The 115,343-nt window shown below is 67.6% G+C and carries 90 protein-coding genes and 1 tRNA gene (2 of these 91 running past the window's edge); 46 read left to right on the top strand and 45 right to left on the bottom strand.

Features of this window, described 5'->3' with window-relative positions; translation table 11 throughout:
• The 5 genes from ACW175_RS18290 to ACW175_RS18310 form a co-directional block, all read left to right on the top strand.
• On the top strand, positions 1 to 204 hold the 3' portion of the coding sequence (locus ACW175_RS18290; protein WP_492101414.1) for a DUF983 domain-containing protein. 192 nt of this gene lie to the left of the window's left edge; the window shows 204 of its 396 coding nt (coding positions 193-396); the start codon falls outside the window, past its left edge; it ends in the stop codon at positions 202 to 204.
• Positions 205 to 308: 104 nt separating this feature from the next.
• Positions 309 to 464 carry a DUF3309 family protein gene (locus ACW175_RS18295; RefSeq protein ID WP_099580360.1) on the top strand — a complete coding sequence of 52 codons (156 nt, stop codon included), beginning with the start codon at positions 309 to 311 and terminating at the stop codon, positions 462 to 464.
• An 87-nt stretch (positions 465 to 551) separates the two neighbouring features.
• On the top strand, positions 552 to 1,994 hold the full coding sequence (locus ACW175_RS18300) for an MFS transporter (protein WP_492101415.1): 1,443 nt from the start codon (positions 552 to 554) through the stop codon (positions 1,992 to 1,994).
• A gap of 41 nt (positions 1,995 to 2,035) precedes the next feature.
• On the top strand, positions 2,036 to 2,794 hold the full coding sequence (locus ACW175_RS18305) for a DUF599 domain-containing protein (RefSeq protein WP_492101416.1): 759 nt from the start codon (positions 2,036 to 2,038) through the stop codon (positions 2,792 to 2,794).
• 706 nt (positions 2,795 to 3,500) lie between these two features.
• A complete protein-coding gene (locus ACW175_RS18310) occupies positions 3,501 to 4,790 on the top strand; it encodes a glycosyltransferase family protein (protein ID WP_492101417.1) in 1,290 nt (429 codons plus the stop codon).
• Here the strand turns inward: ACW175_RS18310 and ACW175_RS18315 are convergent.
• The 9 genes from ACW175_RS18315 to ACW175_RS18355 all read right to left on the bottom strand — a co-directional run bounded on the left by ACW175_RS18315 (position 4,787) and on the right by ACW175_RS18355 (position 17,723).
• Positions 4,787 to 6,370, bottom strand: a complete 1,584-nt coding sequence (locus tag ACW175_RS18315) for a TolC family outer membrane protein (protein WP_492101418.1) — start codon at positions 6,368 to 6,370, stop codon at positions 4,787 to 4,789. The genes ACW175_RS18310 and ACW175_RS18315 overlap by 4 nt on opposite strands.
• Positions 6,371 to 6,432: 62 nt before the next feature.
• On the bottom strand, positions 6,433 to 7,470 hold the full coding sequence (locus tag ACW175_RS18320; RefSeq protein ID WP_492101419.1) for a glycosyltransferase family 4 protein: 1,038 nt from the start codon (positions 7,468 to 7,470) through the stop codon (positions 6,433 to 6,435).
• Between the two features lie 10 nt (positions 7,471 to 7,480).
• Positions 7,481 to 8,518 carry a glycosyltransferase family 4 protein gene (locus ACW175_RS18325; protein WP_492101420.1) on the bottom strand — a complete coding sequence of 346 codons (1,038 nt, stop codon included), beginning with the start codon at positions 8,516 to 8,518 and terminating at the stop codon, positions 7,481 to 7,483.
• Between the two features lie 3 nt (positions 8,519 to 8,521).
• Complete coding sequence (locus tag ACW175_RS18330) at positions 8,522 to 9,637, bottom strand: DegT/DnrJ/EryC1/StrS family aminotransferase (RefSeq protein WP_492101421.1); 1,116 nt, start codon at positions 9,635 to 9,637, stop codon at positions 8,522 to 8,524.
• Complete coding sequence (locus tag ACW175_RS18335) at positions 9,634 to 10,281, bottom strand: acetyltransferase (RefSeq protein WP_492101422.1); 648 nt, start codon at positions 10,279 to 10,281, stop codon at positions 9,634 to 9,636. The genes ACW175_RS18330 and ACW175_RS18335 overlap by 4 nt, the downstream gene beginning before the upstream one ends.
• Positions 10,281 to 11,258 carry a GDP-mannose 4,6-dehydratase gene (gmd, locus tag ACW175_RS18340; protein WP_492101423.1) on the bottom strand — a complete coding sequence of 326 codons (978 nt, stop codon included), beginning with the start codon at positions 11,256 to 11,258 and terminating at the stop codon, positions 10,281 to 10,283. The genes ACW175_RS18335 and gmd overlap by 1 nt, the downstream gene beginning before the upstream one ends.
• Before the next feature lie 112 nt (positions 11,259 to 11,370).
• Complete coding sequence (locus tag ACW175_RS18345; RefSeq protein ID WP_492101424.1) at positions 11,371 to 12,681, bottom strand: HlyD family type I secretion periplasmic adaptor subunit; 1,311 nt, start codon at positions 12,679 to 12,681, stop codon at positions 11,371 to 11,373.
• A 62-nt stretch (positions 12,682 to 12,743) separates the two neighbouring features.
• Entirely contained in the window at positions 12,744 to 14,474 is a 1,731-nt protein-coding gene (locus ACW175_RS18350) for a type I secretion system permease/ATPase (protein ID WP_492104995.1), read from the bottom strand.
• A gap of 243 nt (positions 14,475 to 14,717) precedes the next feature.
• Positions 14,718 to 17,723 carry a beta strand repeat-containing protein gene (locus tag ACW175_RS18355; RefSeq protein WP_492101425.1) on the bottom strand — a complete coding sequence of 1,002 codons (3,006 nt, stop codon included), beginning with the start codon at positions 17,721 to 17,723 and terminating at the stop codon, positions 14,718 to 14,720.
• 263 nt (positions 17,724 to 17,986) lie between these two features.
• Here ACW175_RS18355 and ACW175_RS18360 point away from each other — a divergent pair, with 263 nt between their 5' ends.
• The 4 genes from ACW175_RS18360 to ACW175_RS18375 all read left to right on the top strand — a co-directional run bounded on the left by ACW175_RS18360 (position 17,987) and on the right by ACW175_RS18375 (position 22,605).
• Positions 17,987 to 18,286 (top strand): helix-turn-helix domain-containing protein, encoded by a 300-nt coding sequence (locus ACW175_RS18360; RefSeq protein WP_492101426.1) that lies wholly within the window; start codon positions 17,987 to 17,989, stop codon positions 18,284 to 18,286.
• A 66-nt stretch (positions 18,287 to 18,352) separates the two neighbouring features.
• Positions 18,353 to 19,849, top strand: a complete 1,497-nt coding sequence (locus ACW175_RS18365) for a hypothetical protein (protein WP_492101427.1) — start codon at positions 18,353 to 18,355, stop codon at positions 19,847 to 19,849.
• A 79-nt stretch (positions 19,850 to 19,928) separates the two neighbouring features.
• Positions 19,929 to 21,188: an FkbM family methyltransferase gene (locus ACW175_RS18370; RefSeq protein WP_492101428.1), complete on the top strand. Its 1,260-nt coding sequence runs from the start codon at positions 19,929 to 19,931 to the stop codon at positions 21,186 to 21,188.
• Positions 21,189 to 21,300: 112 nt separating this feature from the next.
• Entirely contained in the window at positions 21,301 to 22,605 is a 1,305-nt protein-coding gene (locus ACW175_RS18375) for a glycosyltransferase family 4 protein (protein ID WP_492101429.1), read from the top strand.
• Here the strand turns inward: ACW175_RS18375 and ACW175_RS18380 are convergent.
• From ACW175_RS18380 to ACW175_RS18420, 9 genes are all read right to left on the bottom strand, one after another.
• Entirely contained in the window at positions 22,602 to 24,101 is a 1,500-nt protein-coding gene (locus ACW175_RS18380; RefSeq protein WP_492101430.1) for a tryptophan halogenase family protein, read from the bottom strand. The genes ACW175_RS18375 and ACW175_RS18380 overlap by 4 nt on opposite strands.
• 36 nt (positions 24,102 to 24,137) lie before the next feature.
• The gene (locus tag ACW175_RS18385) at positions 24,138 to 25,259 is read right to left on the bottom strand and encodes a cupin-like domain-containing protein (protein WP_492104996.1); all 1,122 of its coding nucleotides are present in this window, start codon (positions 25,257 to 25,259) and stop codon (positions 24,138 to 24,140) included.
• Positions 25,169 to 25,903 carry a SapC family protein gene (locus ACW175_RS18390; protein ID WP_492101431.1) on the bottom strand — a complete coding sequence of 245 codons (735 nt, stop codon included), beginning with the start codon at positions 25,901 to 25,903 and terminating at the stop codon, positions 25,169 to 25,171. Before ACW175_RS18390 ends, ACW175_RS18385 begins: the two co-directional genes overlap by 91 nt.
• A 93-nt stretch (positions 25,904 to 25,996) precedes the next feature.
• Positions 25,997 to 29,101 (bottom strand): TonB-dependent receptor, encoded by a 3,105-nt coding sequence (locus ACW175_RS18395; protein WP_492101432.1) that lies wholly within the window; start codon positions 29,099 to 29,101, stop codon positions 25,997 to 25,999.
• 330 nt (positions 29,102 to 29,431) lie between these two features.
• On the bottom strand, positions 29,432 to 32,401 hold the full coding sequence (locus tag ACW175_RS18400; protein ID WP_492101433.1) for a TonB-dependent receptor: 2,970 nt from the start codon (positions 32,399 to 32,401) through the stop codon (positions 29,432 to 29,434).
• Positions 32,402 to 32,514: 113 nt separating this feature from the next.
• Complete coding sequence (locus tag ACW175_RS18405; RefSeq protein WP_492101434.1) at positions 32,515 to 33,516, bottom strand: FecR family protein; 1,002 nt, start codon at positions 33,514 to 33,516, stop codon at positions 32,515 to 32,517.
• Between the two features lie 84 nt (positions 33,517 to 33,600).
• Positions 33,601 to 34,089 (bottom strand): RNA polymerase sigma factor, encoded by a 489-nt coding sequence (locus ACW175_RS18410; protein ID WP_492101435.1) that lies wholly within the window; start codon positions 34,087 to 34,089, stop codon positions 33,601 to 33,603.
• Positions 34,090 to 34,181: 92 nt separating this feature from the next.
• On the bottom strand, positions 34,182 to 36,965 hold the full coding sequence (locus ACW175_RS18415) for a TonB-dependent receptor (RefSeq protein ID WP_492101436.1): 2,784 nt from the start codon (positions 36,963 to 36,965) through the stop codon (positions 34,182 to 34,184).
• A 130-nt stretch (positions 36,966 to 37,095) separates the two neighbouring features.
• Positions 37,096 to 38,874, bottom strand: a complete 1,779-nt coding sequence (locus ACW175_RS18420; protein ID WP_492101437.1) for a Ca2+-dependent phosphoinositide-specific phospholipase C — start codon at positions 38,872 to 38,874, stop codon at positions 37,096 to 37,098.
• 318 nt (positions 38,875 to 39,192) lie between these two features.
• On the opposite strand from ACW175_RS18420, the gene ACW175_RS18425 reads away from it, so the two are divergent.
• The 6 genes from ACW175_RS18425 (at position 39,193) to ACW175_RS18450 (ending at position 44,590) form a co-directional block, all read left to right on the top strand.
• Positions 39,193 to 39,855, top strand: a complete 663-nt coding sequence (locus tag ACW175_RS18425; RefSeq protein WP_492101438.1) for a hydrolase — start codon at positions 39,193 to 39,195, stop codon at positions 39,853 to 39,855.
• Between the two features lie 62 nt (positions 39,856 to 39,917).
• Positions 39,918 to 40,193 carry a DUF1427 family protein gene (locus ACW175_RS18430; protein ID WP_492101439.1) on the top strand — a complete coding sequence of 92 codons (276 nt, stop codon included), beginning with the start codon at positions 39,918 to 39,920 and terminating at the stop codon, positions 40,191 to 40,193.
• Positions 40,194 to 40,267: 74 nt separating this feature from the next.
• Positions 40,268 to 42,118 carry an amidohydrolase gene (locus ACW175_RS18435; protein ID WP_492101440.1) on the top strand — a complete coding sequence of 617 codons (1,851 nt, stop codon included), beginning with the start codon at positions 40,268 to 40,270 and terminating at the stop codon, positions 42,116 to 42,118.
• Between the two features lie 2 nt (positions 42,119 to 42,120).
• Positions 42,121 to 42,537 (top strand): DoxX family protein, encoded by a 417-nt coding sequence (locus ACW175_RS18440; protein ID WP_492101441.1) that lies wholly within the window; start codon positions 42,121 to 42,123, stop codon positions 42,535 to 42,537.
• Positions 42,534 to 43,235 (top strand): YoaK family protein, encoded by a 702-nt coding sequence (locus tag ACW175_RS18445; RefSeq protein ID WP_492101442.1) that lies wholly within the window; start codon positions 42,534 to 42,536, stop codon positions 43,233 to 43,235. Before ACW175_RS18440 ends, ACW175_RS18445 begins: the two co-directional genes overlap by 4 nt.
• Entirely contained in the window at positions 43,232 to 44,590 is a 1,359-nt protein-coding gene (locus ACW175_RS18450; RefSeq protein WP_492101443.1) for an alginate export family protein, read from the top strand. Before ACW175_RS18445 ends, ACW175_RS18450 begins: the two co-directional genes overlap by 4 nt.
• Here the strand turns inward: ACW175_RS18450 and ACW175_RS18455 are convergent.
• Together ACW175_RS18455 and ACW175_RS18460 are read right to left on the bottom strand one after the other, a co-directional pair.
• Positions 44,587 to 45,711, bottom strand: a complete 1,125-nt coding sequence (locus ACW175_RS18455) for a PepSY-associated TM helix domain-containing protein (RefSeq protein ID WP_492101444.1) — start codon at positions 45,709 to 45,711, stop codon at positions 44,587 to 44,589. The genes ACW175_RS18450 and ACW175_RS18455 overlap by 4 nt on opposite strands.
• Entirely contained in the window at positions 45,711 to 47,870 is a 2,160-nt protein-coding gene (locus ACW175_RS18460) for a TonB-dependent receptor (RefSeq protein WP_492101445.1), read from the bottom strand. Before ACW175_RS18460 ends, ACW175_RS18455 begins: the two co-directional genes overlap by 1 nt.
• A gap of 435 nt (positions 47,871 to 48,305) precedes the next feature.
• Between ACW175_RS18460 and ACW175_RS18465 the strand changes: the two genes are divergently transcribed.
• The 4 genes from ACW175_RS18465 (at position 48,306) to ACW175_RS18480 (ending at position 51,904) form a co-directional block, all read left to right on the top strand.
• The gene (locus tag ACW175_RS18465; RefSeq protein ID WP_492101446.1) at positions 48,306 to 48,671 is read left to right on the top strand and encodes a response regulator transcription factor; all 366 of its coding nucleotides are present in this window, start codon (positions 48,306 to 48,308) and stop codon (positions 48,669 to 48,671) included.
• A gap of 31 nt (positions 48,672 to 48,702) precedes the next feature.
• The gene (locus tag ACW175_RS18470; RefSeq protein WP_492101447.1) at positions 48,703 to 49,356 is read left to right on the top strand and encodes a response regulator transcription factor; all 654 of its coding nucleotides are present in this window, start codon (positions 48,703 to 48,705) and stop codon (positions 49,354 to 49,356) included.
• Positions 49,357 to 49,385: 29 nt separating this feature from the next.
• Positions 49,386 to 51,275, top strand: a complete 1,890-nt coding sequence (locus ACW175_RS18475) for an ATP-binding protein (protein ID WP_492101448.1) — start codon at positions 49,386 to 49,388, stop codon at positions 51,273 to 51,275.
• Between the two features lie 119 nt (positions 51,276 to 51,394).
• Complete coding sequence (locus ACW175_RS18480; protein WP_492101449.1) at positions 51,395 to 51,904, top strand: helix-turn-helix transcriptional regulator; 510 nt, start codon at positions 51,395 to 51,397, stop codon at positions 51,902 to 51,904.
• Between the two features lie 14 nt (positions 51,905 to 51,918).
• On the opposite strand, the gene ACW175_RS18485 is transcribed toward ACW175_RS18480, so the two are convergent.
• The 6 genes from ACW175_RS18485 to ACW175_RS18510 form a co-directional block, all read right to left on the bottom strand.
• The gene (locus ACW175_RS18485) at positions 51,919 to 52,401 is read right to left on the bottom strand and encodes a response regulator (protein ID WP_492101450.1); all 483 of its coding nucleotides are present in this window, start codon (positions 52,399 to 52,401) and stop codon (positions 51,919 to 51,921) included.
• Between the two features lie 124 nt (positions 52,402 to 52,525).
• Positions 52,526 to 53,194 carry a response regulator transcription factor gene (locus ACW175_RS18490; protein ID WP_492101451.1) on the bottom strand — a complete coding sequence of 223 codons (669 nt, stop codon included), beginning with the start codon at positions 53,192 to 53,194 and terminating at the stop codon, positions 52,526 to 52,528.
• A gap of 15 nt (positions 53,195 to 53,209) precedes the next feature.
• Positions 53,210 to 54,715 (bottom strand): sensor histidine kinase, encoded by a 1,506-nt coding sequence (locus ACW175_RS18495; protein ID WP_492101452.1) that lies wholly within the window; start codon positions 54,713 to 54,715, stop codon positions 53,210 to 53,212.
• A gap of 132 nt (positions 54,716 to 54,847) precedes the next feature.
• Entirely contained in the window at positions 54,848 to 55,870 is a 1,023-nt protein-coding gene (locus ACW175_RS18500) for an esterase-like activity of phytase family protein (protein ID WP_492101453.1), read from the bottom strand.
• The gene (locus ACW175_RS18505) at positions 55,867 to 56,868 is read right to left on the bottom strand and encodes a LacI family DNA-binding transcriptional regulator (RefSeq protein WP_492101454.1); all 1,002 of its coding nucleotides are present in this window, start codon (positions 56,866 to 56,868) and stop codon (positions 55,867 to 55,869) included. The genes ACW175_RS18500 and ACW175_RS18505 overlap by 4 nt, the downstream gene beginning before the upstream one ends.
• 143 nt (positions 56,869 to 57,011) lie before the next feature.
• Positions 57,012 to 59,366, bottom strand: coding sequence for a TonB-dependent receptor (locus ACW175_RS18510; protein WP_492101455.1), 2,355 nt, complete (start codon positions 59,364 to 59,366; stop codon positions 57,012 to 57,014).
• 279 nt (positions 59,367 to 59,645) lie between these two features.
• Between ACW175_RS18510 and ACW175_RS18515 the strand changes: the two genes are divergently transcribed.
• The gene (locus ACW175_RS18515) at positions 59,646 to 60,899 is read left to right on the top strand and encodes a NupC/NupG family nucleoside CNT transporter (RefSeq protein ID WP_492101456.1); all 1,254 of its coding nucleotides are present in this window, start codon (positions 59,646 to 59,648) and stop codon (positions 60,897 to 60,899) included.
• Here the strand turns inward: ACW175_RS18515 and ACW175_RS18520 are convergent.
• On the bottom strand, positions 60,896 to 61,279 hold the full coding sequence (locus ACW175_RS18520; protein WP_492101457.1) for a nuclear transport factor 2 family protein: 384 nt from the start codon (positions 61,277 to 61,279) through the stop codon (positions 60,896 to 60,898). The two genes, ACW175_RS18515 and ACW175_RS18520, sit on opposite strands and share 4 nt — an antisense overlap.
• 79 nt (positions 61,280 to 61,358) lie before the next feature.
• On the opposite strand from ACW175_RS18520, the gene ACW175_RS18525 reads away from it, so the two are divergent.
• A complete protein-coding gene (locus tag ACW175_RS18525) occupies positions 61,359 to 61,805 on the top strand; it encodes a MarR family winged helix-turn-helix transcriptional regulator (protein ID WP_492101458.1) in 447 nt (148 codons plus the stop codon).
• Here the strand turns inward: ACW175_RS18525 and ACW175_RS18530 are convergent.
• Positions 61,758 to 62,588 (bottom strand): carbohydrate kinase family protein, encoded by an 831-nt coding sequence (locus tag ACW175_RS18530; protein ID WP_492101459.1) that lies wholly within the window; start codon positions 62,586 to 62,588, stop codon positions 61,758 to 61,760. The two genes, ACW175_RS18525 and ACW175_RS18530, sit on opposite strands and share 48 nt — an antisense overlap.
• 81 nt (positions 62,589 to 62,669) lie before the next feature.
• Between ACW175_RS18530 and ACW175_RS18535 the strand changes: the two genes are divergently transcribed.
• Both ACW175_RS18535 and ACW175_RS18540 read left to right on the top strand, forming a co-directional pair.
• Positions 62,670 to 63,323 (top strand): phosphoribosylanthranilate isomerase, encoded by a 654-nt coding sequence (locus tag ACW175_RS18535; RefSeq protein WP_492101460.1) that lies wholly within the window; start codon positions 62,670 to 62,672, stop codon positions 63,321 to 63,323.
• Complete coding sequence (locus tag ACW175_RS18540) at positions 63,320 to 64,240, top strand: nucleoside hydrolase (protein WP_492101461.1); 921 nt, start codon at positions 63,320 to 63,322, stop codon at positions 64,238 to 64,240. Before ACW175_RS18535 ends, ACW175_RS18540 begins: the two co-directional genes overlap by 4 nt.
• 109 nt (positions 64,241 to 64,349) lie before the next feature.
• Here the strand turns inward: ACW175_RS18540 and ACW175_RS18545 are convergent, their stop codons facing one another.
• Positions 64,350 to 67,421 (bottom strand): TonB-dependent receptor domain-containing protein, encoded by a 3,072-nt coding sequence (locus ACW175_RS18545; protein ID WP_492101462.1) that lies wholly within the window; start codon positions 67,419 to 67,421, stop codon positions 64,350 to 64,352.
• 157 nt (positions 67,422 to 67,578) lie between these two features.
• Here ACW175_RS18545 and ACW175_RS18550 point away from each other — a divergent pair, with 157 nt between their 5' ends.
• Entirely contained in the window at positions 67,579 to 68,985 is a 1,407-nt protein-coding gene (locus ACW175_RS18550) for a glycoside hydrolase family 28 protein (protein ID WP_492101463.1), read from the top strand.
• Here the strand turns inward: ACW175_RS18550 and ACW175_RS18555 are convergent.
• Both ACW175_RS18555 and ACW175_RS18560 read right to left on the bottom strand, forming a co-directional pair.
• On the bottom strand, positions 68,966 to 70,603 hold the full coding sequence (locus tag ACW175_RS18555; protein ID WP_492101464.1) for a glycoside hydrolase family 43 protein: 1,638 nt from the start codon (positions 70,601 to 70,603) through the stop codon (positions 68,966 to 68,968). The genes ACW175_RS18550 and ACW175_RS18555 overlap by 20 nt on opposite strands.
• Before the next feature lie 7 nt (positions 70,604 to 70,610).
• Positions 70,611 to 72,194, bottom strand: a complete 1,584-nt coding sequence (locus tag ACW175_RS18560; RefSeq protein ID WP_492101465.1) for a rhamnogalacturonidase — start codon at positions 72,192 to 72,194, stop codon at positions 70,611 to 70,613.
• A gap of 194 nt (positions 72,195 to 72,388) precedes the next feature.
• Here ACW175_RS18560 and ACW175_RS18565 point away from each other — a divergent pair, with 194 nt between their 5' ends.
• The 10 genes from ACW175_RS18565 to ACW175_RS18610 all read left to right on the top strand — a co-directional run bounded on the left by ACW175_RS18565 (position 72,389) and on the right by ACW175_RS18610 (position 84,351).
• Positions 72,389 to 73,429, top strand: coding sequence for a LacI family DNA-binding transcriptional regulator (locus tag ACW175_RS18565; RefSeq protein WP_492101466.1), 1,041 nt, complete (start codon positions 72,389 to 72,391; stop codon positions 73,427 to 73,429).
• Between the two features lie 193 nt (positions 73,430 to 73,622).
• A complete protein-coding gene (locus ACW175_RS18570) occupies positions 73,623 to 75,311 on the top strand; it encodes a class I adenylate-forming enzyme family protein (RefSeq protein WP_492101467.1) in 1,689 nt (562 codons plus the stop codon).
• Between the two features lie 76 nt (positions 75,312 to 75,387).
• Positions 75,388 to 76,347, top strand: a complete 960-nt coding sequence (locus ACW175_RS18575; protein WP_492101468.1) for a winged helix-turn-helix transcriptional regulator — start codon at positions 75,388 to 75,390, stop codon at positions 76,345 to 76,347.
• Positions 76,348 to 76,422: 75 nt separating this feature from the next.
• The gene (locus ACW175_RS18580) at positions 76,423 to 77,487 is read left to right on the top strand and encodes an NAD(P)H-dependent amine dehydrogenase family protein (protein WP_492101469.1); all 1,065 of its coding nucleotides are present in this window, start codon (positions 76,423 to 76,425) and stop codon (positions 77,485 to 77,487) included.
• A gap of 55 nt (positions 77,488 to 77,542) precedes the next feature.
• On the top strand, positions 77,543 to 78,427 hold the full coding sequence (locus ACW175_RS18585; protein ID WP_492101470.1) for an SDR family NAD(P)-dependent oxidoreductase: 885 nt from the start codon (positions 77,543 to 77,545) through the stop codon (positions 78,425 to 78,427).
• 49 nt (positions 78,428 to 78,476) lie between these two features.
• Entirely contained in the window at positions 78,477 to 79,697 is a 1,221-nt protein-coding gene (locus ACW175_RS18590; protein WP_492101471.1) for an acetyl-CoA acetyltransferase, read from the top strand.
• A gap of 2 nt (positions 79,698 to 79,699) precedes the next feature.
• Positions 79,700 to 81,484, top strand: a complete 1,785-nt coding sequence (locus ACW175_RS18595) for an AMP-binding protein (protein ID WP_492101472.1) — start codon at positions 79,700 to 79,702, stop codon at positions 81,482 to 81,484.
• A 94-nt stretch (positions 81,485 to 81,578) separates the two neighbouring features.
• The gene (locus tag ACW175_RS18600) at positions 81,579 to 82,388 is read left to right on the top strand and encodes a DUF1295 domain-containing protein (protein WP_492101473.1); all 810 of its coding nucleotides are present in this window, start codon (positions 81,579 to 81,581) and stop codon (positions 82,386 to 82,388) included.
• Between the two features lie 2 nt (positions 82,389 to 82,390).
• Positions 82,391 to 83,332 (top strand): NAD(P)H-dependent flavin oxidoreductase, encoded by a 942-nt coding sequence (locus ACW175_RS18605; protein ID WP_492101474.1) that lies wholly within the window; start codon positions 82,391 to 82,393, stop codon positions 83,330 to 83,332.
• 59 nt (positions 83,333 to 83,391) lie between these two features.
• The gene (locus ACW175_RS18610) at positions 83,392 to 84,351 is read left to right on the top strand and encodes a winged helix-turn-helix transcriptional regulator (RefSeq protein WP_492101475.1); all 960 of its coding nucleotides are present in this window, start codon (positions 83,392 to 83,394) and stop codon (positions 84,349 to 84,351) included.
• Here the strand turns inward: ACW175_RS18610 and ACW175_RS18615 are convergent.
• The 3 genes from ACW175_RS18615 to ACW175_RS18625 form a co-directional block, all read right to left on the bottom strand.
• Positions 84,348 to 84,779, bottom strand: a complete 432-nt coding sequence (locus tag ACW175_RS18615) for a nuclear transport factor 2 family protein (RefSeq protein WP_492101476.1) — start codon at positions 84,777 to 84,779, stop codon at positions 84,348 to 84,350. The genes ACW175_RS18610 and ACW175_RS18615 overlap by 4 nt on opposite strands.
• An 80-nt stretch (positions 84,780 to 84,859) precedes the next feature.
• Positions 84,860 to 85,291, bottom strand: a complete 432-nt coding sequence (locus tag ACW175_RS18620; RefSeq protein ID WP_492101477.1) for a nuclear transport factor 2 family protein — start codon at positions 85,289 to 85,291, stop codon at positions 84,860 to 84,862.
• A gap of 61 nt (positions 85,292 to 85,352) precedes the next feature.
• Positions 85,353 to 87,671: a TonB-dependent receptor gene (locus ACW175_RS18625; RefSeq protein WP_492101478.1), complete on the bottom strand. Its 2,319-nt coding sequence runs from the start codon at positions 87,669 to 87,671 to the stop codon at positions 85,353 to 85,355.
• A gap of 451 nt (positions 87,672 to 88,122) precedes the next feature.
• Here ACW175_RS18625 and ACW175_RS18630 point away from each other — a divergent pair, with 451 nt between their 5' ends.
• On the top strand, positions 88,123 to 88,533 hold the full coding sequence (locus ACW175_RS18630; RefSeq protein ID WP_492101479.1) for a nuclear transport factor 2 family protein: 411 nt from the start codon (positions 88,123 to 88,125) through the stop codon (positions 88,531 to 88,533).
• Between the two features lie 76 nt (positions 88,534 to 88,609).
• Here ACW175_RS18630 and ACW175_RS18635 read toward each other — a convergent pair whose 3' ends face one another.
• From ACW175_RS18635 to ACW175_RS18645, 3 genes are read right to left on the bottom strand one after another with little or no spacing between them, the layout of a single operon-like run.
• The gene (locus ACW175_RS18635; RefSeq protein ID WP_492101480.1) at positions 88,610 to 89,011 is read right to left on the bottom strand and encodes a nuclear transport factor 2 family protein; all 402 of its coding nucleotides are present in this window, start codon (positions 89,009 to 89,011) and stop codon (positions 88,610 to 88,612) included.
• Between the two features lie 9 nt (positions 89,012 to 89,020).
• Entirely contained in the window at positions 89,021 to 89,779 is a 759-nt protein-coding gene (locus ACW175_RS18640) for an SDR family oxidoreductase (protein WP_492101481.1), read from the bottom strand.
• A gap of 25 nt (positions 89,780 to 89,804) precedes the next feature.
• Positions 89,805 to 91,283 (bottom strand): carotenoid oxygenase family protein, encoded by a 1,479-nt coding sequence (locus ACW175_RS18645; RefSeq protein WP_492101482.1) that lies wholly within the window; start codon positions 91,281 to 91,283, stop codon positions 89,805 to 89,807.
• Between the two features lie 123 nt (positions 91,284 to 91,406).
• On the opposite strand from ACW175_RS18645, the gene ACW175_RS18650 reads away from it, so the two are divergent.
• Entirely contained in the window at positions 91,407 to 91,862 is a 456-nt protein-coding gene (locus tag ACW175_RS18650) for a nuclear transport factor 2 family protein (protein WP_492101483.1), read from the top strand.
• A 31-nt stretch (positions 91,863 to 91,893) separates the two neighbouring features.
• Here ACW175_RS18650 and ACW175_RS18655 read toward each other — a convergent pair whose 3' ends face one another.
• From ACW175_RS18655 to ACW175_RS18680, 6 genes are all read right to left on the bottom strand, one after another.
• Positions 91,894 to 93,102 carry an acetyl-CoA C-acyltransferase gene (locus ACW175_RS18655; protein WP_492101484.1) on the bottom strand — a complete coding sequence of 403 codons (1,209 nt, stop codon included), beginning with the start codon at positions 93,100 to 93,102 and terminating at the stop codon, positions 91,894 to 91,896.
• A 97-nt stretch (positions 93,103 to 93,199) separates the two neighbouring features.
• Complete coding sequence (locus tag ACW175_RS18660) at positions 93,200 to 94,084, bottom strand: alpha/beta hydrolase fold domain-containing protein (RefSeq protein WP_492101485.1); 885 nt, start codon at positions 94,082 to 94,084, stop codon at positions 93,200 to 93,202.
• 14 nt (positions 94,085 to 94,098) lie between these two features.
• The gene (locus tag ACW175_RS18665) at positions 94,099 to 94,851 is read right to left on the bottom strand and encodes an SDR family NAD(P)-dependent oxidoreductase (protein WP_492101486.1); all 753 of its coding nucleotides are present in this window, start codon (positions 94,849 to 94,851) and stop codon (positions 94,099 to 94,101) included.
• Positions 94,851 to 96,164 carry an MFS transporter gene (locus tag ACW175_RS18670; RefSeq protein ID WP_492101487.1) on the bottom strand — a complete coding sequence of 438 codons (1,314 nt, stop codon included), beginning with the start codon at positions 96,162 to 96,164 and terminating at the stop codon, positions 94,851 to 94,853. The genes ACW175_RS18665 and ACW175_RS18670 overlap by 1 nt, the downstream gene beginning before the upstream one ends.
• A complete protein-coding gene (locus ACW175_RS18675; protein ID WP_492101488.1) occupies positions 96,161 to 98,323 on the bottom strand; it encodes an alginate lyase family protein in 2,163 nt (720 codons plus the stop codon). Before ACW175_RS18675 ends, ACW175_RS18670 begins: the two co-directional genes overlap by 4 nt.
• Before the next feature lie 5 nt (positions 98,324 to 98,328).
• Entirely contained in the window at positions 98,329 to 99,849 is a 1,521-nt protein-coding gene (locus tag ACW175_RS18680; protein WP_492101489.1) for a polysaccharide lyase 6 family protein, read from the bottom strand.
• 382 nt (positions 99,850 to 100,231) lie between these two features.
• Between ACW175_RS18680 and ACW175_RS18685 the strand changes: the two genes are divergently transcribed.
• From ACW175_RS18685 to ACW175_RS18705, 5 genes are all read left to right on the top strand, one after another.
• Entirely contained in the window at positions 100,232 to 103,567 is a 3,336-nt protein-coding gene (locus ACW175_RS18685) for a TonB-dependent receptor domain-containing protein (RefSeq protein WP_492101490.1), read from the top strand.
• A gap of 127 nt (positions 103,568 to 103,694) precedes the next feature.
• A complete protein-coding gene (locus ACW175_RS18690; RefSeq protein ID WP_492101491.1) occupies positions 103,695 to 104,438 on the top strand; it encodes a FadR/GntR family transcriptional regulator in 744 nt (247 codons plus the stop codon).
• A 69-nt stretch (positions 104,439 to 104,507) separates the two neighbouring features.
• Positions 104,508 to 106,457: a sialate O-acetylesterase gene (locus ACW175_RS18695; RefSeq protein WP_492101492.1), complete on the top strand. Its 1,950-nt coding sequence runs from the start codon at positions 104,508 to 104,510 to the stop codon at positions 106,455 to 106,457.
• A gap of 173 nt (positions 106,458 to 106,630) precedes the next feature.
• Positions 106,631 to 106,993 (top strand): CZB domain-containing protein, encoded by a 363-nt coding sequence (locus ACW175_RS18700; RefSeq protein WP_492101493.1) that lies wholly within the window; start codon positions 106,631 to 106,633, stop codon positions 106,991 to 106,993.
• A gap of 102 nt (positions 106,994 to 107,095) precedes the next feature.
• Positions 107,096 to 107,647: a type 1 glutamine amidotransferase domain-containing protein gene (locus ACW175_RS18705; RefSeq protein WP_492101494.1), complete on the top strand. Its 552-nt coding sequence runs from the start codon at positions 107,096 to 107,098 to the stop codon at positions 107,645 to 107,647.
• 144 nt (positions 107,648 to 107,791) lie between these two features.
• On the opposite strand, the gene ACW175_RS18710 is transcribed toward ACW175_RS18705, so the two are convergent.
• Positions 107,792 to 107,881 (bottom strand) — tRNA-Ser (locus ACW175_RS18710).
• 153 nt (positions 107,882 to 108,034) lie between these two features.
• Between ACW175_RS18710 and msrA the strand changes: the two genes are divergently transcribed.
• Positions 108,035 to 108,712: a peptide-methionine (S)-S-oxide reductase MsrA gene (gene msrA / locus ACW175_RS18715; protein ID WP_492101495.1), complete on the top strand. Its 678-nt coding sequence runs from the start codon at positions 108,035 to 108,037 to the stop codon at positions 108,710 to 108,712.
• Positions 108,712 to 109,062, top strand: coding sequence for an MmcQ/YjbR family DNA-binding protein (locus ACW175_RS18720; protein ID WP_492101496.1), 351 nt, complete (start codon positions 108,712 to 108,714; stop codon positions 109,060 to 109,062). Before msrA ends, ACW175_RS18720 begins: the two co-directional genes overlap by 1 nt.
• Here ACW175_RS18720 and ACW175_RS18725 read toward each other — a convergent pair.
• The gene (locus ACW175_RS18725; RefSeq protein WP_492101497.1) at positions 109,028 to 109,702 is read right to left on the bottom strand and encodes a TetR/AcrR family transcriptional regulator; all 675 of its coding nucleotides are present in this window, start codon (positions 109,700 to 109,702) and stop codon (positions 109,028 to 109,030) included. The two genes, ACW175_RS18720 and ACW175_RS18725, sit on opposite strands and share 35 nt — an antisense overlap.
• Before the next feature lie 368 nt (positions 109,703 to 110,070).
• On the opposite strand from ACW175_RS18725, the gene ACW175_RS18730 reads away from it, so the two are divergent.
• The 3 genes from ACW175_RS18730 to ACW175_RS18740 form a co-directional block, all read left to right on the top strand.
• Complete coding sequence (locus ACW175_RS18730) at positions 110,071 to 112,572, top strand: TonB-dependent receptor (RefSeq protein WP_492101498.1); 2,502 nt, start codon at positions 110,071 to 110,073, stop codon at positions 112,570 to 112,572.
• A gap of 157 nt (positions 112,573 to 112,729) precedes the next feature.
• Positions 112,730 to 114,604 carry a glycoside hydrolase family 2 protein gene (locus tag ACW175_RS18735; protein WP_492101499.1) on the top strand — a complete coding sequence of 625 codons (1,875 nt, stop codon included), beginning with the start codon at positions 112,730 to 112,732 and terminating at the stop codon, positions 114,602 to 114,604.
• Positions 114,605 to 114,789: 185 nt separating this feature from the next.
• Positions 114,790 to 115,343, top strand: partial view of a helix-turn-helix transcriptional regulator gene (locus tag ACW175_RS18740; RefSeq protein WP_492101500.1) — the 5' portion only. It continues 28 nt past the right edge of the window; the window shows 554 of its 582 coding nt (coding positions 1-554); the start codon lies at positions 114,790 to 114,792; the stop codon falls past the right edge of the window.

Genomic DNA, 115,343 nt, shown 5'->3' on the forward strand with positions numbered 1-115,343 from the left:
ACGATCCTGCTGGTCGGCCACCTGATCGTGGCGCCGCTGCTGTTCTTCCGGTGGATCTGGGAGGCCTCGCCCTTGATCGTCGCGCCCCTGACCCTGATCCCCTTGGCGGCGCTGACCCTGCTGCTGCTGCCGCGCGTCAAGGGCGCGGTGATCGGGGCGCTGTGGGCCATCCGCCTGCGCAAGGCCGAGGACACCCCGGCCTAGATCGGAAGCAGACAAAGCGGAACCGACAAGCGGCACCGCGAATTCCGAAGTCCTGACCTAGCGTCGCCACGGTGGCTGACGCGGATTGGAGGGAACCTCGGACCATGCTCGGCACGATCCTCATCATCATCCTGATCCTGGCCCTCATCGGCGCGCTGCCGACCTGGGGCCACAGCCGCTCGTGGGGCTACTTCCCCTCCGGCGGCCTCGGCCTGATCCTGATCATCCTGATCATCCTCGTTCTGCTCGGCCGCATCTAGCGTCCCGTTCCGGAGGCGTGGACAGCAAGTCCTTGCTCCGGAACGATGTTCGCTTAAGCTCCCCTCCCGAACGGGAGGGGAGTTCACATGACGGCGACCGCCGACGCGGCTTCCGAATCGCGCCTGTCGCCGGTGGCCCGCGCCAAGGCCATATTGGGCGGCTCGGCCGGTAACCTGGTCGAATGGTACGACTGGTTCGCCTACGCCGCCTTCACGCTCTATTTCGCGCCCGCCTTCTTTCCCAAGGGCGATCAGACCGTACAGCTGCTGCAGGCGGCGGCGGTCTTTTTCCTGGGCTTTGTCGCGCGCCCGATCGGCGCCTGGCTGATGGGGATGTACGCCGACCACGCCGGCCGTCGCGCGGCCCTGTCGGCCTCGGTGGCGCTGATGTGCGGCGGCGCCCTGATCATCGCCATCACCCCTGACTTCAAGACCATCGGCCTGTGGGCCCCCGCCATCCTGCTGCTGGCCCGCGTGCTGCAAGGCCTGTCGGTCGGCGGCGAGTATGGGGCCAGCGCCACCTATATGAGCGAGATGGCCGGCAAGGCCCGTCGCGGCTTCTGGTCCAGTTTCCACTATGTGACCCTAATCGCCGGGCAGCTGATCGCGCTGGGCGTGCTGATCGTGCTGCAGCGGATCCTGGGCGAGGCCGAGCTGAAGGCCTGGGGATGGCGTGTCCCATTCATCATCGGCGCCCTGCTGGCCGTTATCGTCTTCTGGATCCGCCGAGGCCTGGAAGAGAGCATCGCTTTCAAGCGCCCCGCCCAGCGCGAGACCCTGTCACGCGGCCAGGTGGCCAGCGCCGCCGCCTTCCTGGTTTTGACGGTGATCGCCGGCGTCATGGGCGTCACCACCGGCCCGCTGGCCAAGCCCGGCCAGTATCTGGGCGCGCTGTTCCTGGTGCTGTTCTTCGTGTCGCTGATCGTACCGCTGGTTCGCCGCCATCCGCGCGAGAGCCTGCTGATCATGGGCCTGACGGCCGGCGGCTCGCTGACCTTCTATGTCTACACCACCTACATGCAGAAGTTCCTCGTTAACACGGCGGGCTTCAGCAAGGGCCAGGCCTCGGAGATTAGCGCGCTCAGCCTGATCGGCTTCATGCTGGCCCAGCCCCTGGCCGGCTGGCTGTCCGACAGGATCGGCCGCAAGCCGATGCTGATCCTGGCCTTTGGCGGCGGGGCCCTGACCATCTGGCCGATCATGACCGGCATCAGCCACGCCACCTCTGTGACGAGCGCGCTGCTGCTGATCCTGGCCGGCATGGCCTTCCAGTCCTGCTACACCTCGATCAGCGCCGTGGTGAAGGCCGAGATGTTCCCGGCCGAGATCCGCGCCCTGGGCGTCGCCCTGCCCTACGCTCTGGCCAACGTCCTGTTCGGCGGCACGGCCGAGATGGTCGCCCTGGCCTTCAAGCACGAAAAGCTCGAGAGCACCTTCTACCTCTACGTCGCCGCGGTGATGACCGTGGGCCTCGTCTGCTCGGTCCTTCTGAAGGACACGATGCGCAACAGTCTGATCCACGAGGACTGAACCTGGTTTTCCGACTCCCCGCGTCCGTCTAGGCTTAGATCATGTCGCCGTCTCAACTGTTCGACCTCTTCTCCGTCGCGGTCTTCGCGTTCTGCTGGCTGTTGTACGAGCCCATGCTCAAAACCCTGGGCGCGGGCGGCGGGGTGCTGAACACCGACATGACCGTCATCCGCCGGCGGTGGATGCAGGAGATGGCGGTGCGCGAGATCGCGCTGCTGGACGGCCAGTTGCTGGGCCACGCGATCAACTCGGCCAGTTTCTTCGCCTCCTCGAACCTGATCCTGATCGCCGCCGCGGCCGGGGTGCTGTTCGGCGGCGACAACGCCTGGAAGAGCGTCGAGGGCCTCGCCGTGCTGGCCAAGACCACGCCCGTGATGTTCCAGATCAAGCTGGGCCTGGTGCTGGTGGCCCTGGCGCGCGGCCTGCTCGACTTCATCTGGTCGATCCGCCAAATGAACTACTGCCTGGCCGCGATCGGGGCCGCGCCGATGTGGGCCCCAGCCACCGTGCTAGCCGAATACGCCGAGGCCGCCGGCGGCATTCTCAATCCGGCGCTGTCGGCGTTCAACGCCGGCGTCCGGGCCTACTACTTCGCCTTGGCGGCGGCGGTCTGGCTGCTTGGCCCCTTGCCGTTCCTGGTCGCCACTCTGGGGGCCATGCTGCTGCTGCTCTGGCGCCAGCGCCGCAGCAGCGCCTCGATGGCCGTCCGCAAGGTCCGCCAGATCCTGGAACGTCAGCCGGTCGTCCACGGCCCGCATCTGGCGCGACAGAACGGCACGCCGCCGGAAGACCGAATTTAGGACGATCGCGTTCGGCAAGCTGGGCTGGAGGAACGCCGACGCGCGCGCGGCGTTCTCCTGGCTGCGCCTCCAGAGACCTCAGCTAGGCTCCTCAATCGGCAGCCCAGATGCAATAAGCCCCGCCGGCGAATCGGTCACCGGCGGGGCTAATGGGAAGTCTTGTGGGTAGACAAGACATTCTTACCTTAACCTGGGCGGCTTCGCAACCGCCCTGCGGCGGGAATCTGACATTTCGTTGTGAATTCGGTACGCAACTTACGATATTGTAAGGCGAGACTGAGTTTCCTGCCGGACGGCTGGTAATATCGGGCAAAAAGCCCAGCCAACCGACGAAAGAAATCCGACTTTTCGTTTTATAGAGTTACCTGAAATAGCATAAATTCTTAAGGCGGCAGTCCAAACCGAAACTAATAAACTCTATTTCCCACCTCCCGCTAAAGAACATCCACGCACTACGCTTTTCTGAACATCGATTACACCCGAAACCGAGCGAAAATTTAACGATCATTCCCCGATCAGGCGAAGCCCGTTGCGGTTTCTCGCCGGAGCGGATGGCCGATCGCTGATCCGAGAACGCCCGACTCCCGCATAGCGCGTGAATTCCAGGAACGGCGTCGCCATGGCGCTCTTTGTGGTCTCGCATGCGAGCGACGCGGTATAGGTTTCGCGGCCTGATCTTTCGCGGACCGTCCTTTCGCCGTTGCCCATGAAATCCCACCTGCTCGCGCTTTGGCGAAACCTTCCGGCCCCGCTACGCCACGCGGCCCATACGACGGTGCAGGCGCCCGGCGCTCTGACACGGGCCGCGACCGAGGTGATCAACAAGGAAATGGAAGCCGCCGCCGAGCGCCGCGCCCAGGCGCGCGCGCGACGACGCGCGCGCAGACGCGACCTGCCCGCGACACTGCCCGTAACCATCGTCGGCTTCCATGGCGCCGTCCATGGACTGGGCGAAGGCGCCCGCATGCTGGCGCGGGGGTTCGCCGACGCCGGACTGCCGACCCGGACCGTGGACTTGTCGGCCCAGGTCGGTTTCCCGATTGAGCTGCCCGCCGCCTTCCCCCCGCCGACGGATGGCGAGACGGGCGTGGTCATCTCGCACATCAATCCGCCCGAGCTGCTGCGCTGGGCTCGCGACACCGAAGGCCGCCCGCTCGAAGGCCGCCGTCACATCGGCTACTGGGCTTGGGAGCTGGAAGACGCGCCGCGAGACTGGATCCCCGCCTTCGATCTGGTCGACGAGGTCTGGACGCCCTCGGCCTTCGCCGCGAACGCCATCCGCAAGATCGCCCCGCCGCGCATCAAGGTCACGCCCGTCCCCTACCCCCTCTATCTGAACCCGCGCCCACTGGCCGACCGCGTCCGCTTTGGCCTGCCGACCGACCGTGTCGTGGTGCTCATGGCCTTTGACCTGCGCTCGACCGCTCAGCGCAAGAACCCGCAAGGCGCATTGAGAGCCTTCCAGGCGGCCGTCCAGGCGGCGAAAAGGCCCGCCCTGCTGGTTTGCAAGGTGGTCGGCGCGGATCTCTACGCCGAGACCTTCGAAGCGTTGCGGCGAGAGGTCGCCGACGATCCTTCGATCCGGCTGATGACCGAAAACCTGTCGGCGCGAGACATGGCGATGCTGACGCGCAGCAGCGACATCGTGCTGTCCTTGCACAGGTCCGAGGGCTACGGCCTGCTGCTGGCCGAGGCCATCTGGCTGGGCAAGCCGACCCTGGCGACCGGCTGGTCGGCCAACGTCGAGTTCATGGACCCGGCCTCCAGCCGCCTGGTCGACTTCGAACTGATCCCGGTCGAGGGCGACGGCGCGATCTATCGCACGGGGCGCTGGGCCGACGCCGACGAGGCCGACGCGGCCGAAAAGCTGGCGCGCATGCTCCGTGACAACGCCTGGCGCTCAGAGCTCGCCGCCGCGACGGCGCGCAACCGCCATGTCTCGTTCGACCGCGACGCCTGGCTGGCGATGACCGCCCGGCTCTTGCCGCCCGCCTAGCCCTTGGGCGCGGTCGCGACCGGCGCGTCGTCGCTCAGGGACTTCAGGTCGTTGATCGACTCCGGCGACTTCACCTTGTCGGCCGAGATCGGCGTGGCCGGCAGATCGGAGGCCGGCGGCCGGATCGGCGTCGTATCGCCAGCCTTGGGCTTCTTCGCCGCCATCGGCAGAGAGACGTGATCGAGCGTCCGGATGATCAGCTCGGTCGGCAGCATGCCCTTGTACCGAACCTTCTTGAAGTTCCGCTTCGGATCGTACGACTGGACGCCCGGCGCCAGGTCGCCGACCTCGAGCGTGCCGAGCTGGGCCAACAACTGAACGCGGCCGGTATATTCGATCGCGCGGCTGCGCACGAAGTTCAGCTGAGCGTTCAGCAGTTCGGCCTGGGCGTTCAGCACCTCGATCGTGCTGCGCAGGGCGAAACGCTCTTCCTCGCGGACACCGTAGAAGGCGACCGTGTCGGCCTTCATCTCGGCCTCGATCGTCACCAGGGTCCTCCGCGCGGCGACCAGGTTGTCCCAATACTGCGAAACGCTGAGCACCATGTTGCGGCGCGCATCCTCGATCAGCAGCTTGTCGCGGTTGTTCTCCTCCAGCGACTGGCGAACGGCGGAATTCAGCTGGCCACTGCTGAACAGCGGCTGGGTCAGGGTGATGCCCGCGGTGAGGGTGTCGGTGCGAAGGGAAGGGCCAACGCTCAATGAGCCGCCCGGGCCATTCGTGTAATCGGCGCGCGCGCTGACCGAGAACAGCCGTTGCGCGCGGGCTTCGGCGACGCCCAATCGCGAAGCCTCCTCGGTGTAGAGCGCGGACATCAGCGACGGATTGTTCTTTTCGGCGGTATCGAACGCTTCGTCCAGGGTGGAGGGCAGGCCGTCGATGTCGGGCTCCGGCTCCAGCTGCTCGGGCACGCGTCCTACCAGCGACGCGTAGTTGGCGACGCTGACGTTCAACTGGGCCTGGGCGTTCGCGACCTGGGTGCTGGCGGCCGCGAGACGGGCCTTGGCCTGCTCGACGTCGGTCAGGGTGACCTGGCGCACCGAATACTTGTCCTGAGTGTCCTGCAACTGCTTGGCCAGCCAGGACTCGGCGCCGCTGCTGATGCGGAGGACCTCGCGGTCGCGATGGACCGACACGTAGGCGCTGGTCACCCGGACCAGCAGATCCATCTCCAGGCGACGCAGGCTCTCGCGCGAAGACTTGATCTGGGCTTCGATGCCGCCGAGACGCGCCGCATAGCGACCGTTCGTATAGAGGGCCTGGCTGACCGAGAGCTGGTTGGTCTGGGCCGCCGCGTCATTGGCGGTGTCGCTCGGCAACCGCGCGAACTTCTGCCGGGTATAGTTCTCCGACACCGAGGCGCTGGCCTGCAGGCCGTAGGCCGCGCGCGCCTGGGTGTAGTTCTCGTCCAAGGCGCGCATGGCGGCGCGCTGAGCCTGGATGTTCGGATTGCTCTGATAGGCGGCGGTGATCGCGTCGGCCAGGGTCTCGGCGTGGGCGAGCTCGGCGCGACCGCTCAAGGCCAGGGCGAGGGCCAGGGCAATGACGGACGAACGAACGGACAGGACTTTCGACAGCACTCGCGTTTCCTAGACTTGGGCGAAACTCACCGTAACCCGGCCTTCAACCCAAAATTTGTGGCTTAATCAAGAAGACGGCGGACCGTCTCCTCCCATGTGACATTCTTGGCGCGCCAGAGATCGCGCGCGGCGCTCCCCAGAGACTTAGCCCGAACCTTGTCCGACGTCATGCGATCAAGCGCCTGCGCCAGGGCCTGAGGCGTCGGTTCGGCGACCGCGCCCGTGGCTTCGCTGACGATCTCCAGCAGGCCGCCGGAGTCGGTGACGGTCAGGACGGCCTTGCCTGAAGCGAAGGCCTCCATCGTGACGTAGCCGACGCTGTCCTCGTCGAAGGGCAGGTAGGCGCAGGCCAGGGCGTCGTTGGCCCACCGTGCGATATCGGCGCGTGGGTGGAAGCCGAAGCGCAGATCGACGCGAGCCTTCAGGTCCAGGTCCTCGACCAGCTTGGTCAGGCGATCGGCATAGGCCTGGTTCTCCGGCGGACCGGCGATGACCAGGCGCGGACCGTTCGGCAGCAGGGCCAGGGCCTCGATCAGCAGATGCTGGCGCTTGCCCGCCGCCACCCGGCCGCCGGCGAAGATGTAGTCGCCGTAGTCGCCGCCGGTAAACAGCTCGCCGTCGTTCAGCGGCGGGTACAGAACCTCGCTCGACACGCCGTTGAACCTGGTCAGACGGTTCTGGGTGACCGGCGAATTGCAGAAAATCTTCCGGCATTGCGCGAAGCAGGCATTGTCGGCCTCGCGGATCGCCGCCTTCACCGCCCTGCCCGCGTCGTCGAAGTCGAGGTGGCTCTGGCCGGCTTCGGACAGGTCATAGGCCTGGCGGAACTGGTGCAGCAGCCACAGCACCTTGTCCTGGTGCGGGATCAGATAGGCCGGGAACTTCAGGCCGATCACGCGGTCGACATTGTAAAGCCGCATGCCCTTGGAGATCAGCATCTCCTCGATCAGGCGCTCGGCGGGTTCCCAGGTGAACGGCACGCGCACCAGCTCGGACTGCACGCCGGGCGTGGCGTTCAGGCGGCGGACCAGATGGTCGGCCAGTTCCTCGGCCCCGCCGCGCTGGAAGGGAGCGGCGTTGTTGACGACCAGCACTTTCATGGGAGAACCTTCATGCGGTCAGCCGATCCACGACGGTGCTCCAGTCGATCTTCATCTCGGCCAGGCGGTTCAGCGAGGCGGTCCCCATATTGGCGACGCCCTGCTTGTCGGCGTGCAGGCGGTCGAACTGCTCGGCCAGGGCCCGCGGGTCCGGCTCGCTGATCAGGCCGTTGCGGCCATGCTCGACCAGCTCCAGAACGCCGCCGGAATCGGTCGTCGTGATGATCGGCTTGCGCGCGTGGGCGCCTTCCAGCGACGGGTAGCCGTAGCTGTCCTCGTCCTTGGGCAGGTAGGCGATAGCCAGCGCCGCCTTCAGCATTTCGGCCTTCTCGTCCTCGCTGATCCAGCGGTCCTCGAGGATGACGCGATCCTGGACGCCCAGGTCCTTGGTCATCTGGACCAGCTTACGGCCATAGTCAGCGCTCGACGCCGTGCCGGCCAGACGCAGCTTCACGCCGGTCTTCACGTGCTGCATCGCCTCGATCATCAGGGCCTGGCGCTTGTGCGGCTCTAGACGCGAGATGGCGACGATCTCGTCACCATAGCCCGTATGGGTGAAGCGCTCGGGCTGGTAGATCGGCGGGTACAGCGGCGTGGCGTCCAGGCCGTTGAACGTCTTCAGGCGGTCGGCCACCACTTGGGAGTTGGTGAACACCGCCCGCGCCTCCGAGATCGCCCGCGTGTCGAGAGCCCGCAGGTTGTCGCGGATGGCGCGGTGATGAGCATCGTCGGGCATGCCGCGATAGGGCGTGTCCCACAGGTCGTAGAAGGTGCGGATGTGGTGGATGAACCACAGCACCTTGTTCGGATGATCCACCACATAGGCCGGAGGCCGGAAGCAGATCACCCGGTCGCACCATTGCGTCAGGTCCATCAGCCGCCAGGTGGCGATCTGGTGCAGAATCTCGTTCGGATCGTCGACGAACGGCAGATAGAACCGCTCGACCTCGTGGCCGGCCTCGAGGAGCTTCTCCTCCAGCCATTCGACGATGAAGCGCGCCCCCCCGTTGATGAACGGAACGATCGAGGACAGCAGGACGATGCGCATGGCCTAGACCAGCACCTGATCCAGGGCGGCCACGACACGGTCGATATCCGCTTCTGAGAGACCCGCGTGGGTCGGCAGGTTCAGGCCGTCGGCGCCGCAGGCCTCGGCCTGGGCCAGATCGCCGGTCGCCAGATGGGCGTAGGGCGGCATGGTGTGCATCGGGTGGAACACCGGACGGCTCTCGACGCCCAGGGCGTCCAGCTTCTGGATCACCTCGTCGCGCGTGGTCGTGAGGCCCTCGCCCAGCCGCACGGTGTACATCCAGAACACGTGACGGCCGGTGTCGGCGACATACGGCTTGATCACCCGGTTGCCCAGGCGCGCCAGCTTCCCCTCATACCAGGCCACGACGCGCTCCCGGGCGGCCAAATGGTGCTCTACCCGCTCCAACTGGGCCAGGCCGATGGCGGCCTGAATGTTGGTCATGCGGTAGTTGAAGCCGACCACCGGGAACCAGTAGCGGCGGTTCAGATCCATGCCCTGGCCGCGATAGAGGCGCATCACCCGGGCCAGTTCGTCGTCGTTCGTGGTGATCATCCCGCCTTCGCCGGTGGTGATGATCTTGTTGCCGAAGAAGCTGAAGGTCGCGCAATCGCCCAGCGAGCCGGACATCTTGCCCTTGTAGGTCGCGCCCACGGCCTCGGCCGCGTCCTCGATGACCATCAGGTTGTGCTTCCTGGCGATCTCCAGGATCGGGTCCATGTCGGCGACCTGGCCGTACAAGTGGACCGGCATGATCGCCTTGGTGCGCGGGGTGATCTTGGACTCGATCGCCGCGGGATCGACGTTGAAGGTGCGGGGGTCGTTGTCGACCAGCACAACCGTGCCGCCGCAATAGGTCACCGCATTGCACGAGGCGATGTAGGTCAGGCTGGGGATGATCACCTCATCGCCCGGACCGATGCCCATGGCGACAAGGGCCAGGTGCAGCGCCGTCGTGCCGTTGTTGCAGGTGATCGCGTGCTTGACGCCGCAAAAGTCGGCGAAGGCCTGCTCGAAGTCGGTGATGAAGCGGCCGGCCGACGAGATCCACGTCGAGTCCATGCACTCCATGACGTAGTCACGCTCGTTGCCGTCCAGGCTGGGCTGGGCGACGGAAATCCGCGGCTGGTCGCTCAAGAACGCTCTCCTTTGATCCGAGCCGGCACGCCGATCGCCACGACCGCGTCCGGAAGGTCACGCACCACGACGCCGCCGGCGCCCAGGATCGTGTCGGCCCCGATGCTCACGCCGGGGATCGCGCGCGCGCCGACGCCGAGGAAGGCCCGCTCGCCGACGATCACGCCGCCGGCCAGGGCCGAGGCGGGACCCACATGGCAGGCCGCGCCAAGGTCGCAGTCATGGTCGACGACCGCGCCCGTATTGATGATGGCCAGATCGCCGATCCGGCTGTCGGCGTTGATCGTCACGCCCGCCATCACCGCCACGCCCTCGCCGATCCGCGCGGACGGCGAGATGACGGCCGAAGGGTGGATGGCGTTGACCAGGGTGAAGCCCAGGGCGCGAGCCTTGTCGCCCAGCTTCTGGCGCAGGCGGTTGGAGCCCAGCGCTACGAAGAGTTCGGAGAACCCCTGCTCTCGCAGCTCCGCTAGCTTCAAGTCGTCGCCGACCACAGGAACGCCGAGCACCTCGCGCGGCGTCGGATCGGCGTCGACGATCACCGCCACGGTCTTCCCCGAAGCGCGCAGGCTTTCGATGACCACCTTGGCGTGGCCGCCGCCGCCGATGATGACGACGCCCCCGATGGCGAGGGTTAGGCTCATCAGTTCCTGGACCGACGGGCGATGTCGGCCTCGACCATCTCGGCGATCAGCTCCTGCATGGTGATCTTGGGCTCCCAGCCCAGCGTCGCCTTGGCCTTGGCCGGATCGCCCAGCAGCAGTTCGACCTCGGCGGGACGCAAGAACTTCGGATTGATCGTGACGTGGTCCTGGTAGTTCAGGCCGACGGTGGCGAAGGCCACCTCGCACATCTCGCGGACCGTCCAGGTCTTGCCCGTGGCGACCACATAGTCGTCCGGCGTCTCTTGCTGCAGCATCAGCCACATGGCTTCGACATAGTCCTGGGCATGGCCCCAGTCGCGCTTGGCGTCCAGGTTGCCCAGTTCGACCGTCTTCTGCTGGCCCAGCTTGATGGCCGCCACGGCGTCGGTGACCTTGCGGGTCACGAACTCGATGCCGCGCAGCGGGCTCTCATGGTTGAACAGGATGCCGGCCGAGGCGTGGAGGCCGAAGCTCTCGCGGTAGTTCACCGTCATCCAGTGGGCGTACATCTTGGCCACGGCATAGGGCGAACGCGGATAGAATGGCGTCTTTTCCGACTGCACCGGATGCTGCACCAAGCCGTACATCTCCGACGACGAGGCTTGGTAGAAGCGGGCCTGCGGGCATTCCAGCCGCACGGCTTCCAGCATGTTGGTGGTCCCGATGCCCGTGACCTGACCCGTCAGATTCGGCTGGTCCCAGGAGGCGCCGACGAAGCTCTGAGCGGCCAGATTATAGACCTCGTCAGGCTGCAGACGGCGCATCAGGCGCGACAGGCCGCCGGAATCCAGCAGGTCGCCGAGCTCCAGCCGGACATCGTCATAGACGCCGATCCAGCGGAGGCGGTCGCCGATCACATCCGCCGAGGCCGAGCGGCGCAGCATGCCGTGGACGGTATAGCCCTTCTCCAGAAGCAGCTTGGCGAGATACGCCCCGTCCTGTCCGGTAACACCGGTGATCAAAGCCGTCTTCGCCACTATCGACTCCAGTAAGAATGAAGGTGTCTGACTACACTATTGGAGGCGATTGGAAAGCGGCCTTGAGCCGCTTTCCAAAAGCGTGGGAAATCAGGCCGTTAAAACCCGCGCCCTACTCCTCGCGCATGGTCGTGCGCAGGGTCTCGCGCAGCGGCGAGAACAGGTATTGCAGCACCGTTCTTTCGCCGGTCGGCACGATGACCTGGGCCGGCATGCCCGCGGTGACCTTGTTACGGAACTTCGGGGGCAGTTGCTTCACATCGACCCGCACGATCCCCAGGAAGTAGGCCGTCTTGCCTTCCGGGTCGGTGAGACGGTCGCTCGAGATCGACTCGATCTTGCCGTTCAGGATCGGAATTTCGCGCGAGTGGAACGCCGGCAGGCGCACCTCGGTCGTCATGCCCGCATGCACATTGTCGACGTCGGTCGGCTGGAAGTGTGCCTGGATCACGAAGCCTTCGTCGTTCGGGGCGATGTCGACCATCGGTTCGGCCGGACGCACCACGGCGCCTTCGGTGAAGAAGCGAAGGTTCTGGGCCGTGCCGTTGACCGGCGAGACGACATTGATCCGGCGCTGCTGATCGGAGGCGACCACTTCCTTTTCCGTCACCTCGGCCAGCTTCACGCGGGTCTCGGCGATGTTCTGGCTGACCTCCTCATAGAAGGTCTGCTTGATCTGGCGGATCTTCAGCTGGGTCTCGGCCATGCCCTGGACCGACTTGGCGCGGTCGGCCACCAGGCGACCGATCGAGCCGGAGAGGTTGGCTTGCTCGCGCTCAAGCGCCAGAAGCCGCGGCCGCGGCACCAGGCCCTTGTCGTAGATCTTGCGCAGGTCGCCCAGTTCGTCCTCGATGAAACCCAGCTGATCCTTGAGACCCTGGGTCTGGCGATCGATACCCTCGATCTCGCTGCGGTATTGGTCCCGCTGCGAATTCATCAGGTCGACTTGGCCTTGCAGCGTCTGGCGGCGCTCCTGGAACTGCGACTGTTCGTCGGCCAGAACGCGCGCGACGACCGGGTCCGAACGCTGCCCCAGCAGATCGGCGGGGAACGTGATCGAGCCGCGCTGATCACGTTCGGCCAGAAGCCGGGCTTCCATGGCCTTGAGCGCGACGTACTGGCTGCGCGTGATGCCGGCGGCGGCGTTGGCCTGGGTCGGATCCAGCTCGAACAGCACCTGTCCGGCTTTAACCTTCTCGCCTTCACGGACCAGGATCTTGCGGAGGATGCCGCCTTCCAGGTGCTGAATGGTCTTGCGGTTGCCCTCGGAGGAGATCACGCCGTTGGCGATGACCGCGCTGTCCAACGGCGCGAAGGCGGCCCAGCCCAGCAGACCCACGAAGGTCACCAGGATGACGCCATAGCCTATCCTGGCCACGCCTTTGTAGTTGTCCGTCGGACGCTTGATCGTGGGAAGCTTCATCTTGTTCTTGGGCCTGCTGGGCGCGCCGGCTGGCGCGCCTCTGGGAAAAGGGCGAACGACGGTTAGTGGGCGCTCTGGATCGGGGTGGGCGCGGGCGACGGCGGCGGGGGCGGCGCGGCGCCGGTCAACTTGGCCAGCATCGCGTCACGCTCGCCGAAGTCGGCGATGACACCCTGGTTGATCACCATGATGTAATCGGCCTGGGACAGCAGGTTCACCTTGTGCGTCGCGAAGATCACCGTGCGCTTGACGGCCTTGAGGCGGTTCATCGCCTCCGCCAGCGCCATTTCGCCCAGTTGGTCGAGACTGGCGTTCGGCTCGTCGAGGACTACCAGCGCGGGCATGCGGAAGAGCGCGCGCGCCAGACCCAGACGCTGGCGCTGGCCGCCCGACAGGGACGCCCCGCCCTCGCCGATAGGCGTGTCGTAGCCGTTGGGCAGGCTCTGGACCAGTTCATGGACCCCGGCCAGGGTCGCCGCCTCGATGACTTCCTGCGGCTGGAACTCGGTGAAGCGGGCGATGTTCTGGGCGATCGTGCCCGAGAACAGCTCGATGTCCTGCGGCAGGTAGCCGATGTGGCGGCCCAGCTTTTCCGGGTCCCACTGCTTGATGTCGTAGCCGTCGAGGCGGATGACGCCCGCCGTGCACGGCCAGACGCCGACGACGCCGCGCAGCAGCGAGGACTTGCCCGCGCCGCTGGGGCCGACGATGCCGACCGAGGCGCCGGCGTCGATGCGGAAGCTGGCCTGGCGCAGGGTTGGGGTCTGGGCGCCGGGCGGCAGGATCGACGCCGCCTCGGCCGAGAGCACGCCGCGCGGATCGGGCAGCGGCATGTGATCGCTGGTGTCGCGTTCCTCGCGCAGCATCGCTTGCAGGCGATCCCATGAACTGCGCGCGCCCAGCAGGCCCTTCCATTGGCCCACGGCGCCTTCGATCGGGGCCAAGGCGCGGCCGACCAGGATCGAGCCGGCGATCATCGAACCAGCCGAGATCTTGCCCTGGATGGCCAGATAGGCGCCGCCGCCCAGGATCAGGGTCTGGATCACCTGGCGGAACACCTTGATGCCCGACATCACCGCGCCGCCGGCGTCGCTGGCCGAGGCCTGCCACGCCACCTGCTCGTCGCGGCGCACGCGCCAGCGCGCCTGCAGGCCGCCCCACATGCCCATGGCCCTCATGACCTCGGCGTTGCGCAGAGTCGAGCCGGCGTCGTTCTGGGCGGCGATCGAGGCCATGGTCGCCATCTGGATCGGGCTCTTGGTGGCCCGGTCGTTCATCACGGCCAGGCCGAAGATGATGATGCAGCTGATGATGGCCAGGATGCCGAAATAGGGGTGCAGCATCCACGACACGATGATGAACACCGGCGTCCAGGGCGCGTCGCAGAAAGCGATCAGGCCGCCGGTCATGAAATCGCGCACCTGGTCCATGTCGCGGAACGCCTGGGCGCCCTGCCCGCGGCGGTTCAGCGTCGAGTCCAGCACAGCCCGGAAGATCGGGTCGCGCACGGCGCCGTCGAACTTCAGGCCGCCGCGCACCAGAACCTGGGTGCGCAACGCTTCGAGCAGGCCATAGACCACGAACAGGAAAATGCAGATCAAGGTCAGCACGACCAGGGTGGCGACGTTACGGCTCGACAGCACGCGGTCATAGACCTGCAGCATGTACAGCGGGCTGACCAGCGCCAGAATGTTGATGAAGAAGCTGAACACCATGGCCGTGATCACCGCCGGTTTGGCGACGTCGACGGCTTTGTCGAGGATGGTCGGCTGAGCGCCGGCGCGGTTGAGGATCATGTCTCGCCTTCGAACCCCGCGTCTGATGGCGGGTCGTGTACAGTAACAACTTAGGCCGCGTCTCGACCACGAAATTGTGGCCAAAAGTGAGCGGTTCGTCCTTGGGCTAGACCACAAGGCGCTTCCGATCGCAAGTCTGCCGGATCGCACTCTTGACTGGGTGTCAGTTCGCCCCGGCCCAAAAGAAAAGGCCCGCCGGATTTCTCCGGCGGGCCCCCAAAGCTTTCGCTCAGGTTTTTCTTAGTTCGTGGTGACGAAGTCGCCGGCGGCGACCGAAGCCGTACCAACCAGCTTGATCACCAGGTCGGCGGTGGCGTCGAACACGCCGTTCTTGTTCACGTCGACGATGACGAAGGTGTCGCCAGCGGCGGTGTGAACTTGCGACAGACCGCGGGTGTTGATGCCGTCCGAGAACAGGTTGGCAGCCGACAGGGTGGCCAGGACAGCGGCGTCGTTGGCGACGGTGCCCTTGTCCACGACGCCGGCGGTCAGGGCGCCGTTGACGCCCAGAGCGCTGATGTCGAGCTTGTCGGTGCCCGTGGTGAAGTTGGTCACCACGTCCATCTTGCCCGCGTTCACGGTGCCGCCCGCGCCCGAAGCGCCGGCGGTGCCGGTCACGTCGAACAGCGAGTCGGTGGCGAGCTTGTAGTTCAGGGTCGTGACGCCCGTGCCGGCGTTGATCGAGTCACCACCAGCGCCCGTGTAGACGTTCGAGGTGTTCGCGCCGGTGTTGACGGTGTCGTTGGCAGCGCCGGTGATGATCGTCTGGGTGCCGGTGACGGCGCCCGTGGCGATGATGTTCAGCGGACCAGCAGCCGAGCCATCGATCGAGATCGAGTGGCCAGCCGTACCCGTGGTCAGTTGCAGGCCGGCCGAGCCGGTCAGCACGTACTTGTTGGCGTCGGCGTAGTTCGGGCCAGCGCCCGAAGCGCCGATCGTCACCTTGTTATAGGTGCCGGTGCCGGTGATACGGCCAGCCGAAACGATGTTCAGCGTCTCGACTTGACCAGCAACGGCAGTGCCGCCCAGGGTCAGCGAGTTGACCGTCACGCCCGAAACGTTGGCGCCGGTGGTGGTGCCGTTGTTCAGGTTCAGGGTCAAGGCGTCCGAAGTAGCCGAAGCGTCCTTCAGCTGCAGGATCAGACCGGCGGTGCCGGAGACGCTACCAACGACGGTCACCGGCGAAGCGGCCACCAGGTTGGTCAGGGCCACAGCGCCCGCCGAAGTGCCGACTTGATACGACGTGATGCCGTTGATCAGGGTCGGGTCGTAGGTTTGGGTGGTGCCGACGGCGCCAGCGTTCGACACGCGCAGGGTTTCGAAGCCCGTGACCAGCGAGGTCAGGTTGGCCGCAATGTCCGCGCCGGTCGAGAAGGCGATGATGTCGGTGCCAGCGCCGCCAGCGATCGCGCCGGTCAGGGCAGCGCCCGTACCGCCGGTGACCGTGACGACGTCAGTGCCCGCGCCGCCGGTGAAGACGGTGGCCGAGTTCGCACCGATCGTGACGTTCACGCCCGAAGCCGTCAGGCCCGAAGCATTGATCGTCTTCACGTTCGCGCCTAGGTCACCCAGCGTCACAGCGCCAGCCGTCGTCGACGTGGTCGAAGCCGCGCCCGAGACGTTGACGGTGGAGGCGGCGGTGAAGATGCCGGCCGAGACAGCACCGAGGTTCAGCGTGCCAGAACCCGTGGTGATGTTCAGGGTCGTGACGTTGCCGCCGCCGCCCGTGAGACCACCCAGAGCCACAGCGCCCGAACCGTTGACGGTCAGAGCAGCGGTGGCGCCGGCAGCAGCTCCGCCGAAGCCGGTCAGGCCAGCGGCGGTCAGAGCCGCGCCAGCGTTGATCGTCAGGGTCGACACGGTGTTAGCGCCGGCCAGCTGAACGGCGCCAACCGTGTTGGCTGCGCCGGTCGAGTTGATCGTCGACGAGGCCAGGGTGCCCGTGCTGGTGATCGTGATGGTCGGAGCCGTGGCCGGAGCCGAAACGCCGTTCGTCAGGTTGATCGTTTCCGAGGTCGCGCTGGTGTAGGCGGCGGTCACGTTGGCGGCGTCACCGACGGCGCCATTGATACCAACGCCTTGACCGTTGGTCAGGCCCGTGAAGGACACGATGTTGGTCGAACGGTCCGAGAAGAACGAGGTTGCGCCAACGAAGCTGCCAGCAGCAACAGTCGTGACGTTAGCGGCGTTCGTCGACAGAGCGCGCACGTTGATGACTTCAACGCCCGTGGTGCTGGCTGCCGGGATCGAGAGCGTGCCAGTTTCGCCAGCGCCGGCGCCGGTGCTGTTGTCGGTCACGACGACGTTCAGAGTGTCAATGCCGGTGCCGCCATTGATCGAGTCAACCGCCGAGAGGGTGGTCTTCAGGTCGGCGTTGGCGATCGTGCCGCCCGTGTTGGTGGTCACGACGGCATTGAACGTGTCGTCATTGGCCGTGCCCGTCAGGGTGTCGATGGTCGCGCTCAGCGCAACAGTCGAACCCGGGGTGCCACCGGTCGAACCACCGTTCGCGCCATAAGCGCCGAACAGGTTGATACCAGCCGAGTTGTTGGCGGTCAGGCTGCCGTCGTCAGCCAGGTCCTTGATCAGGTTGGTCGTGGCGGCAGCATACGAACCGACGCCAGCGCCGTTGTTGAACGTCGTGGCGAGGTACATGATTTCACCAACGATCGCGGCCTTGACGGCCAGATCGAGGTCGGCGGCGCTGGTGGTGGCCGGCAGGTTGGCCTTCACGTAGCTGGTGTAGTAGGCGACCGAGGTCGCGCTGGTCAGGAAGCCAACGGCGGCGTCGACATTGATGCCGGCGGCGGCGGCCGCGGCGTTGCCGATGATGATGTTGTAGGCGGCCTTGGTGGCTTCAGCGACCGACAGAGCGCCGTACGAGGTGTTGAACGCGGTCTTGGCGGCCGTGTTGCCCAGGGCCAGAGCGACCGATTGAGCGATGAAGCGGTTTTCGCCGTTCAGGCCCGCTTGAGCGCCGGCGCCAACGAAGGCGGCGTTCAGGAACGACAGGCCAGCTTGGCTGGGCGCGACGCCGGTGAAGAAGGCGTAGGTTTCAACGCTGACGGCGGTGGTGATGTCCGAAGCCAGGTCGATGGTCTGGGCCAGCGCTTGCGCGTCGGTCAGGGTGCCAGCGGCGTTCTGGTTGGCCAGAGCCGTCAGGGTCAGGGTTTGAGCGGCGCTCGGCTGGGTGCCGGCGTTGGCGTTCGTGAAGAACGTCTGCAGTTGGCTAGTCGTATAAGCCATGTGGCTTGTCTCCCAAAAAAATCCCACACCCCCCGCGACCTATTGGCACGCATGGGAGCAGCGACGGCTATAGAGCAAACGTCATACGTCGACAATAGCCGAATTCACGGGGTACAGCATTTTTCTAACCGGTACAGCAAATTCCTATGTCGCGTTCCTTGAACCCCCACGCCGAACCGGGTATATAGAATGCGGATTTCGGACGTCAGTGATCGAGCGCGCACACGCGCTCCGCACGACGGACGGGGCGTGAGGTCTTTATTATGTATGGTAATCCGCAACGCCGCAGCGCCTCGGAGGTGCAAGACCTCCGCCGCGAAGGGGGTCGCTGGCTGAAGGAGCAGCGCGAGGCCGTGGGCCTGTCGCAGCGCCAGCTCGCGGCTAAGGTCGGCGCCGACTATTATACCTTCATTTCTCAGCTCGAGACCGGTCGCGGCCGCATTCCGCCCGATCGCTATCGGGATTGGGCGCAAGCGTTCGAGGTTCCCGAAAAGACCTTCGTTCGCGAGCTGCTGCGGTTCTACGATCCGATCACCTACGAAATCCTGTTCAGCGAAGCGTAGTTCGGTTAGTGTCGCCCTGCCGGTGGGGGCCGGCCTTGTTCTTAGGCGTGGGGAAATCACCACCGCATGACCGCTCAGGTCCTTTCGTTCTTCCAGCGCTCGCCGCGCTACGCGCCCAAGCCGGCCGACTGGACTCAGCAGGAACTGGCTGAGTTCTATCGCGTCGAGAGCGCCCTGATCCGCGCGGGCATCCGCGTCGGCACCGACCGGGGCATGAGCGACGAGAACGAACCCTGGTTCGTCTTTTACCGGTCTGACGACGGCGAGGTGGTCATCCACTTCGCGCGTATCGACGGCGAGTACATCATCGCCGGCCCCGCCTACGAAGAGATCGCCCGCGGCTTCGACTTCACCGCGCTGGTGCGCAACATGGTGTCGCGCCACCCGCTGATCCGCCGTCAGGACAGCGGCGGCAACCTGTCGATTCACCCGGCCGCCCTGCTGGTCGCCGTGGTCGGCACCGCCTTCTTCAAGACGGGCGAGGCCCGCGCCGGCGAAACCGGCGCCAGCAACGCCCAGTCCGGCCACAGCCGCCCCGTCCTGCTGTCGTCCAGCTCGAACGCCGGCCTCGGCAACGGCGTCGCGTCGATGACCTCGCCGCAGGCGGCGACCTACGACACCGTCCAGCTTCCCGCCAACCAGGCGGTCCTGGTGCTGGCCGCCGCCCTGCTGGCGTCCGACTACAAGACCCAGACGGTGACCATCGATCCTTCGGCGAGCGCCGCGATCACGGCGGCGGCCGCCTCGCTGGACTTCAGCGGCGTCGCGCAGCCCGCCGTGGTCGCCACGGACAGCGGCCTGTCGCTGAACAGCGCGCCCCACGTCACCGCCGTGGACAGCACGCCCGCCCAGACCGTCTCGTCGGTGCTGTCGCTGGTGGCGATCCTTTCGACCCTGCCGCAGAGTTCGGGCGCGACCTCGGCCGCGGCCGAAGCCGTCGTTGGCGAGACTAGCAAGGGCGGTCACGACCACGTCTCGGGCCTGCCCGCGGCTGCGACGGACAGCGCCAGCTGGACGATCGATGTTCGCCTGGACCTGTCTTCCGGCAGCCTGCCCTCGGTCGAGGCGGTGCAGTTGGTCCGCGCCGTCCTGGGTGACCAGGGCGACCGCAAGATCACCGTCATCGAGGTCTCCAAGCTGCCTGACGTGCTGGCGGACATCGTCGGACGCGGCCAACATTATTCGACGACGCCCGCGCCCGCGGACCTTGGCGGGCCGACCGCTCCGGAATCTCCGACCACGCCGACCACGCCCGTCGACGTCGGCGGTTCGGATTCGCCTACGGGTGGTATGACGTCGCCTGTCGAGCCGCCGAAGCCGGAAACCCCGGCCTATGCGTCGCCGGACATGGTCAAGCAGTTCATCGACTACTTCATCGCCCACGCCCCGGTGGTCGAGATCGTGGTCAACGGCGCCGAGATCATTATCCTCGACAGCCGCGTCCTGCATAACAGCAACCTGATCAGCCACCTGGACAGCATGACGTTCGATTTCGCGGACGGCAGCTCGATCAGCCTGGTCGGCGATCATTCGTCGTTCCTGCACGACGGGAATCTGATCTAAACAGACGCGGTCGCGCTCTGGTGGCGGGCGCCGCGGTCATTCGGCCGGGGCTTGTCGAGACCTGTTTAGGAAAATTGACTTGAGGCCCGTACGCCTGGACATGGCGATCCGCTCCGCCATGCGTTCCCCGCAGTCCGCGACCTCGGTCGCCGACCCCGCACCGCAACCCGACGGCCCGCCGCCGCGCCGCCGCTTCGGCTTCGCCCGGCGGCTGCTGGGGCCGTTGCTCTCGCCGGTCGCCGACTATGCGCGCCGTTATCTGCAGGCCAGCGTCGAGCATGAGCTGCGCAAGACGCGCGGCCACCTGAACGCGCTTTCGGCCGAGTTGCATGCGGTGAACCTGCGACTGGACCAGACCCACGCCCTTCTGCACATGGCGCTCAAACAGAGCGATGAGGCCACCCGCGCGCTGTCGGCCCATCTTTCGCGGCTGGAGCCGCCGCTCGCGCGCCTTGAGGTACGCGGCGACCAGTTCGGTTCGGACCTGGCCCGCCTGCCTGGCCTGTTCGGCCCCCGCTTCGACGAGCTGGAGATCAAGGCGCGGCCGCTGATCCACTACGACGCCGAGTCGACCGCCATCCGCATGCGCGACGGCTACATTCTTGCGCCAACCGCCCTGCCCACCTTCGTGACCATGCTGGCCAACGCCACCAGTCGCGGCCTGGAGCCCGGCACGGGTGACGTGCTGCGTCGCCTGGTCCAGCCCGGCATGGTCGTCGCCGATGTCGGCGCCAATATCGGCCTGCTTACCTTGATAATGGCGTGGGCCGCTGGCCCAGGCGGCAAGGTCATCGCCTTCGAGCCTGAAGCCATCCCACGCGCCAACCTCGAGAAGATGCGCCACCTCAACGGCCTGTCCTGGGTCGAGGTCCGCGACCAAGCCGTGGGCGCCGAGGCCGGCCAGCTGACCTTCCACGTCAGCGACATCATCGGCCACAGCTCGCTCTACGCCCTGCCCGAGACCGAGGGCTCGCGGGAGATCCAGGTCGAGGTCGTGCGCCTGGACGCCGTCGCGCCGGCCCAACGCATGGACGTGGTCAAGATCGACGTCGAGGGCGCCGAGCTGGACGTGCTGGCCGGCATGTCGGGCCTGATCGCCAAGAACAAGGACCTGGCCATCGTCGCCGAGTTCGGTCCCGAGCACCTCAAGCGCGTCGGACAGACCCCGGCCCAATGGTTCAAGGCCTTCGGCGACGCGGGCTTCAAGGCCTACATCATCGACGAGACGACCGGCGCGGCCGAGCCGACCAACGCCAAGGCCGCCGCCAAGGTGGTCTCGGCCAACATCGCCTTCGTGCGCGCTGGCGGCGACGCCGAAAAGCGTCTGCTGCGGCGCTAGGGCATTTTCGATCCAATTGGATCGGTGAAATACTCTAGCCTCTTGTTTTAACGCATTTTCTGACGACGAACCGGTACCCACTTCGTCGGAAAATGCGCTAGGGATCTCTGCCATGAAGATCTGCTGGGTGACGCCCTTCGTCCTGCGCTCGTCGATCGGCCGGGTCAGCGCCGAGGTCGCCAAGCATCTCGCCCTGCGCGGCCACCAGGTCGAGATCCTGCGCTGCGAGGACAAGGACGACGCGGCCGAACCGCTGCACCCGACGGGCCTGCGCGTGCGCCACTGGCGGTCCTACGACCTCTCGCGCCTGCGCGACGACTACGATGTGGTCGTGGTCAATATCGGCGACAACTATCCCTTCCACGCCGGCGTGTTCGCGATCCTGGACGCCGCCCCGTGCCTGGGGATCTTCCACGACTTCTACATCTACAACCTGTTCTCGGGCTGGCTGCACTACAACGGCCTGGACTACCGTCGGCACGACGCCGAGATCGTCGCGACCTATGGCGAGGCGGCCCTGCCCCACGCCGTGGCCGTCCGCTCGGGCCAGATGCTGGACATGGGCGAGATCGCCCAGCACCTGCCGATGACCGAATGGCTGGCGGGCCGGTGCGAGGCCGCCTTGGCGCACGCCCAGTTCTACGCTCCCAAGCTGGAGGCCGTCGTCCAAGGCCCAGTCGCCGTGACGCCGCTGTGCTGCCCCGACCGCGCCACCCCGCCGGGGCCGCCGAAGGCCAAGCGCCAGCTGACGATCACCACGGTTGGCGTCATGAACCCCAACAAGCGCGTCGACGACGTGATCCGCGCCATTGGCGGCTCCGACACCCTGAAGGCCTGCGTCTATCGCCTGGTCGGGCCGATCTCGGACGAGGAACGCGCCAAGCTGGAAGCCACCGCCGCCAAGGTCGGGTTCGAGAACCTGGTCGTCGACGGCGCGGTCGACGACGACACACTCGACCGCCGACTCGACGAGGCCGACATCATGGTCGCCCTGCGCAAGCCGGTGCTGGAAGGCGCCTCGGGCTCGGCCTGCGAAGGCATGCTCAGCGGCCGCCCGACCGTCGTGGCCCGCGCCGGCTTCTATGGCGAGCTGCCCGACGACCTGGTCTTCAAGATCGATGGCGGGATCGTGGTCGAGGAGCTGCGCGAGGTGCTCGAACGCCTGGTCGCCGACGAGGCCCTGCGCCGCGAAACCGGCAAGGCCGCCCGCGCCTGGGCGCTGGCCAATCTCAACGCCGCCCGCTACGCCGAGGCCATAGAGGACCTGGCGCAGGCCCAGCTGACCGGCCGCCCTCTGCTGGCCGTCGGCCGCCGCATCGGCGGCGAACTGACCGCCATGGGCCTGGCCGACACCGACCCCGCCGCCGCGCGGATCGGCGCAACCTTGCAGAGGCTGTTCGCGCCGCTCCCGATCTAGGCGCTCTTGCTCACCGGGGGCGCGCAGTAGCGGTCTAGGAAGGCCTGATGCCGCGGCAGTCGGGCGACCATGCCGTCGATGTTGCGCTTGAGGTCTTCGAGCGCGGCCTTCAACTGCAGAGGCGGCATCAGCCGGCCCATGTGGTGGTAGGCCTGAGGCTGGATCCGCTGGCCCAGCAGAACCTGTAGCCACGAGTCGACCTGGAACAGCTCTCCCGGCGCCTGATAGACCTGAGCGCTCTGGCGGAAGAGCTCGATGCGCTGGGCCAGGCTGTCGGGGATGTCCATCGCGCGCACGCGATCCCAGAACGGGCTGTCGGTCCGCTCGGTCGCCTTGTAGTGCAGGATGATGAAGTCGCGGATCTTCTCCAGCTCGTCGTCCGCCTGGCGGTTGTAGCGATCGACCGCCGCCTGGCTGATCCCGGCGAAGGGAAACAGCTGCATCAGCCGCGTCACCCCGATCATGATCAGGTGGATGGAGGTCGATTCCAGCGGCTCGACGAAGCCGCTGGCCAGGCCGAGGGCCACGACGTTCTTGTCCCAGGTCTTGCGCCGACGCCCGGTGCGATAGCGGATCAGGCGAGGCTCGATCAGGGTCTCGCCCTCGATCTCGCCCATCAATTTGGCGCGGGCATCGTCATCGGACATGAAGTCGCTGCAGTAGACGAGACCGTTGCCGACCCTGTGCTGCAAAGGGATCTTCCAGCGCCAGCCCGCCTCGTGGGCGATCGCGCGGGTGTAAGGCACAGCGGGCTCGGTTGACCGGGTCTGCACGGCCAGGGCGCTGTTGGTCGGCAGCCAATGGTCCCAATCCTCGAAGCCGGCCTTCAAGGTCTGCTCGATCAACAGGCCGCGGAAGCCGGTGCAGTCGATGAAGAGGTCGCCCTCGACCGCCTCGCCGCTCTCCATGACCAGGGCCTCGACGAAGCCGCTCTCCGCGTTCTGACGGACGGAGGCGATCTTGCCCTCGACCCGGCGCACCCCGTCGGTCTCGGCCATGCCGCGCAGGAAGCGGCCGTAGAGACTGGCGTCCAGGTGGTAGGCGTAGTTCAGCGGGCTCTCGTCGCCGGTGTAGAACCGGTTCTGCTCGGCGGCCTTCAGCTCCAAGCAGTAGTCGCCCAGATCGCCGCCGAAGCCCTGCTCGCGGGCCTGCATCCAGAAGTGATGGAAGCCGCCCATCCAGGTGGATTTGCCGACCTGGCCGAACGAGTGGATATAGCGGTCCCCGATCTCGCCCCAATTCTCGAACGAGATGCCCAGCTTGAAGGTCGCCTGGGTGGCGCGCATGAACTCGGCCTCGTCGATGCCGAGCAAGGCGTTGAAGGTGCGAGCGGTGGGAATCGTCGACTCGCCCACCCCGACCGTGCCGATGTCCTCGGACTCGACCAGGCTGATGTCGAGCAGCGGACCGAGCTGCCGGGCGAGGGCCGCGGCGGCCATCCAGCCGGCCGTGCCGCCGCCCGCGATCACCACCTTGCGGATCGTCTGCTGGGTCATCGCGCCCTCCCCTTCGTTCTTCTTGTCGGTTCAGTCTTATCGGTTCAGGCGGTCGAGCAGGTATGCTCGCAGCCGCCTGGCCTTGATCTCGTCCATCGGTCCCAGCGGCCCCCGCGCGGCCTCGGGCAGATGCGCCCCGGCGCGCTCGGCGGGGCCGAACAGGTAGTAGTCGAACAGGGCCTTCCAGCCCTGCTTCTCGAAGTCGGGCCGATCACGCAGGCTGAGCAGACCGTGCAGCAGGGTGGTCATCGGCGTATCGACGAAACCCGGCGAGGCGTTCCACCAGTAGTTCACCAGCACGTTGAATGGCTCCAGCGCCTCGACCTGGTGCCACCACAGGGCTGGATAGACGAGAACGTCGCCGGGCTCGATCTCGGCCACCTGGGCGCTGGCGATCGCCTGGAGGAAACCCGGATGCCGCTCGAAGTCGGGGGCCTCGAAATCAACCAGGCTGACCACCTGGCCGCCAGGCGTCGGCTCCAGCGGGCCGGGATAGAGATTGGCCACCTGGTCCGGCGGAAACAAAGTGAAGCGCCGACGGCCCACGGCGCAGACGGCGATATTGTTGGACATGTCGTAGTGGGCGGCCGCCGTCGTGCGGTTCCCGATCCAGATCCCGGCCATCGGCGGCTGCGGACCGAACACATCGGGGCCCAAGCCCAGGTCGTTCGCGGCCTTAAGGCTTGGGAAATAGGCGTCGAGATCGGCCGAGCCGACATAGACCGAGGGGGCGTCGTTTCGGCCCTCGACCTCTTCGAGGCGGCGCAGAAAGGTCTCCAGCGGCGCGCGCTCGGCCTCGAAGTTCATGGCCGTGAGGGTCTCGTCGTAGGAGAACCGGCCCTTGATCGACTGATCACCGCTGTAGCCGACGACCCGACCGCCCTGGTCGTGAGCGCGAATATAGTCGCGCGCCGCCTGGCTGGATTCGAGGCCTGCCTGCACTAACGGCCAGTCCCGCGCCAGGCCCTTGAAGACCATCGGCGTTTGGCCAGCCAACACGGCGTCGAACGGGATCTGGGCCGGCGTCGCGACCGTGGTCTCCAGCGTCCGGCGGGCCGTCAGGGCGGTCACGTCAGGCCGATCCCGAGAGAGCGGCGCTTGCGGGTCTTGCGGGCGATGAGGTCCTCGATATTGCCCATCGAGGCGATCAGGGCCCAGGCCGCGCGCAGCAGGCCCGATTGGTGCAGACGCTCAAGCTCCGCGCCTGCGACGGCCGCCAGACGGTCGGGCGCCAAGGTGAAGACGTCGGGCACCTCGTAGCTGGTCTCGTCGTCCAGCTTGATCTCGATGTCGATCGGCTCGATCAGGCCGAGCTCGTCGAAAGCGGCGAACATCGGGCCGGTGACTTCCAGGCCTTCGTGGATGAGCGCCAAGGTCTGGTTGACGCTCTGCAGGTAAGGCGCGGCGCCGCCGGCCGGCAGGAACAGACGCTCGCCCGCGTCGCGGCTGACGCGCGGATGGTCGAGATCGACATGGATCATCGCTCGCGGCTCCTCGCCGCGCGCATCGTGCCGCAGGGCGATCGAGAAGGGCCCGCGGCGCTGGACGGCGGGGATGTAGCGGGCGTTCCAGCCGGTCTCGTCGAGGAACAGGTTCTCGTCGCGATCCAGGCCCAGCAGCGCCACGGCCTGGTAGTCGCCGGCGGCGTCCTTGCGGATCAGGATGGGATATTCGCGCTGCGCCGCCTCGAACTCGGTCGGCAGGAGCAGCGTCTGATTGATCGCATCGCCGTAGGCGACGCCATGGCTGGCGATCACGCGCAGGTCGGCGTGATCGACGTTGTTGAGAAGCACTCGGTTCATGTCGGCCAACTGATGCTCGCGGGAGGCTACTTCAAAGGAAGAAAGGGGCCGCCGCAAGCGGCGACCCCTTCATCCACTTCCAGGACTTCCGGTCTAGAAGCGGTAGCGAGCGCCGAGCAGGAAGCGGCGGTCGATTTCTTGACCGAACCACAGCTCGTTCTCGTCCCGAGCATAGGTGCGCAGGTGCTCCTTGGTCAGGTTGAGGCCTTCCAGCGAGATCGCCAGCTTGGGCGTGACGTCGTAGTTGACGCTGAAGTCCACTTGGCCGAAGGGCGCGACGTTGACCGGGTTGCGCGAACCACCGCGGTTGGTGGCTTGCAGGAACTTGTCGCGCCAGTTGTAGATCAGGCGGGCCGAGATTCCGTTCTTGTCGTAGATCAGCGTCGCGTTGGCCGTGTCCGACAGACCCAGCAGCGCGAACTGGTCTTGCGACGGGTCCACGCCGTTGTCGAAGCCGACATCGCCGCGCACCAGCGTATAGGCCCCGGAGACGCCGAAGCCGGTGTCGCCGAAGAAGTGCTGGCCCGCGATTTCGAAGCCGTGGATCTTGCCGGTCTTGTTGTTGATCGGCTGCGAGATCTGGAAGTTGAACAACGGGTCGCTGCTGTTGGCCGTGATGTCGGTAGCCGCCAGGATCTGATCGACGAAGGACTGGTTCAGGTCGCCGCCAGAGATGCGGTTGGCCTGGAACTGCGTCGTCGCCGCCGCCACCGAGCCGGTCCGCTGGATCAGGGCCGTCATGGTGAACAGGTTCACGTCGGTCTGGTTGGCGCCGATCGCGGTCAGAGCGGTCTTGGCGTCGCCCGAACGGGTGCCCGCCGCGCCCGAACTCGGGTCACGCAGGCCGAACAGGTTGCCGTTCTTGGTGCCCGTGCCGACGAAGTTGTTCACCCGCTTCTCGAAGAAGCCCACCGAGATGTAGCTGCTGGGCTTGTAGTACCACTCCACCGACACATCGAAGTTGTCCGAGATCAGCGGCTCCAGGTCTGGGTTACCCGAGGTGCCGAGCGGGATGGCGCCGTTGGCGACCGGACGGTTCGGCGCCCCAGCCGACTGGGCGGCGAACAGGTTGCCGTATTCCGGACGCGCGACCGTGCGGCTGAACGAGAAGCGGCTGGTCAGGTTGTCCCGCAGGTCAACGCGGAAGTCCATCGAGGGCAGCAGGTTGTTGTATTTGCCCTTGCCGGAGATCGGCTGGTAGGTGCTCGAGGTCTGGACCGTGAAGTCGTTGTCGGCGGTCCACACGATGGCGCTGGGCGTGCGCACCAGCGACGTCGAGGTGACATCCGTCCGCTCGTAGCGAATGCCGGTCACCAACTCGGCCGGGAGACCGGCCAGTTCGGACTTCCAGGTCACCTGACCGTACACGGACGAGATGTTTTCCTTGACGCGGTTGTTGTCCTGGCCGGTGACCCCGACCGCGTTGCCCAGCGCCGCGTAGGGCTTGGACAAGGCATTGTAGAGGTCGATCGCGTTGGCGCGGAAGGACACGAGGCCCGCGCCCGACTGCTTCAGGTCAAACGAGTTGAACTGACACGCCAGGCAGAACTGCTTCACCAGGTTGCCCGCGTACTGCTGGACGTCGCGCGGCGAGGAGATGCCCCAGCTGCCCAGATCCTGCTGCGTGTTCAGGCTGGTCTGGATCATGGTCGACGTGCGGTAGTCAGCCCCGAAGTCGAAGCGGCTGCCGTTGTCGTCCAGGTCCCAGCGACCGTCGAGTCGGACTTCCTTGACCTTCTGCTGCTGGCGTTGGGCCGAGGTGCGGGCGACCTGGCTGCCCAGGTCGCCGGCGTCCAGCACGCCGTTGCCATTGCCGCGCGGCGCGGCGTCATTGATGCTGATGGTCTGCACCGGCACCGTGCCGCTGTAGTCGACGCTGTGGGCGGAGACGACCGGCGCGCCGATCGAAACCGAGGTCATGCTGGTGCCGTTCGGAGCGTCCGGACGGCTGTCGGCCTTGGAGACGTGGGCGTCCAGAGCCAGGCTGAAGCGGTCATTGACCTTCCAGTCGCCGTTGAAGCCGACCGACTTCAGCGTGTCCTTGGTGGCGCGGTACTGTTGCTCGAAGCCCATGTCCTTGGTGCCCGAAAGCGCTTCGGACAGCAGGACGGCGGTGGCGACGACGGGGTTCTTGTCGAACGTCACCTTGTCGAACGGACGATTGAACCAGTTGGTGCTGTCGTTGCGGCGTTCGAACTGCTTGTTCTGGGCGTACAGCCCGTCCACGGTGAGGGTCAGGTTTTCGACGGGACGGTACTGGACCGACATCTGGCCGTTGATGCGCTCACGCTCGCCTTGCGAGAAGTGATAACGGCTGTCGTTCGGGATCGCGACCAGGGTCGAGCCGCTGGCCGGGGAGTTGGTGATCTGGGTCGCGCCGCCATTGCGGACGAAACCGTTGGCGGGATTGATGAAATCCGAATAGGTCCGGATGTTCCAGTCGTTCGAGGTGGTGCTGCGGCTGGTGAAGTCGCGCTTCTGATAGCTGCCGAACGCCGAGACGCCGAACTTTTCGCTGTCATCGGCCCAGTTCAGCAGGCCCGAGACTTCCGGCGTGAACTTGTGGCCGAAGTCGTCGACCTTCTTGTCCATGCTGGTGTCGTAGACGCCCTTGACGCCGATGCTGCCCGTCAGACCCGGCTTGCCGTCCAGAGGACGACGGGTCTTGACGTTGATCGTGGCGCCGATGCCGCCCGTCGGAATGGCCGCGCGGCCGGTCTTGTAGACCTCCAGCGTGGTCACGCCTTCCGAAGCCAGGTTCGAGAAGTCGAATGAGCGGCTGGTACCCGACGCGAAGTCAGCCGACTGGTCGCCACCGACCGTGGCGACCTTTGCGGTCGGCATCGAGCGGCCGTTCAGGGTGACCAGGTTGAAGCTGGGACCAAAGCCGCGGACCGTGACCTGCGAGCCTTCGCCGTTGGTGCGGTCGATGGACACACCGGTGATCCGCTGCAGGGATTCAGCCAGGTTGGTGTCCGGGAACTTGCCCATGTCTTCGGCGGAGATGGCGTCGACCACGCCGCTGTTGTTGCGCTTGATCGCGATCGACCGCTCGAGAGAAGCGCGGATGCCGGTGACGACGATCTCGTCCACGGCGGTGTTTTCTTGGGTCTGCTGAGCCAGCGCTGAGCTGGCGAACATGGCCGCCGTGATGGCGACGCAAGAGGCAGACGCGTTCAAGCGACGATGCCGCTTCATAGGCCGTTCCCCCTAATTAGCCCCTGTGGGGCAGTGTTTTTGTTACGCGCCGGAAGCATTTCCGGCTGCTCTTCCCGTCCCGCGAGCGTTGGAGAAACAACCAAAGCACGAGGCACTAGTTAGCGGTAACATCGGTCGCTGACGGCCGCAATGACAAAATGACAGCGCTGGCAGGATTTTTTCAAGGCCGTCTGAACAGATTTTTGTGGCTAGCGAACCGGCTCGATGGGGTGAGGCCTGACAATCTCCCGCGCGCAGAATTCTGGCCTTCCCGCCCCGGTTGCCCACTATTTCAGGATGGTAACCGGTGTCCTAGGGACAAATCAGCGGTTACAGCCGCACGCGGACGCCAAAACCGAACGAGCGCCCCGAGCGGCCGATCTGCAGCGGGCGGTTGCGCTGGCCCTCATAGGCGGCCTCGACCGTGTCGGTCAGGTTGCTGGCCTCGACATACAGCGAGACGCGCGGGCTGAGGTCGTAGGAGCCGGCCGCGTCCAGATAGCCAGCGCTGGCGACCACGAAGCTGGACACCCCTCCCCCCTGCATATCGGCCTCTGAGCCGAACGGAGAGCGCCAGGTCCAGGAGAGGTGAGCGTGCAGCGGGCCGCGCTCGACGAAGGGGCTGATCGACCAGGACAGGCGCGAGACGCCGTTCAGCCGCCCGCGGCGGCCCTGATCGTCACGGCTGGCGGCGTCGACCCAGGTGGCGCTGGTCCACACTCCAAGCCCGTGGGCGAAACGCCGGCTGAAGGCGGCTTCCAGGCCCGTGACCTTCGCCACGCCCGCGTTGCGCGGTCGGGACATCATCACCGTGGCCACGACCGGCGGCCCGGCGCGGGTCGCGAAGGCCAGGCGCTCCGGCTGGGCAGAGACGACGATGAAGTCGTCGATGGTCTTGTGGAACACCGCAAGGCTGACACCGCCGAAACCTTCGAACTCACGCTCCAGCGAAAGGTCGTAGTTGGTGGCCAGATAGGGCTTGAGTTCCGGATTGCCGCCGACGCCGGAGAACAGGGTCCCCGGAGAGGGGTGGTCGATCTCGGCCTGGCCGCGCTGGTAGAGGATCGAGACGAGGCTGCTGGCCGGCACGGTCGCCGAGCGCAGATCCGCCAGCGACGGCCGGGTGATGCTGCGCGAGGCGGCCAGCCGCAGCCGCCAGCGCGGGTCGAGGGTGATCGCCAAGTTGGCGCTGGGCAGCACCACGGCGTGGGCGCCGGCGTAGCGGACTGGCTTGACGTCGATATAGCCCGTCGACGAAACGCCCAGCAGCGTGCCGGCCACGTCCGTCCGCGTCCGCGCCGTCCGCACGCCGATATTTCCGGTGGCCGGCAGGCCCAGCACGGTCGTCGAAAAATCCAGTCGTCCGTAACCAGCCAGGATCCGCTCGCCGACCTTGTAGGAGCCCTGCAGGTCCGCGCCGGTGGGGACCAGAGCCTTAGCGTCGACGATCACCCCATCCGCCTCCCCCGGCAGCACGAAGCCGGCGCGAAAGGCGGTGAAATCAGCGGCGGTCCAGGCCGACGGCCGCGCGGCGATCAGGCGGTCGAAGGCGTCGCTGGGGGCGCCGACGTCGAAGAAGCCGGCGTCGACGGCCGTCCCGATGCGCGGCGCGGCCTCGCGATCACGGCGCTGGAAGTCGCGCCCCCGGTCGGTGACCTGTCCGCCCAGGCGCAGGCGTTCGAATCGCAGCGGTCCCAGACTCCAGTCGACCGACCGCTCGGCGGCGACCAGGCCGGTGACGTCGTGATCATCCACCTGGGTGGCGCGGACGCCATAGCGCGAGAAGGTCAGTTGGGCGGGATCGCTCAGGTCGAAGGGCGTCGACAGCAGCGGCGCCTTTCGGCGCTCGACGAGGTCGGGCCCCAGGTCGAAGCTGTAGGATACGCCCAGGGGACTGACCGCCCCGATCCGCTGCAACGGCGTGTCGAGGTTGGAGCGAGCGCTGGACAGGCTGAGGCGCGGTTCCAGGGTCCAGGCGCCGGCGTCGGCCTTCATGGCCAGGCTCAGGGAGACGTTCTCGTGAACCTGGTCGGAGACTTCCAGATTGTTGCCAATCTGGCCGGCGGTGACGCGTCCGCCGAGCAGGGTGCGGCCCTCGATGCGCGCGCCCCCCGCCGCGAGGACCTGGGCGGCATAGTCGCCGACGGTGTAGACGACGCGGTCCTCGCGGATGCTGTTGTCGAAACGCGAGGCCAGGGCGTCGACATAGAGCGTGGCGCTCGGCGAGACCCGCCATTCCGCCCCGACGAAGGCCGTGGTCCGCGCCCGCTGTTCCTGCTCGACCGTGGTTCGGATGTCCTCGGGCGTGGTCAAGGGCGCGCCGTTGACCACGAGGTCGCGATATCTGGAGATCTGGAAGCGGTCGTACTGCACCTCTCGCCGCTCGGTGGAAACGCCGGCCACCAAGCCCAGCCGACCATCGGCCCGTCGCCAGCGACCGGAGACGGCGACGTCCGGCGAGACCACGCCCGTGCGGGCCTCGGCATGGGCGTCGGCGCGCAACGACAGGTACGAGGGCCCCTCCAGCCCGCGAACCGTGCGGATGTCGATGTTGGAGCCGATGCCGCCGTCGACCAGATCGGCCGTCGCCGACTTGGCCACCACGGCCCCGGCCAGCAGATCGGCCGACAGCGCGCGGAACCGGAATTGCCGGCCGCTCTGGGTCGAGTTGCGGATGTTCTCGTTGAACGCCACCGGCGCGCCGTTCAGGGTCACCGACTGGAACAGCGGCCCCAGACCCCGGACGCTGACGAACTGCCCCTCACCCACCTCGCGCTCGATGGCCACGCCCGGCACGCGCTGCAGGGCCTCGGCGAGATTGGCGGCCGGGAGCTCGCCGATCCGCCCGGCCGAGACGGCGTCGACGATGGCGTCGGCGCGCCGCTTCTGGAGCAGGGAGTCCTCGATGCCGGCCACGAAGGCGGCGGTGATCGTGACCGCCTCAAGGTCGACGGGCGCCTCGGGGACCGGCGCGACACGCTGCGGCGATGCGGGCGCCGCCACCGCCCACACCCGCACCGAGGTCTGGTCGGCGATCTCGTAGCGCAGGCCCGTGCCCGCCAGCAGGCGCTTCAGGGCCTCGCGCCACGGCATCGTCCCGGAGACGGCGTTGGTGCGGTAGGCGCGGCCCGGCTCGGTCGAAAACGCGAAAGCGCAGCCGGCCTTGAGGCACAGAGCCATCAAGGCGGCGCGGGCGTCCTGGGCCGGGATGTCGAAACGCGGCGCCGGTCCTTGCGCGAACGCCGGCGCGGTCACGGCCAGCGCCGCGATCGTCAGGGCGGACACGCGGCGGAAAGACATGCGGCGACTGGTGAAAAACCCCGGCGCAGCTAGGCGCCCAAGGTCTGGTAGCGCCGCTTCGTGACAGACTCGCGAAGGGTCCTGATGTGGGCGGCCTTACCGCCTGAACGCCTTTAGCGCGCGGTGGCGATGACCTCGCCCGGAGCAGTGCTTTTCAACACCACCGGCAGCACCTTGGCGGCGCGATCGATCACCGTGCCCTGGCCGTCCAGCGGCAGCATGGCGGTGACGCGCTGGCGGCCCAGGACCGGGTCGGCCAGGCGGATCCTGGCGTCCGTATAGCGGCCCAGCTCGGCCAGGACCTCGGACAGCGCCGCGTCCTGGAACACCAGCCGGCGCTGGCGCCAGGCGACGGCCGTGGCCGGATCGATCCGGGCCTCGCGCCGCACCGCGCCGCCGGCCTGGTAGCTGACCTGGTCGCCGGGAACGAGATGGACGGGCTCGATCGAGGATCGGGGCCGCGAAACCTCGACCGAGCCCTCCAGCAGCTCCACCCGGGCACGGCCGTCGCGGAGGCTCGTGGCGAAGTGGGTGCCGGTGACGATGACTTGCCGGTCGGCCAGGGCCACCTGGAACGGGTGGACCTTGTCGTGGGCGACCGCGAAATAGGCCCCGCCTTTGTCCAGGGCGAGGCGACGAACCTTGCCGTCGACCTTGGCGCGTAGGGTTGTGGCGGTGTCCAGCGTGACCACCGAGCCGTCGGCCAGGGTCACGTCGCGGATCTCGCCGACGGCGGTCGTGTAGGTGGCGGCGCCAGCCAGCGGGTCGTGGAGGCGAGTGAACAGGGTCGGGGCGATGGCTACAGCCAGAACGGCAGCGACCAGACCTCCGGCCAGGGCCACCGGCGTCCATCCCGTCTTCGATCGGCCACGAACCGCCATCGGCGCGGGTGGGATCAGATTGAGTTCGCCGAGGAGTTCGGCCCTTAGGTCGCGCGCCTGGCGCAGCAGAGCCTTGGCGTCCTGGTAGTCGACGAGGTTCCTGGGATCGGCCGCCAGCCAACGCTCGAAGGCCGCCAGGGTCGAACGCGGCGCGTCCGGGCGACCCAGGCGCACGACCCAGTCCTCCGCGGTGCGCGGCTTGGCTTCGAACAGGCTGGCGAGACGATCGAGCATCTTGGCGGTTAGGCCTTCCCAATGAGCGGCGCGGTCCGGTCCTGCCCGGGGCGTATCTTCACAACGATCGTCAAGCCGAACACCTCAGGTCCCCCGCGCGGCTTTCAGCCGTCGTAGCGCTTCGGCCAGGTGCTTTTCCACCATGCTGACCGAAACGCCCAGGCGATCGGCGATCTGGCGATAGCTGAAATCCTCGAAGCGATGCAGCAGGAAGGCGTCGCGGCAGCGCGGCGGCAGCTCGCGGATGGCGGCGGCGACGCCGGCCAGGTCCTGGCGGGCGATCGAACGGCGGTCGGCGGCGGGATCCTCGCTGGGGGCGTTCTCCCAGGCCGCGGTCGCGTCGTCGGTATCGAGCCAAAGGGTGCGGGCGCGTTCGCGGCCGGCCTGCTTCCAGTGGTCCTTCAGAAGGTTCTTGGCGATGGCGAACAGCAGCGGCCGGCTGTCGGCCTGGCCGATCTCGTGGCCGGCGCGATGGAAGCGGGCGAAGGTCTCCTGGACGATATCCTCGGCGTCCTCCAGCGACTGACCGCGCCGTTGGAGGAACAACACCAGTTCGGCGCGCAGGCCCGTCATGCCGCCTCCCCAGTCGCTCCCCTTGCCCGGACGCGCCGAAGCGCTCCCCCCGGCGAAGGGGGGAGCGCGCCCGGTGATGGCGTCCAGCGGGCTCAGAAGTTCATCCGAAGGCCGAGCGAGAAGCGCCGTCCCGACTTCTCGTACATGGTCGGGAAGGACGGATCCATCGTGTAGCCCTTGGTGACCTCGTCGGTGACGTTGATCCCCTCCAGGCTCAGCTGGATGCGCTCGTTGATGTTGTAGCTGACCGAGATGTCGGTCTGGCCGTAGCCCGAGCGCCAGATCGGATACATCTCGTAGCCGATGCCTTCGACGTACTTGCCCTTGTAGTTATAGGACACGCGCGCCTGGAACTTGTCGTTCTCGTAGTAGAGCGTGAAGTTGTAGGCCTTGTCGGCCAGGCCCACCGGCGGGGTCGGGATGCCGATCAGCGACTGACCGCTCAGCGAGCTGTCCAGGATCGTGTAGTTGGCGTTGATCCCGAAGCCCTTGGCCGGCTCCCACAGCAAACCGAACGGCACGATGGCGACCATCTCGACGCCGTCGACATTGTACGAGCCCTCGGCGTTGATCGGCTGGTAGACGTCGAAGTCGTAGACGCCGTCGATCGTGCCGTTGGCGTTGTACTTGGTGACGCCCTTGACCGTGCCCGTCAGGGCCTGGCGGACGACGCCCTCGATCTTCTTCTTGAAATACGAGACGGCCAGCAGGCCGCCTTCCGGCAGGTACTTCTCGAGGCCCACTTCGTACTGTTCGGCGAAGGTCGGCTTCAGGCCCGGATTGCCATCCGTGAAGCGGAACGAGTTGAAACTGGCGGTGCGCTTGTAGGCCAGGTCGGTCAGGGCCGGACGCATCAGGGTCTTCGACGCCGCGCCGCGCAGCATGATGCTGTCGGTGATGTCGGCGGTGAAGTTCACGCTGGGCAGCAGCTTGTTGTAGCTGCCGTCGCTGGACACCGGCGCTGGGGTGTAGGTCGTGCCGCCGGTCGTCGTCTGCACCTGGTGGTAGCCCGACGAGGTGACCGAGGTGTCGACGTAGCGAACGCCGCCGTTCACCGCGACCGGCACGGGGCCGACGTCGAAGCCGAGGTCGGCCATGGCGTAGAGGCTCGTGACCTTCTCATCGACCTTGTAATAGTCGCCCGGCGTGAACGGCGTGGTGAAGCCGGCGTAGCGGAAGGTCTTGCGCGCGTAGTCGTTGGAGATCTGGCTCCAGTTCAGGTCGCGGACCGTGTAGTCGCCACCGGGAACCAGATCGCCGATCGGGGTCAGCGGGCTGTCGGCCATGGTGCGGGTGTTGAGGTAGGCGGTGCTGCCCGGGCCAGGTCCCTGGATGTTCAGCGCGCCGTACTGGCGCTCCTTCGACTTGTCGGTGTAGCGGGCGCCGATCTGGATGGTCTTCAGCGCCGGGAAGAAGCCGATGGCGAACTCTTTCGTGTAGTCCGCCTGCGCGGCGTACTTGTCGTCGGTGATCTTCTCGAGGGTCGTCTCATAGGCCTCGAACAGGTACTTCGACGGCGAGTTGTACATGTCGATCGAGGCCGGGTTGGCGCTCTTGATCGTCTCGCCGCCGGTGGCCGTCCAACGCGTGCGCGAGGGAGCGTAGGCCACGTGCTTCAGGTTCGAATAGTCGAGCGTCTTCTTGGCGCCCGAATAGCCCGCCAGGGCGTGCAGCTTCCAGGTCTCGCCGCGCCAGTTCAGCTCCGAGCCGAACTGGGCGTAGTCGGTCTTGTTGATCTGCTCCTTGCTGAGCATCTCGTGCTGGGTCGCGGTGTACGACACGTCGCGCAGCACGACCATGTTGTAGTCGGCCAGGGTGGTCTTGTCGTAGCTGTGGATGGTCTCCAGCGTGCTCTTGCTCGAAGCCGAATAGGCGGCCGCGTCGTACTGGTCCTCGGTCGCGTCGTAGCCGCCCAGCATCAGGTCGAAGGCGATGTCGAAATTGGCCGACGGCTTGTACTGCAGCGAGCCGGTGCCGCCCCACTGCTTCTGGGTGTTCAGGTAGGCGCGGTCGCCGACCTTGTCCTGGAAGATGATGCGGCCAGTCTCGTCGCGGTTGGTGTTGCTCTTGACGACGACGCCGGCGTCGCGGGCCAGGACGGCGGCGGCCTGCGAGGCGCGCGCGCCGCCCGCTTCCAGGAAGCGGAACATCGGGCGGAAGTTGATGCCCGAGTTGGAGTCGGTGCGGTTCGAACGGCGCGCGGCCGAGAACGACACCAGGCCGCCCCAGTTCCCCCACGTGTCGCTGGCCAGGAAGGCGACCTTCGGGTCGGTCTTCTTGGAGATCGAGTTGTAGGCGCCTTCGGTCGAGGCAATCAGCTTGCGGCCGCTATAGTCGAACGGGCGAGCCGTCGAGATGTAGACCGAGCCGGCGATGCCGCCTTCCTCGTCCGAGGCGCGCGGCGACTTCTGCACGGTCACCTGCTGGATGACCTCCGAGGCGAAGATGTCGAACTCGACGTCACGGCCGCCGCTGCCCGAGGCCGTGGCCAGGTTGTTGATGGTGACGAAGGTGAACTCGCTGGGCAGGCCACGGACGCTGACCCGGCCGCCCAGGCCCTTGTTGCGCTCGATGGTCACGCCGGGCATGCGCTGCAGCGCCTCGGCGAGGTTCTGCTCGGGGAAGTTGGCGACGTCGGTGGCCACGATCGAGTCCGAGAAGCCGGTCGTCTCGCGCTTCATGTCCACGGCCTTCTCGAGGCTGCGGCGATAGCTGCCGGTGACGATGATCTCTTCGACCTGGGCGTTCTCGGCGGCCGTCGCGGCCGCGGCCTGGGCCTGAGCGCCCGTCGCCGAAAACAGGCCGATGGCGGCGCAGCTGGTCATCAGCCAGGCCAGGCGGCGCGCGTGGCCGCCGTTCGAGTTAAGTCCGATCATCCGCTCAATCCCCGAGGTGTTGTTGCGGCGGCGGCAGGACCGAACGCGCTCGTTCGGCCTGCGCCCCCGACGGCTTCAACGACGGCCCCGGACGGCCCCTCAGCGGCGAGATGTGGATTTCATCAAAACTTCACGGCCGAGCGGGTGAGGCGCCTTTGGCCCCGCCCTGAGAGAGCAGCGCGTCCAGCTCGGCGCGGGCCGCCTCCATGTCGCGACGGAAGTACGGCGAGACGTGCTCGGCGGCGTAGATCGTGGCGCCCGACTGCATGCCGGCCTCGGTGGCGCTGACGCTGTGCGAGCCGCAGATCCAACGGCTTTCGGCATAGTCGCGGCCCCGGGCGTAGAGCGCGTCGGCCCGACTGGGGGCCAGTTCGGCCAGGATCATCGCCACGTGCATCCCGAACGCCGAGTGGCCCGACGGATAGTCCGGATTGCCGGCCAGGTGGGCGCTCTTGGCCTCGCAGATCGGGGCGTTGGGCTTGTCCAGATAGGGCCGCTTGGTTCCCCAGTGGGTCTTGGCGACGCCGACCACCGAGCGGTCCTCGCCGGCGCGTTCCAGCAGGGCGGCGAGGATCGGGGCCTGGGTCGGGTCGATCGTCACGCCCAGCGCTTCGGTGAAGTGCTTCCAGGTGGAACCGTCAACGTCATCGGTGGCCCGCTGCCAGCGAGCGGAGCCCTTCAGGGCCCGGCTCTGGTCGAAGATGGCCGCGTCGGCGATGGCGCGCGGCGAACCAGCGGCCGGCGGGGCGGCCAGGGTCCTGGTCAGGTCCGGACGCTGGGCCGGGTTCAGATAGCCTTGAGCCGGCGCGCCAGCCACGCTGTCGAACGGCGCGTCGCAGCCCTTGGCCATGCGGACGGGATTGCAGGTCGCCGCCTCGCCGCCGGTCAGGCGCACCGTGTAGCCGCCCGCGAAGCGCGGATCGGCCCACAGATAGTCGGTCGAGACGTATTGCGCGCCGCTGGAGAACGCGGCGCTGCGCATCGAAACGTCGTTCTTGCGGGCCTGGACGGTGTCGGCGTCGGCGCGGGTGCGGACGATGAAGCCGGCCTTGACGGCGGCGGCGATGCGGGCGCGATCGCCGACGGGATCGTTGAGGGTCAGGTAGGCGGCGGCCGGCGAGGTCTCGTCGGTGTTGACGAACATCGCCCGGCCTTCCAGCGACTTGCGGGCGCCGCGATAGGCCGCGATTTTCTCCGGGCCCTCGTCGAGGGCGAAGAACAGCTTGCCCCGCGCCGCGCTCAGCGCCGGCCAGCCATCGGCCAGCACCGCCTCGCGCAACGTCGCGCGCTTGCCCTGGACCTGGTCGGGCGTGATCAGTTCGGCATCGGCGAATACCGAGCGGATCTCGGCGTCGAGGGCGTCGAAGGCCTTTTCATCGAACGGCAGGGCCTCGACGCCGCCGGGGAAGCTGGACGGCCCCTCCTTGGCGTTCAGCAGGATCAGGATCGGCGCATGGTCCGGATGCGCCTTCGACCAGGTCCGGATCTCCGTCAGGCACGCGACGAAAGTCGGGCAGGTCGTGCGGAAGTCGACGTCCTGCATGTGCATGACCTTGTAGCCAGGCTTGGCCATGGCCGCCGCCCAGGCCGGGGTCGGCACGATACCCTTGCCGAACACGGTCTTGGGCTGGGCGAAACGACCGCCTTGGGGATCGCGGACGACGTCCAGCTCCAGCTGACGGGCGCCGGCGTCCAGCTCCTCCGCCAGCGGACGATGGCTGTAGTCCAGGCCCAGGGCCCCCGGGCCGGCCGCCGCCAGCATGGCCGCCATCTCCTCGGCCGGGAGCGCGGCCTTGTAGGAATTGTGCGTTCCGACCGCGAGGATGTCGTTCATCCGCGCCGCCTGAATCCGCGCGACTTGGGCGCTGGGTTCGGCCGCCACGAGGGCCAGAAGCAGGCTCAGCATCATCGTCTCCCGGTACAGTTCGAGCCGGACCCGTACTGCGGTTTTGTGACAGTCGTGCGCGAGCGGCTCGGCCCGCGCCCGGTCTTCGGCGCTGCGTTTCGGGGCGGGTCCGTGCAAAAGGCGGCACGTCCCGCCGATCCGGAAGCGGCGGCGCTCGGTAGCCTGAACACGCCTAATTCGTCGCGACCGACGAGAGCGTTTTTAGAAACGATGGATTTCCATCATTTCCATTTATGCGTCGATGCGTCGCGACCAAAGTGAGCCTGTCAGAACAACGGGGCGGCCGGAACGGTCCTCCACACAACCCAGAAGGATAGTCCCATGACCATCGTCGCCACCCCCACCGCCGGCCCGCAACTGCTGACCCCGACCGACCACACCTTGATCATGATCGACTACCAGTCGCAGATGGCCTTCGCGACCCACTCGATCTCGGCCACCGAGCTGCGCGCCAACGCCGCCCTGGTCGCCCGCGCCGCCGCCGGCTTCGGCGCCTCGACCATCCTGACCACGGTCGCCGAGAAGAGCTTCTCGGGTCCGATGTTCGACGAGATCAAGGAAGCCTTCCCGGGCGTCGCCGCCCTCGACCGCACCTCGATGAACACCTGGGAAGACGCCAACGTCATCGCTAAGGTCAATGAGATCGGCAAGCCGCGCCTCGTGCTGGCTGGCCTGTGGACCAGCGTCTGCATCGTCGGCCCGGCCCTGTCGGCCCTGGCCCAGGGCTTCGAGGTCTATGTCATCGCCGACGCCTGCGGCGACGTGTCGACCGAGGCCCACGACCGCGCCATGGATCGCATGGTCCAGGCCGGCGCCCGCCCGATGACGTCCCTGCAGTACCTGCTGGAGCTGCAACGCGACTGGGCCCGTTCGGAGACCTACGACCTGACCACTGGCATCGCCCGCGCCTACGGCGGCGCCTACGGCCTGGGCATCACCTACGCCAAGACCATGTTCGGCGCGTCGGAAGGCCACGCCGGCTGACGTTCGTTTCGAGGCGGGATCTACAAGACCCCGCCTCCACTTCCCGTTCACGGATGCCGGCCATGAAACCTTACCTGCTCTCCCTCGGTGTCGGCCTGCTCGTCGGCGTGATCTATTCGCTGCTCGGCGTACGCTCGCCCGCCCCGCCGGCCATCGCCCTACTGGGCCTGATGGGCATGCTGCTGGGCGAACAGGCGGTCCCGATCGCCAAACGCCTGATGACCAGGACCCCGGTCGTGGCCTATCTGAAAACCCCAGAGTGCGCCGGCCAGGTGCTTGGTCCGCAAGCCGTCGCGGGCGACGGCCCCGACCCCAAAACTACGGAGGGCCAGGCATGACCCTCGATCGTCGACAAGCCGTCGCGCTGGGCGCGGCATTTCTCTCAAGTTCCGCTTTCGCTGAAAGGCGCCCCATGACCGATCTGCTGCTCATCAACGGCAAGTTCACGACCCTCGACCGCGGCAACCCGCGCGCCGACGCCGCCCTGGTCCGCGACGGCAAGTTCGCCGCCGTCGGCGAGGAAGGCGAGGTCCGCGCCGCCGCCGGTCCGAACCCGACGATCATCGACCTGAAGGGTCGCCGGGTGATCCCGGGCCTGATCGACAGCCACATGCACATCATCCGCGGCGGACTGAACTACAACATGGAGCTGCGCTGGGACGGCGTGCCGACCTTGGCCGACGCCATGGCCATGCTGAAGAAGCAGGCCGCCAACACCCCGCCGCCGCAGTGGGTGCGCGTCGTGGGCGGCTTCACCGAGCACCAGTTCGTCGAGAAGCGCCTGCCGACCCTGGACGAGATCAACGCCGCCGCGCCCGAGACGCCGGTGTTCATCCTGCACCTCTACGACCGCGCCCTGCTCAACCGCGCCGCCCTGCGCGCCGTCGGCTACACCAAGGACACGCCCAACCCGCCGGGCGGCGAGATCCAGCGCGACGCCTCGGGCGAGCCCACCGGACTGCTGCTGGCCCAGCCCAACGCGACGATCCTCTACGCCACCCTGGCCAAGGGCCCGAAGCTGCCGCCCGAGTACCAGCTGAACTCGACCCGCCACTTCATGCGCGAGATGAACCGCCTGGGCGTGACCGGCGTGATCGACGCCGGCGGCGGCTTCCAGAACTATCCGGACGACTACGAGATCGTCGAGAAGCTGCACGCCGACGACCAGTTGACCCTGCGCATCAGCTACAACCTGTTCACCCAGAAGCCGAAGGCCGAGCTGTCGGACTTCCAGAGCTGGTCCAAGCAGGTCAGGCCGGGGCAGGGCGACGACAAGTACCGCCACAACGGCGCGGGCGAGATGCTGGTCTACAGCGCCGCCGACTTCGAGGACTTCCGCGTCGAGCGGCCGGAAATGCCGGCCAACATGGAGACCGACCTGGAGCCGGTGATCCGTCACCTGGTCGAGAACCGCTGGCCCTGGCGGCTGCACGCCACCTATGACGAGACCATCACGCGGGCGCTGGACGTCTACGAGAAGGTCAACCGCGACATGCCGTTCGACGGCCTGCACTGGTTCTTCGACCACGCCGAGACCATCAGCGACCGCAATATCGACCGCATCGCGGCCCTGGGCGGCGGCATCGCCGTGCAGCACCGCATGGCGTTCCAGGGCGAGTACTTCATGGAGCGCTACGGGGCCAAGGCCGCCGAGGCCACGCCGCCGATCAACAAGATGCTGAAGGCCGGCATCCCCGTCGGCGCCGGCACCGACGCCACGCGGGTCGCCAGCTACAACCCGTGGGTCTCGCTGAACTGGCTGGTGACCGGCAAGACGGTGGGCGGCACGCGCCTCTATCCGCCGGCCAATCGCGTCGACCGCGAGGAGGCCTTGCGCCTGTGGACCACAGCCAACACCTGGTTCTCGAACGAGGAAGGCAAGAAGGGCCAGATCGCCGTCGGGCAGTTGGCGGACCTGGCCGTGCTGGCCGACGACTACATGACGGTTCCGGAAGACGAGATCCCCCACCTGTCGTCGGTGCTGACCCTGCTGGGCGGCAAGGTCGTCCATGGCCAGGGCGAGTACGACAAGCTGGCCCCCGTGCTGCCGCCGCCGATGCCCGACTGGTCGCCGGTGCGCACCTTCGGCGGCTACCAGGATCGTTCGCGCGGCCACGCCCGCGCCCTGGCTTCTGCCTGCGGCTGCGCCAGCAGTTGCAACGTCCACGGCCACGACCACGCCTCGGCCTACACCCGCGAAGCCCCGACCTCCGATGCGCGCTCCTTCTGGGGCGCCATGGGCTGCGGCTGCTGGGCGGTGTGATCATGGCCACGCCCGCTCCCCTCTCCGCCCTCCTGCGCTCGACGGCGTTCGGAACCCTGGCCCGCGCGGTCCTGACCCTGCCCTACTGGTGGAGCGGGATCGCCAAGCTGGCCGACCTGCACGGCGCCCTGGCCGAGGCCGCCCACTTCGGCCTGAAACCGGCTTGGCTGGTCGTCGCCGCCACGGTGCTGGTCCAGCTGGGCGGCTCGATCGCCCTGATCCTGGGCAGGGCCGGCTGGCTGGCGGCCGGCGCCCTGGGCGTCTTCACCGCCTTGGCCACCCTGATCGCCCACCCCTACTGGACGGTCGTCGATCCGGTGGAGCGCTTCCACGCGCTCAACACCTTCCTCGAGCACATCGGCCTGATCGGCGGCTTCATGCTGGCGGCGATCCTGGTCGAGCGGGAGAAGTGGGCATGAGCGCGCCGTCACACCGGCTGAACGCCGCCACCGGCATCGGCATGGCCCTGGTCGGCGGCTATGTCGACGTGGTCGGCTTTGTCCTGCTGTTCGGCCTGTTCGTGAACCACGCCACCGGCAATCTTGTCATGCTGGGCGTCTCCCTGGCCGGCGGCGGCCAGGGCATCGCGACCAAGCTGCTGTCCCTGCCGGTGTTCATCGCCGCGGCGGCCGCGACCTATGTGCTGATCTGCAAGCGCCGGGCGCGTGGGCAGGCCAGCGAGGCGGCGGTGCTGCTGCTGCAGGCGGCGATGCTGCTGGTCTTCATGCTGCTGACCGTCGCGGCCCTGCCGGCCGACAACGCCGACCAGCCGGCGGTGATGCTGGCGGGCCTCTTCGGCGTCTGCGCCATGGCCGTACAGAACGTCGGCGCGCGGGTGGTGTTCAGCCACCTCGCCCCGACCACGATCATGACCGGCAACGTCACCCAGATCGCCATCGACCTGGTCGACCTGCTGTCCTCGAAGAACGGCCTGGACGAGGCCTTGCGCGCCCGGATCGTCAAGACCTGGCCGCCGGTCGGCGCCTTCGCGGTCGGCGCGATCGGCGGGGCGCTCGGCGTGATCCTGGCCGGTCCCTGGAGCCTGCTGCCGGCCGCCGTCGTGGTCGCTATCCTCGGCGCTCTGTACGCCCGAGCCCCGCGTCCGGTGGAAGCATGAGAGCGGCGGTTCTGGCGGCGGCCCTGGTGACCGGCCCTCTCGCCACTGGGGCGCAGGCGGCCGAGCCGCCCGCGTTCAAGCTGATCCGGTCCGACGAGGACTACGGCTATCTGAAGTCCGCCCCGAAGCTGACCGGCCTCGACCCGCTGCGTTCCATCCCGCTGGGCCAGGACGCCTATCTCTCGCTCGGCGGCGAGGCGCGCGTCCGGGTCGACACGATCGACGCCCCGCGCTTCGGGGTCGGCGGCGCCCAGGCCGACACCTTCGAACTCTTCCGGGGGCTGATCAGCGCCGACCTGCGCATGAACTCGGCCGTCCGGGTCTATGGCGAGCTGGGCCTGCATCGCGACCTCGACAAGCGCGAAGCCCCGGCCATCACCGACCGCGACGGCCTGGACGCCCAGGTGCTGTTCGTCGACCTCGCGCCCGCCGAGCACTGGCGCCTGCGCCTGGGCCGCCAGGAGCTGAGCTTCAACCCCACCCAGCGCTTCGTCTCGGTGCGCGAGGGACCCAATATCCGCCAGAGCTTCGACGGCGCTCGCCTGACCTATGCCGGCGCGGGCCTGAAGGTCGACGCCTTCTACACCCACCCCATCGCGATCGAACCCGGCGCCTTCAACGACAGCCACAACGCCAGCCAGGCCTTCTGGGGCGTCTACGCCACCGCGCCGGTCGGCAAGGGCGTCAGCCTCGACGTCTACAGCCTGAACCTCGACCGCGACCGGGTCCGCTTCGGCGCGGTCACCGGCGACGAGCGCCGTCGCGGTGTCGGCGCGCGCCTCGCCGCCAAGACCGGCGCGATCGACTACGAGGTCGAGGGCATGGTCCAGCGCGGCCACTTCGCCGGCCAGCACATCCACGCCTGGGGCGGCTCGGCCGGCGCGGGCTACACCTTCGCCGCGCCCTGGAAGCCGCGCCTCTCCGTACGCCGCGACATCGGCTCGGGCGACGACGATCCAGCGGACGGCCAGCTGAAGACCTTCAACCCGCTGTTCCCCAAGGGGGCCTATTTCAGCGAGGCGGGGCTGGTCGCCTGGAGCAACCTCTCGGCCTGGCGCGTGGCCCTGGGCGCCGCGCCGACCAAGTCGGTCTCGGTCGAGGTCAGCCATACCGATCGCCGTCGGCAGGCCGGTCGCGACGCCATCTATCTGCAGCCGCTGGCGGTGCTGGCGGGGGGCGGCGCCTCGACCGCCAAGGCCGTCAGCGAGGACTGGCAGGCGGATCTCGGCTGGCAGGTGACCCGCAACGTCAAGGTCTCGCTGGAGGCCGTCCACGCCGAGGCCGGCGCGGCGGTGAAGGCGGCCGGCGGACACGATGTCGACTTCGGCATGGCCATCGTCCAGTTCCGCTTCTAGGCCAGACGGCCGGGGCTCTCTTCCGTCCGTGCGGCCACCGGCTTTTTCGGGCGTCGGCGCTTGGGCGTCCCGGCCGGGTTGCCCCAGAAGGTCACCACAGCCAGCGAGCCCAGCAGCGCCAGGGTCAGGCCCGAGACCGTCATCACCAGTCGATAGGCCAGCCCGCCGACCTTGGCCGCGTGCAGCGGGAAGTCGGCATTGGCGATGCGCGCGCCCAGCGGCAGGGCCTGGGCGTCGCGGCTGGCGACCATCGCGCCGGTGGCCGGATCGAACCAGGCCATCGAGCGACCGTTCGGCAGCCACTCCGCCTGCTGGCGCAAGCGGATCGCGATGAGCCCGCCCTTCTTCTGAGGCAAGGCGATGGTTCGCACCTCCGCGCCGGGGAAACGGGCCTGGGCGGCGCCGATGACCTTGGCCCAGTCGAGGTCCTTGGCCAGCTTGCCGCCCTTGATCTTCGGCGCGGCCGAGGCCTTTTCCATCACCGCCGGCGGCGTGAACGGCGCGCGCAGGGCGTTGGAGAACCACTTCAGGTTCATCGCCGCGCCTGTCGTCAGCGACAGGATCAAAAGCGGAGCGATCAAGACTCCGAGGTCGCGGTGATGATGGACGATCGCCGCCCGCTTCATCATCCGAGGCCACGGGCGGAGATGGAACATCCGCCGCGTCGGCCACCACAGGAGCAGGCCGGTGACCACGAAGCCCAGGCCCGCCAGGCCGGCGATCCCGCCGACGATCTCGCCCGTGTCGCCGTTGAACAGGTGGTGGTGGAAGTCGAAGATCCACACCTCCGGCCGCGACCAGTTGGAGGACCAGGCCTGGACGATATCGCCGTCCTGGTCGGCGTAGGCGGCCTTCTGCTCGGTCTTGTAGGCCAGCTTGTGCAGGCCCATCCGCTGGGTCGCCAGCACGATCGAGCGCGGGCGATCCTCGGCGGCGAAGACCTTGGTCGCCATCGCCCCCAGGGTGGCCGCGTCCTGCCGCTGGGCGTCGGCGGCGTGGGGCACGGTGGCGCGCAGAAAGGCGTCCTCGTGCACCAGCAACGCGCCGGTGAAGCCCAGAAGCGCCAGCAGGAGACCGATCAGGCCGCCTGACCAGCGGTGCAGCAGGCGCAGGGTTTTCATCAGAAGCGCGTTTCCCAACCCAGCGTCGCGGTGCGGCCACGACCGGCGTAGAACTTGTCCTTGGCCGGCAAGGTGGTGTCCGAATTGTACGAGATGTACTGCGTGTCGAAGAGGTTCTGGACGCCCAGCGACACGGCTCCGACCGGAAGCCGGTAGCGTACGAACGCGTCGGCGACCGTGTAGCCGCCGAAATCGTCCTTCACCAGGGCCGTTTGCATGTCGCGCTTGATGTACTTCTGGACCTGCAAGCGCAGGGCCCAATTGCCCGCCTGATAGTCAGCCGCCACGTTCAGACGATCGGGCGAGATGTTGGCGCCATCCAGCTCGGTGTCGACCTTGCCGTCGGCATTGGTGTCGGTCTCGCCCCGCAGGCGGGCATAGCCGGTGGAGACATCCAGACCTTCGATCGGGGTGCGGGCCTTAACATTGACCTCCAGCCCCTCGATGGCCACGCCCTGGCGCTGGACGTCGAAGACGCCGCCGGCGTTCTTGACCAGCAGCTGGCCCAGTTTCGACCTGGACCAGAAATAGGCGACGCTGGCGTCGAACGGACCGCGCTTCAGCTCGGCCCCGACCTCGCGGTTGTTGGACACGATCGGTTCGATCGACAGGTAGGTGTCGACGTCGACATTGGCGACGTTGATGCCGCGCAGGATGCGGCCGACGTCCGGCACGGTGTAGCCCTCGGCATAGCTGCCATAGAGGCGCACGCCCTTCATGGGTTCGAACACGGCGCCGCCGTTCAGCAGGGTGGCGCTGAAGTCCGGATCGCCGCCGCCGACCTCGCGCGAGCCGTAGAAGGCCAGGGTGGTGAAGTCGTCGACCTTCAGTTTGACGTTCTCGAAGCGCACGCCGCCCGCCAGGCGCAGCTTGCCGTCCAGCAGGGCGTAGTTGCCCTGGAGGAACGGCGCCAGGCTCTCGAACTTGGTCGGCGGCACCCAGGCGCGGCCGGTGGCGATCAGCAGTTGCGCGGTGGTGTCGGTCAGGGCGTCGAGGCCGGCGGTGGCGGTCAGGCCCTCGATCCCCGGCACGGCGCGCTCGTAGCTGATCCGCGCGCCCAGCTTGCGCGAGCGGTTCGACGACTGGTCGAACAGGGTGTTGTTCGGGGCGATGCTGACATCCTGGAACGTGGCGTTCCTGTCACCGCCGAAGGTGTCGCGCGAGCGGTTGAAGAACAGCTGGGCGTTCAGCACGCCGCCAAAGAGGTCGTCATTGACCAGGGCCGCCGACAGGGTCTCCACGCGGTTGGCCGCCGGCTTGCCGGGCTGGACGCCGCGATAGGCCGTGGTCGGCAGGCGGGTCAGGCGGTTGCCGTCGGTCGGCGCGACGGCCGCCCCCGTGACAGTCACATAGTCGCCGTCGCCCTTCAGCTCGAAGCGGTTGCCGACGATGTCCAGGCGCGTGCTGGGCGAGATTTGCCAGCCCAGGCGGCCGAACAGCGACAAGCTTTTGGAATCCTGGACATCGCCTTGGGTGTTGTCCATGCCGATGCGGCGGCCGTTGGCGTCATAGAAGGCGCCGCGGGTCTCGTAGGCGACGCCGGCGGTGGCGTCGAACGCCCCTCCGCGCCAGCCGACAAGGCCGGCGATCTTGCCGCCCAGCGTGTCGCCGAGGTCATGGCCGGCCGACGCCTGGACCAGAGCCCGGCCAGAGACGCCATCCTGCTTGGGCGGACCGACGGTGACCTGGTTGACGACGCCGCCGGTGGCGCCGATGCCCTGCAGGGCGTTGGAGCCGTAGATCAGCTCGACGCGGTCGATGAAGAACGGATCGATGGTGTAGCCGTCGCGCGAGCCGTCGCGGATCGGCGTCGACTGCGGGATGCCGTTGATGGCGTAGAGCGGCGAGCGGCCGCGCAAGGTCTCCCCCGCCCCCGAAAGCTTCTGGCGGGTGGGCGAGAACGACGGCGACAGGGTCGAGACGGCGTCGACGATCGAGCCGCTGATCGCGACCTGCTGACTCAGCATCGCTTGGTCGATCACGTCGACGGTCAGCGGCAGGGCGCTGGCGGGCAGGATGGTGCGGGCGGCGGTGATCACCACCTGATCCACGTCCGTATCGCGCGCCTTGTCCTGAGCGTGAGCCGCCGTCATGGCCAGCAGGCTGAGCGTGGAAAGCAGCGCGCCACGCAAGCCGGCGCGCGAAAAGTGAAGTCGCATGGTCATCCCCGTCGAAGTGACGCGGCTATGGCCCAATTGCGATTGATTTGCAATATCGTCAAAGCACAGTGGGAGCGCCGAGTCCGACGGGGGAGGAGGAGTCGGACTCGGCGCGCGAAGCTCTCGGATCCCGCCGCCGCCGGAGGGGGCGACGGGCGGATTGGGCGTCAGCCTTGGCCACATGGGGGGACGGGCCAGGCTTCTCGGGATCGACGCTTCGGAAGCCGTTCGCCGGGGAAGGGTCGCGACTTCGAGAAGCATACTGCTGGCGCGGGCCGCCCTCGCCTATCATACCTAGGCATGGGGTCCGGAGCCGGCGTCTCGGACCCACCCCATACCTTAGTATCATGGTGCGCGAGGGCGGAGACGCGCAGGTCTTGGTCGAGTGCAGTACCGGCGCGCCGACGGGCGGGCCGACAGTGAAGAGGACACGCCGTGGGTCACGGTCAGACCATTTCAGTGATCGACGACGACGGCGAGGTTCGGGCCAGCTTGCAGAACTTCCTGCGCTCGGCGGGAATGACCGTGCGCAGCTTTCCGGGGGCGCGCGAGTTCCTCGACGACACCGGACCCAGCGACTGCGTGATCACCGACCTGCACATGCCCGACATGGATGGCCTGGCTCTGCTGGACGCCTTGGCCGCACGGGGCGAGACGCCCCCGGTGATCGTCATGACCGCCTTCCCGACCGAAGCCGCCCGAGCGCGCGCCGAGGCGTTCGGCGTTGTCGAGTTCTTGACCAAACCCGTCGATCCGGACGTGTTGTTCGAGGCCATCGAGGCGGCTCTCCGCAAGATCTAATTTTCTGAGCGCCCTTGGGGAGGAGGCGAGCATGAAGAGCACCGACACCAACAGGCCGCTGGTCTGCGTGATCGACGATGACGCCGAGGTGCGCGGGTCGCTGGACGCGCTGCTGCGCTCAGCCGACTTCCGGGTGGGGACGTTCGCCAGTCCCGACGCGTTCATGGCCTGCGACGAGGCCGACTCCGCCGCCTGCCTGATCCTGGACGTACGCCTCAAGAACGCCGACGGCCTGGAGTTCCAGCAGACCCTTCTGGAGGCCGACGCTCGCGTGCCGGTCATCCTGATCACCGGCCACGGCGACATCCCCATGACCGTGCGCGGCATGAAGGCCGGCGCGGTGGACTTCCTGGCCAAGCCCTTCGTCGACGACGCCCTGCTGACCGCTGTCAGCGAGGCGGTGAAGCGCGACCAGGAACGCCGCGCCCGGGAACACACCGACGACAGCCTCAAGGCCCTCTACGCCAGCCTGACCCCGCGCGAGCGCGACGTCATGGGCCTGGTCACGGCCGGACTGATGAACAAGCAGATCGCCGCCAAGCTGGCGCTCAGCGAAGTGACCGTGAAGATCCATCGCGGCAACCTGATGCGGAAGATGCGGGCGCCGTCGCTGGCCGACCTGGTCCGCATGGCCGAGACTCTGGGCGTGCGCGACAGCGGCGCCGCACGATATGGTCACGCCTAGCCCGTCAGGGCGCACATCGGGAAAGCTGCATGGCGGGCTCTGAGCCTCGGCGGAACGTCAATCGCTGGCTGATCGTGGTGGCGGGCCTGACCGCCGCCGGCATCTTCGCGGCCGACCTGTTGACCGCCCTGCAAGGCGCGGTGGCGGTGCTCTACATCGCCGTGGTGCTGCTGGTCGCCCAGACGGGCGGACGGCGCCTGGTCGTTTCGTCCGGCGTCATCGCCGCGCTGCTGACCATCATCGCCTTCGTGGCCAACCACCGCGCGGGGCCGCTGGACGGCGCGGCGGTGCGCTTCGGCGTCAGCCTGGTGGCGATAGTCGCCACGACCCTGTTGTCCCTGCGAGACTGGTCGGCCCGCCTGACCCTGGCCGAGCAGGCGCGGATGCTGGAGCTGACCCACGACACGGTCATCATCCGCGATTCCCAGGACCGCATCGTCTATTGGAACGACGGCGCGGAGGCGCTGTACGGCTTCGCCCGCAAGGAGGCTGTCGGGGCGCTCGGCAATGAGCTCCTGAACTGCCAGTTCCCCGCCGCGGTCGTGACCGAGGCTCTCGAGCGCGAAGGTCAGTGGTCTGGCCAGGTCGTCCGCACCCGGCGAGACGGCTCGCGCCTTGTCCTGGCCAGCCGCTGGCTGCTGCGCCGCGATCCCGACGGCAGGCCCGTCGGCATCATCGAGACCAGCGCCGACCTGACGGAACAGCGCCGCGTCGAGGCCGAGCGCGAGGTCTCCGAGCAGCGCTACCGCGCCATGTTCAACGCCGCCGGCTTCGCGGCCTGGGAGTCGGACTGGTCCGCCGTCCGCCGTCGCCTGCTGGAGACCTCGCCCGACCTGACGCAGCTGGCCCAGCGCCTGCCGGACGATCCAAAGGCGGTTCGGGAAGCCGCCCTGCTGGCCAATATTCGCGACCTCAACCAGGCGGCGCTGGATCTGTTCGAGGCCGCCAACGCCGAAGAGGTGATAGGCGGCAGCCTGATCGGCGCCTATCCGGAAGAGGCCGAGCACGCCCTGCATGACATCTTCCGCGCCCTGGCCGAGGGCGCGACCATGGCCGAAAGCGAGACCCGGCTGACTACCCTCACCGGCCGTCCGATCGACGTGGTGCTGCGCATTACCCTGGTGGAGGGCGGCGAGCCGTGGTCGCGCGCGCTGGTCATGGCCTTCGACGTCACCGAGCGCAACGCCGCCCGCGCCCGTCTGGAACACGCCTCGGCCGAACTGGCCCACGCCGGACGCGTCTCGATCCTGGGCCAGTTGGCCGCCTCGATCGCCCACGAGGTCAACCAGCCCCTGGCGGCGATCATCAACTACGGAAAGTCGGCCAAGCGCTGGTTGAACCGCGACGCGCCCGAGGTGGCCGAGGCCCAGACCTGCCTCGATCACATCCTGAGCAACAGCGGCCGGGCCGCCGACATCATCGCCGGGGTCCGAAACCTGTCGCGCAAGTCGGCCAGCCAGGTGGAGCCGGTCGACCTGGCCCAGTTGCTGCGGGAGTCCCTGTCCCTGGTCCAGCGCGAGGCCAGGGCGGCGCGAGCCACGATCCGCGGCGTGATCGCCGACGAACTGCCATCGGTGATCGGCGACCGCGTCCAGATCCAGCAGGTGTTGGTCAACCTGCTGATCAACGGCCTTCAGGCCATGCAGGCCTCGCGGCGGCGCGAGCTGGACGTCACCCTCTCCGCCGAAGGCGATTTCCTGCGGGTGGCGGTGACCGACAGCGGCCCTGGCATCAGCGGCGAGCCCGGCCGCATTTTCGAGCCGTTCTTCACCACCAAGCCCGATGGGGTGGGCCTGGGCCTGTCGATCTCGCGCTCGATCATCGAGGGGTTGGGCGGCCGAATTTCGGCGGCCAACAACGTCGGTTCGGGAGCGACCATCGCCTTCACCCTGCCTCGCAGCCCCGCCGCGGCGAATTAAGTCGACGACCCCATACCAAGGGGTGAATTCCTTCGCCGACGAGTGGCGCCAGACTGCTCGCAAGGTCGGAAGCGCAACGCTGTCCGACCTCGCCACACAGTCTGGAAGGTCCGACGGCCATGCACATTTCCACGACCCCGCCCCCGCTCACCGACGCCATGGTCCTGGCGAATTTCATCCTGACGCCGGAGATCTCCGACCGGCTCGAGGCCCGCCTGCGCGACGAGCTGGCCGAGCGCGCCCGCCGGGTGCTGCAACAGGTACCGCCGGTCCGGACCGCGCCGCACATCGGCGGCCTCGCCCCCTGGCAAGCCCTGCGGATCAAGGCGGAGATCGAGGCGCGCTGCGGCGAGTCCCTGCGGGTCTCCGACCTGGCCGCGCGCGTGGGCCTGAGCACCAGCCACTTCTCGCGGGCCTTCAAGATCAGCTTCGGCGCGTGCGCCGGCGACTATCTGCGCGCCCGCCGGGTCGAGCGCGCCCAGCGCCTGATGCTGGAGGGCCGCCTGGGTCTGGCCGAGATCGCCCTGCAATGCGGCTTCTCCGACCAGGCCCACTTCTCGCGGGTGTTCTCAGCGACGGTGGGCATGCCGCCCCACCGCTGGCGTCGGACCCTGGCCCTGGCCGCCTAGGCCTAAGCCGAAGCCTAGGCCCTTTGGCGCGCGTCCTTCAGCCGGAAGGCCTCGACCACCGCGGCGATCAGCGTCCCTTCCGGCGACGGCTTGGCGAGGTGAAAGTCCGCCCCGGCCGCGAAGCTGGCGAACTCGGCGTCGCGCCCGGCGTGCGAGGTAAACATGATGATCGGCGTGGCGATCAGGTCCAGCAGCGCCTCTTGCCGACGGATCTCGCGCACGGCTGAGAGACCGTCCAGCACCGGCATCTGGATGTCCATCAGCACCGCGTCGAAGCGGGCGGCCAGGACCAGGTCGAGGGCGATCCGACCGTTCTCGGCCGTGTCCACCGTGGCCAGGGGCTCCAGCAGCACGCTGGCGGCCAGCCGGAACACCAGGTGATCGTCCACCACCAGCACGCGCCGGTTGCGCCCGGCGGTCAACCGGGATGGATCCTCGCCGACCACCACCGTGGGTGGCGGCTCATTATTCAGGACATGCTGCAACGGCTGGAACATTTCGCATCACCACGTTCGAATGACGCCAGCATTGTCCGCCCGCCCGCGGAACAGCGATCGTGCGGCGGTATGGCGAACCGAATTTAAGGTAGACGCGGCGATACCAAGGTATCGGTCGGCGCCGTCAGGACGCCATGGGCCAAGAGGCGACACGGCCCTTCAACTGGTCGACCATCCGCACCAGCTCGACCACCGAACGCGCGCCCATCTTGCGCATCATGTGGCCGCGATGAATCTTCACGGTCACTTCGGACAGATCGAGATGGGCGGCGATCTGCTTGTTCACCTGCCCCTTCACCACGCCGTCCAGAACCTGCAGCTCGCGCACCGTCAGACGCTCGCGGCGGGCCAGGATCTCGGCGGTGGCCATGGCCTCGCGGCCGCGCAGGCGGTCCTTCTCGAGGGCGGCGGTGACGGCGTCCAGCATGTCCTGGTCGCGGAAGGGCTTGGCCAGGAAATCGACCGCCCCGCCCTTCATGGCCCGCACGCTCATCGGAATATCGCCATAGCCGGTCATGAACACGATCGGCGCATGGTCGCCGTGGCGGTCCAGTTGTTCCTGAAACTCCAGCCCGCTGACGCCGGGCAGGCGGACGTCGAGCACGAAGCAGCGGGCCGCGCCCGACGGCCGCCCACAAGACATTTGCGGGTCGCGCTGGAACTCGGCGATCGAGCCGTACTGACGGCTCTCCAGGTTCACCGAGCGGAACAGACGGGCCAGGCCGTCGCGGATGGAGTCGTCGTCCTCGATCACGAGAACCAGGTCGCTGGGCGCGTTGCGCGGGTAGGTCATGGCGTCGGTCTTCGGTCAGTCTTGGATTGGCAGGCGGACGGCGAAGGTCGCCCCGCCCTCGGGATTGTTGGCGGCGCGGATGCAGCCGCCGTGCGCCTCGACGATGGAGCGGACGATCGCCAGCCCCATCCCCAGGCCATCGGCCTTGCTGGTCACGAAGGGGTGGAACAGGCGCTCGACGTCATCGCCACCCAGGCCTGGCCCCCGGTCGACGACGGACAGCACGATCGCCTGCTCGCCGTCCCGGGCGGTGGAGACGATCAGGGACCGGCGCCCAGGATCGACCTGGGTCATGGCCTGGGCGGCGTTGAGCATCAGGTTGATCATCACCTGTTGCAGCTCGACCCGGTCGCCGCGCACCGGCGGCGGGGCGGGGTCCAGGTCCAGGCTCACGACGGCGCCCCACTGGCGCAGGTCGCGACCGATGATCCGAAGGGTGTTCTCGACGAGCGCGTTGAGATCGACGGCCTCGACCCGGCGCGGCGAGCGGCGGGAGAAGTCGCGCAAGCGCGTGAGCACCTCGCTGGCGCGCAGGGCGTCCTCGACCATCCGTTCGACGCCGGCTTGCGCTTCGAAGAGGTCTGGGTTGGGTCGCCTGAGGAACCGCAGCGCCGCCTGGCCGTGAACGACCACGGCGCCCAGCGGCTGGTTCAACTCATGCCCGATCGAGGCGGTCAGCTCGCCCATGGTCGTCAGCCGCGCGGCGTGGGCGAGAGCCCGGCGGGACTCGGAGAGTTCTTCCTGCGCCTGGTGCAGGGCGGACAGGTCGGTGACGCCGATCACCACACGGTCCAGCAGCGGCCGCTCGGGCGAGAAGGTGACCGCGTACGAGACCGGGATCGTCGCGCCGTCCAGCCGGCGAAGCTGGGCCTCGGCGCTCCAATGGGTTCCGCCGTTCCAGATCGTTTCCAGCACCTGCTCGAACAGGCCCGAGGCGCAGGTCAGCGCGTCCCGGTGATGCCTCAAGAGCTCGACCTTAGACCGCGCGCCCAGCAGGGCCAGGGTCGCCGGATTGACGTCGAGGATCTCGACCCGATCGGCCATCCGCGCCGGGAAGTCGGGGTGATCGGCGATGTAGCGCGACAGGTCCGTGACGCCTTGGGCGCGCAGGAAGTCCAGGGCGACCTTCACCGCCGAATAGTCCTTCACCCACAGCATGACGCCGACATTGTTGAACAGCGCCCGCCAGCGACGTCCGCCTTCGCACACGACGCTCGCCACCCACGCCTGGCGCAGGGCAATGGCGGTGGAGGCGGTGATCGCCGCCAGGCTCCAGACCAGGATCGACACGTCCGGCGACTGGCTGGCGACCAGCAGCGCGCAGACCAGCGCCACGGCCAGCAGGGCGGCCGCCGGCAAGCCGACCGAAGCGATGATCGGCCCCAGGGCGTAGAGCGGCGTCAGCGACGCGCTGTTCCGTAAGGAGATCGACAGGATCAGGCCGACCACGCCGAGGGCCGACAGCCAGCGCGCGGGCATGTAGCCGGGCCAAGGCGTCTTCAGTTCGATCCTGTTGATCATGGTTCGGCGTCCGCCGGATCGCGGGCGAAACGCCGCGATGCCCGGACGACAGATGTGCGCGCCGGGCGAACGCCGCCATCACATCAAAGTATGAAGGCGCCCTCCGCGCCGTCCTGGCGATCCAGGCGCCAATCAGCGGCGATCGGTGACCGAAAGCACCACCACCCGCGTCGGCGCGGCCGGGTCGAAATTGTCGTCGGACATAAGCACCAGGGTCCGGCGGCCGTGACGCGATGCCCCCCAGGCCATGGCCTCGAGATTGCTGGTCGGGACGTTCGCGAGGCGATCGAAGTTGACCAGTAGCCGTTTCAGCAGTGGACGGACGGTATCGTCCAGCCGCTCGCGGCCGGCCACGTCCCGCGCCCCCCGCACGTCCACGACGTAGAGCCGGCAGTGATAGGCGAAGCGCCCCTGGGCGTCCTCGACGCCGGAGCGCTCTAGGACCAGCAGGCGGTTGGCGTCGAGCGCCAGGATCTCGCTGATCCCGTTGTCGCCGCGCCTGGCCGGCGCGGCCTGGATCGGGTCCAGGCGATAGGCATACTGGGCCGCGACCCGCTCCTGACGATCCAGCTTGGTGATCCGCGTCAGCGCACCCGATGCGACCGTGCTGACGGGACCATCTTGGACAAGCGGCGCTTCCATCGAGAGCCACAGCGATCGGCCGTCCGGCGAAAAGCCGAGCCCCTCCAAGGTCAGGTTCGGCCGCGCGCCCTGGCTGAAGCGGAACGGCGTCGGGATCGCCCCCTTCGCCGCGCCGGCGCGGTCCATGCGCCGCACGGCTGGATCGAAGCCGCGGGCCGCGTCGCCCTCGGTGGTCCACAGCAGGTCGCCGCTCAGCGGATCGATCCGCAGCGCCTCGGCGTCGGCCCGCTCACCGGTCGGGCTGGCGGTCGACGGGAAGGTCGAGCCGTCCTCGCGGCGCAGCGGGATCTGGCGCGTGACGGTCAGACCCCTGGCGTCCATCCGCCCGACGAAGACCCTCGCCGGGGCCTTGTCCGACCGGTCGTCGGAGATCATCAACCACTCGCCCGAGCGCGTGTCGTAGTCGAGCCCGGAGATCCCGCCGAACGGCGCGCCGTCGACGGCCAGGCCCCGCGGGACCTCGAAGCTCGCCAGCAGCTTCAGCGCCAGGGCGAGGCCGAGCAGCGCGCTCACGTCAGGACGCGCACGGAGTCGCGGGCGATCAGCTCGACATTGAACACCACGCGCCGGCGCGGCTCGCCCCGGGCGCTCATCCGTCGGATCAGGGCCTCGACGGCGGCGGCGGCCATGTCCTCGACCGGCATGTCGATCGTGGTCAGGGCCGGCGTGTGCAACTGGGCCCACGGGATGTCGTCGAAGCCCACGACCGAGACGTCGTCCGGCACAATCAGCCCCATGCCCCGGATGTGGCGCATGGCCCCGATCGCGATCAGGTCGGCGCCCGTGATCACCGCCGTGGCCGTGCGGCTCTCCAGCGCCTTGGCGACCTCGGGCTCCAGGTCCAGCGAATAGGCGTTGTGGACGTGCCAGACGAGGTTACCCCGCTCGCGCACCGTGCTGATCGCCGCCTCGGCTCGCTGGCGGGCGCTGGAAGCGGCGTGGGGACCGGAGATCACCCCGATGTTCACATGGCCCGCCGCCAGCAGGTGCTCGGCCGCGAGCCGGCCACCGTCGGCATAGTCGGCCTGGATGACGTCATAGCCCGGCAGGTTGCGGTCCAGCACCACGGTGGGCACGCCCTCGATCAGCTTGCCGACCGGGCCGTCGTCGGCGATCGGGAACCAGATCACCCCGTCGACCCCGTGGTCGATCATCAGGTTCACGGCCCGCTCCTCGGCCTCGGCCGAGCCTTCGGTGTCTGTCAGGAACACGCTGTAGCCGTGAGCGCGCGCGGCCTGGATCACCACCTGGGCCAGGCCGGGGAAGAACGGGTTGGTCAGGTCCGGCAGGATCAGGCCGATGGCGCCGGTCTTGCCGGTCTTCATGGCCTTGGCGCTCTGGTTGGGCCGATAGCCCAGCTCGGCGGCCACTTTCAGGATGTGCTCGCGCGTGGCCTCGCCCACCGAGCCCGCGCCGTTGATCGCGTAGGAGGCGCTGGCCAGCGAAACGCCGGCGGCCTTGGCGACCTCTTTCAAGGTGGCGCGGCGCGGTAGGTCTTCGCTCTTGGCCATGCGGGGATTCCGGCGGGAGATAGCCAGGACGTGAAACCTTTCATGGGCAGCGTCAAGAAATGGGTCAAGGATCGGGGCGGATCTGACGACCCGCCCCTTCCGGAAGCGTCTAACAAGGGGAGAAGACACTCCCGAACCTGACCCTAGAACCGCGCCTTCACCGAGACGGTGTAGGTGCGCGGCGCGCCGACGAAGTAGCGGTCCAGGGTGCGGTTGTTCGGCGTGGCGGCGGTGTAGCCGAACTCTGGCTGGGTGGCCGTCGAGCCGCTGACCGCGCCGATGTATTCCTTGTCGAACAGGTTATCGACGTTGAACTGGAAGCGCAGATCCGGCACGCCTTGACGCTTCAGATCATACGTCGCCGTCAGCCCGACCAGGGTGTAGGCGTCCAGCATCTCGACGCCCAGTTCCTGGAAGGTGGTAGGAGCGACGATGTGGCCGCCGACCCGCTTGCCGACATAGCGGACATTGGCGTCGATCTTCAGCCCAGCCAGCGGCTTCCAGCCGACTTGGCCGTAGACACTGTCCTTGGGGATGTCGCGCACGCCGGCCCCGCCGATCACCGCGACGGCGGCCAGGGCGGCGCGCGCGGCGCTGCCGACGGCCGGGTTGTCGTGCTTGGCGTCCTGGCGCGAATACGAGCCATAGAGATCGACCACGCCGAAGTCGTAGTAGCCGGTCAGCTCGACGCCCTTGGTCTTGATGCCGGCGATGTTGACCGCCTTGGTCGCGACATTGCCGCGGACGACTTCCTGCGGGTCCAGGGTCGCGGTCGGGTCGCGCGGCACGATGCCGACATTGTTCTTCAGCTCGACGTCATAGGCCTGGATCGAGAAGGCCATGTTGGGCTTCACATAGCGCAGGCCCAGGTCGACGTTCTCGGTCGAGACGGGGGTCAGGTCCTTGGGATTGATCACCGCCGTCGAGCCCAGGAAGGCGTCTTCCGGGATGCCGGCGAAGTTCTTGGCGTAGCCGCCGAACAGCTCCCAGGCCTCGGCCAGCTTGTAGGTCGCGCCGAGCTTCGGATTGAGGTCCGAGTGCTGCGAGAACTTGACGTTGGCCTTGTACTCCAGCGGCGACTTGGCGTCGTACTTGACGTTGTACCAAGTGACGCCGAGGTCGACCTTCAGCTTGTCGTCGAAGGCGCGCAGTTCGTCCTGGGCGTAGAGCATGGTCGTCTCGACCGAGGCGCTGCGCTCGTACTCGACATAGTTCAGCTTGCCGCGATCGTAGGCGATGCTCTGGGCCGAGTTGATGATCGGGTAGAAGTTGCGCTTCTCCGTGGAGTCGCCGCCTTCCCACCAGCCGCCGAAGCGCAAGGCGTGGGCGCCGAACTTGGCCTTCAGCTCGCCGGTCACGCCGTAGCGATCGCGGTCGCGGGGTGTCACCCGCATGTCGGCCGGACCGCCGACCACATTGCTGTTGCGGATCGTGGTCAGGGTCGGGCGCACCGCCCCGCCATTGGCGTTGTAGCTGGTCACCGCGCGCGGATCGCCGCCGGTCAGGACGCGCTGGCGGTCCTGGTAGCGGAAGGATTCGCCCTTGAGGTTCTGGTAGTACGGATTGACGTCCAGGCTGATCGCGTCGCTCAGCACGACGTGGCTGTTGGCATAGGCCAGCCAGTCCTTGCGCCAGCCGCCCAGGGCCCCGCCGAAGTCGACGTCCTTGGCCGGGATGCCGGTGATGGCGTCCAGGGCGCGGTCGCTGCGCGGCGCGGCCTCGAACTCGCCCTTGGTGACGATGTTGAAGTCGTTGTCGGTCTGGTCGTTGTACGAGACGCGGGCCTTCAGGAACGAGCCGTTGTCGAAGTCCTTCACGACCTTCAGTTCGTAGTGGTCACGCTCCGAACCGCGGCTGTTGCGCCCGGCCCAGACGTCGTTCTCCTGGTGGGAGTAGGTGAAGTAGGCCGACAGGCCCGGCGCGATCTCGCCGCTGTCGATGCGGCCATAGAGGCGGCGGAAGTCGAACGAGCCAAGGCCCGCCTCGACCGTGCCGCCGAAGTCCTTGCGCGGGGCGTCGGTGACGAAGTCGATGAAGCCGCCGAGGGCGAAGCGCGACGGCGCGCCGATGTCGCCGGCGCTCTGTGACACAGTGATCCTGCCGATGTTGCTGCTTTCGATGAAGCGCTGCGGCGGCGACCCGCCGTTGAAGCGGCTGTCGCCCGTAGGGATGCCGTCCAGCGTCAGGCCGACCTGCTCATCGCTCAGGCCGCGCATGTAGATCTCGAACGAGAAGCTGCCACCGCGGCTATCGCCGGTCGAGACCTGCACGCCCGGAACCTTGACCAGGGCCTGGGTGATCTCGGCGCCCAGCGGACGCTCCTGGATGTCCTCCGCGCCGATCGTGAACGTCGCGCGGGCTAGGCCCGAGCCGAAGCGCTCGGCCGTGACCACCACCTCGTCGACGGTCTCAGGCGCCGGAGCGGTCTGCTGGGCCATGGCGGGCGCGGCCATGACCAGGCACAGCGCGCTCGAAGCCAGCCAGATGGACGTCTTCATGTTCAAGCCCCCTTCAGGCGACCCGCCCTCGGCGGGGTCGGTACGATTTAGTGAAACGTTTCATATCCAAGTTCAATGACAATTTCATCACAGGGGCCGGGCATTCGACGCGTGCCCAATTTGATCGCTCACTTTGCAATCGCTGAGAATTTTCGGGCATATTCGCGGACTCGGGAGGATAACGCGCCTAAACCGCTGAGTCGTGGATAGTGTCGATCCGGCGCTATTTCCTTGAAACGTTTCACTCTATAAAGTCTCACCACCGCCGTCGGAGGGGACATGCCGGACAACGAAACCGCGCGAGCGCTGCTGGGCGTCGTCGTTTTTCTCGCCATCGGCTGGCTGCTGTCGGAGAACAAGCGCGCCCTGCCCTGGCGGCCGGTGCTGGTCGGCCTGGCCTGCCAGGTCACCCTGGCCCTGCTGCTGACCAAGGTCCCGGCCATCACCGCCGGCTTCGCCGCCGCCACCCACGCGGTCGACGCCTTGCAGGCAGCGTCACGGGCGGGATCCAGCTTCATGTTTGGCTACCTCGGCGGCGGCCGCGCGCCGTTCAGCATGGCCGACCCCAGCGCCGCCTTCATCTTCGCCTTCCAGGCCCTGCCGGCCATCCTGCTGGTCGGCGCGCTATCGGCCCTGCTGTGGCACTGGAAGGTGCTGATCGTCATCGTCCGCGCGGCGGCCTGGGCGTTCGGCAAGCTGTTCGGCGTCAGCGGGCCGGTCGGGGTCTCGACCTCGGCCTGCGTCTTTCTCGGCATGGTCGAGGCGCCGCTGCTGGTGAAGCCGTTCCTGCCTCGCCTGACGCGCGCCGAGCTGTTCATCATCATGGTCGACGGCCTGTCGGTGATCGGCGGCTCGATGATGATCGTGCTGGGCTCGCTGATCGCGGCCAAGGTGCCCAATGCTTTCAGCCACCTCTTGATCGCCTCGCTGATCAGCACCCCGATGGCCATCGGCATGGCCAGATTGATCATTCCCGGCGAAGCCAGCGCGGCGAGCGAACCGATCGTCCTGACCAGTCCCTATCGCAGCAGCCTGGAAGCCCTGACCTTCGGCACGCTGGACGCGGTGAAGATGGTGCTGAACATCGCCGGCCTGCTGATCGTCTTCGTCGGCCTGATCGCCCTGATCAACATGGGCTTGGCCGCTTTCCCTCACGCCGGCGCGCCGCTGACGCTTGGCGGGATCCTGGGTTGGCTGCTGACCCCTATCGTGTGGCTGACCGGCGCGCCGCTGTCCGACCTGCAGGCCGTCGGCGCGATCCTCGGCACCAAGGTCGCCGCCAACGAGGTCGTCGCCTACAGCGACATGATGGCCCTGCCGCCCGGCGCGCTCAGCGCCAAGAGCCTGTTGATCTTGACCTACGCCCTGGGCAGTTTCGGCAATGTCGGCAGCGTGGCGATCCTGATCGGCAGCCTGTCATCCATGGCCCCGGAGAAGGTCGGCGAGGTCGTCGAACTGGGTTTCAAGGCCCTGGCGGCGGCCTTTCTGACCACCTGCCTGACCGCCACGATCATGGGGCTGATCAGCGGCTAGAGGTCCTCGAGATCGAAGCGGACCACCTTGCCGTCACGGAGGCGGAAGACGTGGCCGATGGTCTTATCCTTCAGCCCATGTGTCTGGCCGGTCAGGGGCTTGCCCCCCAGGTCGTGGACGGTCTGGCTGACCTCGGCGACAACCACATCGTCCGCGCGGCGGACGAAGGCCACCGGCTCGACGTGCGGGCTGACCATGGCCCACTGACGCGTCCAGTAGGCGCGCACCGCATCGCGCCCGCGCTCGTGCCCACCGTCCATGCCATTGGCCCAGGCGACGTCGTCGGTCAGCTCGACCAGCACGCCGTCGATGTCCCGCGCGTTGAAGCGCGCGTTGAAGCGCGCGTACAGCCGCTTGAGCATCTCGATATCATTGTCCATCGGACACCTTTCCGCGTGAACCCAAACCATTTACATATGCACATATGTATTTGATCGAAGCCGAACGCAAGGGTGGACGATGGTGACGCTGGATGTGCTCTCGACGCCGGGGCATCTGATCAGCCTGGCGGCGCGCGGCTTCTCCCGACTGAGCGAGGCGCGCCTGAAACCGCTGGGCTTCGGCGTCGGCCAACTGCCCGTGCTGGTGGCCTTGCGGGACGGCGAGGCCAGCACCCAGCGCGACCTGGCCCGCTTCGCCAAGACCGAACAGCCGCCGATGGCCCAGATGCTGGCCCGCATGGAGCGGGACGGACTGATCAGCCGTACGACCGATCCGGCCGATCGCCGGAGCCGCCGCATCGTCCTGACCGAGGCGGCGCGGGCCCGGATGCCGGACGCCATCGACACCCTGTTGCGCGGCAATCAGGAGGCGCTGAACGGCTTCACCGACGCGGAAGCCATCCAGTTGGTCAGCCTGCTAAGGCGCCTGATCGCCAATCTCGACGCCCTGGCGAGTAGCGAGTAGAGCGCCCGCCGCCGCGATCCCCGCCCGCGCCGCCGCGCGCGGCGAGCCTCCGCCGATCAAGGCCGCCAAGGCGCCGCCGGCGAAGGTGTCGCCGGCGCCCGTGGCGTCGTCGACGGACAGCGGAGCGACCGGCAGGTCGAAGACCTCGCGCGCCTCGACGCGCACGCCCTCCGCGCCGCGCGTCTCGAACAGGATCTGGCCGGCCGGGGCGGGACCGGTCCGGCCGCCGTCCAGCCAGGCGCGTTCGCCGGCGTTGCAGAACACCACCTCGGCCCGCGCCGTCAGCCGCGCCACGAGCTCGGGCGGGAAACAGGCCGGGTCGTCCTTGGCGATCCAGGCCAGGCGCGTGTTTTGGACGTCGAGCAGGCGCGCGGTGATCGCCGGCGGGCCGGCCGCGATCACCAGCCATTCGGCCTGGGCGGCCAAGCGCAGCTGAGCGTCGGTCAGGTCGGCGGGTCCTGGCCGTAGCAGGCAGCCATAGCTTCCATCGGCATTGTAGATCAGCAGGCACCGCGTCGACGGCGCGCCCGGCATCACCGCGACGCCGTCCAGCGAGCCGCATTCCGAGCGATAGGTCTCGCCGTCGGCGTCGTCACCGATCCAGGTGAGGGGCGCGGCGGCCACGCCCGCCTTGGAGAGCGCCGTACTGGCATAGAGCGCCGCGCCGCCGGCGCGCGGCCAGGCGGCCTCGCGCGTCAGCCGCGTACCCCGGCCGGTGAAGTCGCCCTCGACCCGGACCACATAGTCGATCGTCGCGAACCCCGCGACCGCCACCCGCGCCATCTCGTCCCCTTCGCTTCAGCGCCTTGACTGAAACGTTTCACTGGATAGTTTGCAAGGACATTCTGACCTTCGGAACACGCCATGCAGCCGCCCAGTTTCATCGCCTTCACCGGCGTCGACCGCCTCGAGTTGCTGCCCGGGCTCAGGGCGCTGTCGGCTCGCTATCCGATCGAGTGGGGGGTGCTGGTCGATCCGGCCCAGGAGCATACCGTCCTCTTCCCGCCCGCCGCGATCCGCGACGCCCTTCTGGCCGAGCGCGACCTGCGCTGGGCGGCCCATGTCTGCGGCGGCGCGGCCAGGGCGATCGCGGCGGATCCGCTGAGCGCACCCCTGCCCCCCGCCGGCATCCAGCGCGTGCAGGTCAATCACAGCTTCAAGGGCAGCACCCCGGCCCAGGTCGCCGCCGCCCGCGACTATGGCCGTCGCCTGGGCGTGCGGACCGTGCTGCAATGCTCGGGCGCTTTCCCGCTGAACCAGACCGGCGTCGACTGGCTGTACGACGTCTCGTTCGGCACGGGCGCGCGTCCCGACCGCTGGCCCGCGCCGCCGCCCGCCGAGGGGCCGTTCTGCGGCTATTCCGGCGGCATAGGTCCTGACACCGTGACCGATATCCTGACCCGCATCGCCGCGCCCGAGGGCGCGCTCTACTGGATCGACATGGAGTCGGGCGTGCGCACCGACGGGGCCTTGGACCTGGCCAAGTGCGAAGCCGTCTGCCGCGCGGTCTACGGATGAACACCGCGCCGAGGCTGTTGATCCTCGACACCGATCCAGGGGTCGATGACGCCCTGGCCCTGCTCTATCTGCGGGCCCGGCTGGACCTGAGGCTGCTGGCGATCACCACCGTGTTCGGCAATGCCGATGTCGAGACCACGACCCGCAACGCCCTATGGCTGCGGCGGCGCCTGGGCTTGGAAACGCCGGTACACAAGGGCGCGGCGAAGCCTCTGAATCGGCCTCGCGGCTTGTCCCCCGTCCATGTCCACGGCGAGAACGGCCTGGGCGACATCGAGCTGTCCGGCCCTCGCCTGCCGCCGGCCGACCCCGGCGCGGCGCATGAGAAGATCGTCGACCTCGTCCGCGCCCATCCCGGTCAGGTGACGATCGTCGCGATCGGCCCGCTGACCAACCTGGCCCTGGCCCTGCGCGCCGCGCCCGACATCGCCGGCCTGGTCGCCGAGGTCGTGATCATGGGCGGTGCCTTCGCGCGCGGCAACGTCACCCCGTTCGCCGAGGCCAACATCCACAACGACCCGGAGGCCGCCGCCGAGGTGCTGGCCGCGCCGTGGCCCCTCACCCTGGTCCCGCTGGACGCCACCCTGCCCTGCGTGCTGACCGACGCCGCCGCCCGGGATATGGCCAAGACCGGCGAAACCGGCCGCTTCGTCCACGACCTCACCCGCGGCTACGCGGCCACCTATGCCCGCCACGAGGGGCTGGACGGCTGCGTGCTGCACGACGTCGCCGCGCTGGTGCGCATCACTCGTCCCGATCTGTTCAAGGTTCGGTCGGCGCCGGTCTCGGTGATCCTGAACGGCGAACGCCTAGGCCAAACGGTCTGGTCCGAGCAGGGCCCGAGCCGCCAAGTCTGCCAGGGTCCCGACGGTTCACAAGTCGCGCGGCATTTCCAGCAGGTGTTGGCCGAAACCTGACGCTCCGCTCGGACATGAAAAAAGGCCGGCGCTTTCGCACCGGCCACGAGGGGGAGGCAGTTCGAGCCTGGCGACAGGGGTAAGGACCCGTCGCCAGTCCGAGATCCGACTAGAACCGCGCGGTCACGCTGGCGTAGACCACCCGGCCCTCGACATCGTAGGTCGCCGAGAACGTGTTGTTGGAGGGGGCCGACGAGCCGACGATCGGCGGGTTCTTGTCGAACAGGTTGCGGACGCCCGCGGTCAGCGAGAGATCCTTGGTCACGTCATAGCCGCCGGTCAGGTCGAAGTAGTTCTGCGCCTTGATCACCGGGGTGGTCAGCGCCGCCTTGTCGGGGAACGCCGCGCCGAGGCGCTTGGGCAGCAGGTAGGTGTCGACCGTGACCTCGCCGATATAGCGGTGACGCAGGCTGAGCGTCGCCGGGCCCGAACGCCAAGTGATGCGCGAGGCGCCCTTCCAGCGGGGGATCGGCTGGCCGCAGGTCGGGCCGAACGAACCGACGCAATAGTTCTTGGTCGCCGGCAGCGCCTGGACGGGCGTGGCGGTGAACTCGTCGGTATAGGTCAGGTTGGTCCCAATATCGAAGCGGCTGTCGCCGAACGGACCCCACGCCAGGTTGAAGCGGTAGTTGGCGTTGATGTCGACCCCCGAGGTCTTCAGGCCGCCGGTGTTGCCGTTGGTCGTGGTGACATAGCCCGGCGCGGCGATCTGGCCGGTCAAGGGATCACGGGTGATCGCCTTACAGAACGCGCTGCTGGCGTCCTGGATGGTGTTGTAGCAAAGGCTCAGCGTGTTCGCGATCCCGCCGCCCAGGGGCGCGATGGCGCCGTCCAGGTTGATCTTGAAGTAGTCGACGCTGAGCATCAGGCCAGACAGGAAGCGCGGCTGCAGCACGACGCCGAAGGTCGTGGTGTCCGACTTTTCGGGGCCGACATTGGGGTTGCCGCCCGAGACCTGGCTGATGAAGGTGTTGGGCTGCACCGCCAGGGTGAAGACCGAGGCGGCGGGCACGCCGGTGGCCACGCAGATGGCGCGCACGGCGGCGGTCTGCTGGGACGTCGGCTGACGGCTCGAGCAGGGATCGACCGCCGAGGGGCCGCTGGTGGTGTTGCCGCCAAACAGCTCGCCCACGTTCGGGGCGCGGATGGCGTGCTGGAACTGGCCGCGCAGGGTGACGTCGGAGATCGGCGCGTATTCGCCGCCCACCGAATAGGTCCAGACGCCGCCGACGCCCGGGAGATCGTAGTCCGAGTAGCGGAAGGCGCCGTTGGCGCTGGCGCGCTGGCCCAGCGGCGAGTCCTTCAACAGCGGGACGCGGACTTCGCCATAGACCTCCTTCACCGACTCCGAGCCTTGGGTCGGCAGCGCGGCGTTGAAGCCGGAGACGTCGCCGGAGGCCAGGAAGCTGTCGGGCACGAACCGCGCGGAGGCCTTGCGGTATTCGGCGCCGGTGCTGAAGTCGATCGGGCCGGCCCAGGTGTCGAACAGCTCGCCGGCCAGGCTGGCGGCCAGCACCTGCTGCGAGGATTCGGTATAGTTGGTCGACGCCACCGAGATCGAGCTGATGCCCTGCGGCGACAGGTTGGCGCCGAAGATATTGAGCAGCGGCGCGGCGCCGTTCACCGACAGCAGACCCGCCTGGACCTTGCTCAGCGAGATGGCCCCGCCGGAGGTGCTTGTGTCGGTGGTCCGCGTGTAGGTGTAGTAGGCGTCGTACTTCAGGTTTCTCAGATAGCTGTCGGAGACGCTGCCGAGGTCGCCGCGCAGGCCGATCGCCGTCCGGAAGGCCGAGCGGTCGGCGGTATTGGTGCGGTTGCCGATCTCCGGGACGCGCCGGTTGATGTTCAGGATCGCCAGGCCGTCGCCCGCCGTCGTGGTCAGGGACGAGGTGCCGTTGGTCGCCCGAACCGTGCCGACCTCCAGCTGGTCGAGCTGGCGCAGAACGTCCTGAAGCTGCGGCGTCAGGTAGGGATTGTTGACGTTCAGCAGGAAATTGCCGCCGAAGCCGCTGGGGGCCAACTGCATCGAGACGCGGTTGTTGCTGTAGTTGGCCTCGGCGTAGCCGGTCACGTGCGCGTTGAACTCATAGTGGCCGGACATGTTGGCCAGCCAGCGACGCTGCGGGATGACGATGTAGTTGGCCGGGGCCAGATCGTAGTCGTCGCCCGGCGTCGTGGCTAGCCGGGCCACCTTGCCGGCGTTGTCGAAGGTGAAGCCGCGCGAACCCAATCCGCTCAAGCCCGCGGCCGCCAGGGCGGCGGTCAGCGAAGCGCTCGAAGGTGAGCCGACCGTGACGAAGCGACCGTTCGGAATGGTGCCGCTGCCGCCGAAGATCAGGCCCGGACGACCGCCGGCCGTCAGACAGGTCTGGCCGCTCGGAACGGCCATGGGCGTCCCGGGCCGCGTATCGCTGTAGCTGGCGGCGGTGACGCAGCCATCGGCCATGGTGGGCATGGCCCAGCCGCCCCGGTCGGCGCGCGAGTAGCCGCCGCGATCCAGGTAGTTCAGCGCCACGACGACATTGCCGCGGTCGTCGGCGAAGTTCGTGCCGAAGGTCAGGTCGGCCGTGTAGGTCTTGGTCTTGGTGTGGGTGTCCTGGCGGGCTTCGCCGGTCATCTCCACGCCCTGGAAGTCGTCCTTCATGATGAAGTTGACGACGCCGGTGATGGCGTCCGAGCCATAGACGGCCGAAGAACCGCCGGTGACCGTCTCGACGCGCTTGATCAGCGACGCCGGGATCGTGTTGATGTCGGTGGTCTGGTCAGGCCCGGTGATCGTGAAGCGACGGCCGTTGACCAGGACGAGGTTCCGCTGCGCGCCGAAGCCGCGAAGGTTCAGCGTCGCCGTGCCGCCCGGCACGGTGTTGGCCGTCGGGCCATTGTTCTGCGAACCCAGGAACTGCGGCGTGTCGTTCAGCAGCGTCTCGACGTTCTGCGTGCCCGACAGGCCGATCTCCTCGGAGCCGATCACCGTGACCGGGGTCGGGGCCTTGAACCCGCGCGCCGACAGGCGCGAGCCCGTGACGACCACTTCGGTGACGGTTTGGTCCTCGGCCGGAGCCGGCGCTTGAGTCTGCGTGGCGGTCTGCGCAATTGCCAGCGCTGGCACAAACAGGGCGGCGGCCATCGCCAGCGCCGTTTCGCAGCCCATGAACAAGCGTTGTTTGTGGTTGGCGTTCATCGTCCCCTCCCAAAGGTACCGCTATCATCTGCGGCCGTTTCGAAGACGCTAAAGCGGAATTCCGACATGTGCAATAGGTGTCCACAAAATGATACAAATGCGATAGTCGATCCGATGCGGCGCCGACGCGCGCCCGGAGTGGCTTAGGAGGCGGCTTTTGAAGGTTCTGGATCTATCGCGACGCGCCGTGCTGATGGCGGCCCTGGCCGCGCCAGGCCTCGCTCAGGCGGCTGACGGCTGGGCCAGGGCGGACGCGATCCGGCGATCGGCGCGCCCACCGGTCTTCCCCTCGCGAGTCTGGAACATCGTGGCGGCCGGCGCGGTCGAGGGCGATGTCGAGGCGACCAGCGCGGCGATCGCCAAGGCCATCGCGGCCTGCGCGGCGGCCGGCGGTGGGCGGGTGCTCGTGCCTGCGGGGCGCTGGCCGACCGGCGCCATCCGCCTGCGCAGTCGCGTCGAGCTGCACCTGGCCAAGGGCGCCACCCTGGTCTTCAGCACCGACCCGGCCCGCTATCCGATCGTCCCCACCCGATGGGAGGGGGTCGAGTTGATGAACTACTCGCCGCTGGTGTTCGCCGACGGCGAACACGACGTGGCGATCACCGGGCAGGGCGTGCTGGACGGCCAGGGTCCGGCCTGGTGGTCGTGGAGCAGTGGCCCGCAATTTGGCTGGCGTGCGGGGATGCCCAACCAGCGCAAGGCCCGCGAGGTCCTGTTCGACATGGCCGAGCGCGGCGTCCCGGTGGCCGAACGGGTCTTCGGCGAAGGCTCGTACCTGCGGCCAATGATGGTGCAGTTCCAGAACTGCGCGAACGTGCTGGTCGAGGGCGTGACCCTGCGCGACTCGCCTTGCTGGACGCTGCACCCGGTGCTGTGCCGCAACGTGACCGTTCGCGGCGTCACGGTGATCGGCCATGGCCCCAACACCGACGGCTGCGATCCGGAGTCCGTCGACGGCATGGTCATTGAGCGCAGCACCTTCGACTGCGGCGACGACTGCATCGCCATCAAGTCGGGCCGCAACGCCGATGGCCGCCGCCTGGCCAAGGCGACGCGAAACATCCTGATCCAGGACTGCGTGATGAAGGACGGCCACGGCGGGGTCGTGATCGGCAGCGAAGTGTCCGGCGGAGTCGAGAACGTCTTCATCCAGCGCTGCCACATGGACAGCGAGGGCCTGTGGTACGCGTTGCGCTTCAAGAACAATGCCATGCGCGGCGGCGTCATCCAGGACATTTACGCCCGCGACATCACCGTTGGCCGCGTGGCCCGGGCCGCGATCATCTGCGACTTCAACTACGAGGAGGGCGCGCGTGGCGGCTTCACGCCGGTGCTGCGCAAGGTCCGGATCGAGCGGATGCGGGCCACCGCCGCCGCCCAGGTGGTCGACCTTCAGGGCCTGCCCGGCGCGCCGCTGGGCGACATCGTGCTCAGCGACTGTCGCTTCGACGGGGTGACCAAGGCCAGCGTGGTGGCGCACACCCACGGGCTGAGGCTGGAGCGCGTGACGGTCAACGGCCGGCGCGTCCCCTCGCCCGCCCTTCTCAGCGCGCCACCGACCTGACGTCGACCCAGTCGAAGTCGGCCACGCCCGACTTGGCCTGGCCGGGATCGCCATAGCTGAACAGCGCCGGCCGCGCGCCTTTCCACCAGCTGAAGCGCGGCAGGATCCCGCCGCCCATGTCGACGAAGGTTCGACCGCCGTCGCGGCTATAGCTGTAGTTCGCGGCCTGGTCCGCCACGGCCACGCGCAGGTCGACCGGGCCGGCCGGCAGCGCCGGACCGAGGGTGTCGACGCCTCGCAATGAGAAGACGACGCGGTTCTGGCCCTCCTTGCGGATCACGCCGATGGCGCCGATCCCCGCGCCGAACATGGCCAGACCCGCCCTTTGCCCCTCGACCAGACCCTTGGCGTCGAGGCGCGTGGTGATGATCGCCGAACGGCTCTGTAGCGACTGGGTCAGGGTGTTGCGGGCGCTGACCAGATTGACCGCCGGCCCACCCGTCAGCCTCAGGAATCCGGGCCGCGCCGTCAGGCTCCAGCGCTGGTCGTCGGGATTGTGGTTCCACTCCCACTGCGGCCCCAGCCTGGCGCCCGAGAAGCCGTCGGAGGTCTGTGGGGAGACCGCCGGGAAGCGTTTGCCGACGTCGGGCATGGCGTGCTGGGCGACCGGCTGACCGCCCGGCGCATGCGGCCCCGCGCCGGGAATGGGCTCGCCAATGAACGGCCAGTCGTCCTTCCAGACCAGAGGCTGAAGGTGGACGATGCGGCCATAGGCGCCGGCGCTGTTGAAGTGGATGAACCAGCCCTGGCCGGAGGGTGTCTCGACCCAGCCACCCTGGTGCGGCCCCTTCAGGTCGCTCTTGCCCGGAACCAGCACTTCGCGGTGCTCGTATGGCCCCCAGATAGACCTGGATCGCATCACCGCCTGCGGTCCGGTCTCGACCCCGCCGATCGGCGCGAAGATGTAGTACCAGCCGTTGCGCTTGTAGAGCTTGGGACCTTCCAGCACCGGCAAGGCCTTGGCGTCCTCGACGATGACCTTGCCTTCGTCGAGCACCGATCTGCCGTCCGGAGCCATGCGATGCAGCACCAGCGGCCCCGCGCCGACCTTGCCATGCACCAGATAGGCCTGGCCGTCGTCGTCCCAGAAGGGGCACGGATCCTCCAGGCCAGGCCCCGTAACCACCGCCACGGGTTCGGTCCAAGGCCCGTCGACCTTGGTCGCGGTCGACATGAAGATCCCCTCATAGGGGGTGGCGAAATAGACATAGAACTTGCCGTCGTGGTGACGGATCGACGGCGCCCAGACCCCGCCGGCATAGCGTTGGCCCGTGGTGCGCTGATCTCGCGGCGTCCGCGCCCCGGCGTCGTTGGTGGGCACGGGTCCCGGCAGGTCGTATTCCGGCGCGAACGGCAGCTTGGGCAGCACATGGCCGGCGATCGTCCAGTGGACCAGGTCCTTGGACGTCAGGATCGGCACGCCCGGCGAGAAGTGGAAGCTGGACGCCACCAGGTAGTAGGTGTCTCCCACCCGGATCACGTCGGGGTCCGAATAGTCGGCCGGCAGGATCGGGTTGCGATAGACGCCCGCCGTCGACGGTTTCGGCGCGGCGAGCGCCGGCCCGGCCAGGACCAGAGCCGTCGCCGCCAATAGTCCCAGCCGTTTCAAGCGCATCATCAAATCCTCAGAACGCTTGGGTCGTCGTCTCGTCGATCCGGCGATCGGGCAGCCAGCGGCTGCCGAACGACCGGAAGCCGGTGACCTGGTCGAGCAGGAAGCTGGGCCCCTTGGGCAGGCGCAGCCGGAAGAGATCGATCTCCTCGACATCGTTCAGCCAGAAGGCTGGACGCGCGTCCGCCGCCTCGGTGACGATCTCGACGTTGCTCATCTCGATATTGCGGGCGTGGCGGATGAAGAAGCCGCTGGCCGGCAGGTCGCCGAACATGTCCGGGTCGGGATAGGCCTTGTCGGCCTCGGGCGGCCGCCGCTTGGCCAGCTCGGCCGAACCGCCGCCCAGGGAATGGAAGTAGACGTCGCTGATCTTGACGTCCTCGACCGGGTGACCGGCCACGCCGGCGATGATCGACGGCTGCGGCGTCGCGCCATGGCTGACGATATTCTGGATGGTGATCCGCCGTAGCTTGCCCACCGGCACGCCGGCCGGACCGCGCATGCGGCTGCCCAGGCGCAGGAACAGCGGCGGGAAGCCCAAGCCCCGCATGGTGATGTTGCTGATGGCGATGTCTTCGGTCAGCGCCCCGTCCATCGTCTCCAGCGCGATGCCGTAGCAGTGGTCGAACACGCAGTTGGTGATGGTGACGTTCTTGAAGCCGCCGTTCGACTCCGTGCCCAGCTTGATGCGGCCATAACCGTGGAAGCCCGGCGGCATCTTCTTCCAGGTCCCGTCGATCACCGAGCCCATCTCGTAATTGCCGGTCAGCAGGCAGTCGGAGATCGTCAGGTTCTCGGTGGGGCGAGCATAGCCCAGGGCGAACGAGCTCTTGGGACAGATGCCGTCGTCCCAGGGCGAATTGATCGTGCAGTTGGTGACGCGGACATTGCGGCAGCAGTCGATGTCCAGGCCGTCGCGATTGGTGTCGACGATCAGGTTGTCGATCGTCATGTTGTCGACGCCCGTGGCCAGCAGCGCGAACCAACCGCCTTGCAGGATCTTGAAATCGCGCAGCAGCACGTTGCGGCAGTTCTTCAGGGCGATGGCCTTGTCGCCGACGCCTGGGCCGGAAATATCCGGCGCATCGTCGGGGAAGCGATGGCCGCGCGTCAGCCCCTTGCCCCAGATCAGGCCCGTCCCGACGATAGACACGTCATGCAGGCCCTCGCCGAAGATCAGGCTGTTGTTCCAGTGGCTGTGTCCATAGTCCTGGAAGGCGTTGCCCGCTCCAGGACCCGGATCGTCATAGCCGTTCGGCGCGACGCCATTGGGCGCGGCGGCCAGGATCACGGCGCCCTCGCCCAGATGCAGAGTGATGTTGCTCTTCAGGCGCAGGGTGTAGCAGGCATAGGTCCCCCGGGGGAAAAACACCGTGCCGCCACCCAGCGACGCCACGTGGTCGATGGCCTTGTTGATGGCCGGCGAGTCGATCGTCGCACCGTCACCCACTGCCCCGAAATCGCGGACGCTGAACAGGTGCGGCGCGGGTCCGCGCGCGGGGCCAACCGGCGTCGCGGCGCGAGCGGCATGGGGAGGTACCAGTACGGCGCCGCCAAGCATGGCCCCCAGCATCAGTCCTCGTCGATCCATGGTCATCACGCCCTCCCACTGCCCGTTCGTCGGGTCTGGCGGGAGACAAGCAAGCCGATCGCGATGGTGTCAACGACATTTTGTTACCGGTAGCATCGACAATGCCAGCGTTGGCGCCCTATCGTGCCAGCGCTGGCCATGCTTGATCGCGACCGGGATATCGTGACACTGGCCTGGCTGTTGGGGAGCCGCCAGAGTCTATGATCAGGATCGATCCGGCCGCGAGCATGGCGGTGACCATCGACGACGTCGCCAAGGCCGCCGGCGTCTCGATCCGGACCGTGTCGCGCGTGCTCAACGACTCGCCCAAGGTCGGCGACGAGACCCGCCTGGCCGTCCAGACGATCATCAAGAATCTCGGCTACAGCCCCAGCTCTCGGGCCCGCGCCCTGGCCTCGGGCCGCTCGTACCTGATCGCCGTGGTGCAGGACGATCCCAACGCCCACGTGATCGGCGTCCTGCAACGCGGCATCGTCGAGGTCTGCTCCCATCACGGCTATGAACTGGTCGTCCACCCGGTGCGCTTCAGCGACCCGGAGGTGGCCCTGGACATCGAGCGCTTCGTGCATAGCTCGCGGGTCGACGGCCTGATCGTCCTGCCGCCCACCTCCGAGATCACGGCCATTCCCGAGCGGCTTTCGGCGCTGGGCGTGCCCGCGGTCGGCATCGCCTCGATCGAGACGCCGCGCTATCCCAGCATGCTGATCAGCCAGGAGCGCGCGGCCACCGGCGAAATGGCCCGCCACCTTCTCGACCTGGGCCACCGGCGCATCGCCATGATCGAAGGCCCGCCGCACTTCCGCTCGGCGCAGGAGCGCAAGGCCGGCTTCCTGGCGGCGCTGACCGCCTCGGGCCTGCCGCTGGAGGTGGAGCTGCGTCCGGGCGACTACGGCTTCGAGAGCGGTTTGGCCGCGGCCGAGTCGCTGCTGGCGCTGGACCGGCCGCCGACCGCGATCTTCGCCTGCAACGACACCATGGCCGCGGCGGTGGTCAAGACGGCGCGCGAGGCGGGCGTATCCATGCCTGACCAGCTGTCGGTCGCCGGCTTCGACGACGCGGACCTGGCCTCGATGATCTCGCCCAGCCTGACGACCATCCGCCGTCCGCTGCGCGACATGGCCAGGGACGCCACCGAGCAGCTCCTGACGATGATCCATGAGCGTGGAACGACCATGCCGCCAAAGTCCGTGGGTCTGAGCCTGATCGTTCGAAGCTCGACCGCCCCTGCCCGCGCCGTTTGAAAGTCCGGCCGGCACGGTCGCTTTCGCTAGGTCGCCCTCTTCCACCCCTTCGGATCAAAAGGCCCGCGCCGGACCGCGAGGCCCTTGCGTGCATCGTCGGCCCGAGGCAAGTTACTTGCATAACGATACGAACATGACCTGAGAGGCGGCGACGGCTCCAGGGCTGAAATACCCGTCGCCTTAGGAGGAAGCCGTGCGTCCAAGCCCACCCGAGCGCGTCGCGGACTATCGCCGGCTGGGCTGGTGGAGCGGCCGCACCATCGACCAGTTGTTCTCCGACGCCGTCCGCGCCCGTCCCGAAGAGGTGGCCCTGGTCGACGCCCCCAACCGCATGGCGCTGACCGGCTCCGAGCCGCGGAGCCTGACCTTCCGCGAGGCCAACGCGCGCGTCGACACGCTGTGCCATGTGCTGGCCGGCCTGGGCGTGGGGCGTGGAGACATTGTCTCCACCCAGCTGCCCAACATCGTCGAGGGCGTTCTGTGCTTCCTGGCCTGCGCGCGGATGGGCGCGATCCTCAGTCCGCTGGCCATGACCTATCGCGCTCACGAGCTGCGCCAGATCCTGCCCAGCATCGCCCCGAAGGCCGTAATCACCCTCGACCGCTTCCACGGCTTCGACCACGTGGCTATGATCACCAGCTTGCGGTCTGAAGGCGCGACGTCAGCCCATATCATCACCCTGTCGGAAGGCGCGACCGCCGGCACGCTCAGCCTGGGGGATCTCTCGGCCAAGGCTTCCCCGGAGCCCTTCGCTTCTCCCGCGGACCTCGACGCCGCCGAGGCGCTGACCATCTGCTGGACCTCGGGCACCGAGGCCATGCCCAAGGGCGTGCCGCGCCACCACGACCACTGGGTGGTGAATGGCGAGGCGCTGGTCGAGGCCGCCGGACTGCGGACCGGCGACGCCATCCTCAACCCCTTCCCGCTGATCAACATCGCCGCGATCGGCGGCATGGTCATGACCTGGCTGCTGTGTCAGGGCCGTCTGGTCCAGCACCATCCGTTCGACCTGCCGCTGTTCCTGCGACAGATGCAGACCGAGAAGATCGCCTACACCGTCGCGCCGCCGGCGGTTCTGACCATGCTGTTGCAGAACGAGGCGCTGCTGGCGAACCTGGATCTCTCGAACCTGCGCTGCATGGGTTCGGGCTCCGCGCCCCTGGCGCCGTGGATGGTGCGCCGCTGGCAGGAACAGTACGGCGTGACGATCATGAACGTGTTCGGCTCGAACGAGGGCGCGTCCCTGTTCTCGACGGCGGCCGCCATTCCCGATCCCGAGCAGCGGGCCCTGTACTTCCCCCGCTTTGGCGCGCCAGGCGTGGACTGGCCGGCCAAGTTCCCGGGCAAGATCCGCACCCGCCTTGTCGACTTGGCCACCGGCCAGGACATCGTCGCGCCCGGCCGCGAGGGCGAACTGCGGATCTCCGGCGCCATGACCTTCGACGGCTACTGGAACGCGCCGGCGGTGACCAAGGCCGCCTTCGACGAGCAGGGCTTCTTCCGCACGGGCGACCTGTTCGAGATCGCACCGGACACGGACAATCGCTTCTATCGGTTCGTCGGGCGCAGCAAGGAGATCATCATCCGAGGCGGACTGAACATCTCGCCGGCCGAACTGGACGGGCTGATCGAAAGCCACCCCGCTGTGCGCGAGGCCTGCTGCGCGGCCTATCCGGACGAACGCCTGGGCGAACGGGTCTGCGCGGTCGTCGCCCTGCGGCCAGACCAGACGCTGACGCTGGACGATCTCACCGCGCACCTGAGGGCGCGCGAGCTGGCCACCTTCAAGCTGCCGGAGAAGCTGCGCATCGTCGACACCCTGCCCCGCAACGCCCTGGGCAAGGTGGTCAGGCGCGACTTGGCTGGCGTGGCGGCTACTTAAGCCGATTGGAGACTTGCATAACCGCACCTGTTCCGCGACCCTGATCAACGATTAGTCACGGTCAGGACACGGAGCGATGAGCGCCCCGAAATTCATCAGGACTTGCTCGATCTGGCGCGCGCTGGAGGTGGTCGGGGATACGGCGGTGCTGCTGATCCTCGAGGCCAACTGGATCGGCGCGCGACGCTTCGACGACCTGCGCGACCGCACCGGCCTGCTGCAATCCAAGCTCAGCGACCGCCTCAAGAAGCTGGTGGCCGCGGAGGTGCTGGAGAAGAGCGCCTATTCGACCAGCCCGCCGCGCTACGAATACCGCATGACCCGCAAGGGCCTGGACCTCTACTGGCCGGCGCTGATGATGCTGCGCTGGGAGCGGCGCTGGTCGACCAACCCCGCCAAGCTGCGGCTGAACCTGCGCCACCGCACGTGCGGCCACCTGTTCGAGCCGGTCCCGACCTGCCTGAAGTGCGGCGACGAGATCAATCCGCGCGAGGTCGACTGGGCCGAGGGGCCCGGCGTGGGCTGGATGGTCCCGCTCTACAGCCGCCGTCGCCAGCAGCGCAACGCGGCCGAGGAGTCGTCCAGCCTGATGGTCGACGTCGCCCAGATCACCGGCGACCGCTGGGCCAGCCTGGTGCTGCGGTCGATCTTCACGGGGCTCCGGCGTTTCGACGAGATCCACCGCGACACCGCCATGGCGACCAACATCCTGTCCGAGCGCCTGGCCTGGCTGACCACCCAGGGCGTTATCCGCGCCCACGAACGGGCCGGCAAACGCTTCGAGTACCGCCTGACCGAGAAGGGCCTCGACTACTATCCCGTCCTGCTGATGCTGCTGCAGTGGGGTGACAAATATTACGTCTCGCCCGAGGGGCCTCCGCTGATCCTGCGCCATAAGGTCGGCGGGCATCTGCTGGAGCCGGCCGTGACCTGCTCGTGCTGCGGCCAACCGGTCGAGCCGCACGACGTCTCGTTCGAGATCATCGAGGCCGAACAGCGGACCTCCGAACTCGCGAATCCGGAGCCGGCGCACTAAGACGCGCCGGCCGTGGATTTCATACTTTCATAACGAGACTTACCAGGTTAGGGTCTTCTCCAACAGGGAGGAGACATGACGTATCGCGTCATCCAGTGGGCGACGGGCGCCATGGGCAAGAGCTGCCTGCGGACGGTGATCGACCACCCGTCGACGGATCTCGTGGGCCTGTATGTCTATGGCGGGGCCAAGGCGGGCCGGGACGCGGGCGACATCGCCCGGCGCGGCGCGACGGGCGTGCTGGCCACCCGTGATATCGATGAGATTCTGGCTCTGGACGCCGACGTGGTGATCCACGCCGCCCGTCTGGCCCCGCCCTACGGCTCGCACGACGCCGAGATTCTCGCCCTGCTGGCCAGCGGCAAGAACGTCATCAGCATCAACGGCTACAGCGACCCCAGTCACTGGGGCGACGCACGGTTGGCGGCCTTGGAGGCGGCCTGCGCGAAGGGCGGCTCGACCTTGATGGGCGCGGGCCTGAACCCCGGCTTCGCGGCCGAGCAGCTGGCGGCCGTGGCCAGCGGCGTCTGCTCCGAACTGGACGCGATCGAGGTGATCGAGAGCGTCGACTGCCGCGCGGTGCGCAGTCCTGACTACGTCTTCGGCGTGCTGGGCTTTGGCCTCGATCCGGCGTCGATCAATCCGAACGATCCCGACTGGGGTCCGGCCTCGTCGCTGAACGGCATGTACGCCGAGGCCCTGTCAGCCCTGGCCAAGCGGCTGAATCTGACGTTGGAGCGGATCGACACCGACCACCGCGTGTTCGGAGCGTCTCAAGAGCTTTCGATCGCCGCGGGTACGATTGCGCAAGGAACCATCGGCCACGTCAACTGGCGCTGGATCGGCCGCGCCGAGGGTGGTCGCGACCTGATCATCTCGATCCACTGGTTCATGGAGACGGCGCACCTGGAGACCCAGGCCCCTCCCCTGTGGTCCGTGCGCCTGACCGGCCAGCCAAGCGTTCGTATGACCCTCGACCTGGACAAGCGTCCTGGCGACCAGGCCCCGACCTCGGCCGAGCAGTGGGCCGTCGCCGGCAGCGTCATCAACGCCATCCCCCATGTCGTGGCGGCTCCGCCGGGCGTCATGACCCGCCCCCTGGCCACCCCGTTCGACGGAGCCTTGGCGCGAAGAGCCTGAGACCAAACGAGACCCACGTCGGCGAGACGATCGACGGGAAACCAAGGAGGAAGCGATGAGCCAGCAAGACGGTCCGCACGCCGGTCGCGTCGTCATCGTCACCGGGGCCGGCAAGGGTCTTGGGCGCGCCTATGCGCTGGACCTGGCGCGCCGGGGCGCGGCCGTGGTGGTCAACAACCGCTGGGCTTTGCGTAGCGAGCCTTCCAGCGCCCAGCAGGTGGTGGAGGAGATTCAAGCGTTCGGCGGGCGGGCGATCGCCGACTTTGGCGAGGCCGAGAACCCCGAGACCGGTCGCGCCCTGGTCGACAAGGCGCTGAACGCCTTCGGTCGCCTCGACGCCGTCGTCTCGAACGCTGGCGTGCCCCAGACCTGCCGCCTGCACCGCCAAAGCCCCGAGGCCTTCCAGTCGATCTTCGACATCAATTTCCAGGGCGCGCTGAGCCTGGTTCAGGCCGCTTGGTCGGTGCTGTCCGAGACCAGCTCGGGCCGCATCGTGCTTAGCGCCTCGTCCGCCGGCCTCTATGGCGGCGACGGCATGGCCGCCTACGCCTCGTCGAAAGCGGCGCTGATCGGCCTGGTGCGCGGCCTGGCGGTCGAGGGACGTCCGCGCGGCCTGCGGATCAACGCCATCGCCCCCTACGCGGCCACCGCCATGACCACGCCGCACCTGACCACTGCTCTGGCGAGGCGCATGGATCCGTCCGACGTGGCGCCGCTGGTGTCGTGGCTGGTCAGCGAGGCTTGCGACGTCTCGGGCCAGACCCTGGTCTCCGGCGGCGGGCGCCTGCGCGCGGCCTATGCGGTCGAAGGCCCGCCCGTGGCCCTGGACGACGACATCGGCGCGGCGGTGACCCGCGCCCTCACGGCCGAGCCGCGAGAAACCTACGGCGACGCCCACGCGGCGTTCGCCGCCTTCATGGACGAGCGGCCCACGGCCTGAACCAACGATAATCGGCGGCCCGCGAGCCGCCCCCGACGAGGAGACGAACATGGTCTACATACTTGGCGGCTGGCAGACCGATTTCGCCAGCAACTGGGCCCGGCAGGACATGGACCTTGCCGACGCGTTCAGCGAGGTCGTCGGTAAGGGCCTCGACAGCGTCGGCCTGGATCCGAAGGACATCGAGACCGGCCACGTCGGCAATTTCGTCGGCGAACTGTTCGCCCACCAGGGCCTGCTGGGCGGCTTCTTCGGCCTCGTGCACCCTGATTTCGACGGCCTGCCGACCGCGCGGCACGAGGCCGCCTGCGCCTCGGGCAGCGTCGCCATCCTGGCGGCCACCGCCGAGATCGAGGCCGGCCGCTATGACCTGGCCTGCGTGGTCGGGCTGGAGCAGATGCGCAATGTCAGCGGCCAGACGGCGGCTGAGTATCTGGGCGCCGCGGCCTGGACCGGCCACGAGTTCGCCGACGCAACCTATGTCTGGCCTCGCGCCTTCTCGGACCTGGCCGAGGAATATGAGCGCCGCTACGGCCTGAAGTACGAGCACTTGATGCGCATCGCGGAGATCAACTTCGCCAACGCCAAGCGCAACCCCAACGCCCAGACCCGCCAGTGGGCGTTCAACGACAAGAGCTTCACGGCCGACGACGAGGCCAATCCGGTGGTCGAGGGGCGCACCCGCAAGCAGGACTGCGGCCAGGTCACCGACGGTTCGGCGGTGATCTTCCTGGCCTCTGAGAAGCGCGCCGCCGAATACGCGGCGAAGCGAGGCATCCCACTGGAGAGCCTGCCCCGGATCAAGGGCTGGGGCCACCGCTCGGCGCCGATCTCCTACTCGGCCAAGGTCCGCGCCAGCGCCGACCAGGACTACGTGTTCCCGCAGGTGCGCCGCGCCATCGAGGACGCCCGCCGCCGCGCCGGGGTCTCCGACCTTGGCCAGATCGACGTCGTCGAGACCCACGACTGCTTCACCACCACCGAATACATGGCCATCGACCATCTGGGCCTGACCGCGCCGGGCGAGGCCTGGAAGGCGATCGAGGCCGGCGACATCGAGATCGGCGGCCGCCTGCCGATCAACCCCTCGGGCGGGCTGATCGGCCTGGGCCACCCCGTCGGCGCCACCGGCGTGCGCATGGCGCTGGACGCCTTCAAGCAGGTCACGGGCCAGGCCGGCGACTATCAGGTCGAGGGCGCCAAGACCTGCCAGACCCTCAATATCGGCGGTTCGACCACCACCACCGTCAGCCTGGTCGTCGGAGTCTGACCATGGACCAAGCCGTGCTCGACAAGACGCTGGCGCCGTTCCGCCCCGCCGAGCTGATGCCGATCGACCTGGACGTGACGCATCGCGACGACGGGGCGATCCTGATCGCCTCGCGCATCCCCCTGGCGGCGTACAACGCCAACCTGCCCGACGCCTTCGCCGAACGCGCGGCGACCAGCGGCGACAAGCCCGCCCTGGCCTTCCGCGAGGGCGAGGCCTGGCGCTACGTCTCCTATGCCGACCTCAAGCGCGACATGGACGCGGCGACCCAGTGGCTGCTCGGCGCGCCCGCGGGGCCGGTGCTGATCCTGGCGCCGAACACCGCCGCCTTCGCGGTGATGACCTTCGCGGCCCAGGCGTCGGGCCGCGCCGTCTGTCCGGTCAGCGTCACCTACGCCGCCCTGGGCGGGGACTTCGGCCGGCTGGCCCACGTCATCGCCAAGGTCCGGCCCGCCGTGATCTTCGCCGAGGACACCCGCGCCTGCGCCGCCGCGCTGGAACACCTGGACCTGGGCGAGGCGGTGATCATCACCACGACCCCGGCCGACCTCTCCAAGCCCTCGGTCGCCTATGCCGACCTGCTGGCCACGACTGCGACGCCCGCGGTGGCGGCCAGCATCGCGGCGCTGAAGCCCGACGACCGGGCCGCCCTGATGCTGACCTCCGGCTCGACCGGCCTGCCCAAGGTGGTGCCGATCACCTTCCGGAACCTGGCGGCCAACAGCATCCAGTGCCTGCAGACCATCGGCAAGGCGGCCGGCTGGGACAATGTCATGCTGGACTGGCTGCCCTGGCACCACGCGGCCGGGGCCTTTGTCCTGCGCGCCACCCTGCTGGAGGGGGGGACGCTGCATGTCGACGAGGGCAAGCCCGTGCCGGGCCTGTTCGACGCCTCGGTGCGGAACCTGCGCGACGTCTCGGTGCGCTACTTCAACAACGTGCCCCTAGGCTACGCCATGCTCGCCGACGCCCTGGAGCAGGACGGCGTGCTGCGGAAGACCTTCTTCAAGGACATGCGCCTGATGCTCTACGGCGGCGCCGGCCTGTCCCAGACGGTCTATGACCGCATCCAGGCCATGGCCGTGCGCGAGACCGGCCATAGGATCATGATGACCAGCGGATACGGCATGACCGAGACCGTCTCGGCCTTCATGGTCATCCACTTCGAGACCGACAAGGTGGGCCTGGGCCTGCCCGCGCCAGGTTCGCTGGTGAAGCTGTGGCCCGTCGGCGATCGCTACGAGGTCCGGGTCAAGGGTCCGCAGGTCACGGCCGGCTATCTGGACGAGCCGGAGAAGACGGCGGCGGCCTTCGACGACGAAGGCTTCTACCGCACCGGGGATCTGGCCCTGTTCCACGACCCCAGCGATCCCGCCCAAGGCCTGGTGTTCGCCGGCCGCGCGGCCGAGGAGTTCAAGTTGTCGAGCGGGACCTGGGTCTATGGCGGCGCCCTGCGCGACGGCCTGCTCAAGGCGCTGTCGCCGCATGTCACCGATCTCGTCCTGTGCGACGACGGCCGGCCCTGTCTGGGCGTGATGCTGTGGGCCAAGCCCGACGCGCCGCGCGCGCTTCTCGAAGAAGGCCTGGCGGTCTTCAATCGCAGCCAGTCCGGCGGCGCGGCCCGCGTGCGCCGGGCCCTGGTGCTGCGCGAACCGCCCAGCCCCAACGCCCACGAGATCTCGGACAAGGGCACTATCAACCGCCGCGCGGTCATCGACCGTCGGGCCGCCGAGGTCGACCGCCTGTTCGCGGACGATCCCGACGCCGAGGTGATGGTCGTTTCCTGACGCAACAGCGGCGCGCGGATCGGACCTCGCGCCGCCAATCACTTTCATAAAAAGATGACGATGCGCGCTGCGGCGCGCCGAACGGGGGAAGGCGATGCCTGACTATATTCTCATTCCGCTGGTGAATGCGGGGGTCATCCTGGCCGTGTTCGTGGCCGCCTGGGCCATCTGCGTGGCGATACGCGACGTCACGCCCGTCGACAGCCTGTGGGGCCTGGGCATGGGCGTCGTGGCGATCGCGACCTACCTGCAGACCGGCGGCGGCACCCAGCGGCGGATGGTCATGACCGGCCTCTGCGTCGCCTGGGCCCTGCGGCTGGGCGGCTACATGCTGTGGCGCTGGCGCGACCACGGCCCCGACGGCCGCTATGTGCGGATGCTGGCCAAGGCCAAGGAGGAGCGCGGCTGGGGCTTCGCCCACGCCGCCTTCCGCATGGTGTTCATGCTGCAGATGCCGCTGCTGTGGATGGTCTGCCTGCCCGTCCAGCTGGGCCAGATCGCCGACACGCCGACACAGCTGGGCGTCCTGGGCCTGGTCGGCGCGGGCCTGGCGCTGTTCGGCCTGCTGTTCGAGAGCCTGGCCGACTGGCAGCTGGTGCGGTTCAAGAAGACCCCCGAAAACGCCGGCAAGGTGATGGACAAGGGCCTGTGGCGCTACACCCGCCACCCCAACTACTTCGGCGACGCCTGCGTCTGGTGGGGCCTGTTCCTGATCGCGGCCGAGACGAAGCTAGGCCTGGTCTCGATCATCGGTCCAATCTGGCTGGTCTTCACCCTGACCCGCTGGAGCGGCGTCCCGACGGTCGAGGGCCGCATGCGCCGCCGCAAACCCGACTACGAGGACTATATGCGCCGCACGTCGGGCTTCTTCCCCTGGCCACCCAAGCCGGCCAAGGCGGACTGAGCATGACGCTTCCCGCGCATATCCTCGACCGCCTGAGGGTCCCGGCGATCGCCGCGCCGATGTTCCTGGTGTCGGGGACCGACATGGTGCTGGCCGCCTGCCGGGCCGGGATCATCGGCTCCTTCCCCGCCAACAACGCCCGCACCCTGGACGACCTCGACGCCTGGATGAGCCTGATCGGCCGCGAACTGCCGGCGGACGCGCCGCCCTGGGCGGTCAACATCATGGTCCACCGCTCCTACGCCCGGAAGGACGAGGAGCTGGAGCTGGTGCTCAAGCACCGGCCGCCGATCGTCATCACCGCCCTAGGCGCGCCCACCAGCGTGGTCGACGCGATCCACGGCTATGGCGGCCTGGTCTTCGCCGACGTCAACTCGCTGACCCACGCCGAGAAGGCGGCGGCGGCCGGCGTCGACGGCCTGATCCTGGTGGCGTCGGGCGCGGGCGGACACACCGGCCCGATCTCCGGCTTCGCCTTCGCCCCGGCCGTGCGCGAGATGTTCGACGGGACCATCGTCCTGGGCGGCGGCATCGGCAGCGGCCGCGCGATCCTGGCGGCCCGGGCGCTGGGGGCGGATCTCGCCTATCTCGGCACCCGCCTGATCGCCTGCGCCGAGAGCATGGCCCAACCGGAATACAAGCAGATGCTGATCGACTCGCGGGCCGAGGACATCGTCACCTCCGCGGCCCTGACCGGCATCCCGGCCAACTGGCTGCGGCAGAGCCTGCTGGCGGCCGGCCATGACCCGGCCTCCCTGACGGGCCGCGCCGAGATCCAGCTGAGGCGTCCCGAGGACTCGGCCAAGCGCTGGCGCGACGTCTGGGCGGCGGGCCATGGCGTCGGCGAGGTCAAGGCGATCGAGCCGCTGGCCGACATCGTCGCGTCCCTGGCCGCCGACTACGAACGCACCCGCGCGACGGTGGGCGCCGACCGACGAGCTTGATAGAGAGGGCGGCGCGATGGCTATCGACCTTCCGCCGCCCTCGCCAGATACGGGACCTCATGGCCGAAGACAGTCCGTCGGAAACGATCTCTCCGCGTCCGCTGAACCAGTTGGTGCAGGCCAATTCGGCCACCCGGGCCCTGAACGTGGTGGGGGATCGCTGGACGCTGATGATCCTCTATCTGGCCTTCCAGCGTGTCCGGCGGTTCGACGATTTCCAGGCGCGCATCGGCCTGGCGCGCAGCCTGCTGACCGACCGACTCAAGCGCCTGCAGGCCGCCGGCGTCATGGTTCGTACGCCCTATGCCGAGCGTTCGAACTGGTTCGAATACCGGCTGACCGAGATGGGCCGCGACCTCTATAGCGTCGCCCTCGCCATCATCGGCTGGGAGAAGCGCTGGTTCTATGATCCCGCCAATCCGGGCCACCGCCTGCGCCACAGCTGCGGGGCGGAGTTCACGCCGGTGCTGGCCTGCGGCCATTGCGGCGAAGCCCTGACGGTCCGCAACGTCATCGTCGAGCCAGGCCCTGGCGCCGGCTACGAGCCCTCGGCGCCGCCGCGCGCCCAGCGCCGGTCGATCGTCCCGTCGGAGGGGCTGAACAAGGGCAATCCGATGCTGGACCGCGCCTTCCAGGTGCTGGGCGACCGCTGGACCAGCCACGTGATCGCCTCGGCCTTCGCCGGCCGGCGGCGGTTCGGCGACTTCCAGGAGGCGCTGGCCATCGCCCCGAACATCCTGACCGACCGCCTGGGGCGGCTGGTCGAGCTGGGCATCCTGCAGCGGGAGCTCTACCAGACCCGGCCCGAGCGCTGGGAGTACCGCCTGACCGATGAGGGCAAGGACCTGCACCCGCTGATCATTGAGCTGAACCGCTGGGGCGACCGCTGGCTGGCGACCGAGGCCGGACCGCCCACGCTGATGCGGCACCGCACCTGCGGCGCCGTGCTCGATCCGCGCATGACCTGCGACCAGTGCGGCGGGCCGGCGGACCTGACGACCGTCCGGCCTCCCGCCTAACGAGCCACCGGTCGGCCGATCATTTCCTTGACCTCGGCCGAGAACGGCTCGCCGTTCTTCATCGCCAGGCTGAGGCGGCCGTCGAAATATTCGCGCCACTCGCAGACCTTGTCGCCCCTGAACTCCAGGCTGCCGGCATAGGGAATGGCGATGTGCTCGCCGGTGTGGAACCAGAACTCGTCGACGCCTTCCATGAACAGGCGATGGCCGTTCTCGGCATGATCGAAGATGCGCCAGTGGTTGGTCTTGATCTTCGCCGCCATGGCCACGAGCACTTCCCGCATGGCCGCCTTGCCGCGGATCGCCGGGGCGAAGCCGCCCGAGTTGCGCCAGATGATGTCGTCGGTGACGTGGACCAGCACGCCCTCGACGTCCTGACGACGCCAGGCCGCGATGATGGCTTCCAGGACCGGGTAGAGACGGGCCATGCCTGCGGCCTCCGCTGAAGTGATGGGAAGAAGGGCCAGGGCCGCGCCCAGGCCCACGAGATCGCGTCGCGCCAGGCCGCTCATCCGACCGACGCCCGGCCGATCAGCGCCTCCACCTGAGCGGTGAACGGCTCGCCGGCCTTCTGTTGGGCGATGACGGCCAGATCCACATAGTCGCGCCAGCCGGAGATCAGCCCGTCGCGGAAGTCGAGGACGCCGGCATAGGGCACGGCCATACGTTTGCCGTCGGTCGTGCGGTAGTCGTCCACGCCTTCGAGGAAGAGGCGGTCGAGCGTCTCGGCGTGGTTGAAGATCCGCCACTGGATGTCGTGCATGTCGCTCTGGAACTTCACGAGCAGCTTGCGCGCCGCCGCCTTGCCCTTGATCGGCGGCAAGCCCGGCGCGGCATAGTGCCAGACGATGTCGTCGGCCATGTAGCTCAGCACCTTGTCGACATCCTTGGCCTGCCAGGCGGAGATGACTTCGGTCAAACGGGAGTACAGCGCGCCCATCGGCCCCTCGTGAAAAGAAAGCGCCGGACAGCCCAAAGGCCGCCGGCGCCTGGATAGGGAGTTAGAACTTGGTGGAGAGCTCGACGCCGAAGGTGCGCGGCGTGCCGAACGACGACACCGCATCGCCCAGGATGTCGATGATGTTGGTGCGGTAGACCTTGTCCGTCAGGTTACGCCCCCAGACCGAGACAGCCCAGGGCTTCTCGGCTGGCGACAGGCTGATGCGGCCATCCAGCAGACCGTAGGGCTGTTCGTACTGGACCGTGTCCGGGGCCCAGAACATCTTGCCCTGCTTCTTGTAGGCCAGCTTGAAGTGCAGCGCGTCCTCGAGCCCGAAGGCCGCGGTCGTGTATTCGGCGCTGGCCGACAGCTGGTACTTCGGCGTCCGCTGCATGAAGTTGCCATTGTACGAGATCTTGGTCACCGGATCGACGAAGTCGGTGTACTTGGCGTCGAGGATCGAGCCGCCCAGCGCCAGGCGCAGACCCCGCATCGGCGCGATCTGGAACTCCGACTCCACGCCCTTGATCTCGGCGGCGCCGGCGTTGGAAATCACGTTGCACAGGCAGGTGCCGTCGGTGCGCTGCACCTGCAGGTCGGTGTAGTCCATGAAGAACACCGAGGTGTTCCACCGCGCGCGGCGGTCTAGGAATTCCCACTTGTAGCCGGCTTCGTAGTTGGTGACCGACTCTGGCCGATAGGGTTGTTGCGCGGCGAAGGCGTTGGGCGCGTCGTTCTGGAAGCCGCCGCCCTTGAAGCCCACCGAAACCGTGGCATAGGCCATGAAGTCGTCGTTCGGCGTCCAGGTCAGGGTGGCCTGGGGGGTGACCTTCGACCACTTCTGGGCATAGGGCGTGAAGAAGCCGTTGGCGTCGGTCAGCGGGGTCAGCGGGACCTTGTCGTTGGGGTTAAGCTTGTCGCCCAGAGCGATGGCCCTGCCCTCCTGGGTGCCGCTCTTCTTGTCGCGCGTGTAGCGGACGCCAGCTTCCAGTTTCACCGTGTCGGTGAACTTGTAGCCGAGCTGAGCGAAGACGGCGATGTCGCGGTTCAGACCGTGGTCATCCCAGTAGCTCTCGCCCGACAGCGAAGGCAGGACCGTGCTTTCGCCCCAGAAGCGGTTGGTCTGGCGCACCTTGTTGTGCAGGTAGAAGCCGCCGACGATCCAGTCGAAGCGGCTGTTGTCGTAGTGCGAGGTCAGGCGCACTTCCTGGGTGAACTGGGCGATGTCCTCGACGAAGTTCACCGGCTCGGCGAACAGCAGCGGGGTGATGACGCCGTAGCCGTTGCTCGGACCGACGCCCGACTGATCGTACAGCGTGAACGCCTGGCCGCCGCGATAGCCGGTCACCGAGGTGAAGCCGACATCCGGGAAGATGTCCTTGTCGACCTTCAGGATGAAGCTGGCCGACTCGTGCTGGACGCGCTGGCGGGTCGGGGCGGCGTCGCCCTTGAATTGCGGCCACATCGGCAGGCTCTCACGGATGGAGAGGCCGCCGCGCAAGGCGGCGATGGCCAGGCGAGCCTTGTACCAGGGCGCGAAGCACTGGGCCGCCGTGGTGCAGGTCGTCTCGCCCATGCCGACGCGGTTGGGGCCGTTGCTGGTGTCCCAGTTGTAGTCGGCGATGAAGCGCACACGCAGGTCGCTGCCCTCGGGCTTGTAGAGCAGCTGGCCGCGGATCTGCTTGGAGTCCAGGTTCTCCAGATCGACGTCGTGCAGGATGTCCTTGGCGTAGCCGGAGTGGTTTATCGTCTGGAACGACAGGCGGCCCGCCAGGTTGCTGGTGATCGGACCGGTCACGTGGCCGGTCGTCTGTTGCAGATTGTAGTTGCCGAAAGTCACGGCGACCTGGCCGCTGTAGTCGAATTGCGGCGAGGCCGAGATGACGCTGATGGCGCCGCCGGCGACGTTCTTGCCCAGCACCACGCCCTGCGGACCGCGGATCAGCTCGACCCGGTCGATGTCGTAGAAGGACGTGTTCAGGTTGCCCGAGCGACTGACATAGACGTCATCGACGAAGGTCGAGACCGATTGGTCGGCGGTCGGCGCCGACAGGCGGGTGTTGACCACCCCGCGGATGTTCAGCTCCAGCGCCTGGGGCGAGTTCTGGGTGAAGGACAGGCCGACCGTGGCGTGCCCCAGGTCCTCGGAGTTCATGATCTTGTCGCGCGCCAGGGTCTCGCCGCCGACGGCCGAGATCGAAAGCGGCGCCTGCTGCAGGTTCACTTCGCGCTTTTGCGCGGTGACGAGCAGTTCCTCGAGGGTGTTCTGCGGCGCGGTCTGATCGGCCGCGGCGGCGAGCGCGGGCGCGGCCAAACCGACGCCCGCGATACCGACGCCGGCGACCAACGCGATGATGGAAGCGGATCTCTTGAGATGCATGTCATTCCTCCCCGGGGACCTGCGCCGATCGATCGGTCTTGGAGTCCCTTGTGTTGATGACCGGGCAAGCCCGGGTGGTTGCGGCTCGAGGGGGTGTTGCGCTGCGGGGGCGGTGTCGTGCTCGCGACGGCCGAGGCCTTCTGGCATTCGCTTGCATAACAGAAAGACATCGACCGGATCACGGGGTCGCGGCGATCAGCACGACGACATCGTGAAAGCCCCTGTGAAGCGCTTCCCTCTCCTGTTTCAAGGCTCTTGAACGGCCTATGCGCCGAGAATTGATCTTTTAGTCTCGTAACGCAAGTGTCTATTTTTGGAGGCCAGAACCACCGCGTTCGCCCCAAGCTCGGGGTCGACAGGCGCACGCGCCTGACATTAAGTACGGTTATGAAAGTTCAAAAGAACAACGCCGGCTCCGGTCAAGCTTGGAGCCGATTTCAGGGAGAGAACCATGCTGAGCAATGAACAGAAGATCGCGCGCGGCCTTGAGATGGCCGACGCCTGGAAGCGCATGGACTGGCGCGGAATCGCCGACATGTTCACGCCCGACGGCGTTCTGCACTCGATGATGGTCGAACCCATCGTCGGGCGCGAAGCGATCCATGCCCGCGTCTCCGCGCTGGGCGACGGGCTCGAGCGGATCGAGCTGAAGATCCATCACATCGGCGTCGTGGACGGCCTGCTGTTCATGGAGCGCAGCGACGAATTCACGATCCGGGGAAGGTTCGGCTCGGCTCCTGTGGTCGGGATCCTCGAATTCGAAGGCGACCTGATCAAGGTCTGGCGCGAGTACTACGACCGCGCCCACCTGCTGAAGGCCATGGGCCTGGTCCAGGATTTCGACCAAGCCGGTCGCCACTAGCGCGACACAAAAAGGGCGGGCCCCGCGAAGGACCCGCCCCAGTCTCGCGGCGGTAGGAACGGCCGCGGATTTGTCGTCAGCGACCGAACGGCCGCAGGGCCGCCGACTTGGCCGAGTCCAGATATTCGTCGAGCCGCGTGATCAGGCCGTTCTCGATCTTGATGACCACGCAGGCGTCCATCGCCCAGCGCTCGCCATTGGGCAGGGTGGCCTCCAGCACGTGCTGCTGCACGAAGCCGTCGGGCAGCGCCTCGACGCGCAGGACGCGATAGTGGCGGTCAGGCAGGGTCTTCACGAACCAGGCCAGCACCTTGAGGTTCTGGTCGACGGTCTGCTCGATATTGTCGGTGTTGTGCCACAGCTTGGCGTCGGGCGCGTAGAAGGCCCGGACGGCTTCACCATCCCCGTCCTGGATGGCGGCGACGAAGCGCTTGGCGAAATCCACGTAGTCCATTCTTGGGGTGTCGGGCTTGGACATGAACGCTCCTCAGCGGCCAGTGGTGACGCGCTCGCCCGCCAGGGAGCGTCGCATTTGAAGTTCGAAGCCCTTCGGATCGCGCGCCAGGTTGGCGCGCACGTCGATGGCCATGAAATCGGTGTCCACCTCGTCGGCCTTGCGCTTGATGGCCTTCAGGCCGGCCTCGGCGATGGTCGCGGGCGTCTCCTTGAAGCCCTCGACATGGCTGGCCATCCGCGTGTCGACAGAGCCGACGATCAGGGCGACGACATTGGTGTTCCGAGGGGCCAACTCAGCGCGCAGGCAGGTGCTCATCGCCCGCGCCGCGAACTTGGACGGGCTGTAGCCGCCCATGCCCGGCACCGCCACGAGGCCGCCGGCAGACAGTACGTTGACGATCGTGCTCTCCGGGCTCTTGGCCAGGATCGGCGCGAAGGCGCGGCTCATGCCCAGGGGGCCGAAGTAGTTGACCTCCATCTCCAGGCGCGCGGTCTCCAGATCGGGCGCCTTGAGCAGGGTTTGCATGCCGAACTGGCCGGCGTTGTTGACCAGGATCGTGACGTCCTGGCATTGCGCCGCGGCGGCGGTGATCGTCTCCGGCTTGGTGACGTCCAGCGCGATGGCCACGACCTTGCCGCCGGCCTCATCGACCAGATGCTGGGCGCTGGCGACGTCACGCGCCCCGACATAGACCTTGGCCGCCCCCGCGGCGACGAAGGCCCGCACGAAGGCCTCGCCGATGCCGCGGTTGCCGCCGGTCACCAGCGCGACGCTGTTCTTGATATCCATCTCAGACTCCTGGATCTCGGCGCGTTCAGGCGGCGCTGACGCCGTCGCGGATGAAGGCCCGATCGGCCCAGACGCTATGGGTTCCGCTGGACAGCTTGTGCGGCAGGGCGATCCGGACGACCGGCCCCTCCTCGAAGCGCTTGCAGTCGATCAGCACGCATTCGGAGGTCTGCTTGTTCTCGTCGATGATAAAGCTGACGAGATAGCCGTCGTCCTCGTCCACGGCGCCGATGCGCGGCACGAACGGCGACTCGCTGGCGTAGCGCCCCTCCGGCAGGTTCACGCTCCAGGACTCGCCGGTCTCCAGGTCGTGCTTGACGAAGCCCGTGAACAGGAACCAGCCGGGCTTGGCGGTTGTGGAATAGGCGTAGCGATAGGGCCTGCCGGCGTAGCGCTGGTTGAACATGCCGAACTCGAGGATCCGCTCGTCCAGATGCTTCTCGGTCGTCTCGCCGGTCTTCAGGTTGAAGCGCCAGCGGTGCAGCCTGGGCCGGAACGACTGCTCGTCCAGGAACGCCATCAGGTGGCCCATGCCCTCGGGCGCGTCGGCCAGCGGCGGCGGGGTCGGATCCTCCTGGAAATAGCCGTCCATGACGATCTCGTCGCCGTCCTCATAGGCGTTGAGGAAGTGCAGGATGTAGGTCGGCGCGGCCTCGAACCAGCGGATCTCGTCCGAGCGCCCGTAGCGCGGGATGATCCCGAACCGCGACGGCAGGTCCCGGTGGAACCGCGTGGCGTGGATGTTGCGCTTCAGCAGTTCCTGGTCCCAGAAGACCGGCAGATCGTTGAGGATCGAATAGTTGGTCGTGAAGACCATGTCGTGCGGCAGGCGCGGACCGGGCAGGTCGATCGGCACGTAGTGGGTCGTCTTGCCGTGCCGGTCGACCACACCGTAGTGCATGTAGGGCGCGTGCTTGGAGTAGTTGAAGAACAGGAGCTCGCCAGTGGCCTCGTCGATCTTCGGGTGGGCCGAGACGCCGTCCAGCGGCCCCCAGCTGGCCACCCCGCCCTGCTCCAGGGTTTCCGGATCCAGCCAGTAGGCCTCGCCGCACTGGTAGAAGGTCGAGACGATCTTGCCGCCGTGCACGACGACGTCGGTGGACGAGGCGTCCTTCATGCCGCCATGGCAGCCAAAGCCAGGACGGGTCGAGACGCCTGGACCATCCATTAGCCCGCCCCATAGCGAACCGCCGGCCTCCTGCTCGGCCTGGAAGCCGCGCGTGCGCACGAAGCGGTTACGGTACTCGGCGCGCCCTTCGCGCAGGCTGATCATATGGACCATGCCGTCGCCGTCGAACGGGTGATAGCGGCCCAGCGGTCGGTGGACCGGGTTCTCGGTGTTGCGGATGTAGACGCCGTCGATGTCCGTCGGGATCGCGCCCTCCAGCACGGTCAGGTCGGTGGCGTTGACCTCTTCGTGCTGCGGCGTCCACGGCCCGGACATGTAGGGGTGATTGCTTTGCCCAAGCGTCGTCAGAACGGGGGGCAGGCGCTCCAGCTTCATCGAGACTCTCCCTGCTTCAAAGACGACGTGACCGCGCCTCTTGCCACGACCCTAGCACCATGGTCTTGTTATGCAAGTAATGTCGTAGCGTCATCCGGCGCATAAAAATCTCGGGAGGAAATCATGAAGATCGCAAGCATGGTCGCGTCGCTGACGCTCGCCCTGGCCATTGCGTCCCCGGCCTACGCGCAGGACACCGACGCCAGCCGCCTGGCGGTGGCGCGCGACATGATCGCGGCCTGGAAGCACGCCGACTGGCGCAAGGTCGCGGACCTGTTCGCCGAGGACGGCACGCTGAAGTCGATGATGGTCGCGCCGGTCAAGGGCCGGACGGCGATCTACGATCGCATCGCCGCCCTGGGCAAGGGCGCGCCCGACGGCGTCACCCTGGACATCGCCCACATGGGGATCATCGACAATCTGGTGTTCATGGAGCGCACCGACCGGTTCGTCTATAACGGCCATCCCGGCGCGGTCCCGGTGGTCGGCGTGCTGGACATCAAGGACGGCAAGATCGTGGAGTGGCGCGAGTACTATGACCGCGCCAGCCTGGAGAAGGCGCTGAAGGGCGAACCCTGAAGCGCGGGCGGGCGCGGGGCCGCCCCCGCGCCTACCCTGCCCGCTCGAGAACCATGGCCGCGCCGACCCCGACGCCGCCCGTGGCCACCACCAGACCGGTCTCGGCGTCGAACTGGGCCATGTCATCCAGCAGGGTCGTGGTCAGGATCGCCCCGGTCGCCCCCATCGGATGGCCCATCGCCAGGTGCCCGCCATTGGGATTGAGACGCTCCGGATCAAAGCCGAAGTCGCGCTCGAACAGCACGGGCACGGCGGCGAAGGCTTCCATATATTCCGTCACCCCGACCTCGCCGAGGGCCATGCCCGCCCGGTCCAGCGCCTTGCCCATCGCGACCGGACCGGCCGTCAGCTGCAGGACGTGATCGGCGGCCGCCTCGCCCAGGGCGCGGATCCGGGCGACCGGCGTCAGCCCCAGCCGTCGGCCCGCCGCCTTCGAGCCCAGCAGCACCAGCGCCGCGCCGTCCGAGATCGGCGGGCAGTGGGCGATGGTGTGCAGATGCTCGACCTTCGCGAGCTCCGGGAAGCTGGTCAGCAGGATGTCGTCATAGCCCTCGGCGCCCGTGGCGGCGAATACCGGCCCAAAGCGCTCCAGCGGCTTGCCGTCGCCGAAGTCGCGGATGTTCTCGTCTCGATCCAGGGCCACCGTCTCGTCCGGGTTCAGGATCGGCACGACCCGATTGTCATAGCGGCCTTCGCGCCAGGCGGCGGCGGCCCTCTGGTGGGACTTGAGGACGGCGGCGTCCAGCGCGGCCCGCGTCAGGCCCTCGCGCGTCGCCAGCAGATCCGCCGCGAGCCCGACGGGCGCCCAGCCCATCCGCCGGGCCAAATCCATGTCGCTATAGAAGTCGGCCTGATCGGCCAGGAACGGCGCTTGGGACATCGACTCCGCGCCCCCCGCCAGCGCCAGGTCGACCTCGCCGGCAGCGATGCGCCGCGCCGCGTCCGCGATGGCCGACAGGCCCGAGACGCAGAAATTGTTGATCGTCAGGCACGACATCGCGTCCGGCAGCCCCGCCTGGATCCGCGACGCCAGCGCCAGATGGCCGCCCTGCGCGCCGAACTGCGTCACGCAGCCCAGGGTGAAATGCCCGGCTGCGTGGACCGCCTCGCGACCGTTCCTCGCCTCCAGCGCCCGCACGAGTTGCGCGATCAGCCCCGCCGGCGACACCCCAGCCAGCGAACCGTCCGGACGCCCCTTGCCGCGCGGCGTGCGCACCGCGTCGAAGATGTAGACGTCCATCCAGCCCTCCCGGGAAGTGAGTATTCGTTTAAAAGTCTTTTTAACGAAGTGACCCAGATTCCGGAAGAAAGCAATCCTGCCGCGAGGGGACGCTGACCTACCGCGCGCCGACCACGCCGTTGGCGGCCAGGAACGCCAAGGCCTCGCGCTCGATCCTGTCCTGCTCCTCCTTGGGGAACTTGCCGTGCACGCCGCCCGGCACGGTGTGGAGGCGGTTCGCAACGCCGGCCTTGTCCAGGTCCGCCTTCAAGGCCAGCGAAGCCTCGTAGGGCACGGTGGGATCAGCATCGCCGTGGGCGATGAACACCGGCGGCTGGTGCCTGCGCACATAGGTCGCCGGCGACATCGTCGTCCACAGCGCCTCCGGCCCGCCGCCGATCCACCGTGCGGTCGACGGGCTCCTGAAGGCGCCGGGAAGGTGGGCGCCCAGGTGATAGGGTCCATAGAAGTCGAGGATGGCCGGCACGGTCGGCTGATCACGGCAGGCCGGCAGGTCGATGTCGTTGGCCTTGGGCAGCATGCCGGCCATCAAGGCCAGGTGACCGCCGGCCGAGGTGCCGTAGGGCACGACGCGCCGGGCGTCGAAGCCGTAGGTCTTGGCGTTGGCCTTCACCCACGACAGGGCGCAGCGAACGTCCTGCACCGCCGCTGGCGCCGTTGCGACGTCGCTCAGGCGATACTCGACCGTGACCACCGAGAAGCCCGCCGCCAGATAGGCGCGAAAACCGCCCCACCCCGCCGGCTTCTCGCCCTTCCACCACGCGCCGCCGTGGATATAGACCAGGACCGGACGCGGTCCCTTGAAGGCGGTGTTGCGATAGACGTCGAGATGCAGATCCTTGCCGCTGGCCTGCAGGTAGACGACGTCCTTGGTCGCCTCCGGGGCCTGGACCGAGACCGGCGGCGCGGAGTCGGCCGGGACCTGGGCGGCGACGGGCGCCGCGCTCAGCAGGACGATGGAGGCAAGAGCTTTGGCGATCATCGAGGCCTCTCCCATCAGCTCATCAACAGGCCGCCGTTGATGTCCAGGCAGACCCCCGTGAGGAAGCTGGACTCGTCGCTGGCCAGATAGGCCACCGCGTCGGCGATCTCGGGCGCGCGGCCCTCACGGCGCAGCGGCGTGCTGGCCGCGACGCGCGCGCGGACCTCGTCCTTGGAGAAGGTGTCGTGGAAGGTGGTGCCGATCATGCCGGGGCACAGGGCGTTCACGCGAATGCCGTTCGGGCCAAGCTCCTTGGCCATGGCCTTGGTGAAGGTCATGATAGCGCCCTTGGCCGTGGCATAGGCCGTGGCGCCGGGGCCGCCGCCGTCCTTGCCCGCCTGCGAGGACAGGTTCACGATCGCCGAGCCGGCGGCCATGTGCGGGACGGCCGCCTTGGTGGTCAGGAACACGGAGTTCAGGTTCAGGTGCATGACATGGTCGAAGAAGGCCTCGTCCATCTCGTCCAGCGTCTTGCGGGCGACCATGCCGCCGGCGACGTTGACCAGGGCGCCGATGGGACCGCCGAAGGTCGACAGGGCCGCGTCGACCAAGGCCTGGACGTCGCTCGCCGAGGTCATGTCGCCCTTCAGGATCATCGCGCGGCCGCCCGCCGCTTCGATTTCGGCCAGGGTCGCCTTGGCGCCCTCCTCGCTGCCGAAATAGTTGATGGCGACATGGGCCCCTTCGGCCGCCAGCTTCAGCGACACGGCCTTGCCGATATCGCGCGCGCCGCCGGTGACGATGACGGTCTTGTTGGTGAGGCGCATCAGGAATTCACTCCGTTGGTAGTGCGGGCCGCGAGGGCGGGATCGACGAGGCGTTCGCCTCGGCCGCCCAAGAGCCAGATGGACAGGATGGAAAGCGGAACCAGGCTGGCGCCCATGATGAAGACCGGGGCGTAGCTGACCTTGGTGGCGACCGGGACGATCCAGGTGGTGATCAGAACCCCGGCCACGGCGGCGGTGCCGCTGATCCCGGCCAGGGAGCCGACCGAACGGCCCGGCAGGTAGTCGCTGGGCAGGGTCTGGATGTTGTTGATGGCGATCTGGAAGCCGAACAGGATCACGGCGATCAGCAGCACCGCGTGCAGCGGCGTGGAGGCGCCGACGGTCAACAGCAGGGCCGGCAGCATGAAAGCGCCGCCCAGGGTCATCGCCCACATGCGAGCCTTGACGGGACGCCAGCCGCGACCGATCAGCCAGCCGGAAATCCAGCCGCCGAACAGGCTGCCGGCCGCCGCGCCCACATAGGGAACCCAGCCGAACAGGCCGATCTGCTTGATGTCGAAGCCGAACCGCTCGGCCAGATAGATCGGCAGCCACGAGACGAACAGCCACCAGACCGGGTCGATGAAGAAGCGGGCCAGGATCAGGCCCCAGGCCTCGCGGTGGCGCAGCAAGCCCACCCAGCTGGGCCTGTAGTCGACCTCGGTCTGGCCCGAGGTCGGACGCTGGCCCGTGAGGATGTGCTCTCGCTCATCGTCCGACAGCCAGGGGTGATCCTCGGGCGCGGCGCGGCAGATGATCGCCCACGGCACGACCCAGATGACGCCCAGCAGCCCGATGACCAGGAAGGTCGCGCGCCAGCCGAAGCTCAGGAACAGCCAGGCGATCAGCGGCGCCGAGATGATCGCCCCGACCGAGGCGCCGGCGTTGAAGATGCCCTGGGCGAAGGCCCGCTCGCGGACCGGAAACCACTCGGCATTGGCCTTGGCGGCGCCGGGCCAGTTGCCGGCCTCGCTGACGCCCAGGGCCGCGCGCAGCACGCCCAGCGTCAGGATCGACCGCGCGACCGAGTGCAGCGCGATCGAGGCCGACCAGGCCAGGATCGACAGCATGAAGCCGACCCGCGTGCCCAGCGCGTCGAAGATCTTGCCGAAGATCGTCTGGCCGGCCGCGTAGGACAGCATGAAGCAGGTCAGGATGAGCGCGTACTCTTCCTTGCCGACGCCCATGTCCTTGGAGATTTGCGGCCACATCACCGCCAGGGCGTTGCGGTCGATATAGTTGATCACCGTGGCCAGGCCGACCATGCCGACGATCAGCCAGCGAAGGCCCTTGAACTTGGTCTCGCGGCTCATTGGGCAGGCCCCGCCAGGCCGGAGAATCCGGTCCAGGCATAGGCGCCGCCGGAGGTCGTGACCCGGTGGCGCTTGGCGGGATCGGGATCCCAGGAGACGCCGATCGCCAGCGTCTTGCCGGAGTTCAGGCGGATGAGGACGAGGTCAGCGCCGTTCTCCGACACGCGCTCGACGGCCTTGACCGAGGCGATGGTGTCGCGGGCGTATTCCTCGGCGGCGCTGTAGGCGCCGTGCGGCTCCAGCACCCCGGCCAGCGTGAAGCTGTCCTTGTCGTCGCCGCGCAGGATGAAGGCCCGCTCGTTGCGGAGGTTGTAGTTGGGGTCGTTGGCGCCCAGCTCGGTCAGGACCACCTGATCGACGTCGCTGGAGGCGAAGACGTAGTCATAGAACCGCCCCCGGTCGAACCAGGAGACGCGCGCCCCGTCCTTCACCGACGCCCGGCCGCGATCCCACAGGTGCTGATAGCCGTTGGCCTTGCCTAGCGGCTTCAGTTCGCTGGTCCCGCCCTGGACCTTCAGGCCGGAGTCGACGATCTGGCCGTCATAGTGCAGCGGCAGGTCGAAGCGGTGCTTGCCCGCCCCCTCCGCGCGGACCAGATCCAGGACGATCGGACGCCCGACCTCCGGCCGGTCGATCAGCGCCATGGCGCGGCGATAGCGCACGCCGGGCCAGGCGTCGTCGATGCTGGCGGCGGTCATCTGGACGCCGTCCTTGGCGTCGAAGGCCAGAAGCGTCGGCCAGTGGGCCTCGCCTGTGTCGGTGTTGGCGCCGAACTGGCTCTTCTCGTCGACCACCAGGGTGTTGTGGGCGACCGTCTGCCGCGCCCAGCTGTCATTCTCGGGGAGGTAGCGGCCGCCGGCCTTGGCCTCGACGTTCAGGAACCGCGCCGAGCCGTAGTCGGTCACGACCTCCTGGCCGGCGTCGTAGAACATCCAGGACAGCTTGTCGAAATGGCCGTGCCCCATGCCCTGGGACGTCGCCTTGAAGACCAGGGCCTGGCCCTTGGGGTTGGGACCCGAGCGCAGCACGACCAGCGCGCCCTTGTCGCCCTTGGCCCCGTCGCGCAGCTTGATCGAGGCGAACGGGAACGGCCTCGCCTCGCCGCGCGCGATGGCGGCGGCGACCTCGCGGCCTTCGGGGCTCAAAACCACCGAGCCTTGCTGGATGGCGATCGACAGCAGGGCCGGATCCTTGGTCGCGGCATAGGTCACCGCCACGCCGTGGACCAGCTCGGGGGTGTCGATCCCCTTGTCCTTGATGGCGTCGTTGATCGGGAACAGCAGCCCGCCGTAGCTCTCTTGAATCGTGGCGTAGACGGCCTTGCGCAGCACGCCATCGCGGTAGTCGAGGATCTTGCGCGACGGGTCGTGGCGCTGGATCGACTGGGCCAGCAGCAGGAACGGCGACAGGGCGTAGCGCTGATAGTACGGCCCCTCGGCATAGTAGCCGTCGGGCGAGAACAGCTCCTGCAGCTGCTTGTAGAAGCCTGACTTGCCCGAGCCATCCAAGCCGTACAGGGCCTGCTTGACCAGGCCCTGGTCGCCGATCGCGTAGCCGGTCATGCCGACCGCCGCCAGCGCCCAGGTGCCATGGTTGTGGATGCTGTCGAAGGTCTTGGCCGAGCCGGTCGACAGGAACGCCGCCATCGGCCGGAACACGCTGGCCTCGATGGTCGCGCGGTCGGCGGCCGGGATGGCGTCCATCACCGCCTCATAGCCTTGGATCGAGTTCACCAGCCAGACGCTGTCGTTCAGCACCTGCCAGAACAGCCTGCCCGGAGCCTGGTTGGCGCGCTTGGGGTGCGGCGGCAGGGACGGGTAGAGCTTGGCGTAGTCCAGCAGAACACGCCGCACCAGGTCGGCATAGGCCTTGTCGCCGGTCTGCCGGTACAGCATCCCCGCCTCGTAGATCAGGCGGTAGTTGTCCTTGTGCCGCTCGTGAGTGTAGCCCCCGCCAGCGTCGACCGGGACCGGCACGTCGATGGTCTTCTTGAGCTGTGGATCCACGAAGGCCTTGCTCTTGGCCAGGGTGGCGGCGAACAGCGGCGGGACCTGGGCCGAAGCGGCCGGCGTCGGCTTGGGCGGCGTCGCGGCGGCGGCCTGGCCGGCCAGAGCCAGGATCGCGAGGCCGGCGAAAAGGTGAACGCGGAAATTTGACATCTGACCTACTTGCGCTGATCCACGATCTCGAGCGCCGCGCCGGTGTTGCCGGCCTCGCTGAGATCGGGCTTGCCGACGTGGAGGGTGACGCGAGCCGGAGCCGCGCGTTCGAAGAGGGTCTTGCGATCGATATGGCCGCTGTCGAGCGCAACGGTCCGGTCGCCCTTCGGATACCAGGCCACGCCGGTCTCCTCGCGCGCCAGCAGCCTGACCGGCGCCTTTAGGCCAAGGGCCTTGCGCGCGGCGGCGTCGGGGTAGACGCGGCCATCCGGCAGGGTCTCGCGACCGATCGCCTTGGCCTCGAAGCCCGAGGCGCCGGTCGGCGGCGCGACCCCGTCGACCTTGTTGCCGCTGAAGGTCAGACCGTCGATCGGCGACAGGGCCATGAAGATCGCCTCGCCGCCCGCACCGAGGAAGACGTTGCCCGACAGCACGCTTCGCGCCGGCGGCAGGGTGCGCTCCTGGTCCGCGCCGGCCCCGAAGACCACCGCCCTTACGTCGACGAAGATGTTGTTCTCGATGCGGGCGTCCAGCACCTGATTATAGCGGTTCAGCGGCGAGTTCGGGACGCCGTTCATCAGCACCAGGGCTCCGGTGAAGCCGTCGCCGCGCAGGTCCTGGAAGTAGTTGTTACGCACCGTCTGGTTGGCGTTGATCACGCGCACGCCGCCGGTATGGGCCACCCCGCCGCCCAGGAAGACATTGTCCTCGACCAGGGCGCCGTCGCCGTGGCGCAGCACCAGCGATCCCTGCGAGCGAACGAAGACGTTGCGGCGATAGACATTGCCGCCGGACTTGTTCGAGACGATCTCGACCTCGCCGCTGCAGCCTTCGAAATAGTTGTCCTCGACCACGGTCAGGGATTGGGTGCGCGAGAACTGACTGGTCCCGACCCGGATCGTCTCGCCGCCATTCGACCCCAGCGGGGGTCGCGGGCCGAAATAGTTGTGGTCGATGCGGTGATGATTTCGCTGACTCTGGGGCGAGCTCAGCACCACGGCCAGGGTCACGCCGTTGTTCAGCTTGCCTTGCAGATGATTGTGATCGACGCGGTTGTTCTGGCCGTAGAGGCCGATCCAATAGTCCGAGGCGGCGCGGTCGGGCTTGTTGAACCCGTCGATCACCGTCTCGGTGACGCGGGAGTCGAACGCCAGCGCCTCGCTGTCCTGGCGAAACGCGATGACCTCGGACGACGGACTGAAGCCGTCCTTGAAGGTCAGGCCCGAGACGACCAGGTATCGGCCGGCGATGCGCAGGTTCGACTTGCCGGAGATCACGACCTTGCCCGGCGTCTGGGCGCGCAGCGTGATCGGCTTGGCCACCGCGCCCTGGCCGGTGAACACCATCTCGAAATCGCGCCAGACGCCGTTGGCCAACACCACCGAGTCGCCGGGGGCCGATGCCCGCACCGCCGCCGTGAACGCTTCCGGCGTGCGCACCAGGCGCTCGGCCGCATAGGCGTGAACGGAGCCGGCCAGGGCGCCGAGGCCCAGCAGAGCGGCGAGGCTCGAGCGCAGGTCTGCCAATCGATGTCCTCCCGCCCGAAGCTGTGATCGCTTCCTTCGTCCCGCCCAAACATCGCCGCGCGACGTGCGCCTTCGAGGCAACGGGACATCCATAGCCGACCATCTGAGCGATAAGCTGTCAACCAATTTGTCGACCAATTTCAGCGCTCAGCTTCCGAACCCGCCTAAAGGCATGATTTTTCAGCGCGCGCAACCTGGGCAGCGCAAGGGCTTGCTGGCCTTGGAGCGACGCTTCCCGGCAGAGGCAAGCCCCACGCCATTCGGGCTCGGCAAAGACAGGCCCTAGCAAAACGGCATGATGGGGAGTTGACATTCCCGCTCAGGGGGTCAACCAAATAGGTAAGCCAAATTTAGAAAATTGGTATTCGGGGAGGATGAAAACATGAACAGCCATCCAAGGCGCGCCGGGGCGCGCGCCATGCTGCTCGCATCGACGTGCCTGGTCATCGGCTCGGGCTTTGGCCAGGCCTTCGCACAGGAAGCGCCGTCACAGGACCAGAGCGCGGCCAAGGGCGCCGACGAGGTCGAGGCCGTGGTCGTCACCGGCTACCGCGCATCCCTGCAGAGCGCGCTGAACATCAAGCGCCAGTCGGATGTGATGGTCGACGCCATCAACGCCGAGGACATCGCCGATTTCCCCGACGCCAACCTCGCCGAGTCGCTGCAGCGCATACCCGGCATCTCCATCGACCGCGACAATGGCGAAGGCCGCACGATCACCGTGCGCGGCCTTGGCGGCGACTTCACGCGGGTGCGCATCAATAACCTCGAGGCGCTGTCGACGGCGGGCACCAACGACACCAACTCCACCGCGATCAATTCCACCCGGACCTTCGACTTCAACGTCTTCGCCTCGGAGCTGTTCAACAGCCTGAAGGTCCGCAAGACCGCCTCGGCCGAGACCGACGAAGGCTCGCTGGGCGCCACGGTCGACCTGCAGACGGGCCGCCCGTTCGACTATCGCAAGGATCGCTACGCGCTCTCGGTCGAGGACGCCTATTACCAGAACGGCAAGCATCACAACCCGCGCCTGGCTGGGCTGTTCTCCAAGCGCTTCGCCGACGGCAAGATGGGCTTCCTGGCCTCCGCCGCCTACTCGACGAAGGACTCCGAAACCGATCAATACCGCCGTCAGATCGTGACCGGCGAATATGTCTATCGCTCGGCGACCTGGGCGACGCTGGAAAACCCACGACGCGCCGGCTTCTCGGCGCCCGCCGGTACGTTGTTCACCAACCGGATCTCAAATCCGACCGCGAGCAACCCCGGCACGGTGTCGGCCACCGCCGCCATCACCAATCCGGCCTATATCGAGGCGGTGACCGGTTCGGACCCAACCGCCTACGCCCTGCTTCACCCGTCGCTGGACGGCTCTCAGATCATCTTCCCCGCCCTGGCCGGCCCCGAGCAACAGGACCTGCACCAAAAGCGCCTTGGCCTCACCGCGGCCTATCAGTGGGATATCTCGTCGCGGACGCGCCTCACCATCGATGGGCTGCATTCGAACCAGAAGAGCACCTCGACGCTGAACCAGTTGCTGCCGTTCGGCCTGAACCGCAACAACACCAATGCGACCTTCGCCACGGCCAACGCCGCGACCGCTCTGGCTTCCAAGCGCGGGCTCTATCCGGGCACCTGCAACTACACGGCCGGCGGGCCTTACGCCTCGCCGATCGACTGCGGGCAGGCGACCTATGGCGGCGCGCTCGTCGCCGGCACGAGCTTCTCGTACAATCCCAACAATTTCGACGTCTACGACTACTACAACTCGCCCGCATCGCCCGGCTATGTCGCCTCCGCCGACGGCCTGGCCATGCGCGCCCAGCAGATCGGCCGCCCGGCGACGGACGTGCTGGCCGCCAACGTCACCAACGGGGTCGCCGACTATCTGCGGCTGCGAAACCTGGACTGGTCGGCGCGCGCGGACCAGGGCAGCTACAACACCACCTTCGACCAGCTCTCGTTCAACCTGACCCACGAGTTCAGCGACCGATTCAAGGTCGACCTCACCTACGGCGCCTCGCGCTCCAAGCTGAATTCCTACGGCAAGATGGCCGAGTGGGGTCAGTTCGATCAGCCGGCGACCTTCACCTATGACGAGCGCGGCGGCGGCGACATGCCGATGTTCGACGCCGGCTTCAACGCCGCGGATCCCAGCCAGTGGACGATCCTCAAGGGGGTCTCCTTTCTGCGCTACCACAAGAAGGTCGTCGAAAACCGCTACAACTCCTGGAAGGCCGACTTCACCTGGGAGCTCAGCGACAACCTGACACTGAAGTTCGGCGGCACCCAGCGCGACTATCGCTTCTCGACCTCTCAGACCGAGCGTCAGAACGTCCAGATCAACCCCACCGAAAAGGAAGCCGGCGTCTCCATCGCCAGCCTCGGCAAGGTCATCAACTTCGGCCAAGGCCTCGACGTGCCCGCAGGCACGACGACCTCGTGGTTTGGCCCGGACATCGAGAAGTTCGACGCCCTGTTCGGCTTCACCTGCGAGTGCATCAACAAGTGGGGCGACTGGCGCCTGACCCAGTTCCGCCAGCAGGGACGCGAGACCTTCGCGGTGCAAGAAAAGACCGAGGGCGCCTACGGCCAGGTCAACTTCAACTATGACTTCCTGGACGGCTGGAACACCTTCGGCAATCTCGGCGTACGGTACGCCAAGACCGACGTCGACTCGACGGGCCGTTCGACCGGCGGTCGGACCGTGCAGGGCGGCAATTCCTATTCGGACATCCTGCCGTCGTTCAACATCGCCATCCGGCCGCGCGACAATCTCTATTTCCGGTTCGGCGCGGCCCAGACCATGTCGCGTCCGACCCTGCAGCAGCTGGCCCCGACCATCACCCAGCTGACGATCCCGGACGGCGGCATGACCTCTGGCGCCACCCTCACCATCGGCAATCCGAAGCTGTCGCCCTTCCGCGCCAACAATTTCGACGCCGCCGTGGAGTGGTACTACGCCGAGGGCGGCCTGATCTCGGTCGCACTGTTCAAGAAGAAGATCGGCTCCTATCCGCAGACCGTGCGCTTCTCCGCGCCGCTGTCGACCTTCCTGGACGCCGAGGGGCTCGCGAGCCTGATCGAGCAGTTCGGCGCCAACAGCGACCAGGCGGCCTATATCCGCGGCGACTACGACGCCACCGCCCGCCAGTTCCGCGACGCCCCCGGCGGGGAGTTGAAGGGCTGGGAGATCAACTACCAGCAGGCCTTCACCTTCCTGCCAGGGCTGCTGAAGAACACGGGCATCCAGCTCAACGCCACCCACATCCAGTCCGAACTCACCTACATCCTGGATCCGGGCACCGACACGACGCCGGCGACCCTGGGCAAGGCCCCCTGGCTCGGCGCGTCGCCCAACGCCCTCAACCTGACGCTCTATTACGAGGACAAGCGCATCAACACGCGGGTCTCCGTGGCCCAACGCGACGGCTACTACACCACCTACCCGCTGGTGGCCGGCGCCTGCGCGCCCGGCGTCGTCGGCGGGGTGGCGTGCGATACGCCTCTGATCAACGATTTCGGCGGTTCCAAGGACACGCTGAACGTCGACTTCTCGTTCAGCTACAAGCTGTCGGACCGGGCGTCGTTCTCGATCGAGGGCCTGAACATGACCAACCAGGCCACCAGCCGGTACTACTACGCCGACAACCCCGTGGCGGCGCTGTACGGCTCGCCCGGGCGGCAGTTCACGATCGGGTTCCGCTTCCGGAACTAGGCCTTGGCCTATCAGGGGTATACCGCTTTGGTTCACCCCTGATAGAACCTTCCCATGGCCTGTCAGCTTGGGCGCGACTCCGAGTCGTCTCGAGTGATCAGGACGTGAGGCAGCGGAGCATCGGCGGATGACCATGGACAGGCCCTACCAACAGGTCGCGAAGCAGATCATCGCGCTCATCGAGTCCGGTGAATTCGCCCCCGGCAGCCGACTGCCCGGCGAGCGCGAACTGGCCGAACGGCTCGGCGTGTCGCGCGTCACCGTGCGGGAGGCCGAGATCGCGCTGGAGGCCCAGGGCTACATCGCCGTCAAGACGGGCTCGGGCGTCTATGTCCGCCCGCGCCGGCAGACCGACCTGTCTCCGCTGACCGAGGTCGACGCGTTCGAGCTGACGACGGTCCGCGCGGTCGTCGAAGCGGAGTCAGCGGCGCTGGCGGCGCTGAACATGGGTCCCGAAGCGCTTGAGCTTCTGGAAGAGACCATGCGGGTGATGGCGGGCAATGACGAGGCGGCCGAAGAGGCCGACGAGCGCTTCCATCTGCTGATCGCCGAGAACAGCGGCAGCCCGATCATCGAGCATTTCGTGCGCACCCTCTGGCGGATGCGCAACGAGGCCCCGCGGGTCGTGCAAGTCTACAGCAACGTCTGCAAGAGCGGGTTCGAGGACCGGATCGAGGAGCACCGGGCCGTCTATGACGCCATCCGCAATCGCGATCCGAACGCGGCGCGCCTGGCGATGCGCGAGCACTTCAGCCGCCTGTTCGAGGCCATGCTGGCGGCCGAGGAGACCGAGGCCATCGTGCAGCTGCGCCGCAAGGCCTTGCAGCATCGCGACCGCTTCAAGCTCTCGGTGCAGCCCGGCGCCGCCTGACGCCCAACACCCTACGGCCCCACAGAGACCTGGCGGACGAACCAGGCCGGCGACGATCGAGGAAACGGAATGAAACGCTTTTCCGCTCTGGCCCTGGCCGGAACCCTGTGGTGCGGGCCCGCCCTGGCCGAAGTTCCCCGCTTCACCAACCTCTTCAGCGATCACGCCGTTCTGCAGCGGGGCGAACCGGTTCGGCTCAGCGGCCGGGCCGACCCCGGCGCCGCGCTGATCATCGAGATCGCCGGCCAGAGCCTGGCGGCGACCGCCGACGCCAGCGGACGCTGGGCGGTGACAACCAAGCCCATGATCGCCGGCGGACCCTATGCGCTCTCAGTCTCCGACGCGCGCGCGCGAACCCAGCTCAACGACGTCATGGTCGGAGAGGTGTGGTTCTGCTCCGGTCAGTCGAACATGGGCCTGAAGCTGCAGGACGCGACCAATGGCGGCAACGAGGTCCGGGACTCGGAAAACCCGCTGCTGCGGTTCACCGACGTCGGCCGCGATGTCGCCGCCCGCCCGCTGGAAGAGGCCAAGGCCGTCAGCGGCTGGACCCTGGCGGCGCCGGCGAGCATCGGACCGGCCTCGGCCGCCTGCTACTTCATGGCCAAGGCGCTGCAGGCCCATTTCGGCGTGACCGTCGGGTTCATCACCTCGACCTGGGGCGGCACCCAGACCCAGGCCTGGATCGGCGAGAGCGGACTGCGGCCGCTCAAGACCTATGACGACGCGCTTGATCGCCTGGCCCTCTACGCCACGGACCGGCAGGCCGGCGAGGCGCGGCAGGCGCGCTATTTCGACGACTGGTGGGCGACTCATGAGCCGGACGCCAAGGCCAAGTCCGCCTGGGCCAAACCCGACTTCGACGACACGCGCTGGAAGCCCGTCCATCCGACAAAGGTCTGGGAGCGTCTGGGCGACCCGGAGTTGACCAGCTTCAACGGCGCGGTGTGGTATCGGACCGCCTTCACCCTGACCAAGGCGCAGGCCGACGGCGCCACGCGCCTGGCCCTGGGCCTGATCGACGACAGCGACACCACCTTCGTCAACGGCGTGCGGGTCGGCGGGATCGAGGGGCGCACCACGCGCCGCGGCTACGCCGTGCCCAAGGGCCTGCTGGTGGCCGGCCGCAACGTCATCGCGGTCCGCGTGCTGGACTCAGGTGGTTCCGGCGGCCTCTACGACAGCGATGATCAGCGCTTCCTGGCCCTGGCGGACGGATCGAAAGTTCCCCTGCCCGAAACGTGGCGCTATCGCGTCTCGGCGCCCCTGGACGCCCTCGGCGATGTTCCGGTGACGCCGTGGGATCCGACCAAGGGCGCGGGCAGCCTCTACAACGCCATGGTCGCGCCCGTGACCGCCTACACCGTCAAAGGGGTCGCCTGGTACCAGGGCGAGTCCAATGTCTATGACCCGGCGGCATTCGGTCGCCTTCTGCCGGCGCTGATCAGCCAATGGCGGACGGCGTTCGGCGTGGTCGATCTGCCCTTCGTGCTCGTGCAGCTTCCCAACTACGGCCCCGTCAGCGACCACGCGGGCGCCTCGAGAACCGCCGAGGTCCGCGAGCGCCAGCGCCTAACCGCCCAGACGCTGGACCGTGTCGGCCTGACCTCGATCATCGACATCGGCGACCGATACGACATCCACCCGGGCCAGAAGACGGTCGCCGGCGGCCGGATGGCCCTGACGGCCCGGCGCGTGGCCTATGGCGAGACGGTGCCGCAAAGCCCCTCCCCCATCGCCGCGACGCGTTCGGGCGACGACCTGATCGTGCGCTTCAAGGACACCGCCAGCGGCCTGCGCACCTACAGCAGCGACACCGCCATCGGCTTCGAGCTCTGCGACGCCGATCAACGCTGCCGCTACACGTCAGCGGTGGCCACGGGCGATCACGTAACCCTGGCCGGCGCCAACCGCCCCGAGATCCGCGCCATCCGCTATGCCTGGAGCGACTCCCCGTTCGTCAACCTGTTCAACAGCGAGGACCTGCCGGTCGGCCCCTTCGAGATCACCGTCGACTAGGAACGACACGCGTGGAGAGCTGAAGGGCGACTAGGGCGACGGGCTTGAGCCGCGCCCAGCGGTCCACAACTGTGGAAAACGCCCCAGAACCTGGGATGAATCGCCGTCCGAAAACCGTTCGGAAACCATGGCGATGGACAATCGGGCGATGATTAAACCCGAGAGGTTTGGCCATGGATTTTCACGAACAAGCACAAGCACACACCCAGATCCGCGAAACGCTCAGCGCGGCGATCAGCGAGCAAGCCCGGCTCGATCCGTCCACTTTCAAAACCGACCGTCTTTGCCCAACCGGCTGTTGGCTGCATGGAGATGGCGCTCGCCGGTGGGCCGGAAACCACGCCTTCCTTGGTCTGCTGGAGGCCCATCGCGACTTCCACGCCAAGGCGGCGGCCGTCGCCGACCAGATCGCCCGCGCGCAATACGCGGAGGCTCAGCGCGCGCTGCGCAACGGCTCGGCTTTCGCCCAGGCCCTGGCGGACCTGAACGCCGCCTTCCGGCGCATGAGAACCGCGGCGACAACGCTCGCGGCCTAGCGTTTATCTCTGAACGACACCTGGGGATCGGTTCGGCGAAGGACGGAACCGGCGCCCGCCGACACCGGTTTCTAGTCTCCCCGTTCCCCAGGAGGCTTACTCATGCCCAATCAAACGCTTTCCGGCCGCAAGATCGCCGTGCTCGCCACCGACGGCTTCGAGCAGTCGGAACTGGAAAAACCCGTCGAGGCCCTGAAGGCCGCTGGGGCCACCGTCGAGGTGGTGTCGCCCAAGTCCGGTGAGATCCAAGGCTGGGAGCACCACGACAAGGGCCGAGCCGTCGCGGTCGACCGCGAACTCGCCGCCGCCAGTCCTCGGGACTACGATGGTCTGGTCCTGCCGGGCGGGGCGATCAATCCCGACGCCCTGCGGCTGGAGCCCCAGGCGATCGAATTCATCAAGCACTTCGTGGCCGCGAAAAAGCCGATCGCGGCGATCTGCCATGGGCCGTGGACCCTGATCAACGCCGGCGCTGTCGAGGGCAAGGAGATGACCTCCTGGCCATCGCTGGAAATCGACCTCAGGAACGCGGGCGCCAAGTGGGTGGACCGTGAGGTGGTCGTCGACGATGGCCTCGTCACCTCGCGCAAGCCCGATGACCTGCCGGCCTTCTGCGCCAAAATGATCGAGGAGTTCGCCGAAGGTCGCCACTAGGGCCTTCGACAGATCGCGATCCGAGCTGGAGAGGGCGAGCCGTAGACGGCTCGGCCTTCTCCAGCCGCCAGTGATCCCGCCTCTGGCGGCGCAGATGCACCGCCTCCCGGCCCGCCAATAAGTTATTGATTTCACTGAAGGTTGTGGCGGTGAGAGAGGGATTCGAACCCTCGATAGAGTTTCCCCTATACACGCGTTCCAGGCGTGCGCCTTCAACCACTCGGCCACCTCACCAGCGCACGACGAGTCGGGGGTGGTTGAGACCCCCGGCGCGGGAAGGCGCGCAATATACTCAGGGACCGGCCGGTAGCAAGCGCGTTCCCGGATGAAACTGGCGAGGCGAGCGTTTATATCGAGGCGCAAGGATTCCCGCCTCGAAAGGCCGTCATGCTGTCGTCGACCAAGACCCCAGAGAAGCTTCGTGAAATGCCCACCGTCGAGACGGCCCTGCCCGGTCGTCCGGAGCCCATTGCGACGGCGGAAACGCACTTCATCAACGGCCATCCGCTGAAGGGTCCCTATCCGGACGGCCTGGAGACGGCGATCCTGGCCATGGGCTGCTTCTGGGGCGTCGAGCGGGTGTTCTGGCGGGTCCCGGGCGTGCATGTGACCGCCGCCGGCTACGCGGCCGGGATCACTCCTAACCCCACCTATGAGGAGGTCTGCACCGGCCGCACGGGGCACACCGAGGTGGTGCTCATCGTATTCGACCCGAAGGTCGTGACCTATGAGGCCCTGCTGAAGACCTTCTGGGAGAACCACGATCCGACCCAGGGCATGCGCCAGGGCGGCGACATCGGCACGCAGTACCGCTCGGGTCTCTATGTCACCAACGACGCGCAAGGCTCCGCCGCCGTGGCGTCGAGGGAATCCTATCAGCAGGCCCTGTCCGCCAAGGGCCTGGGCGACATCACCACCGAGATCGCCGCGGCCGGCCCATTCTACTTCGCCGAGGACTATCACCAGCAGTACCTGGCCAAGAACCCGGCCGGCTATTGCGGCATCGGGGGAACGGGCGTGGTCTGCCCGATCGGCCTGGGTGTAGGCGCGAGCGTCGAGGCCTGATGACCCCCGAGGCGTTCGACAAGGCCTGCCTGGCCCTGCCGGGCGCCACGATGTCCGTTCAGTGGGGCGACGACCATGTCTTCAAGGTCGGCGGCAAGATGTTCGCCGTCCGCGGCGAGGGCGTCACCCTGGGCGGCGGAATTTCGTTCAAGGCCTCGGATGTGGCGTTCGAGGTGCTGACGGAGACCGGCCGCGCCAGACCCGCCCCTTACCTGTCCCGCGCCCGGTGGGTGCATTTCGCGGAATTGTCCGAACTGGACGCCGACGAGGTCGCCGACTGGGTCACGAGCGCTCACGGCCTGGTCGCCGCCAAGCTCACCCGCAAGCTTCGGGCGGAGCTGGGGCTTTAGGGCCGGCCAGGCCCTTCATGGCCAAGGCTTCGATGGCGTCCAGCAGGCGCTGATTGGTCAGCCCCGGCGTCCCCGGGGCCCACTTGGTCAGCCAGATCAGCATGCCGACCATCAGTTGGACCACCAGGGCCGGCTCGCACGGCGCGATGGTGCCGTCGGCCATACCCTCTTCCAGAAATCGCTCCAGCCGCCGGGACAGCCGCGCGGTCCAGGCCTCGATCGCCTGCCGCTGGGTCTGGTCCAGATAGGAACTATCGCCGAAATAGAGCTGCGGTCCGTTGTCGACGGCGTCGTCCAGCAGGGCCTGAAGGAAACGCCGCAGCTTGCACGAACCCGAGCCGCCGTCGGCGTCGACCTTGATCAGGATGGCCTCGAACCGCTCCAGCGACCGCTGGTGGCCGGCATAGGCCAAGGCCTGCTTGTTGGGGAAATAGTAGTAGAGCGCGGCGTCCTTGAGATCGAGAGCGGCGGCGATGTCGGTCATCGTGGCCGCCGCGAAGCCCTTGGCGTTGATGATCTCGATCGCCGCGCGCAGGATCGCCTCGCGCTTCTTCACCGACTTCTGGCTCTGCGCCATCGGCCTGACATCGTCCCCAGGAAGCCGGGGAGTCAGGACCATAGGGTCTCCGCCCTTAGCCAAACGCTGTCTCTCCTCCGCCCGACGCGCACGATTCTTCCGTCGCGCGACTACCGGTGCTCCTGAGCATCACCTGAACGCGTTCTGCTGCAAACCGAAAATTCTAACTTGCGCTAGAATATCGAGATCATATTAAAATCAGCGTCAGTTGCGGACGGATGCAAGCCGTTCGCGCTGGGGCGGAAACATGACGCAAAGCGTCTCTATCCAAGGCCAAGGGCTCGCGACCGCTCTCCGCGGTTCGCGCCGTCGGCCAGGATCGCCCTTCCCTCACGTCAACACATCCGCTCTTCCCCAAAAGAAACCCGCGATTGCTCGAGGCGGGACGGGACGAGTTACGGAAAATAATAAAGAAAAACAGGGAGTTCGTTATGAGAAACGTCCATTTGCTGGGGGTCTCGGCCCTCGCGCTCGCCATCGCCGCGCCCGCCTACGCGCAAACCACCCAGGCTGACGGCAACTCGATCTCGGAAATCGTCGTCACCGCCACCAAGCGGGAACAGACCCTCCAGGACGTGCCGATCTCGGTCGCCGTCACGGGTCAGCAGACCATCGAACGCGCCCAGGTGCGCGACCTCATCGACCTGCAGTCGGTCGTTCCGTCGCTGAAGGTCCAGCAGTTCAACGCCGCGGGCCAGACCAACTTCGTCATCCGCGGCTTCGGCAACGGCAACGGCAACGACGGCATCGAAAGCTCGGTCGGCATCTTCATCGACGGCGTCTATCGCTCGCGTTCGGCCGCCGCCCTCGACGATCTTCCGGAAATCGAACGCGTCGAAGTGCTGCGCGGCCCGCAGTCGACCCTGTTCGGCAAGAACGTCTCGGCCGGCGCGATCAGCATCGTGACCAAGAAGCCGCAGTTCGACTTCGGCGGTAAGGTCGAAGGCACCTACGGCAACTACAACACCCGCCAGATCAAGGGCACGATCACCGGCCCGCTCAGCGAGACTTTGGCGGTGCGCCTGTCGGGCAGCCTGAACAAGCGCGACGGCTACTTCACCAACCTGACCACCGGCGCCGACGTCAACGACCGCGACCGCTGGTCGATCCGCGGCGACCTGCTGTGGGAACCGACCGACAAGACCTCGTTCCGCGTCATCGCCGACTACAACAAGATCAACGAGACCTGCTGCGGCGTGACCTCGATCTTCAACGGTCCGGCCACCCTGGCCATCGGCGGCTTGCTGAAGAAGCCGATCAGCGACACCACCAAGATCTTCGACCGCGACGTCATCTTCAACACCGACCCCGAGAACAAGCTGTCGGGCAAGGGCGTCTCGGGCCAACTCGACCATGACCTCGGCTTCGCCAAGCTGACCGCGATCACGGCCTATCGGAACCAGAAGAACGCTTCGTTCCAGGACATCGACTTCACCGGCGCGGACATCTCCAACAACCGCACGGCCAACACCATCAAGACCTTCACCCAGGAAGTGCGCCTGGCGTCGAGCGGCGACGGCCCGTTCAACTGGCTGATCGGCGGTTTCTACCAGAATGAAAAGCTGGATACCGGCCGCACCGTCACCTACGGCAACGACATCCGCGCGTTCGCCGAAGCGCTGTCGGGCGCGGTTCCCGCCACGCTGCTGGGCGCCCTGCCCGCCACGCTGCGCCCGGCCCTGACCGGCCGGTCGAACCTGTACGCCCTGGAGTTCCTGCAGAGCCTGGCCACCCCGACCCTGGTGCGCCCCGGCCTGACCTACTTCCAGCCCGGTCAAGGCATCAACGACTATTACAAGATGAAGCAGGAGTCGTACTCGCTGTTCAGCCAGTTCGACTACAAGGTCACCGAAAAGCTGACCCTGACCGGCGGCCTCGCCTATATGAACGACACCAAGAAGGCCCGCTCGAACGTCACCTTGAACGATCCGTTCTCGTCGCTGAACCTGGGCGCCGTGCCGCAGTTCCCCGCCCTGGGCCTGCCGGGCAACCTTTATAGCGCCCTGGGCGCCCTGCAGTTCTTCTACGGCAACGACCCGACCCACGCCCCGACCAACTATCCGAACGCCACCGAGTCCGGCCAACTGAAGGGCGACAAGGTCACCTACGCCGTCCGCGCGGCCTATGACTTCGGCGCCATCAACGCCTATGCCAGCTACTCCACCGGCTGGAAGGCCGGCGCCTTCAACCTGTCGTCGGACAGCCGTCCGCCGAACGCCAACGGCGTGGGCCGCACCGCCCAGCCGGAAAACGTCAACGTCTACGAACTGGGCGTGAAGGCCAGCTTCCCGGGCGGTTACGCCAACATCGCGGCCTTCAAGCAGTCGATCAAAGGCTTCCAGTCGAACGCCTTCACCGGCCTCGGCTACAGCCTGGTCAACGCGGGTGAGGAGTCGGTGAAGGGCTTCGAGGTCGATAGCGCCTGGCGTCCGGTCCAATGGCTGAACCTGGCCGCTTCGGTCACCTATCTCGATCCGAAGTACGACAGCTTCTCCGGCGCGGCCTGCGTGACCTTCGACACCGTCCGCTGCCCGGTCGACCCGACCACCGGCCGTCGCCCGAACTTCCGCAACCTGACGGGCGACACCCCGGCGGGTATCGCCAAGTGGTCGTTCTCGACCTCGGCGACGATCAATCACGACATCACCGAGAACTGGCAGGGCTATGCGCGCGTGGAATACGACCACAGCAGCAAGGTCCAGCTGACGGAAACCGTCTCGCCAGACCTGGCCAGCTACGGCACCGACGTCGTCAACGCCAGCATCGGTGCGATCCAGACCGCCGGCCAACTGGAAATCGGCCTGTGGGCCCGCAACCTGACCAACGACAAAAGCCTGATCTCGGCCTTCCCGACGGTGGCCCAGGACGGCAGCTACAGCGGCTATCCGAACGCGCCGCGCACCTACGGCCTGACGGTTCGCAAGAGCTTCTAAGCCAAGCTGATGAGGGCGGCCCGGTCTCAGGACCCGGCCGCCCTTTTCTTATGCAAAGTGGCCTGACCACCTTTCCTTGCGCCCTGGCCACTGGCCGTGCTTCAACCTTCTCACAAGGCCGAACGGCCACCCGAATGGGTCTATGGGAGGATAGGCGATGGAAACGCGATTGAAGGCTCTGATCGGCGCGGCGTGCGCCTTGGTCCTGCTGGCCCCGCTGTGCGCGTCAGCCTCCTCTCCCACCCTGACCCGAGCCGACAACCGCGACGGCCAGGACCTCTCGGGGACCTGGCGCTATTCGGTCGATCCCTATCGCGACGGCTTGGCCGGCTTCCACCGGGGCCCGCCCGGCGAAGGCCACCGCCGCTACGACGACGTCGATGTCGACGCGGTGACCAAGGCCAGGCCCAACGCCCTCTACGAATACGACATGGACCGCTCGCCCACGGCCACCTTGCCCCAGGGCTGGGTCGGGCACGATCCGTCCTTGCGCTACTACCAGGGCCTGATGTGGTACGAGCGGCGCTTCGACGCCCCGGTCCTGAAGCCCGGCCAACGCGCCTTCCTGCGCTTCGAGGCGGTCAACTACACCGCCAAGGTGTTCCTGAACGGCAAGAGCGTCGGCGAACACGAGGGCGGCTTCACCCCCTTCTCGCTGGAAGTCACCGAGACCTTGAGGGCCAACAACAACCAGGTCACGGTCGGCGTCGATTCCACGCCCCAGGCCGACGGCGTGCCGCCGCCGGTGACCGACTGGGAGAACTACGGCGGCATTACCCGGCCGATGCGCCTGGTCATCACGCCCGGCACCTTCGTGGACGAAGCCTGGGTGCGCCTGACCAAGGACGGCAGGATCGTCGCCACCGTGAAGCTGGACGGCGCGCGGGCCGCCAGCCAGGAGGTGCATGTCCGCATCCCCGAGCTGGGCCTGGACGTCTCCGGCAAGACCGACGCCGGCGGCGTCCTCAACGCCTCGACCGCCGCGCCCAAGAGCCTGGTCCGCTGGTCGCCCGAGACGCCCAAGCTCTACGACGTCGTCGTCCAGACCGGCGAGGACCGGCTGACCGACCGGGTCGGCCTGCGCACCATCGAGACCAAGGGCAGCCAGATCCTGCTCAACGGCAAGCCGATCTTCCTGCGCGGCATCTCGGTCCACGAGGAGGAGTTCGGCGACAACCCCGCCCGCACCATCACCGAGGCCGGAGCCCGCGCCCTGCTGGCCGAGGTCAAGGAGGGCCTGCACGGCAACTTCGTCCGCCTGGCCCACTATCCGCACAGCGAGATCACGACCCGCGTCGCCGACGAGATGGGTCTGCTGGTCTGGAGCGAGATCCCTGTCTACTGGCTGGTTGACTTCGGCAATCCGCGCACCCTGGCCCTGGCCAGAGGGATGCTGGCCGACAACATCCGCCGCGATCGCAACCGCGCCTCGATCATCATGTGGAGCGTGGCCAACGAGACGCCGATCACCGATCCGCGCAACACCTTCCTCTACCAGCTGGTCGACGACGTCAGGGCGTTGGACGACAGCCGCCTGGTCACCGCCGCCCTGCTGACGGCGCGCAAGACCAACAACGGTGTCGTCGAGATGGGCCTCAACGACCCGCTGGCCGACAAGCTCGATGTGCTGGCCGCCAACACCTATAACGGCTGGTACACCGACGACACGCTCGACAGCCTGCCGGCCATGACCTGGAAGGCCACGGACAAGCCGATGGTGTTCTCGGAATTCGGCGCCGACGCCCTGTCCGGCTTCAGCGACCCGGTGCTGATGCGCAAGTTCTCCGAGGACTTCCAGAAGAAGTACTACGAGAAGACCCTGGCCATGGCCGCCAAGGTCCCGACCCTGGCCGGCATGTCGCCCTGGATCCTCAAGGACTTCCGCAGCCCCCGGCGCCAGAATCCGATCTATCAGGAGGGCTGGAATCGCAAGGGCCTGGTCTCGCCGACCGGACGGCGCAAACCGGCGTTCTTCGTGCTGCAGGGCTTCTACAAGCAGAAAGAAGCCGGCCAAAAGGTCGACGGGAAATAAGGATCGGGGTCGCCGACCGCCCCAGCGTGGCGGCCGGCGACGCTAACCATACTCTCGTATAGGTGCGACAGACCAACGCAGGTCCCGGCCAAGCCTTCGTTGAATGGTCCCCGAAACGGGGATGGAGAACACTGATCGTCGAAACACGGAGCCCTCTCCCCCGGGGCACAACGGAGATCGACGCCATGTCCTACCAACCCGCCAACCGCGTTTTCGAGACCGCCTCCACCCGCTTCGACGGCATCATCGCCGGTCAGGTCCTGGGCGACGAGGTCGGCGCCTTCGCGCCGGACCTGAAGGACATCCTGGCCCGCGCCGAACGCTCGATCGGCAACGACCTGGACGCCACCCGCGCTCTGCTGGCCACGGCCAGCGCCATGGTCGCCCAGGCCGCCGAGACCCACGGCCGACCTCGTGAGGTCAGCCTGGGCGGCCTCGCCCCCTGGCAGGCCAAGCGGGTCAGCGCCCATATCGACGCCAATCTGGGCGACACCATACCGGTCTCGAACCTGGCCGATCTGGTCACGCTGAGCGCCGGCCACTTCAGCCGCGCCTTCAAGCAGACCTTCGGCGACACCCCGCACGGACACGTGATGCGCCGACGGGTCGAGACCGCCAAGGCGATGATGCTGAAGAGCGCCGAACCCCTCAGCCAGATCGCCTATCTGTGTGGCTTCGCCGACCAGGCCCACTTCTCGCGGACCTTCCGCAAACTGGCTGGCGAGACACCCCTGGCTTG

It is taken from the genome of Caulobacter sp. FV1ye6ST (assembly GCF_058681225.1).

Excerpts from the sequence above, each read along its gene's own strand:
- ACW175_RS18295 (WP_099580360.1), top strand. The coding sequence starts at position 309 with ATGCTCGGCACGATCCTCATCATCATCCTGATCCTGGCCCTCATCGGC.
- ACW175_RS18300 (WP_492101415.1), top strand. The coding sequence starts at position 552 with ATGACGGCGACCGCCGACGCGGCTTCCGAATCGCGCCTGTCGCCGGTG.
- ACW175_RS18305 (WP_492101416.1), top strand. The coding sequence starts at position 2,036 with ATGTCGCCGTCTCAACTGTTCGACCTCTTCTCCGTCGCGGTCTTCGCG.
- ACW175_RS18310 (WP_492101417.1), top strand. The coding sequence starts at position 3,501 with ATGAAATCCCACCTGCTCGCGCTTTGGCGAAACCTTCCGGCCCCGCTA.
- ACW175_RS18320 (WP_492101419.1), bottom strand. The coding sequence starts at position 7,470 with ATGAAAGTGCTGGTCGTCAACAACGCCGCTCCCTTCCAGCGCGGCGGG.
- ACW175_RS18325 (WP_492101420.1), bottom strand. The coding sequence starts at position 8,518 with ATGCGCATCGTCCTGCTGTCCTCGATCGTTCCGTTCATCAACGGGGGG.
- ACW175_RS18335 (WP_492101422.1), bottom strand. The coding sequence starts at position 10,281 with ATGAGCCTAACCCTCGCCATCGGGGGCGTCGTCATCATCGGCGGCGGC.
- ACW175_RS18345 (WP_492101424.1), bottom strand. The coding sequence starts at position 12,681 with ATGAAGCTTCCCACGATCAAGCGTCCGACGGACAACTACAAAGGCGTG.
- ACW175_RS18355 (WP_492101425.1), bottom strand. The coding sequence starts at position 17,723 with ATGGCTTATACGACTAGCCAACTGCAGACGTTCTTCACGAACGCCAAC.
- ACW175_RS18360 (WP_492101426.1), top strand. The coding sequence starts at position 17,987 with ATGTATGGTAATCCGCAACGCCGCAGCGCCTCGGAGGTGCAAGACCTC.
- ACW175_RS18365 (WP_492101427.1), top strand. The coding sequence starts at position 18,353 with ATGACCGCTCAGGTCCTTTCGTTCTTCCAGCGCTCGCCGCGCTACGCG.
- ACW175_RS18375 (WP_492101429.1), top strand. The coding sequence starts at position 21,301 with ATGAAGATCTGCTGGGTGACGCCCTTCGTCCTGCGCTCGTCGATCGGC.
- ACW175_RS18380 (WP_492101430.1), bottom strand. The coding sequence starts at position 24,101 with ATGACCCAGCAGACGATCCGCAAGGTGGTGATCGCGGGCGGCGGCACG.
- ACW175_RS18390 (WP_492101431.1), bottom strand. The coding sequence starts at position 25,903 with ATGAACCGAGTGCTTCTCAACAACGTCGATCACGCCGACCTGCGCGTG.
- ACW175_RS18395 (WP_492101432.1), bottom strand. The coding sequence starts at position 29,101 with ATGAAGCGGCATCGTCGCTTGAACGCGTCTGCCTCTTGCGTCGCCATC.
- ACW175_RS18400 (WP_492101433.1), bottom strand. The coding sequence starts at position 32,401 with ATGTCTTTCCGCCGCGTGTCCGCCCTGACGATCGCGGCGCTGGCCGTG.
- ACW175_RS18405 (WP_492101434.1), bottom strand. The coding sequence starts at position 33,516 with ATGCTCGATCGTCTCGCCAGCCTGTTCGAAGCCAAGCCGCGCACCGCG.
- ACW175_RS18410 (WP_492101435.1), bottom strand. The coding sequence starts at position 34,089 with ATGACGGGCCTGCGCGCCGAACTGGTGTTGTTCCTCCAACGGCGCGGT.
- ACW175_RS18415 (WP_492101436.1), bottom strand. The coding sequence starts at position 36,965 with ATGATCGGACTTAACTCGAACGGCGGCCACGCGCGCCGCCTGGCCTGG.
- ACW175_RS18420 (WP_492101437.1), bottom strand. The coding sequence starts at position 38,874 with ATGATGCTGAGCCTGCTTCTGGCCCTCGTGGCGGCCGAACCCAGCGCC.
- ACW175_RS18425 (WP_492101438.1), top strand. The coding sequence starts at position 39,193 with ATGACCATCGTCGCCACCCCCACCGCCGGCCCGCAACTGCTGACCCCG.
- ACW175_RS18430 (WP_492101439.1), top strand. The coding sequence starts at position 39,918 with ATGAAACCTTACCTGCTCTCCCTCGGTGTCGGCCTGCTCGTCGGCGTG.
- ACW175_RS18435 (WP_492101440.1), top strand. The coding sequence starts at position 40,268 with ATGACCGATCTGCTGCTCATCAACGGCAAGTTCACGACCCTCGACCGC.
- ACW175_RS18440 (WP_492101441.1), top strand. The coding sequence starts at position 42,121 with ATGGCCACGCCCGCTCCCCTCTCCGCCCTCCTGCGCTCGACGGCGTTC.
- ACW175_RS18445 (WP_492101442.1), top strand. The coding sequence starts at position 42,534 with ATGAGCGCGCCGTCACACCGGCTGAACGCCGCCACCGGCATCGGCATG.
- ACW175_RS18450 (WP_492101443.1), top strand. The coding sequence starts at position 43,232 with ATGAGAGCGGCGGTTCTGGCGGCGGCCCTGGTGACCGGCCCTCTCGCC.
- ACW175_RS18455 (WP_492101444.1), bottom strand. The coding sequence starts at position 45,711 with ATGAAAACCCTGCGCCTGCTGCACCGCTGGTCAGGCGGCCTGATCGGT.
- ACW175_RS18460 (WP_492101445.1), bottom strand. The coding sequence starts at position 47,870 with ATGCGACTTCACTTTTCGCGCGCCGGCTTGCGTGGCGCGCTGCTTTCC.
- ACW175_RS18470 (WP_492101447.1), top strand. The coding sequence starts at position 48,703 with ATGAAGAGCACCGACACCAACAGGCCGCTGGTCTGCGTGATCGACGAT.
- ACW175_RS18475 (WP_492101448.1), top strand. The coding sequence starts at position 49,386 with ATGGCGGGCTCTGAGCCTCGGCGGAACGTCAATCGCTGGCTGATCGTG.
- ACW175_RS18480 (WP_492101449.1), top strand. The coding sequence starts at position 51,395 with ATGCACATTTCCACGACCCCGCCCCCGCTCACCGACGCCATGGTCCTG.
- ACW175_RS18485 (WP_492101450.1), bottom strand. The coding sequence starts at position 52,401 with ATGTTCCAGCCGTTGCAGCATGTCCTGAATAATGAGCCGCCACCCACG.
- ACW175_RS18490 (WP_492101451.1), bottom strand. The coding sequence starts at position 53,194 with ATGACCTACCCGCGCAACGCGCCCAGCGACCTGGTTCTCGTGATCGAG.
- ACW175_RS18495 (WP_492101452.1), bottom strand. The coding sequence starts at position 54,715 with ATGATCAACAGGATCGAACTGAAGACGCCTTGGCCCGGCTACATGCCC.
- ACW175_RS18505 (WP_492101454.1), bottom strand. The coding sequence starts at position 56,868 with ATGGCCAAGAGCGAAGACCTACCGCGCCGCGCCACCTTGAAAGAGGTC.
- ACW175_RS18510 (WP_492101455.1), bottom strand. The coding sequence starts at position 59,366 with ATGAAGACGTCCATCTGGCTGGCTTCGAGCGCGCTGTGCCTGGTCATG.
- ACW175_RS18515 (WP_492101456.1), top strand. The coding sequence starts at position 59,646 with ATGCCGGACAACGAAACCGCGCGAGCGCTGCTGGGCGTCGTCGTTTTT.
- ACW175_RS18520 (WP_492101457.1), bottom strand. The coding sequence starts at position 61,279 with ATGGACAATGATATCGAGATGCTCAAGCGGCTGTACGCGCGCTTCAAC.
- ACW175_RS18525 (WP_492101458.1), top strand. The coding sequence starts at position 61,359 with ATGGTGACGCTGGATGTGCTCTCGACGCCGGGGCATCTGATCAGCCTG.
- ACW175_RS18530 (WP_492101459.1), bottom strand. The coding sequence starts at position 62,588 with ATGGCGCGGGTGGCGGTCGCGGGGTTCGCGACGATCGACTATGTGGTC.
- ACW175_RS18535 (WP_492101460.1), top strand. The coding sequence starts at position 62,670 with ATGCAGCCGCCCAGTTTCATCGCCTTCACCGGCGTCGACCGCCTCGAG.
- ACW175_RS18540 (WP_492101461.1), top strand. The coding sequence starts at position 63,320 with ATGAACACCGCGCCGAGGCTGTTGATCCTCGACACCGATCCAGGGGTC.
- ACW175_RS18545 (WP_492101462.1), bottom strand. The coding sequence starts at position 67,421 with ATGAACGCCAACCACAAACAACGCTTGTTCATGGGCTGCGAAACGGCG.
- ACW175_RS18555 (WP_492101464.1), bottom strand. The coding sequence starts at position 70,603 with ATGATGCGCTTGAAACGGCTGGGACTATTGGCGGCGACGGCTCTGGTC.
- ACW175_RS18560 (WP_492101465.1), bottom strand. The coding sequence starts at position 72,194 with ATGACCATGGATCGACGAGGACTGATGCTGGGGGCCATGCTTGGCGGC.
- ACW175_RS18565 (WP_492101466.1), top strand. The coding sequence starts at position 72,389 with ATGATCAGGATCGATCCGGCCGCGAGCATGGCGGTGACCATCGACGAC.
- ACW175_RS18575 (WP_492101468.1), top strand. The coding sequence starts at position 75,388 with ATGAGCGCCCCGAAATTCATCAGGACTTGCTCGATCTGGCGCGCGCTG.
- ACW175_RS18580 (WP_492101469.1), top strand. The coding sequence starts at position 76,423 with ATGACGTATCGCGTCATCCAGTGGGCGACGGGCGCCATGGGCAAGAGC.
- ACW175_RS18585 (WP_492101470.1), top strand. The coding sequence starts at position 77,543 with ATGAGCCAGCAAGACGGTCCGCACGCCGGTCGCGTCGTCATCGTCACC.
- ACW175_RS18590 (WP_492101471.1), top strand. The coding sequence starts at position 78,477 with ATGGTCTACATACTTGGCGGCTGGCAGACCGATTTCGCCAGCAACTGG.
- ACW175_RS18595 (WP_492101472.1), top strand. The coding sequence starts at position 79,700 with ATGGACCAAGCCGTGCTCGACAAGACGCTGGCGCCGTTCCGCCCCGCC.
- ACW175_RS18600 (WP_492101473.1), top strand. The coding sequence starts at position 81,579 with ATGCCTGACTATATTCTCATTCCGCTGGTGAATGCGGGGGTCATCCTG.
- ACW175_RS18605 (WP_492101474.1), top strand. The coding sequence starts at position 82,391 with ATGACGCTTCCCGCGCATATCCTCGACCGCCTGAGGGTCCCGGCGATC.
- ACW175_RS18610 (WP_492101475.1), top strand. The coding sequence starts at position 83,392 with ATGGCCGAAGACAGTCCGTCGGAAACGATCTCTCCGCGTCCGCTGAAC.
- ACW175_RS18615 (WP_492101476.1), bottom strand. The coding sequence starts at position 84,779 with ATGGCCCGTCTCTACCCGGTCCTGGAAGCCATCATCGCGGCCTGGCGT.
- ACW175_RS18620 (WP_492101477.1), bottom strand. The coding sequence starts at position 85,291 with ATGGGCGCGCTGTACTCCCGTTTGACCGAAGTCATCTCCGCCTGGCAG.
- ACW175_RS18625 (WP_492101478.1), bottom strand. The coding sequence starts at position 87,671 with ATGCATCTCAAGAGATCCGCTTCCATCATCGCGTTGGTCGCCGGCGTC.
- ACW175_RS18630 (WP_492101479.1), top strand. The coding sequence starts at position 88,123 with ATGCTGAGCAATGAACAGAAGATCGCGCGCGGCCTTGAGATGGCCGAC.
- ACW175_RS18635 (WP_492101480.1), bottom strand. The coding sequence starts at position 89,011 with ATGTCCAAGCCCGACACCCCAAGAATGGACTACGTGGATTTCGCCAAG.
- ACW175_RS18640 (WP_492101481.1), bottom strand. The coding sequence starts at position 89,779 with ATGGATATCAAGAACAGCGTCGCGCTGGTGACCGGCGGCAACCGCGGC.
- ACW175_RS18645 (WP_492101482.1), bottom strand. The coding sequence starts at position 91,283 with ATGAAGCTGGAGCGCCTGCCCCCCGTTCTGACGACGCTTGGGCAAAGC.
- ACW175_RS18650 (WP_492101483.1), top strand. The coding sequence starts at position 91,407 with ATGAAGATCGCAAGCATGGTCGCGTCGCTGACGCTCGCCCTGGCCATT.
- ACW175_RS18655 (WP_492101484.1), bottom strand. The coding sequence starts at position 93,102 with ATGGACGTCTACATCTTCGACGCGGTGCGCACGCCGCGCGGCAAGGGG.
- ACW175_RS18660 (WP_492101485.1), bottom strand. The coding sequence starts at position 94,084 with ATGATCGCCAAAGCTCTTGCCTCCATCGTCCTGCTGAGCGCGGCGCCC.
- ACW175_RS18665 (WP_492101486.1), bottom strand. The coding sequence starts at position 94,851 with ATGCGCCTCACCAACAAGACCGTCATCGTCACCGGCGGCGCGCGCGAT.
- ACW175_RS18670 (WP_492101487.1), bottom strand. The coding sequence starts at position 96,164 with ATGAGCCGCGAGACCAAGTTCAAGGGCCTTCGCTGGCTGATCGTCGGC.
- ACW175_RS18675 (WP_492101488.1), bottom strand. The coding sequence starts at position 98,323 with ATGTCAAATTTCCGCGTTCACCTTTTCGCCGGCCTCGCGATCCTGGCT.
- ACW175_RS18685 (WP_492101490.1), top strand. The coding sequence starts at position 100,232 with ATGAACAGCCATCCAAGGCGCGCCGGGGCGCGCGCCATGCTGCTCGCA.
- ACW175_RS18690 (WP_492101491.1), top strand. The coding sequence starts at position 103,695 with ATGACCATGGACAGGCCCTACCAACAGGTCGCGAAGCAGATCATCGCG.
- ACW175_RS18695 (WP_492101492.1), top strand. The coding sequence starts at position 104,508 with ATGAAACGCTTTTCCGCTCTGGCCCTGGCCGGAACCCTGTGGTGCGGG.
- ACW175_RS18700 (WP_492101493.1), top strand. The coding sequence starts at position 106,631 with ATGGATTTTCACGAACAAGCACAAGCACACACCCAGATCCGCGAAACG.
- ACW175_RS18705 (WP_492101494.1), top strand. The coding sequence starts at position 107,096 with ATGCCCAATCAAACGCTTTCCGGCCGCAAGATCGCCGTGCTCGCCACC.
- msrA (WP_492101495.1), top strand. The coding sequence starts at position 108,035 with ATGCTGTCGTCGACCAAGACCCCAGAGAAGCTTCGTGAAATGCCCACC.
- ACW175_RS18720 (WP_492101496.1), top strand. The coding sequence starts at position 108,712 with ATGACCCCCGAGGCGTTCGACAAGGCCTGCCTGGCCCTGCCGGGCGCC.
- ACW175_RS18730 (WP_492101498.1), top strand. The coding sequence starts at position 110,071 with ATGAGAAACGTCCATTTGCTGGGGGTCTCGGCCCTCGCGCTCGCCATC.
- ACW175_RS18735 (WP_492101499.1), top strand. The coding sequence starts at position 112,730 with ATGGAAACGCGATTGAAGGCTCTGATCGGCGCGGCGTGCGCCTTGGTC.